The sequence below is a fragment of the Prosthecobacter sp. genome, assembly GCF_044222345.1.
In the GTDB taxonomy this organism is placed as follows: Bacteria; Verrucomicrobiota; Verrucomicrobiia; order Verrucomicrobiales; family Verrucomicrobiaceae; genus Prosthecobacter.
This window is the reverse complement of the sequence record NZ_JBGANL010000005.1, coordinates 56,733-168,706: the sequence shown is the minus strand read 5'-3', so window position 1 is coordinate 168,706 and position 111,974 is coordinate 56,733. Positions and strand designations below refer to the sequence as shown.

At 60.2% G+C, this 111,974-nt stretch carries 90 protein-coding genes (1 of these 90 only partly in view); 44 read left to right on the top strand and 46 right to left on the bottom strand.

The window, feature by feature from the left end:
• Nucleotides 1-149: 149 nt before the first annotated feature.
• The 3 genes from tpiA to ACILSL_RS05195 all read right to left on the bottom strand — a co-directional run bounded on the left by tpiA (nucleotide 150) and on the right by ACILSL_RS05195 (nucleotide 3,263).
• On the bottom strand, nucleotides 150-950 hold the full coding sequence (gene tpiA / locus ACILSL_RS05205; protein ID WP_395730942.1) for a triose-phosphate isomerase: 801 nt from the start codon (nucleotides 948-950) through the stop codon (nucleotides 150-152).
• A 40-nt stretch (nucleotides 951-990) separates the two neighbouring features.
• Nucleotides 991-2,205 carry a phosphoglycerate kinase gene (locus ACILSL_RS05200; RefSeq protein ID WP_395730941.1) on the bottom strand — a complete coding sequence of 405 codons (1,215 nt, stop codon included), beginning with the start codon at nucleotides 2,203-2,205 and terminating at the stop codon, nucleotides 991-993.
• A gap of 128 nt (nucleotides 2,206-2,333) precedes the next feature.
• Entirely contained in the window at nucleotides 2,334-3,263 is a 930-nt protein-coding gene (locus ACILSL_RS05195) for a LysR family transcriptional regulator (protein WP_395730940.1), read from the bottom strand.
• A gap of 68 nt (nucleotides 3,264-3,331) precedes the next feature.
• Here ACILSL_RS05195 and ACILSL_RS05190 point away from each other — a divergent pair, with 68 nt between their 5' ends.
• Genes ACILSL_RS05190 through ACILSL_RS05180 form a run of 3 tightly spaced genes read left to right on the top strand, consistent with a single transcriptional unit; the run spans nucleotide 3,332 to nucleotide 9,092 of the window.
• Nucleotides 3,332-4,528: an efflux RND transporter periplasmic adaptor subunit gene (locus ACILSL_RS05190; protein ID WP_395730939.1), complete on the top strand. Its 1,197-nt coding sequence runs from the start codon at nucleotides 3,332-3,334 to the stop codon at nucleotides 4,526-4,528.
• 6 nt (nucleotides 4,529-4,534) lie between these two features.
• Complete coding sequence (locus ACILSL_RS05185; RefSeq protein ID WP_395730938.1) at nucleotides 4,535-7,714, top strand: efflux RND transporter permease subunit; 3,180 nt, start codon at nucleotides 4,535-4,537, stop codon at nucleotides 7,712-7,714.
• Complete coding sequence (locus ACILSL_RS05180; RefSeq protein WP_395730937.1) at nucleotides 7,701-9,092, top strand: efflux transporter outer membrane subunit; 1,392 nt, start codon at nucleotides 7,701-7,703, stop codon at nucleotides 9,090-9,092. The genes ACILSL_RS05185 and ACILSL_RS05180 overlap by 14 nt, the downstream gene beginning before the upstream one ends.
• A 61-nt stretch (nucleotides 9,093-9,153) precedes the next feature.
• Here the strand turns inward: ACILSL_RS05180 and ACILSL_RS05175 are convergent, their stop codons facing one another.
• From ACILSL_RS05175 to ACILSL_RS05160, 4 genes are all read right to left on the bottom strand, one after another.
• The gene (locus tag ACILSL_RS05175; RefSeq protein WP_395730936.1) at nucleotides 9,154-10,071 is read right to left on the bottom strand and encodes an anti-sigma factor domain-containing protein; all 918 of its coding nucleotides are present in this window, start codon (nucleotides 10,069-10,071) and stop codon (nucleotides 9,154-9,156) included.
• Nucleotides 10,068-10,649 (bottom strand): RNA polymerase sigma factor, encoded by a 582-nt coding sequence (locus ACILSL_RS05170; RefSeq protein ID WP_395730935.1) that lies wholly within the window; start codon nucleotides 10,647-10,649, stop codon nucleotides 10,068-10,070. Before ACILSL_RS05170 ends, ACILSL_RS05175 begins: the two co-directional genes overlap by 4 nt.
• Before the next feature lie 100 nt (nucleotides 10,650-10,749).
• Nucleotides 10,750-13,923, bottom strand: a complete 3,174-nt coding sequence (locus ACILSL_RS05165) for a UvrD-helicase domain-containing protein (RefSeq protein WP_395730934.1) — start codon at nucleotides 13,921-13,923, stop codon at nucleotides 10,750-10,752.
• A 45-nt stretch (nucleotides 13,924-13,968) separates the two neighbouring features.
• Nucleotides 13,969-14,850: a DMT family transporter gene (locus ACILSL_RS05160; protein WP_395730933.1), complete on the bottom strand. Its 882-nt coding sequence runs from the start codon at nucleotides 14,848-14,850 to the stop codon at nucleotides 13,969-13,971.
• A gap of 382 nt (nucleotides 14,851-15,232) precedes the next feature.
• Between ACILSL_RS05160 and bamA the strand changes: the two genes are divergently transcribed.
• The 7 genes from bamA to ACILSL_RS05125 all read left to right on the top strand — a co-directional run bounded on the left by bamA (nucleotide 15,233) and on the right by ACILSL_RS05125 (nucleotide 25,974).
• Nucleotides 15,233-17,452: an outer membrane protein assembly factor BamA gene (gene bamA / locus ACILSL_RS05155; protein ID WP_395730932.1), complete on the top strand. Its 2,220-nt coding sequence runs from the start codon at nucleotides 15,233-15,235 to the stop codon at nucleotides 17,450-17,452.
• A gap of 62 nt (nucleotides 17,453-17,514) precedes the next feature.
• Nucleotides 17,515-18,150, top strand: a complete 636-nt coding sequence (locus tag ACILSL_RS05150; protein ID WP_395730931.1) for an OmpH family outer membrane protein — start codon at nucleotides 17,515-17,517, stop codon at nucleotides 18,148-18,150.
• A gap of 90 nt (nucleotides 18,151-18,240) precedes the next feature.
• Entirely contained in the window at nucleotides 18,241-19,302 is a 1,062-nt protein-coding gene (gene lpxD, locus ACILSL_RS05145) for a UDP-3-O-(3-hydroxymyristoyl)glucosamine N-acyltransferase (protein ID WP_395730930.1), read from the top strand.
• Between the two features lie 76 nt (nucleotides 19,303-19,378).
• Nucleotides 19,379-20,605: a tryptophan synthase subunit beta gene (gene trpB, locus ACILSL_RS05140; protein WP_395730929.1), complete on the top strand. Its 1,227-nt coding sequence runs from the start codon at nucleotides 19,379-19,381 to the stop codon at nucleotides 20,603-20,605.
• 3 nt (nucleotides 20,606-20,608) lie between these two features.
• On the top strand, nucleotides 20,609-21,196 hold the full coding sequence (locus tag ACILSL_RS05135; protein ID WP_395730928.1) for a methyltransferase domain-containing protein: 588 nt from the start codon (nucleotides 20,609-20,611) through the stop codon (nucleotides 21,194-21,196).
• A 69-nt stretch (nucleotides 21,197-21,265) separates the two neighbouring features.
• Entirely contained in the window at nucleotides 21,266-23,437 is a 2,172-nt protein-coding gene (locus ACILSL_RS05130) for a tetratricopeptide repeat protein (protein ID WP_395730927.1), read from the top strand.
• A gap of 38 nt (nucleotides 23,438-23,475) precedes the next feature.
• Nucleotides 23,476-25,974 carry a M15 family metallopeptidase gene (locus ACILSL_RS05125; RefSeq protein WP_395730926.1) on the top strand — a complete coding sequence of 833 codons (2,499 nt, stop codon included), beginning with the start codon at nucleotides 23,476-23,478 and terminating at the stop codon, nucleotides 25,972-25,974.
• Between the two features lie 2 nt (nucleotides 25,975-25,976).
• Here the strand turns inward: ACILSL_RS05125 and ACILSL_RS05120 are convergent, their stop codons facing one another.
• The 6 genes from ACILSL_RS05120 to recF all read right to left on the bottom strand — a co-directional run bounded on the left by ACILSL_RS05120 (nucleotide 25,977) and on the right by recF (nucleotide 33,742).
• Nucleotides 25,977-27,563, bottom strand: coding sequence for a ribonuclease E/G (locus ACILSL_RS05120; protein WP_395730925.1), 1,587 nt, complete (start codon nucleotides 27,561-27,563; stop codon nucleotides 25,977-25,979).
• Between the two features lie 33 nt (nucleotides 27,564-27,596).
• A complete protein-coding gene (gene mrdA / locus ACILSL_RS05115) occupies nucleotides 27,597-29,882 on the bottom strand; it encodes a penicillin-binding protein 2 (RefSeq protein WP_395730924.1) in 2,286 nt (761 codons plus the stop codon).
• Nucleotides 29,872-30,486: a hypothetical protein gene (locus ACILSL_RS05110; protein ID WP_395730923.1), complete on the bottom strand. Its 615-nt coding sequence runs from the start codon at nucleotides 30,484-30,486 to the stop codon at nucleotides 29,872-29,874. Before ACILSL_RS05110 ends, mrdA begins: the two co-directional genes overlap by 11 nt.
• 6 nt (nucleotides 30,487-30,492) lie before the next feature.
• Complete coding sequence (gene mreC, locus ACILSL_RS05105; RefSeq protein WP_395730922.1) at nucleotides 30,493-31,344, bottom strand: rod shape-determining protein MreC; 852 nt, start codon at nucleotides 31,342-31,344, stop codon at nucleotides 30,493-30,495.
• Between the two features lie 80 nt (nucleotides 31,345-31,424).
• A complete protein-coding gene (locus tag ACILSL_RS05100) occupies nucleotides 31,425-32,456 on the bottom strand; it encodes a rod shape-determining protein (protein WP_377169129.1) in 1,032 nt (343 codons plus the stop codon).
• Nucleotides 32,457-32,671: 215 nt separating this feature from the next.
• Nucleotides 32,672-33,742 (bottom strand): DNA replication/repair protein RecF, encoded by a 1,071-nt coding sequence (recF, locus tag ACILSL_RS05095; RefSeq protein ID WP_395730921.1) that lies wholly within the window; start codon nucleotides 33,740-33,742, stop codon nucleotides 32,672-32,674.
• 78 nt (nucleotides 33,743-33,820) lie between these two features.
• Between recF and hisS the strand changes: the two genes are divergently transcribed.
• From hisS to ACILSL_RS05020, 15 genes are all read left to right on the top strand, one after another.
• Nucleotides 33,821-35,110 (top strand): histidine--tRNA ligase, encoded by a 1,290-nt coding sequence (hisS, locus tag ACILSL_RS05090; protein WP_395730920.1) that lies wholly within the window; start codon nucleotides 33,821-33,823, stop codon nucleotides 35,108-35,110.
• Between the two features lie 48 nt (nucleotides 35,111-35,158).
• Nucleotides 35,159-40,042 (top strand): neutral/alkaline non-lysosomal ceramidase N-terminal domain-containing protein, encoded by a 4,884-nt coding sequence (locus ACILSL_RS05085; protein ID WP_395730919.1) that lies wholly within the window; start codon nucleotides 35,159-35,161, stop codon nucleotides 40,040-40,042.
• A gap of 114 nt (nucleotides 40,043-40,156) precedes the next feature.
• The gene (locus tag ACILSL_RS05080; protein WP_395730918.1) at nucleotides 40,157-41,500 is read left to right on the top strand and encodes a DUF1501 domain-containing protein; all 1,344 of its coding nucleotides are present in this window, start codon (nucleotides 40,157-40,159) and stop codon (nucleotides 41,498-41,500) included.
• A gap of 118 nt (nucleotides 41,501-41,618) precedes the next feature.
• On the top strand, nucleotides 41,619-42,749 hold the full coding sequence (locus ACILSL_RS05075; protein ID WP_395730944.1) for a Re/Si-specific NAD(P)(+) transhydrogenase subunit alpha: 1,131 nt from the start codon (nucleotides 41,619-41,621) through the stop codon (nucleotides 42,747-42,749).
• A gap of 6 nt (nucleotides 42,750-42,755) precedes the next feature.
• Nucleotides 42,756-43,037, top strand: coding sequence for an NAD(P) transhydrogenase subunit alpha (locus tag ACILSL_RS05070; RefSeq protein ID WP_395730917.1), 282 nt, complete (start codon nucleotides 42,756-42,758; stop codon nucleotides 43,035-43,037).
• A gap of 13 nt (nucleotides 43,038-43,050) precedes the next feature.
• Complete coding sequence (locus ACILSL_RS05065) at nucleotides 43,051-44,442, top strand: NAD(P)(+) transhydrogenase (Re/Si-specific) subunit beta (RefSeq protein ID WP_395730916.1); 1,392 nt, start codon at nucleotides 43,051-43,053, stop codon at nucleotides 44,440-44,442.
• Nucleotides 44,443-44,485: 43 nt separating this feature from the next.
• On the top strand, nucleotides 44,486-45,241 hold the full coding sequence (locus ACILSL_RS05060; protein ID WP_395730915.1) for a metallophosphoesterase: 756 nt from the start codon (nucleotides 44,486-44,488) through the stop codon (nucleotides 45,239-45,241).
• 49 nt (nucleotides 45,242-45,290) lie between these two features.
• On the top strand, nucleotides 45,291-46,277 hold the full coding sequence (locus tag ACILSL_RS05055; RefSeq protein WP_395730914.1) for a DUF1080 domain-containing protein: 987 nt from the start codon (nucleotides 45,291-45,293) through the stop codon (nucleotides 46,275-46,277).
• 195 nt (nucleotides 46,278-46,472) lie between these two features.
• The gene (locus tag ACILSL_RS05050) at nucleotides 46,473-47,429 is read left to right on the top strand and encodes a cell division protein FtsQ/DivIB (protein WP_395730913.1); all 957 of its coding nucleotides are present in this window, start codon (nucleotides 46,473-46,475) and stop codon (nucleotides 47,427-47,429) included.
• Nucleotides 47,430-47,434: 5 nt separating this feature from the next.
• A complete protein-coding gene (gene ftsA / locus ACILSL_RS05045) occupies nucleotides 47,435-48,652 on the top strand; it encodes a cell division protein FtsA (RefSeq protein WP_395730912.1) in 1,218 nt (405 codons plus the stop codon).
• A gap of 37 nt (nucleotides 48,653-48,689) precedes the next feature.
• Nucleotides 48,690-50,414, top strand: coding sequence for a cell division protein FtsZ (locus ACILSL_RS05040; protein ID WP_395730911.1), 1,725 nt, complete (start codon nucleotides 48,690-48,692; stop codon nucleotides 50,412-50,414).
• Nucleotides 50,415-50,467: 53 nt separating this feature from the next.
• Nucleotides 50,468-51,787, top strand: a complete 1,320-nt coding sequence (locus tag ACILSL_RS05035) for a dipeptidase (RefSeq protein ID WP_395730910.1) — start codon at nucleotides 50,468-50,470, stop codon at nucleotides 51,785-51,787.
• 102 nt (nucleotides 51,788-51,889) lie between these two features.
• Entirely contained in the window at nucleotides 51,890-55,150 is a 3,261-nt protein-coding gene (locus ACILSL_RS05030; RefSeq protein ID WP_395730909.1) for a PSD1 and planctomycete cytochrome C domain-containing protein, read from the top strand.
• A 299-nt stretch (nucleotides 55,151-55,449) separates the two neighbouring features.
• Nucleotides 55,450-56,013 carry a hypothetical protein gene (locus ACILSL_RS05025; RefSeq protein WP_395730908.1) on the top strand — a complete coding sequence of 188 codons (564 nt, stop codon included), beginning with the start codon at nucleotides 55,450-55,452 and terminating at the stop codon, nucleotides 56,011-56,013.
• Nucleotides 56,014-56,267: 254 nt separating this feature from the next.
• Nucleotides 56,268-57,737, top strand: coding sequence for a DUF1501 domain-containing protein (locus ACILSL_RS05020; protein WP_395730907.1), 1,470 nt, complete (start codon nucleotides 56,268-56,270; stop codon nucleotides 57,735-57,737).
• A gap of 49 nt (nucleotides 57,738-57,786) precedes the next feature.
• Here the strand turns inward: ACILSL_RS05020 and ACILSL_RS05015 are convergent, their stop codons facing one another.
• Nucleotides 57,787-58,326, bottom strand: a complete 540-nt coding sequence (locus tag ACILSL_RS05015; protein ID WP_395730906.1) for a lipocalin family protein — start codon at nucleotides 58,324-58,326, stop codon at nucleotides 57,787-57,789.
• Between the two features lie 57 nt (nucleotides 58,327-58,383).
• Here ACILSL_RS05015 and ACILSL_RS05010 point away from each other — a divergent pair, with 57 nt between their 5' ends.
• Complete coding sequence (locus tag ACILSL_RS05010) at nucleotides 58,384-59,121, top strand: YqjF family protein (protein WP_395730905.1); 738 nt, start codon at nucleotides 58,384-58,386, stop codon at nucleotides 59,119-59,121.
• Here the strand turns inward: ACILSL_RS05010 and ACILSL_RS05005 are convergent.
• From ACILSL_RS05005 to ACILSL_RS04965, 9 genes are all read right to left on the bottom strand, one after another.
• The gene (locus ACILSL_RS05005) at nucleotides 59,111-59,698 is read right to left on the bottom strand and encodes a hypothetical protein (protein WP_395730904.1); all 588 of its coding nucleotides are present in this window, start codon (nucleotides 59,696-59,698) and stop codon (nucleotides 59,111-59,113) included. The genes ACILSL_RS05010 and ACILSL_RS05005 overlap by 11 nt on opposite strands.
• A gap of 122 nt (nucleotides 59,699-59,820) precedes the next feature.
• Entirely contained in the window at nucleotides 59,821-60,558 is a 738-nt protein-coding gene (locus tag ACILSL_RS05000) for a glycosyltransferase family 32 protein (protein ID WP_395730903.1), read from the bottom strand.
• A complete protein-coding gene (locus ACILSL_RS04995; protein WP_395730902.1) occupies nucleotides 60,555-61,820 on the bottom strand; it encodes a glycosyltransferase in 1,266 nt (421 codons plus the stop codon). Before ACILSL_RS04995 ends, ACILSL_RS05000 begins: the two co-directional genes overlap by 4 nt.
• Entirely contained in the window at nucleotides 61,817-63,088 is a 1,272-nt protein-coding gene (locus ACILSL_RS04990; RefSeq protein ID WP_395730901.1) for a glycosyltransferase, read from the bottom strand. The genes ACILSL_RS04995 and ACILSL_RS04990 overlap by 4 nt, the downstream gene beginning before the upstream one ends.
• Complete coding sequence (locus ACILSL_RS04985; protein WP_395730900.1) at nucleotides 63,085-64,377, bottom strand: glycosyltransferase; 1,293 nt, start codon at nucleotides 64,375-64,377, stop codon at nucleotides 63,085-63,087. The genes ACILSL_RS04990 and ACILSL_RS04985 overlap by 4 nt, the downstream gene beginning before the upstream one ends.
• The gene (locus ACILSL_RS04980; protein ID WP_395730899.1) at nucleotides 64,374-65,630 is read right to left on the bottom strand and encodes a glycosyltransferase; all 1,257 of its coding nucleotides are present in this window, start codon (nucleotides 65,628-65,630) and stop codon (nucleotides 64,374-64,376) included. Before ACILSL_RS04980 ends, ACILSL_RS04985 begins: the two co-directional genes overlap by 4 nt.
• Complete coding sequence (locus ACILSL_RS04975; protein ID WP_395730898.1) at nucleotides 65,623-66,891, bottom strand: MFS transporter; 1,269 nt, start codon at nucleotides 66,889-66,891, stop codon at nucleotides 65,623-65,625. The genes ACILSL_RS04980 and ACILSL_RS04975 overlap by 8 nt, the downstream gene beginning before the upstream one ends.
• Nucleotides 66,888-67,556: a hypothetical protein gene (locus tag ACILSL_RS04970; protein ID WP_395730897.1), complete on the bottom strand. Its 669-nt coding sequence runs from the start codon at nucleotides 67,554-67,556 to the stop codon at nucleotides 66,888-66,890. Before ACILSL_RS04970 ends, ACILSL_RS04975 begins: the two co-directional genes overlap by 4 nt.
• 100 nt (nucleotides 67,557-67,656) lie before the next feature.
• Nucleotides 67,657-68,832: a PQQ-binding-like beta-propeller repeat protein gene (locus ACILSL_RS04965; protein WP_395730896.1), complete on the bottom strand. Its 1,176-nt coding sequence runs from the start codon at nucleotides 68,830-68,832 to the stop codon at nucleotides 67,657-67,659.
• A 131-nt stretch (nucleotides 68,833-68,963) separates the two neighbouring features.
• Between ACILSL_RS04965 and ACILSL_RS04960 the strand changes: the two genes are divergently transcribed.
• From ACILSL_RS04960 to ACILSL_RS04945, 4 genes are read left to right on the top strand one after another with little or no spacing between them, the layout of a single operon-like run.
• Complete coding sequence (locus tag ACILSL_RS04960; RefSeq protein ID WP_395730895.1) at nucleotides 68,964-70,757, top strand: sulfurtransferase; 1,794 nt, start codon at nucleotides 68,964-68,966, stop codon at nucleotides 70,755-70,757.
• Nucleotides 70,754-71,974, top strand: coding sequence for an AGE family epimerase/isomerase (locus tag ACILSL_RS04955; RefSeq protein ID WP_395730894.1), 1,221 nt, complete (start codon nucleotides 70,754-70,756; stop codon nucleotides 71,972-71,974). The genes ACILSL_RS04960 and ACILSL_RS04955 overlap by 4 nt, the downstream gene beginning before the upstream one ends.
• 58 nt (nucleotides 71,975-72,032) lie before the next feature.
• The gene (locus tag ACILSL_RS04950; RefSeq protein ID WP_395730893.1) at nucleotides 72,033-73,085 is read left to right on the top strand and encodes a type IV pilus twitching motility protein PilT; all 1,053 of its coding nucleotides are present in this window, start codon (nucleotides 72,033-72,035) and stop codon (nucleotides 73,083-73,085) included.
• Between the two features lie 17 nt (nucleotides 73,086-73,102).
• A complete protein-coding gene (locus ACILSL_RS04945; RefSeq protein ID WP_395730892.1) occupies nucleotides 73,103-74,197 on the top strand; it encodes a type IV pilus twitching motility protein PilT in 1,095 nt (364 codons plus the stop codon).
• 69 nt (nucleotides 74,198-74,266) lie between these two features.
• Here ACILSL_RS04945 and ACILSL_RS04940 read toward each other — a convergent pair whose 3' ends face one another.
• The gene (locus ACILSL_RS04940) at nucleotides 74,267-74,446 is read right to left on the bottom strand and encodes a hypothetical protein (RefSeq protein ID WP_395730891.1); all 180 of its coding nucleotides are present in this window, start codon (nucleotides 74,444-74,446) and stop codon (nucleotides 74,267-74,269) included.
• 143 nt (nucleotides 74,447-74,589) lie between these two features.
• Between ACILSL_RS04940 and ACILSL_RS04935 the strand changes: the two genes are divergently transcribed.
• From ACILSL_RS04935 to ACILSL_RS04925, 3 genes are all read left to right on the top strand, one after another.
• The gene (locus ACILSL_RS04935) at nucleotides 74,590-75,933 is read left to right on the top strand and encodes an OFA family MFS transporter (RefSeq protein ID WP_395730890.1); all 1,344 of its coding nucleotides are present in this window, start codon (nucleotides 74,590-74,592) and stop codon (nucleotides 75,931-75,933) included.
• A gap of 155 nt (nucleotides 75,934-76,088) precedes the next feature.
• Nucleotides 76,089-77,387 carry an FtsX-like permease family protein gene (locus tag ACILSL_RS04930; protein ID WP_395730889.1) on the top strand — a complete coding sequence of 433 codons (1,299 nt, stop codon included), beginning with the start codon at nucleotides 76,089-76,091 and terminating at the stop codon, nucleotides 77,385-77,387.
• A gap of 40 nt (nucleotides 77,388-77,427) precedes the next feature.
• Entirely contained in the window at nucleotides 77,428-78,822 is a 1,395-nt protein-coding gene (locus tag ACILSL_RS04925) for an FtsX-like permease family protein (RefSeq protein WP_395730888.1), read from the top strand.
• On the opposite strand, the gene ACILSL_RS04920 is transcribed toward ACILSL_RS04925, so the two are convergent.
• Nucleotides 78,819-80,627, bottom strand: coding sequence for a DUF3592 domain-containing protein (locus ACILSL_RS04920; RefSeq protein ID WP_395730887.1), 1,809 nt, complete (start codon nucleotides 80,625-80,627; stop codon nucleotides 78,819-78,821). The two genes, ACILSL_RS04925 and ACILSL_RS04920, sit on opposite strands and share 4 nt — an antisense overlap.
• A 57-nt stretch (nucleotides 80,628-80,684) precedes the next feature.
• Here ACILSL_RS04920 and ACILSL_RS04915 point away from each other — a divergent pair, with 57 nt between their 5' ends.
• Complete coding sequence (locus ACILSL_RS04915) at nucleotides 80,685-81,362, top strand: TIGR02206 family membrane protein (RefSeq protein WP_395730886.1); 678 nt, start codon at nucleotides 80,685-80,687, stop codon at nucleotides 81,360-81,362.
• 120 nt (nucleotides 81,363-81,482) lie between these two features.
• Nucleotides 81,483-83,420 (top strand): biosynthetic arginine decarboxylase, encoded by a 1,938-nt coding sequence (gene speA / locus ACILSL_RS04910; RefSeq protein WP_395730885.1) that lies wholly within the window; start codon nucleotides 81,483-81,485, stop codon nucleotides 83,418-83,420.
• Nucleotides 83,421-83,427: 7 nt separating this feature from the next.
• Here the strand turns inward: speA and aat are convergent, their stop codons facing one another.
• Nucleotides 83,428-84,003, bottom strand: coding sequence for a leucyl/phenylalanyl-tRNA--protein transferase (aat, locus tag ACILSL_RS04905; RefSeq protein WP_395730884.1), 576 nt, complete (start codon nucleotides 84,001-84,003; stop codon nucleotides 83,428-83,430).
• Between the two features lie 72 nt (nucleotides 84,004-84,075).
• On the opposite strand from aat, the gene pgsA reads away from it, so the two are divergent.
• The 4 genes from pgsA to ACILSL_RS04885 all read left to right on the top strand — a co-directional run bounded on the left by pgsA (nucleotide 84,076) and on the right by ACILSL_RS04885 (nucleotide 87,552).
• On the top strand, nucleotides 84,076-84,648 hold the full coding sequence (pgsA, locus tag ACILSL_RS04900) for a CDP-diacylglycerol--glycerol-3-phosphate 3-phosphatidyltransferase (protein WP_395730883.1): 573 nt from the start codon (nucleotides 84,076-84,078) through the stop codon (nucleotides 84,646-84,648).
• Nucleotides 84,649-84,677: 29 nt separating this feature from the next.
• The gene (gene der / locus ACILSL_RS04895; RefSeq protein WP_395730882.1) at nucleotides 84,678-86,054 is read left to right on the top strand and encodes a ribosome biogenesis GTPase Der; all 1,377 of its coding nucleotides are present in this window, start codon (nucleotides 84,678-84,680) and stop codon (nucleotides 86,052-86,054) included.
• A 78-nt stretch (nucleotides 86,055-86,132) separates the two neighbouring features.
• Nucleotides 86,133-87,131, top strand: coding sequence for a cobalamin-independent methionine synthase II family protein (locus tag ACILSL_RS04890; protein WP_395730881.1), 999 nt, complete (start codon nucleotides 86,133-86,135; stop codon nucleotides 87,129-87,131).
• Between the two features lie 16 nt (nucleotides 87,132-87,147).
• Complete coding sequence (locus tag ACILSL_RS04885) at nucleotides 87,148-87,552, top strand: hypothetical protein (RefSeq protein ID WP_395730880.1); 405 nt, start codon at nucleotides 87,148-87,150, stop codon at nucleotides 87,550-87,552.
• Between the two features lie 2 nt (nucleotides 87,553-87,554).
• On the opposite strand, the gene ACILSL_RS04880 is transcribed toward ACILSL_RS04885, so the two are convergent.
• The 6 genes from ACILSL_RS04880 to ACILSL_RS04855 all read right to left on the bottom strand — a co-directional run bounded on the left by ACILSL_RS04880 (nucleotide 87,555) and on the right by ACILSL_RS04855 (nucleotide 92,200).
• Entirely contained in the window at nucleotides 87,555-88,283 is a 729-nt protein-coding gene (locus tag ACILSL_RS04880; protein WP_395730879.1) for a hypothetical protein, read from the bottom strand.
• Nucleotides 88,280-88,819: an RNA polymerase sigma factor gene (locus tag ACILSL_RS04875; RefSeq protein WP_395730878.1), complete on the bottom strand. Its 540-nt coding sequence runs from the start codon at nucleotides 88,817-88,819 to the stop codon at nucleotides 88,280-88,282. The genes ACILSL_RS04880 and ACILSL_RS04875 overlap by 4 nt, the downstream gene beginning before the upstream one ends.
• Nucleotides 88,820-88,957: 138 nt before the next feature.
• On the bottom strand, nucleotides 88,958-90,751 hold the full coding sequence (locus tag ACILSL_RS04870; RefSeq protein WP_395730877.1) for a lysophospholipid acyltransferase family protein: 1,794 nt from the start codon (nucleotides 90,749-90,751) through the stop codon (nucleotides 88,958-88,960).
• Nucleotides 90,748-91,485, bottom strand: a complete 738-nt coding sequence (locus ACILSL_RS04865; RefSeq protein WP_395730876.1) for an NRDE family protein — start codon at nucleotides 91,483-91,485, stop codon at nucleotides 90,748-90,750. Before ACILSL_RS04865 ends, ACILSL_RS04870 begins: the two co-directional genes overlap by 4 nt.
• Nucleotides 91,473-92,033, bottom strand: a complete 561-nt coding sequence (locus ACILSL_RS04860; protein ID WP_395730875.1) for a DinB family protein — start codon at nucleotides 92,031-92,033, stop codon at nucleotides 91,473-91,475. The genes ACILSL_RS04865 and ACILSL_RS04860 overlap by 13 nt, the downstream gene beginning before the upstream one ends.
• Nucleotides 92,034-92,041: 8 nt before the next feature.
• Nucleotides 92,042-92,200 (bottom strand): hypothetical protein, encoded by a 159-nt coding sequence (locus ACILSL_RS04855; RefSeq protein WP_395730874.1) that lies wholly within the window; start codon nucleotides 92,198-92,200, stop codon nucleotides 92,042-92,044.
• 510 nt (nucleotides 92,201-92,710) lie between these two features.
• On the opposite strand from ACILSL_RS04855, the gene ACILSL_RS04850 reads away from it, so the two are divergent.
• Both ACILSL_RS04850 and ACILSL_RS04845 read left to right on the top strand, forming a co-directional pair.
• On the top strand, nucleotides 92,711-93,307 hold the full coding sequence (locus tag ACILSL_RS04850; RefSeq protein ID WP_395730873.1) for an RNA polymerase sigma factor: 597 nt from the start codon (nucleotides 92,711-92,713) through the stop codon (nucleotides 93,305-93,307).
• 74 nt (nucleotides 93,308-93,381) lie between these two features.
• Entirely contained in the window at nucleotides 93,382-93,657 is a 276-nt protein-coding gene (locus tag ACILSL_RS04845) for a hypothetical protein (RefSeq protein ID WP_395730872.1), read from the top strand.
• Nucleotides 93,658-93,664: 7 nt separating this feature from the next.
• On the opposite strand, the gene ACILSL_RS04840 is transcribed toward ACILSL_RS04845, so the two are convergent.
• From ACILSL_RS04840 to ACILSL_RS04825, 4 genes are all read right to left on the bottom strand, one after another.
• Nucleotides 93,665-94,123: a DoxX family protein gene (locus ACILSL_RS04840; protein WP_395730871.1), complete on the bottom strand. Its 459-nt coding sequence runs from the start codon at nucleotides 94,121-94,123 to the stop codon at nucleotides 93,665-93,667.
• Nucleotides 94,120-94,992 carry a putative DNA-binding domain-containing protein gene (locus tag ACILSL_RS04835; protein WP_395730870.1) on the bottom strand — a complete coding sequence of 291 codons (873 nt, stop codon included), beginning with the start codon at nucleotides 94,990-94,992 and terminating at the stop codon, nucleotides 94,120-94,122. The genes ACILSL_RS04840 and ACILSL_RS04835 overlap by 4 nt, the downstream gene beginning before the upstream one ends.
• The gene (locus tag ACILSL_RS04830) at nucleotides 94,973-95,815 is read right to left on the bottom strand and encodes a DUF692 domain-containing protein (RefSeq protein ID WP_395730869.1); all 843 of its coding nucleotides are present in this window, start codon (nucleotides 95,813-95,815) and stop codon (nucleotides 94,973-94,975) included. The genes ACILSL_RS04835 and ACILSL_RS04830 overlap by 20 nt, the downstream gene beginning before the upstream one ends.
• A gap of 81 nt (nucleotides 95,816-95,896) precedes the next feature.
• Nucleotides 95,897-96,154: a hypothetical protein gene (locus ACILSL_RS04825; RefSeq protein ID WP_395730868.1), complete on the bottom strand. Its 258-nt coding sequence runs from the start codon at nucleotides 96,152-96,154 to the stop codon at nucleotides 95,897-95,899.
• A 185-nt stretch (nucleotides 96,155-96,339) separates the two neighbouring features.
• On the opposite strand from ACILSL_RS04825, the gene mpl reads away from it, so the two are divergent.
• Nucleotides 96,340-97,722 carry a UDP-N-acetylmuramate:L-alanyl-gamma-D-glutamyl-meso-diaminopimelate ligase gene (mpl, locus tag ACILSL_RS04820; protein ID WP_395730867.1) on the top strand — a complete coding sequence of 461 codons (1,383 nt, stop codon included), beginning with the start codon at nucleotides 96,340-96,342 and terminating at the stop codon, nucleotides 97,720-97,722.
• A gap of 23 nt (nucleotides 97,723-97,745) precedes the next feature.
• Here mpl and ACILSL_RS04815 read toward each other — a convergent pair whose 3' ends face one another.
• Nucleotides 97,746-99,074, bottom strand: coding sequence for a L,D-transpeptidase family protein (locus ACILSL_RS04815; protein ID WP_395730866.1), 1,329 nt, complete (start codon nucleotides 99,072-99,074; stop codon nucleotides 97,746-97,748).
• 406 nt (nucleotides 99,075-99,480) lie between these two features.
• Between ACILSL_RS04815 and ACILSL_RS04810 the strand changes: the two genes are divergently transcribed.
• Nucleotides 99,481-100,278, top strand: a complete 798-nt coding sequence (locus tag ACILSL_RS04810) for a hypothetical protein (RefSeq protein WP_395730865.1) — start codon at nucleotides 99,481-99,483, stop codon at nucleotides 100,276-100,278.
• On the opposite strand, the gene ACILSL_RS04805 is transcribed toward ACILSL_RS04810, so the two are convergent.
• From ACILSL_RS04805 to glpK, 5 genes are all read right to left on the bottom strand, one after another.
• On the bottom strand, nucleotides 100,262-101,284 hold the full coding sequence (locus tag ACILSL_RS04805; protein WP_395730864.1) for a PIN/TRAM domain-containing protein: 1,023 nt from the start codon (nucleotides 101,282-101,284) through the stop codon (nucleotides 100,262-100,264). The genes ACILSL_RS04810 and ACILSL_RS04805 overlap by 17 nt on opposite strands.
• A gap of 63 nt (nucleotides 101,285-101,347) precedes the next feature.
• The gene (locus tag ACILSL_RS04800; protein ID WP_395730863.1) at nucleotides 101,348-102,148 is read right to left on the bottom strand and encodes a hypothetical protein; all 801 of its coding nucleotides are present in this window, start codon (nucleotides 102,146-102,148) and stop codon (nucleotides 101,348-101,350) included.
• 115 nt (nucleotides 102,149-102,263) lie between these two features.
• Nucleotides 102,264-104,351, bottom strand: a complete 2,088-nt coding sequence (recG, locus tag ACILSL_RS04795; protein WP_395730862.1) for an ATP-dependent DNA helicase RecG — start codon at nucleotides 104,349-104,351, stop codon at nucleotides 102,264-102,266.
• A gap of 48 nt (nucleotides 104,352-104,399) precedes the next feature.
• A complete protein-coding gene (locus ACILSL_RS04790) occupies nucleotides 104,400-105,473 on the bottom strand; it encodes a GNAT family N-acetyltransferase (protein ID WP_395730861.1) in 1,074 nt (357 codons plus the stop codon).
• Complete coding sequence (gene glpK / locus ACILSL_RS04785) at nucleotides 105,470-106,960, bottom strand: glycerol kinase GlpK (RefSeq protein ID WP_395730860.1); 1,491 nt, start codon at nucleotides 106,958-106,960, stop codon at nucleotides 105,470-105,472. Before glpK ends, ACILSL_RS04790 begins: the two co-directional genes overlap by 4 nt.
• Before the next feature lie 127 nt (nucleotides 106,961-107,087).
• Between glpK and ACILSL_RS04780 the strand changes: the two genes are divergently transcribed.
• Nucleotides 107,088-107,732 (top strand): hypothetical protein, encoded by a 645-nt coding sequence (locus ACILSL_RS04780; RefSeq protein WP_395730859.1) that lies wholly within the window; start codon nucleotides 107,088-107,090, stop codon nucleotides 107,730-107,732.
• A gap of 69 nt (nucleotides 107,733-107,801) precedes the next feature.
• Here the strand turns inward: ACILSL_RS04780 and ACILSL_RS04775 are convergent, their stop codons facing one another.
• The 4 genes from ACILSL_RS04775 to ACILSL_RS04760 all read right to left on the bottom strand — a co-directional run.
• Nucleotides 107,802-108,536 (bottom strand): DUF1080 domain-containing protein, encoded by a 735-nt coding sequence (locus tag ACILSL_RS04775; RefSeq protein WP_395730858.1) that lies wholly within the window; start codon nucleotides 108,534-108,536, stop codon nucleotides 107,802-107,804.
• Between the two features lie 28 nt (nucleotides 108,537-108,564).
• Nucleotides 108,565-109,542 carry a carboxylesterase family protein gene (locus ACILSL_RS04770; RefSeq protein ID WP_395730857.1) on the bottom strand — a complete coding sequence of 326 codons (978 nt, stop codon included), beginning with the start codon at nucleotides 109,540-109,542 and terminating at the stop codon, nucleotides 108,565-108,567.
• Between the two features lie 103 nt (nucleotides 109,543-109,645).
• Complete coding sequence (locus ACILSL_RS04765) at nucleotides 109,646-110,596, bottom strand: carboxylesterase family protein (RefSeq protein ID WP_395730856.1); 951 nt, start codon at nucleotides 110,594-110,596, stop codon at nucleotides 109,646-109,648.
• Nucleotides 110,597-110,794: 198 nt separating this feature from the next.
• Nucleotides 110,795-111,974, bottom strand: the 3' portion of a protein-coding gene (locus ACILSL_RS04760) for a Gfo/Idh/MocA family protein (RefSeq protein WP_395730855.1). 272 nt of this gene lie beyond the right edge of the window; only the last 1,180 of its 1,452 coding nucleotides appear in the window; its start codon lies beyond the right edge, outside the window — the gene reads right to left on this strand; its stop codon occupies nucleotides 110,795-110,797.

Here is a 111,974-nt window from a genome sequence, read left to right as displayed (position 1 = left end):
CTCCACCCGGCCCTCCACATACTTCGTGCTGCGATACTCGTAGCCTTCGCGCACGCCAAAGGCGTGATATAGCAAACTCTGGCTCATTGCTCCCCTCTGCCATCATCCCGCCTCGTATGCACCAACTTCCCGGATGAACCCAAAAAATGCTATGCGTTGGCATTCGCATAATCGATAGCCGCACGACAAATTTCCCAGAAGCTGCCGGTCTCCATGCTGGCTCCACCGACGAGAGCACCGTCCACATCCTTCTGGCTGATCAGCTCGGCCATGTTGCTAGGCTTCACACTGCCGCCGTACTGAATGCGGATTTTAGCAGCCACGTCGTCACCAAAGAGTTCGCCGAGAACCTGCCGCGTGTACGCGTGGGCCTCCTGTGCCTGCTCAGGGCTGGCGGTGCGACCCGTGCCGATGGCCCAGACGGGTTCATAGGCGATGACGCAGTCGGTGATGCGACGCGGTCCCACGTCCGCAAGGGACTCCCGCAGCTGGCTGCCAAGCACTTGTTCGATCTGCCCATTGTCACGCTCAGCGAGTGTTTCGCCGATGCAAAGGATGGGGTGGATGCGAGCTTCGAGGGCTGCGAGCACCTTGGCGTTCACGATGGCGTTGGTTTCTCCATAGAGGCTGCGACGCTCGCTATGTCCGAGGATGACGTGCTTGCAGCCGCATTCCTTGATCATGCGGGCGCTGATCTCACCGGTGAAGGCACCTGCCGGCTGGGCGCTCATGTTTTGAGCGGCCAGTTCAACGCTCTGCTCGCGTGCATTGATGAGCACGTCCTGGGCCTTGGCCAGGCTGACGAAGGGCGGAGCCACGACGATCTGGACAGGAATTTTGTCAGGCACAAGACGGGCGAAGGCACGGAGGAAATCGTCCGTTTCCTGCGGTGTCATGTGCATTTTCCAGTTGGCGGCGATGATGGGTTTGCGGAAGGGAATGAAGGCCATGGGGAATGTTAAATGAAGAGGTTGGTGGCTGGCGGGGCGATTATTTGTCTTTCAAGCAGGCGACGCCGGGGAGGACTTTGCCTTCGAGGAGTTCGAGGGAGGCACCGCCTCCGGTGGAGATGAAGGTCATTTTGTCACCGAGCTTGGCTTTCTTGACGGCCTTCACGCTGTCGCCACCGCCGATGATGGTCTTGGCGCTGGAATTGGCCGCGACGGCTTCAGCGACGTCAAAGGTGCCCTTGGAGCTTTCCTTGATTTCAAACACGCCCATCGGGCCGTTCCAGATCACGGTTTTGGCCTTGGCGATCTCGTCGGAGAAGAGCTTCACGGACTCAGGGCCGATATCGACGCCTTCCCAGCCGTCAGGGATGCTTTCGCCTGCGGCAGTGAATTTGATGTTGCCGAGCTTCTTCGTGTCGAAGTCGAAGGAATCAGTGATCATCGCGTCCACGGGGATGAGGATTTTCACCCCACGCTCCTTGGCTTTGTCGAGGGCGGCCTGGGCGATCGGCTCCCACTCGGGCTTGTAGAGGCTTTTGCCAATGGTGATGCCCTGGACGATTTTGCGGAAGGTGTAAGCCATGCCGCCACCAATGATGATGGTGTCAGCCTTTTCGAGCAGGCGGTTGATGACGCCGATCTTGTCGTTCACCTTCGCACCGCCGAGGATCACCACGAACGGACGCTCAGGATTTTCGAGTTCGTCGTGCAGCCAGGTCAGTTCCTTCTCCATCAGGAGACCGGAAACGGCAGGCAGGTAATCAGCAATGCCTGCGGTGGAGCTGTGCGCGCGGTGCGCGGAGCCGAAGGCGTCGTTCACGAAGATTTCGGCGAGGTCCGCCATGCCTTTGGCCAGCGTGGCGTCGTTCTTTTCTTCACCGGCATGGAAGCGGGTGTTTTCGAGCAGGAGCACGTCGCCGTTGCCGAGTGCGAGCGCCTTGGCCTTGGCCTCGTCACCGACGCAGTCACTGGCGAAAGCGACCGGCTTGCCGATCAGAGCGCTCAGCGCTGGAGCCACGGGGGCGAGGCTCTGCTTGGGATCACGCTGGCCTTTCGGACGGCCCAGGTGGCTGGCGAGAATGATTTTAGCACCATTTTCGATCAGGAACTTGATGGTCGGCAGTGTCTCCTGAATGCGGGTGGCGTCGGTAATAACCATCTGGCCGTCTTTCTCTTCGAGGGGCACGTTGAAATCGACGCGCACAAAAACGCGTTTTCCGGCGAGGTCGAGGTCACGAATGGTCTGCTTGGGCATGGTGTTTTTTGATGGGGGTAAGCGGGCCGCAAGGCGGCGTGGGGCCGGATTCCTAGCACAGAGCGTGCTCGTTGCGCATGGAATTTTTTTGAAGGCCCGGGAGGCTTTTCCAAAAATAGGGGCGGAACCTACCGCTCATTCAGATCCAGCCGATGAATTTCGACGGGGAGTTCCTGCTCAAGGTATTCGATCAAGCTTTTCACCCGCTGTGGCAGGTGCTCGTGCGCGGCGTGGGCGATCTGCAGATCGATGGGGGCCAGATGCCAGTCTGGGAGCAGTTGCACCAGCCTCCCGGCGGTGATGTCCCGCGCCGCCATCCACTCCGGCAGAATGGTAAATCCAGCGCCTTCGATGGCCGCCTCACGCAAGGCTGTGACGGTGTCCAGCAACATGACAGGCGCGAGCTTGAGTTTTTTGATCTGCTTCGCCCGTTCAAGATCGACCCGGTCGCGCGAGTAGAAATGCGGCTGTAAAATTCCCAGCCAAGGCAGGTCCTTCAAGTCATCCGGGCGTGCAGGCAAAGCATGGCTTTTCAACATGGACGGCGCAGCAACCAGACGCCGGCTAAGCTGGGCCACCTTGCGAATCGTGACCCGACGATCCGTGGGTGCACCGACCATGATACCGCAATCAAAGCCCTCTTTGATGAACTTTGTCGGGCGATTGATCAGGTGAAGCTCAGTGGTGACATCTGGGTGCAGTTTTTGGAACCGTGAGAGCACGCGCGAGACGATCCACTGGCCCACATCGACCACAGAGACCATGCGCAGATGCCCGCGCACAGAGCGGCGTTCGGCACGCAACCGGCTGCCCATGCGATCCGCGAGCAGAAGCAGCTCACGGGCGTCTGACAGCACAATGATTCCGGCCGTCGTCAGGCTCATGGTGTGAGTGTCACGCCGGATGAGCGGTGCGCCGATCTGCGCCTCCAAAGCGGCCAGATGCCGGCTCAGTGTGGGCTGGGCCATGCCGAGCACCTTGGCTGCACGGGAAATGCTTCCTGTGTCGGCGATCTGGACAAATTCACGGACATGCTGGAGGTCATTGAGATTGGTCATTCATTTAGTGTATAAGTGATATGTCGCATATGCACTATTTTAGATGCATCCATCTACGTAACTCTGTCATGCAACGCGCAACGCTTCACTTGATTCCCCATATTCTCACCTGGCGGAATGCCATGGCAGGCCTGCTCTTCATGAGCTGCCTCACCTCCTGCAAACGCGGTGCCCAGGGACCGGGAGGCCCGCCAACGACGGCGACGCCGGAAGTCACCGTGGCAAAACCCATCGCCAAACGGCTCATGGACTGGGATGAATTCACCGGGAGACTGACTGCGCGTGAACGCGTGGAGGTTCACTCGCGCGTCTCAGGCTACATCACCCAGGTCAGCTTTAAAGAGGGTACAGAGGTCAAGGCGGGGGACCTGCTGTTTACCATCGACCCACGGCCATATGAGGCCATTGTGGAACGCGCCGAGGCGATGCTCGCCCAAGCAAAAACGACGGCTGAACTCGCCGGCGTCGAAGCCAAAAACGCCACGGCTCTGCGCCAGGGGCAGGCGATCTCCGTGGAGGAATCGGAACGCCGCCTGAAAAGCGCCACGGGGGAACTGGCCGGTGTGCGTGCTGCGGAGGCGGCCTTGCGCGCCGCCAGGCTTGATCTCGAATTCACCCAGATTCGCGCCCCCATCAGCGGACGCATCAGTGATGCAAGAGTGACCGAGGGCAATCTTGTCAGCGGCGGCACCCAAAACACCACACTGCTGACCACCATTGTCGAGCTTGATCCCATTTACTGTGAGATCGAAGCCGATGAGCGTTCGGTGCTGAAGTACCGCACGATGCACAAGAATGGCGAGCGAGTCAGCGCGATGTTCGAACGGATCCCGGCGGAGATGTCACTGATCAACGAAGATGACTGGCCGCACAAAGGCCAGGTCGATTTCGTGGACAATCAGCTCAATCCAGCCACGGGCACTATTCGTGCCCGGGCGGTGTTTCCGAACACCGACCGTCTGATGGCCCCCGGTTTCTTCGCCAAGGTGCGCATTCCCGGAAGCGGAGAATATGACGGACTGCTCATTCGTGATTCCGCCGTGGGCGATGATCAGGGCAGCAGCTTCGCCTGGGTGCTGGATGCGGAGGACAAAGCCGTCTACCGCCCCATCACCCTCGGGCCCCTGCTCGATGGACTGCGCGTGGTGCGCAGCGGCCTGAAGGCGGATGATCGCGTGGTCGTGCTCGGCCTCATGAGCGTGCGCAATGGTGGCAAAGTGAAGGCGACACCGACGGACATGCTGCCAGTGGCGGCCACCAAGTAACACCTCATGAATTTCGCACGCTTTTTCGTGGACCGGCCCATCTTCGCGGCCGTGCTGAGCATCGTCATCACGATGCTGGGTGGACTCGCCTACGTGTCGCTGCCCATCGCTCAATACCCCGAGGTCATTCCGCCCACCGTGGTGGTTTCGGCGGCTTATCCCGGTGCGGATGCCCGCACGCTGGCCGAGACCGTGTCCACACCGCTGGAGCAGGAAATCAACGGCGTCGAGAACATGCTGTATGTGTCATCCTCCTCCACGAGTGACGGCAAGGTGCAGATCACCGTCACCTTCCGGCTCGGCACCGATCTCAACCAGGCACAGGTGCTGGTGCAAAACCGCGTGAACGCCACGATCTCACGCCTGCCGGAGGAGGTGCGCCGCCTGGGGGTCATGGTGAACAAGCGCTCACCTGACCTCACGCTTGCCGTGCAGTTCTTCAGTCCTGACGGCTCACGCGAAGTCTCGTATCTCAGCAACTACGTCACGCTGCAGATTCAGAATGAAATCGCCCGAATTCCCGGCGTGGCTGAGGCCTCCTCTCTCGGTGGACTTGATTACTCGATGCGGATCTGGCTCGACCCTGAAAAGATCGCCGGGCTGGGTCTGACTTCGGGTGACATTGTGCGTGCGATCCGTGAGCAGAACGTGCAGGTCGCTGCCGGATCGCTCGGTCAGCCGCCTGCCGCCACAGGTTCGGAATTTCAATACACCCTGACTGCGCCGGGGCGGCTGAAGAAGGCGGCGGAGTTTGGCGACATCGTGCTCAAAACTGGCAAGCAGGGGGATGTGGTGCGGCTTGCCAACGTGGCCCGCATCGAACTCGGCTCCCGCGACTACTCCAGCCGCACCTACATGGATGGCTACAATGCCGTGTCTCTCCGCGTGTTCCAGCTTCCCGGCAGCAATGCCATCGAAACCGCCGATGCTGTTTACAAACGGCTCGCACAGCTCAAGGAGCGCTTTCCACCGGGCGTGGATTACAAAATCAACTACGACACCACGAAGTTCGTCCGCGCCTCGATCTCCTCGGTGCTGAACACGCTGATGGAGGCGGTGCTTCTCGTGGTGCTCGTCGTCATCATCTTCCTGCAAAACTGGCGCGCCTCCCTGATCCCGCTGCTGGCGGTTCCTGTTTCACTCATCGGCACGCTGGCGGTGATGCAGTGGCTGGGCTTCTCACTCAACAACCTCTCCTTGTTCGGCCTGGTGCTCGCCATCGGCATTGTCGTTGATGACGCCATCGTCGTGGTTGAAAACGTGGAGCGCAATATTTCCAAAGGACTCGCCCCGCATGAGGCGGCGGTGCGTGCGATGAACGAGGTCAGCGGCGCCGTCATCGCCGTGGCGCTGGTGCTGTGCGCCGTGTTTATACCGACGGGATTCATCAGCGGCATCACCGGCCAGTTCTACCGGCAGTTTGCGCTCACCATCGCGGTTTCCACCGTCATCTCGGCCTTCAATTCGCTCACGCTCAGCCCCGCGCTCTGCGCCATCCTGCTGCAGCCGCACGGTGCGCCGCCGGATTGGTTCAGCCGTGTCTTGAACTTCCTTTTCGGCTGGTTCTTCCGGGGCTTTAACCGCCTGTTCCAGTTCGGCTCTGATCTGTATGCCGGGCTGGTCGGCAAGCTCATCCGTCTGGCGGTGCTGGTGCTCATTGGATATGGCGCCTTGATCGGACTCGCAGGAAAACTGTTCCAGGATGTGCCGGCCGGTTTCATTCCTTCCCAGGACATGGGCTATGCCATCGTGCTGGTGCAGCTGCCGGACGGCGCGGCCTTCGAACGCACCGATGCCGTGGTGCGCCGGATGGATGCCATGGCACGTGAGATTCCTGGGATCGCGCACACGTTTGCCATCTCCGGTTACTCCTCCGTGCTCCAGGCCAACCAGCCCAATGTGGGCGCCGCCTTCCTGGTCTTCGATGCCTTCGACAAACGCCATGGCCCTGAGGTGAAGGGTGAGGGTTTGCTGGCAGTCATCCGCAAAAAATTCTCCACGATTCAAGAAGGCCGGGTGCTGGTGCTTCCCCCGCCACCGCTGCGTGGTCTGGGCAATGCCGGCGGCTTCAAAATCCAGGTGCAGGATCTCAACAACGCGGGCCTGCCGGCTCTGGAGGCGGCCACCCAGAAGCTGCTCGCCGCGGCCCAGCAGGAGCCGGGATTGATTTCTCTCATCACCGGCTTCCGCGCCAAGACGCCGCAGTTCAAACTCGAAATCAACCGCGCGCAGGCGAAAACCATGGGGGTCTCCCTGGCTGATCTGAATGAGGCGCTGCAGGTGTATCTTGGCTCAGTCTATGTGAATGATTTCAATCTCTTCGGCCGCACCTACCAGGTCACCGCACAAGCTGAACCGGCCTACCGCAAAGACCCGACCGACGTTGGCCGGATCAAGATTCGCAACCAGGCTGGTGAAATGGTGCCGCTCGCCGCACTGGTCAAAGTCATCAAGACTGGTGGTGCGGATCGTGTGCAACGCTACAACCTGTACTACTCAGCCGACATCAACGGCAACACGCTGCCGGGCGTCAGCTCCGGACAGATGATCGAAAAGATCGAGCGACTGGCGAAAGACAACCTGCCCGTGGGTTTTGCCATCGAGTGGACTGATCTCACCTATCAGCAGATCCTCGCGGGGGACACGCTCATCTACATCTTCCCGCTCTGCGTGATCTTTGTCTTCCTGGTGCTCTCCGCACAGTATGAGAGCTGGAGCATGCCCATGGCGATCATCCTGATCGTGCCGATGTGTCTGCTCTCCGCCATCGGTGGTGTGTGGCTGCGGGCGCAGGACAACAACATCTTCACCCAGATCGGCCTGGTGGTGCTCGTCGGCCTCGCGGCCAAAAACGCCATCCTCATTGTGGAATTTGCCAAGCAGCTGCAGGACCAGGGCGTGGACCGGGTCCATGCGGCGGTCGAGGCCTGCCGCCTGCGCCTGCGCCCCATCTTGATGACCAGCTTTGCCTTCATTCTCGGCGTGCTGCCGCTCGTGCTCGCCACGGGCGCAGGTGCGGAAATGCGCCAGGCGCTTGGCACGGCGGTGTTCTTTGGCATGATCGGTGTCACCATCTTCGGCCTGCTTTTCACGCCTGTGTTTTATGTCATCCTCCGCGCCTTCGTTGAACGTCGTGAACAACGCAGGTCAGCTGCCAAATCCCCCATGCTTCATGAAGCCCATTAAGTCGTTCTTGTTTCTCATCTGCGTCGTTTCCAGCTGCAACGTGGGCCCGCGTTTCGTCAAACCGCAGCCCAAGATGCCCGCCGACTTCGCCTCACGGGCGAATGCGGCGCATGCTGCCGAGGTGGACGCCACCTGGTGGCGCAAGCTCAATGACAGCACGCTGAACGAGCTGGTGGCGCTGGCAGGTGCCCAGAACAAAGACCTCAGTGCCGCACGGTCACGCCTGCTGGAAGCCCGGGCCCTGTGGCGTGAATCACGCTTCAACTACGCCCCCACCGTCACCTTCGGCTCGACCTATGAGAGCGTCCGGAACGGGGCCACCTCATTTTCGGGGCTGCGCACCCGTGATTTCGAACTGTACCGCACCGGGTTTGACGCCGACTGGGAGCTGGATTTTTTTGGCCGCATCCGCAACTCTGTCAAAGCCGCCAAGGCCAACTCGAGCGCCATGGATGCCAACCTGCATGACCTGCTGATTTCCCTGCAGTCCGAGATCGCCATCAACTACCTGGAACTGCGCGGTGCCCAGGCCCAGCTCACGGTGGCGAATGAAAATGCAGGCAATCAGTCAGACGCCCTGCAAATTGCCGAGGCCTCGCTCAAAGGCGGTCGTGGCACGCAGCTGGATGTCGCCCGGGCCAACGCGCTCTGGAACGCCACTCTGGCGCAAATCCCCACGCATCAGGAAAACATCGCCAAGTCCATCCATCGCATCGCCGTCCTGTGCGGGCAAAACCCCTCCGAACTCCGCCCCCGGCTGCAGAGCAGCAAAAAGCAGCCTGCTGCGCCGGCACGGATCGGCATCGTCAAACCTGCAGAACTGCTGCGGCGGCGGCCTGACATCCGTGTCGCTGAAGACATTCTGGCGGCTGAAACCGCGCGGATTGGCGTGGCGGTCGCTGATTTGTTTCCACGAATCACCTTCAGTGGTCGCATCGACCTTGAGGCGTCCTCCCTGGGCTACCTGACAGGTCGCAATTCAGATGGATTCACCTTGGGTCCACGCATTACCTGGGCCGCCTTCAATCTCGGCCGGGTGCGTCAGCAAATCGCAGCCGCCGGACGCCGCGCCGATGCAGCACTGGCCCGGTATGAGCAGACGGTGCTCCTCGCCCTTGAAGAAGCCGAAAACGCCCTCACGTCCTATGACCGTGAGCGCATTCGCCTGCACCATCTCGAAGCCTCCGCGGCGTCTGCCCGCGAAGCCGCCACTTTGGCGCGCAAACGTTACCAGGACGGCATCGCTGATTTCCTCACCGTGCTTGATGCGGAACGCGTCGCACTTAACGCGCAAAACGACATCGCCCTCAGCCGCACACGAGTCGCAACCGCTTGGGTGCGTATCTACAAGGCCATGGGCGGTGGCTGGAAGAGCTGAGTTTTTTGAAATGGCCGGCCAATGGCTCCAGCCGCAGGCCGGCCTTCATGCCGCCGCTTGATCAAGGGCCGACCATCAGGAGCTGCCCTTCGCTCTTCGGCACACCACCTTTTTTCTCGACGCTCAACGCGAACTTCGCCTCTCCGGTGACGGCTTCGACAGGCTTGAAGGTGGACTTCACGGAGCCTTTGGAGTCCACAGTGACCACGCCGGCGCTCACCGGGTTAGGCTTGGTCGGGTCCACGACCCAGAGCTGGTAATCTTTGTCGGACTCCACCTTCGGCATCTTTTCGAGCATGACCACGCCCTGGCCGCGTTTCTGATCCCAGACGACGAGCATTTCGCTTTTGCGGTACTCCCAGACCTTGCTTTGCAAAGTGGCGATCTGAAGCTGTGACTGCTGCTCCTGCTCTTTGAGCGCCGCCACTTCGGCGGTGAGCCGGGCAATTTGCGCCTTGGCTTCCGTTTCGCGTTGGTTCAGCGTTTCGATCTCCTTCGCCAGCGCCTGTTTTTGCGCCTCAAATTCGTCCCGGCGTTTTTTGAGTTCCTCCTCCAGTGTGCGCGCCTTGCCATCGTCCACCACAGGGGTGGTCGGGTTTATCGGAGCAATGGCACGCGAAGCAGCGGCAAGCTGCTGGGTCAGGCCTGCTTGTTCACGCCACAACCATACCGAGGCGACGGCAAAGCTGGCCGCCAGCGCCCAGCCAATGCCGCCAATGACGACACCGCGTGAAACACCGGCCCCCTTGATGCCTTTGGCACGCATCTTGGCACGGATGCGTTTCTTCATGTCTGCAGGCGGTTCCACCGGCTGGACAAGGTAGGCCAGCTCCGCAGTCGTCTGCTCCAGTTCAAGGGCGAGCGTACGCACTTCCTTGTCGCGCGCGATGGCACCGTCCAGAGCACGCTTCTCGTCGTTCTCGAGCATGTCGAGCGCATTCAGGGCGGCCAGTTCCTCAAATCGTTCCACGTCCATCATGCGCCTCCTTTCAAAAGATCGCGCAGGCGCAGCAGCCCACGGCGGATGTTGGTCTTCACTGTGCCGAGCGGAATGCCCAGCGACTCGGCGATCACATGATGTGTGAGGCCCTTTAAAAAGGCGAATTCGATCAACTGCCGCTGCTCTTTCGGCAGTTCGTTCAGCGCTTTGCCCACCACGTGGACGCGCTCATGGGCCTGCACTTCGTCATCCACGCCAGGAGAGGAAGATGCCCCCAGGGTGCTCTGTTCCAGCGCCGCGCTGTCCACGAGCCGGTTGCGTCGGCCCAGCATGCGCATGCGGTCGATGGCCTTGTGGCGGAACAGCATAGCTGCCCAGGTGAATGCCTTGCTGCGCTCCGGATCAAAAGTCGAGGCACTCTCCCACAGCAGCACAAAACCATCCTGCAGGATGTCTTCGGCCTCGCGCTCGTCATGCAGCATCTGGCGAAGGAGACCAAAGAGGCGCGGTGCCATCCGGTCATAAAGCTGGTCAAAAGCGCGCGAATCCCCGCGTCCAGCACGCTGGAGCAGGTCTTCTTCGCTAAGTTCTGGCTGGCTCATGAGGGGTTTGGGCACGGATCGCGCTGATAAGGCTACGATGCGCGGATTCCATGCCAGAGCTAATGCGGTCACACAAGTTTTTGCGTTATCAAAGACGGTCTGGATTCAAAAAAAGTCACTTTACGTCCACCAGACGGCCATTGCGGGTGAACAACAGGGCAGATTCGATCTGCTCCAGCTTCAAGCCCGTCAGCCGCACGAGCGCCTGGCGGTAGAGCAGGATCTGCGGGCGATAACCCGCCACCTTTTCGGCCAAAGACTCCTCGCCCGCCACCTCATCTGTCTTGAAATCAATCAGTCGCACCGAGTCGCGCTGGACCACCACCCGGTCAAACACACCGCTGATCCAGCTCCCTTGGTGGATCAGGTCAAAGGGACGCTCACGCCATGCCTGCGCCTCAGCCGTGGGCTTGGCAAAGGCAAACGGCGCAGCACCTGACTGCAGCACACCGCGCACCATCGCCAAGGCGGTGGTTTCAACCGCCTCACCACGCAGCAAACCAGATGCCTGCCAGCGCGATTCGAGTTCGGCCATGTCCGATGCGGCATCCCACCACTCCACATGAGCCAGCAGTTCATGCACCAGATTGCCCAGTCTCCGGCCCGGCTCACGCCCTGCGCTGAAGAGCATGCTGCCCTTCACCTGGAAATCTTCCTCTCCCGAGGGCGTCACGCGCTTGGCCAGCGGCTGAAACTCCCGCAGCAACTCCCCCAACGGACGGGACACCACCGCTGTTTCTGGTGTCCGGGGTGCTGCGCCGGGGGCGGTGGCAAACCACTGTGCCTCCCCCGTCTGCCACTCGATCAAATAAGACTCGCCTGCTTCGGACTCACCCGCAACGCCCAGCATCCGGCGCAAAAACTGAGCCTCCCGCATGGATGGCTCTTTTGATTTCGGTGGAGGTTCGGCAATCAAATAAAGGCCGCGTTTGGCGCGGGTCATGGCCACATACAGGCGGCAGAGCGACTCAAAACCCGAACGCTGTTTCGAGGTCTCCAGTTCCTCATCCAGAGCTTCATGCAAAGGCGCGTAAATGCGCGGCGGCTCCTGCAAAACCCAGGAAATGCCCTGCGCATCGCGATTCACGATCAGCGAGCGCCGCCGCACGTGATCCATCGCATCACCGTTCAGATCCGGCAAAATGACCACATCAAACTCCAGCCCCTTGGCCTTGTGCACCGTCATGACCTGCACCGCGTTCGCCGCACCGCGCACCTGCATCGGCATATCGCGTGCATGCTGGAGGAAGGCATCGATGTCGCGGGAACCACCGGCGTCGAATTCGGCGGCCATTTCACCGAACTGACGCAGCCGCAGCTCGTGAAAGGCATCCATCTCCGGAAGCAGCGTGCGCACATGCCGGGTCCAGATTTCCGTGAAACCGACGAAGCCGCGCTCAAATACGGCTTCACGCACCTGATGGCATGTCAGCCGCCAGCCCCGCTCTGGAACCTCGATCTGCGGCCAGAGCGGCGTCATTTTGAGATGCTCCAGCGCCAGGGCATCCCCCGGATGCGCCGCCAGCTGCAGCAGAGAGAGCAGGGCAAGCGTCACCGCATTGTCCGTGGCTGGATGAATTTGCGATTCGCACACGACCTCCATGCCCGTTGTCGCCCGCAGTTCTTCCGCAACTTCATTGGCGCTCTTGTTGCCACGCACCAGCACCGCGCAGGTCAGCCCGCGCTCCAAGGGGCGGATCTCATTCAGCAGCGCCGTCACCGTGGGCGTGGTGGAGGGATTGCGCACCCCTTCTTCATTCGATACGCTCAGCAGCGCCGCGTAACCGCTGAGCTGTCGATTTCGTTCCGCCGCCACATGCTCTTTGAAAGCAAAACCTGCGGTGCAGCCCGGCAGCACCGCTTCGATGGCCGCCGGATTTGCAAACACTGCATTCACCGCATCCAGCACCGCCGGAGCACTGCGGAAGGACTGGCTGAGCGTCTGCGGCTCCAGCCCGTCCTGATCCTGCTGCGGCCATTCACGCAGCACATCGTCAAACAGGCCCGGCTCCGCCTGCCGCCAGAGGTAAATGGACTGTTTCGGATCCCCCACGGCGTAAAAGCTGCGCCTGCCGGAGTCATCCTGCATCACCTCGTCCACCAGCCCGCGCACGACATTCCATTGCACGCGGCTGGTGTCCTGAAATTCATCAAACAGCCAGTGGTCATACCGGCCGTCGAGCCGGAACCACAGATCACCGCTTTCACCGTCCGCCCATTCTGCGCCATCAGCCGTGGCAGCCGCCAGCAGCCGCTGCACATCGGCAAAGGACAGCCGGCCGCGGGAACGCACACGGCGGGCATACTCGGCCTCGTACAACGCCATGAGCGCCGCCATGCCCTGGGTGCGCTGCACCCGGCAGACCAGCTCCTGGTCCAGGATCGCTCCTGCAACCCGCCCCCAGGCGCGCGCGGTTTCGCCGGTGAGTTCCGTTTTTTTGCCACGCCCCCAGCCGATTTCAGCCCGGCCCGCTTTCAGGTCCTTCCAGACGGCGGTCGTTTTATCCAAAAAATACTTCACCCTCAGCGGCGGGGTGGCCCCCGGTTCCAAGGCGGAGGCTTCAGCCAGGAATTCCTCGAAGAACCGGGCGCCCTCATCGGTGCGCGGTATAAAACGATCCCGCAGGTCATTGAGTGCCGCCGTAAGCTGGCCGGCTCCTGCCAGCTCCAATCCAGGCAGCCTGCCCCATGGAGAGCCATCCCCGCTGTCGAGCCAGGTGGCGTGATGATCATTGATCCAGGACTCCAGGCTGCCCGCAGCGCTGCGTTCCTCGATGCCAAAGGTGGCCTGCTTGAAGCCTTCCAGCAGCGCGCGGCCCGCGTGCTCATCACGCGAGGAATGGATGCGCTCCAGCAGGGCATCCAGCGCCTCCCGCCGCGCCTGGGCCGCTTCATTTTCGGCCATGACGCTGGCACCCAGCGGAAGGCCGAGCTCCAGCGGGAAACAGGCGGTGATGTTGGCGAAAAAACTGTCCATGGTCCCCAGACGCAGGCGGTGAAGCTGCTGGGTGACCCTGCGCAGGAGTTCCACAAACTCCGGCCACTGCTCTGGCAGCGGAGCCATGCCTGAGAAGTACTGCGCCGGCTGCTCACCGTGCTGCGAAAGCACGGACAGCCGCTGCAGAATGCGCTGGAAAAACTCCCCCGCCGCCTTGCGCGTGAAGGTCATCGCCGCGATGCGCTCCGGCGGCTGCCCGAGCGCGAGCAGGTGCAGGTGCCGCCGCACCAGCTGGTAGGTTTTTCCAGAACCTGCGGAGGCGGAGACAAGGATGTGGCGGAGGCGGTTCAAAGGTGTGACGATGCAAGCCCACGCAGCGCGCCATGTCCAGCACTCTCACCTTTCCACCCAGCGCCGAATCCATGGCAAGGCCAGCACGACGGCGATGATGACCGAAGCGCCAAAATAGAAGCCCGCGCTCATGAACTCGGCTTTCCCAAACACCCAGGCAGCGAGCACGATCCCATAGACCGGCTCCATATTGTAAACGACGTTGACCGTGAAAACGCTGACGCGGCGCAGCACATCCATGAACCCCGCATAAGCGGCCACGGTGCACACCAGGGAGAGCACCGCGAGCCACAGCGCAGAAGCGGCGTCAGGCAGCTCCGGCAGGAGTCCGTTTTCCAGAAAGGGGCGTGAAATCCACGCCGCGATGCATGCGCCGCCCATTTGATAAAAGCCAATGACGCTCCAGTGCGTGTCCCGGGCGACCTGCTGCTTGCTCAAAGTGGCAAAGAAAGCGGCCAGCACGGCGGCGGCGATGGCCACGGAAAAGCCGAGCCAGTAACGGAACTCCACCTGATAGATGAGCCATACGGCCCCGACCATGACCGCACCCACCAGAAGTTCGGCAACCCGCCAGCGCCGTGAACCATCAATGACAGGCTCGATCAATGAGGACCACAGCATGGCCGTGGGCATCACCGCCAAACAGACCGAAGCGGTGGCCAGCCGGGCGGACCAAAAGAACAAAATCCAGTGCAATCCCAAAATAAGGCCCACTGCGATCATCGCTAAAATTCGACGCCGGGACACCGAAAGTGAGTGCCCCATGCAGCGCGCCAGCGCCCCAAAGCAGAGCACAGCCAGCGCCGTGCGCCACAGCACCACATCCACAGGCGGCAGCAGGATGAGCTTGCCCAAAATCGCCGTAAGTCCCCAGGCCAGCACGACAAGATGCAGCTGGATGTAATTACGCAGATTGGAACGGGACATGCTAAGTGACGGATTTGTTGCTCCAGCAGTTACGCGTGCTGGGAGGCTCAATTTTTAGGCCTCATACAAGGACGAAAACCTTCCATCCGCCATCTATACATCCTCCGGCCTCAAATAACGGCAAGAACTCCCTTAGAACTTACGCCTTGACGTGGAGCGGTGCGGAAGCAGTAATGCAGGCTGGTCATGCTCCATTTTGGGCGTGCCTTGCCGCCCAGTCTTTATCTCGCCTGCTCACTCTGCCCTGCCTATGAATCACGGAACTTCCCATCTGTCTCGCCTGACACTTTTATTTGTAGTGGCCATCACACTTTTAACCGCCACAACGGAGCAGGCACGAGCACAAGCAGGCCTCCCTGCAGCGCCTGCGGTAAAAAAGATCGTGCAGGATGTTCAAGTCGTCATCAAAGGAGCGGTCAAGCTGGATGAAAATCGCATTCGCAGCCAGCTGTCCACCCGTGTGGGGCAGCCGTTCAGCAATGAGTCCGTGGAACGTGACATCCGTGCGCTCTACAGCACAGGCGCGGTGGAAAACCTGGACATCCGCGCGGTGGACGTGCCAGGCGGCGTCAAGGTCATCGTCGAAATCATCGGTCGCGGCGGCATTGCAGAGATCAATTTCATTGGCAACACCGCCATCGACAACAGCAAGCTGCGCAAGGACATCGCGGTCAAAGTGGGCGACCCGGTGGATGACATCAAGCTTTCCGCTGCGCAGCAAAAGATTGTGGAACTGTACGAGAAGAAAGGGTTCTCCGATGTCATCGCAAGCTATGACATCACCCCGTCCGCCCGTGAAGGGTTCTCCACGGTGACTTTCAAGATCGACGAGGGCGCGCGCGGCATCATTCATGACATCCGCTTCGAAGGCAATACCGCCATCAAGTCCCGTGTGCTCCGCGGCAGCATCAAATCCCAGGAGCACCACATCTGGAACTTGTGGGGCAAAAAAGGCAAGCTGAGCAATCAGGATCTGCAGGAAGACATCAAGAAGATCGAGCAGGCCTTTCAGGACAAGGGGTACGTCTATGCCAAGGTGACAGAGGTGCGGCGCGAGCCCGTTTCATCCAAGCAGATGGACCTCGTCTATGTGATCAATGAGGGCGCCAAGTATGACGTCTCGGCGGTCAAAATCGCCGGCAACACCATTTTCACCACCGAAGTCTTGATGCAGGGCATCAAGACTGAACCCGGCTTCCCTTATGTCGGCAGCTTCATCAAGGCTGATGAAAAGATGGTTCAAGACTACTACGGCTCCCGTGGCTACGCCGATGCACGTGTGGAGACCAGCATTTTGGAGACCGGAGCCGGACAGGTCGCGGTGGCCTACAACATCACGGAAGGCACCAAGTCCTACATCAGCAAGGTGAACATTTCCGGCAACTCGGTCACGAAGGATGAAGTGATCCGCCGTGAACTTCCCTTTGCCCCGGGTGAGGAGCTCAACACCGTGAAAATCGAGGCCGGCAAAAGCCGTCTGCAAAACCTGAACTACTTCAGCTCGGTGGACATGCGCAACACGCCCACCACCGCCCCCGGCTACAAGGATGTGGACATCAACGTGCAGGAGCAGTCTACCGGCACCGTGAACTTCGGCGCAGGTTTCAGCTCCATCGACAGCATCACCGGGTTCATCCAGGTGACCCAGACCAACTTTGACATCCGCGACTGGAAGGATTTCCGCGGTGGTGGCCAGCGTTTCAACGCCAACATCCGTGCGGGTGCCCTCCGTCGTGACGTCACGGTCAGCTGGACCGAACCGTGGTTCCTTGGGCGTGAACTGGCTCTCACCGTTGAAGCGTTCTATCACAACCTCTATTACCTCTCCAACTTCTTCAACCAAACCAACGTCGGCGTCTCGTCCGGTTTGCGTAAACGGCTGGGCGAGCACGCCTACATTGAGAGCACCTACACCCTGCAGCAGATCCAAATCGGCAGCATTGCCAGCGGTGCCTCCGCTCTCATCGCCCAGGAGGCTGGCTCCTATATTCAAAGCAAGATCGACACAAACTTCGTGCACGACACGCGTGACAGCGTCTTCATCACCCGCAGCGGTCACAAGATCGAAGCCGGAATCCTTCTGTCAGGTCTTGGCGGTGATGTGCCGGTTTACGGCGGCAACATCGGCGGCCAGCAGTATTTCAACCTGCCTGGAGACACCATCCTGAGCTTTGAAGGCATGTTCCGTGTCGTCAACAGCTGGAACAGCAACCGGGTGCCCATTTTTGAGCGTCAGTTCCTCGGCGGTGCCAACAACCTGCGCGGCTTCACCTACCGTCATGCCGGCCCCAAGGACAACACTGGGGAGCCCATCGGCGGTCTGACATCCATCTATGCCTCCAGCGAATTTTCCGTTCCGGTGCACATCACCGCCAACACGGAAAAGTCACCACGCGTGGTGTTCTTCGGTGACGTCGGCTCCATTGGCGGGGCCACCGGCGCCGCCTATGGCAATGGTGCCATCTATTCAGATGCGGGCATCGGTCTTCGACTCTTCCTTCCCGTCGGCCCTATCCGTGTTGACTATGCGGTTCCAATTGGCAAGGACGCCACTTCAGGCAACGGTGGCCGCTTCCAGTTCAACATGGGCTACAAGTTCTAGCAGCGTGTTGTTCAGACAATTTGTTTGTCTGCCCCTCCAATCTCATTCAAAATCCCACACTTATGATTCGCAGCGCGTTCATCGCCCTCATCCTCGCCACCGTCACTCTTCAGGCCGCCGATCTCAAAATCGGTGTGATCGACATGTCCAAAGTCTTCCAGGAATTTCACAAAACCAAGACCGCTGCGGACAAGTACAAGGCCAATTACGAAAAAGCCGCCCAGGAAATGACTGAGCGTCAGAACACGTATAAAAACCTGGCTGCGGAAGCCCAAAAGCTCCAGAAAATCGCCAGCGATCCGATCATCACTCCCGAGCAGCGTGCCAAATACGGCGCCGAACTGGGTGAAAAGGTGAAGGAAATCCGCGCCCTGGAAATGGAAATGCAGGAATTCGCTGACCGCCGCCAGCAGCAGCTCAAGCAGGAAGACATGCAGATCCGCAAGGGCCTGTACGAGGAGATTCTCGTCGTCGTCCGCGACCGCTCCAAGGCAGATGCCTACGACATCGTTTTCGACAAGACCGGCGTCAGCCTTTCCACGGTGCCGATCATTCTGCACGTCAGAGAAGGTGCCGCCACCGATCTCACCGATCAGCTCATCGTCGAATTGAACAAAGATGCGCCACCTCCTGGTGCCGAGCCCAAGAAAGAAGGAGCCGCCGCTCCGGCGCCCAAGGCTGAGGAACCCAAAAAATAGCCTGCGGCTGTCAGTTGTTCCAAGGCACGCCGCAAACATTTGCGACGTGCCTTTTTTTGTTCCAGCGTAGAGCTGTATTCGTCTGCAATCATGAGCCATTCCATCACACTTCAGAAACTCACTGAACTCGTCGGAGGAACACTCACCGCGGGCAGCCCGGAATCCATTATCTCCGGACTGAACTCCATTTTGGAAGCCAGCCCGGGTGAAGTGACTTTCCTTGGCAATGCACGCTACCTGCCTGCGCTCAAGACCACCCGTGCCTCCGCCGCCCTCGTGCCTGAGGATCTTGACGCTGAGGAAGCAAGGGAGGGTCTTGCGCTCATTCGCCTTAAAAACCCCACTTTCGCCTTCTCTCATGTCATTCGTTTCTTTGGCCCTCCCGCCATTGAATTTGTGCCCGGCGTGCATCCCACCGCCACGGTGGCCAGTGACGTGGTTTACGACCCGCAAAAGGTCAGCATCGGTCCGCATGCCGTCGTTGAAAGCGGCGTTCATCTTGGTGATGGCTGCACCATTCACGCAGGCGTCTACCTGGGTCGTGGAGTCAAACTCGGCGCCGACTGCATCATTCACGCCAACGCCATCATCAAGGAATACTGCATTCTGGGCCAGCGTGTCATTCTCCATAGTGGTTCCGTGATCGGCAGCGACGGCTTCGGCTACGAGCAGGTTCAAGGCCGTCATCAAAAGATCGATCAAGTCGGCATCGTACAGATCGATGACGATGTCGAAATCGGCTCCTGCACCACGATTGACCGCGCCCGCTTCGGCCGCACCTGGATCGGCGAGGGCTGCAAGATCGACAATCTGGTGCAGATCGGCCACAACTGCGCACTTGGGAAGCACTGCATCATCGTCTCACAAACCGGCATCTCAGGCAGCACCCGCCTGGGCAACTACGTCACCATGGGGGGCCAGGTCGGCGTGGCCGGTCACCTGGAAATTGGCGACAAGGTCATGTTTCTTGCCAAATCCGGTGTCACCAAAAGCATCCTGGAAGCGGGTGCCTACACCGGCTACCCCGCCCGTCCGCTCATGGAAGGGCGCAAGATGCTCAGCCTCCCGGCCAAAATCCCTGATTTGCTGGATCGCGTGCGCGCCTTGGAAAAAAAACTCGCCGCCCTCGAAAGCGGCGCGGTCCAATCCTGAGCAAGACGCGTAACTTTGCCTGAAGCCAGCGCAGACGTTGCCAAGGGCAGGTCTTCGATCTATTTTCATTCCCCCCATGACCGCCGCCTCCATCCTTCCCCTTCCCGTGATGCCCGACAGCCACGGCCACTTTGGCCAGTATGGCGGCATGTTCGTGCCAGAGACGCTCATGGCGGCGCTGACTGAACTTTCGGATCATTACGAAAAGGCGAAAGCCGACCCTGCTTTTCAGAAGGAACTGGACCGGCTGCTCCACGAATATGTCGGCCGCCCGACGCCGCTGTACTTTGCCGAACGCTGGACCGAAAAGCTCGGCGGTGCCAAAATTTACCTCAAACGCGAAGACCTGCTGCACACCGGCGCGCACAAGATCAACAACGCCCTCGGACAGATCCTGCTGGCACAACGCCTCGGCAAGAAGCGCATCATCGCCGAAACGGGCGCCGGCCAGCACGGTGTCGCCACCGCCACGGTGTGCGCACGTTTTGGCTGCGAATGCGTCATCTACATGGGAAAGGTGGACATGGAGCGCCAGGCGCTGAACGTCGCACGCATGCGGTTCCTCGGGGCCAAGGTCGTCGCCGTGACGGCAGGTCAGGCCACGCTCAAGGAAGCGGTGAATGAGGCCATGCGCGACTGGGTGACCAATGTGCGCACCACGCATTACATCCTCGGCTCCGCCCTCGGTTCTCACCCCTTCCCCATGATGGTGCGTGATTTCCACCGCATCATCGGCGTCGAGGCACGCCGCCAGATCTTGGAGCGTGAGGAGCGTCTGCCGGATCTTCTCGTCGCTTGTGTCGGCGGCGGCAGCAACAGCATCGGCCTCTTCCACCCATTCCTGAATGACAAGGATGTGCGCATGACCGGCGTCGAAGCCGGCGGTGACGGCATCATCCCCGAGCGCCATGCCGCACGCTTCCAAGGCGGGCGTCTGGGCGTTCTTCAAGGCACCAAGACCTGGCTGCTGGCCAATGCCGACGGCCAGATTGAGCTCACTCACAGCGTCAGCGCCGGACTCGACTACGCCGCCATCGGCCCCGAACACGCCTGGCTGCATGAGCAGGGCCGTGTGACCTACAATTACGCTACTGATGACGAGGCGCTCGCCGCGTTCCAGGAGCTCAGCCAGGTCGAAGGCATCATCCCCGCCCTCGAAAGCAGCCATGCCATCGCCGAAGTCCACAAAGTGGCTCCGACCATGCGCAAAGACCAGATCATCCTCGCGAATCTTTCCGGTCGCGGAGACAAGGACGTGGCCCAGGCCGCACGCATGATCTTCGGCGAGGAATTGAAGTTTTGAGATATGCTGCCCGCTCCGATAGCCGAAGACATGTCGCAGCTGAAATCGCTGCTGCATGACTCGCTATCCCCGCATATGCCTGCAGCGCAGAAGGACATGCGCATCCTCAATCTGGCCTGCGGGCGCTGTGATGAAGCAGAGACCTTGATCAAAGTCGGTTCCGAACTCACCCAGGGCGGCGAGGTCGAAATGATCGGCGCGGACATTCGCATTCGCGAAATCCGGCAGGCCCGTGAAACGCATGGCCACCTGCCGGCGCAGTTTTTGATCGAGGACGCCACCAAGATCGACCAGCACAAGGAATTGAGTGATGACTTCAACATGGTCTTCCTGCGCCACCAAAACTTCTGGCATGGCCAGGAGCTGTGGAAGAAGATCTTCGACCAGGGCATCGCCAAGCTGAGGCCCGACGGCATGCTGGTCATCACCAGCTATTTCGATGTCGAGCACCGGCTCGCGCTGCGTGCGCTGGAGTCGCTGGGAATGGAAGTCGTCAGCAACAAGCGCAACAAGAACAGCCGGGCCCTGCAGGATGCCCCGGGCAAGTCCGTGGACCGCTGGGTGGCCGTCTTGCGGCAGCGGCAGGCCTGAGACAGGCTGCCAAGACCATTTACAAGGACCCCGCAAAGCGGTAAACTCCTTCCCCTTCCCCAATATTCCATGAATCGCCTTTCTTACGTCCTCACCCTTCTGGCGGCGCTTGTACTTGCCGCACCGGTGTCGCATGCACAGTCCGTTGATGCCAGCAGCGAGGTGGCCGACCAGTACTTCCGCGGCTTTGTCCTCAACAATGAAGCCGCCGCTCTCGAAAACTCCGGTGACTTGACGCTCGCGCAGACCAAATTCAAACAGGCCGGCGAGATCATGGACAGCATCGCCCGGAACTACCCGACGTGGCAGCCGGAAATGCGGGCTGCACGTCAGCACAAGATTCAAGACGCTCTTGCAAGGCTGCAGTCACGTTCCTTGCAGGCACAGGCGGCCGCAACAGCACCCGCTGCAGCACCAGCCCCTGCGGCAGCCGTGGCTCCGGCCCCTGCGATGGCAGCGGCCACCATTCCATCTCCCGGTGTGCTGGCACAACCCGCCGTCACCATGCCCACCACCCCGGGTTCCCTGCCAAGCCTCAACGACTTGCTGAGCCAATGGGAGCAGATGCACAAGAAGCGGGTTCTGGAACTGGAAGCGCAGAACAACCAGCAGCAGATCGATCTCGGCAAATGGCAGAACTGGTACCAGTGGGCCTCCGGGGAGATCACCACCGCACGCCAGCAAAATGACGCCCTCGGCAAAAAGGCCAGTGCTTTGGAGCAGAGCATCCTGGCCATGGGCAGGGAGGTGGCAGCAGGCCAGGCCGCGCAGGGTCAGCTGGCCAAGGTGATGGAAGAAAAAATGGCGGTGGATCTGGAGATGCGCAAAAACGCCCAGCGGCTGACAGCCGCTGAAACTGCTGCCAAAGAGGCCTCCCAAAAACTGACTGATGCCTCCGCACAAATGGCCGCCGCACAACAGGAGCGTGACAAACTGCTCAAGGAACGTGACCAAATTGTGAAGGAACGTGATGGAGCAGTCGCTCAGCGCGACGAAGCGGTGAAACAGCGTGAATCAGCCGTCAAAGAACGTGATGCCGCCAGCGCCCTCAGCCTGGGATTGAAGACTGAGATGGAAGGTTTGAAAAAGAAAACCGGCAGCACTGAAATGAAGCGCCTCATTGCTGAGAACGAACGCTTGAAAAAGGAGATCGCCGAGGCGCAGAAGCAGGTGGAAACGCTGAAGGCGGATGTCGGACGCAAGGATCAGGAAATCGTGGCCCTGCGCGGCCAGCTCACCGGTCTGCAGGGCCAGATGGCCGAACTCCGCAAAGAAAGCGCCACCTATCAGACCCAGGTGGCCGAGCTGACAAAGCAGCTCAAGGAAGTGCAGGGCGGCATGGAGGGCAAGATCGCCACTTCACCTGAGCTCACCCAGGAAAATGAAATGCTGCGCGGCATCATCATGCGCCAGCTGCGTACCCAGCATCGTCAGCAGGCTGCCAAGGACCTCATGATCGCTGAACTGCAGAAAATGGAAAGCGCCTCCAACGATCTCGTCAAGCAGGTCGAGGAAATGAAGAACGCGCGGATGATTTTGACACCGGAGGAGGAGAAACTTTTCTCCGACCCCGTCGTGCGGGAACTGCTGGGCCCCAAGGGCGTGCAGGCCACTCTCATCGCCAACGCATCGCCGGACAGTGATAAAAAGGCAGTTCCTCCCGCACCAACCTCCGTCGAAAAACTCATCAGCCAGGCCAACGAAAGCTACATGGACAAGGATTTCGAAAGCGCTGCCAAGCAATATCAGGACGCGCTGCGGGCCGAGCCCAAAAACGTCACCGCTCTCATCGGCCTGGGCATCACACGCCAGCGTGAAAACAAACATGCCGATGCGGAAGTGTCCCTGCAGAAGGCGCTGGCCTACGATCCGACCAACGAACCCGCCTCGTTCGCGCTCGGCGTCACCTATTTCAAACAGGAGCGCTGGAAGGACGCGATGACCTACTTCGAGAAGAGCCTCGCCAAACGTCCTGACAACGCCAGTGGCCGGCATTACCTCGGCATCATCGCCACCAAGCTCAATCTGATGGAACGTGCCGAACGCGAGTTCAAGACGGCCCTGGCCATTGATCCTGCCTACGGCGAGGCTCATTTCAATCTGGCCGTGCTCTACATCACCTGGGATCCGCCGCAGTGGGACAAGGCGCGTGCTGAGTACGGTGAAGCGATCAAAAAGGGTGTGCGGCCCGACCCCAACCTCGAAAAACTGCTCGAAGGCGGCAAGGTGTCGCAGCGTTAAGAAGACGACGGACGCAAGGTTTCCGTCGCTCTTCAGCCATGAAAACCCTGTTCGCTTTCTTATTCGCGGTCTCCGGCCTTGCAGCGCAAACCTTGGTTGAAATCGGCACCAAGGCAGATGACCTGGTGATCGATCTGCGCTACACCACGGCAGACAATTATTTCAAAACGGCGTTCTATCCCAAGCATGCGCGTGCCTGGCTGCGCCCGGCCACGGCTGCCAAACTGGCGCTGGTACAAGCGGAATTGAAATCCCAGGGCCTCGGCTTGAAAATCTGGGATGCGTACCGCCCGCTCGCTGTCCAGCGGGCGATGTGGAGGACGCTGCCCGATGCGCGCTTCGTGGCAGATCCCGCCAAGGGTGGGCGGCATAACCGGGGCGCCGCCGTGGATGCAACCCTCGTCGATGCCCGTGGTGTGGAACTGCCGATGCCGACGGCGCACGATGACTTTTCCGAAAAAGCCGGTGCTCATTTCAAACTGGTGCCGCCCGAAATTTTCAAGAACCGCGAAAAACTCCAGCAGGTGATGACAAAGCACGGCTTCGCGTTGTTCGAAAGCGAATGGTGGCATTTTGACGATGCTGACTGGGAAAGGTATGAGGCCCTGGACCTTCCGATGGGCACGCCCCAGGCGCAGAAGCACCTGCTGCTGGACCCGCGTGTGGTTGAGGCCGCAGTGAATGCCAGACTTGTTCTCGGCACTCCACAGAAGCATCCGGCCAATCCGCTGTTTCAGGCGGACAAACCGTGGGAGAATTCGATGAACAATCTCTATCCCAATGTGATCTGGGACGAAGATGAGCAGCTCTTCAAACTCTGGTACAAGTGTGTTCTGGCCGACAAGGAAGTCATCGCGCAGATGGATCAGCCCAGCACGGTGCATGATGTCGGCTGGTATCTGCTGTATGCCACCTCCCGGGATGGCATCCGCTGGGACAAGCCCGAACTGGGGCTGCACAAATTTGCCGGCAGCAGCGCCAACAACATCGTCGCCCGTGACTGCCCCAATGTCGGCGTGTTCAAAGACCTGCATGATGCCGATCCGGCACGACGCTACAAAATGGTGAGCGATGTCGGCCTTGGCAAACCGCAGGTGCGTTTCTCAGCCGATGGCATTCACTGGGGCGAGGCCATGGCCGCCCACGGCTTCGGCGCACAGAACGGTGACACCCACAACAATGCGTTCTGGGATGAACGCAGCGGCAAATACCTGTGGTTCACCAAACTCTATCTGGGCGAACGGCTGGTCTCGCGCTTCGAGAGCGCCGACTTCCTCACCTGGAAAAATGATGGCCTCGTCCTGCGCTCCAGCCTTGCAGAAGGCCGTGCCAGCCAGACCTACTGCATGCCGGTGTTCCGTTACGGCAGCCTCTATCTGAGCTTTGTGATGATGTACCACGTCGGCAGCGACCGCTCGGTCGATTGCGAGCTGGCGTGGAGTCCCGACGGCCTGCAATGGCAGCGCGTGGCCCCCGGGACGCCGTTCATCCCACGCGGAGCGAAGGGCAGCTATGACAGCGAATGCATCTACGCGATGGCCGGCCCGCCCATTTTGAAAGACGGCAAACTCATGATCTTCTACGGCGGAGACGACTTTCCCCACACCGGCTGGAAGCGTCATTGCCTGCCCTGTCTGGCGACGCTGCGTCCTGATGGATTTGCAGGCTACACACCCATCGAGGCCGGCCAGCCCTCCCATGTGCTGACTCGGGCGCTGCGACTGACGTCGGAGCCGGTGTGCATAACTGCCGATGTGGCTCCTGGCGGCAGCCTGCGTGTCCTCGCCGTGGATGAACAGGGTACAGTCTTGGATACGGCAGAACCTGTTTCAATGTCCGTGACCGATGCGGCGCTGCAATGGACCAAGGGTACATTGAAGGACCCGACTGCGCGTTTCAAAATCGAACTCAATCATGCTGTGCTGTATGCCATCAGCGGTGGCGAATTGGTGAGACAGGAGCTGCCCCCAGCGAAAAATCCGTTGAAGTCGGCGACGCGGGTGATCCATCCCGCAACGACACAGACGATCTCATTCGATACCGATGCTCAAGGCTGGAAGGGCGTCGATCAACTCGAACACCATGCCGCAGGAGGCGCGAAAGGCGGCTACATTCATGTTTCGCGCAGCGGCAGGGCGCTGCCCATTGCCCTCTCTCCGGTGACGGCCAAAGAATCACCGCTGGCGGGTGACTGGACCCAGATCATCGGCGGCAACGGAGCCGAGATCACCTGCCATGTGCGCTCAGCCAAGGCGGGAGGGCGTGTGATGATCGAGCTGTTTGCGAATGACATCGCGCAGTGGCAGTTCGAGACGCAGACCCAGTTCTCGCCTGAGTGGACCAAGGCGGTCGCCACTCTGCGCTACGACTGGGACGATGCCGAAGCATTGGCCGCAGGCTGGAAACGTGCGGCCAGCAGCTTCTCATGGACGGACACGATTCAACACATCGGCAAGGTCGTGATCGTCCCCGGCGCAGCAGGTGCGCAGGGGAGTTTCGATCTGGATGAGTTGAGCGTCAGCGGTTCAGGCCGCTGAGATCAGGGACGAACTTCTTCGCCGGTGGTCGCATTCGTCAGCGTGATCTGCTCGCGGTGGAAAGCAGGATCGCTGCGGAAGGTGAGTCGCGCCTGATACTTGCGTTCGAGATCGACCAGCAGCTCACCATCTTCGGTCTTGAGGCGGGTCATCACCTCGGGATGCACGATGACGATGAGGCTCTTCTGATCTTCCTTGGCACGGCCCAGCACCGAGACAAGACGGCGCTGCAGCTCCACGCTCATGGTGAGCGGTGTCTTGACCTGGCCGTGGCCTTTGCAGTACGGGCAGGGTTCGTAGAGCGTGGTGCCGAGGCTCTCATTGAGACGCTGGCGGGTCATCTCCATGAGGCCGAACTGCGAGATGGGCAGCACCTGGGTCTTCGCCTTGTCACGCTTGAGGTGGTCAATCATGAGCTTGTACACGGCCTGCTGATCGCGGCGGTGCTTCATGTCAATGAAGTCCACCACGATGAGGCCGCCCATGTTGCGCAGGCGGAGCTGCCGCGCGACTTCGGCGGCGGCTTCGAGATTGGTTTCAAGCAGGAGCTTGTCGACGTCCTTGTGGCCTTTGTTGCGGCCCGTATTGACGTCAATGGAGACGAGCGCCTCGGTTTGATCGATCACGATGTAGCCCCCGCACGGCATCCAGACCTGGCGGTAGAAGGCGTTGTCGATCTGCTTTTGAATGCCGTAGTGCTCAAAGATGGCGCTCTGCCCTTGGTAATAATTGATGCGGCGCTTCGCACGGCCGGAGATGTGGGCCGCCATGCGCTGCATGCGCTCGACGGTGGCGGCGTCATCGCAGGCGACTTCGTCGATGTCCTCTGTGAGAAAATCACGCACCGTGCGCTCGACGAGATCAGGCTCCTGAAAGCAGCAGACGGGCGCGTTCTGGCCGTCGCGCTTGGCGACGATCTGGTCCCACTCGTCGAGGAGGATGTTCAAATCGCGCACGATGTGGCGCGCGCGCTTGCCGGAGGCTTCGGTGCGCAGGATGATGCCCATGCCTTCGGGCAGGCTGATTTTTTCGATGATCTTGCGGAGACGGGAGCGCTCCTTCGGATCTTCGATCTTGCGCGAGATGCCGCAGGTGTCGTTCAGCGGCATCAAGACCAGCAGACGTCCGGCGAGGGAGATGTTGGTGGTGACGCGCGGGCCTTTGTTGCCCACGGGACCTTTGGTGACCTGCACCATGATCTCCGAACCGATCGGGTACAGAGTGGGGATGTCCTTGGCCTCAATGCGCTTTTTCTTTTTGCTGCCGCCACGGTTGATCTCCTCCAGACCGGCATCCAGCGCCGCCGGAATGGCGTCCCAGAAATGCAGGAAGGCGTTTTTGTCGAACCCGATGTCGATGAACATGGCCTTGAGACCCTGCTCAATGTTGCGGATGCGGCCTTTAAACACGCTGCCAATGAGGCTCTGGGTGCCGACGCGCTCGATGTTGTATTCTTCGACGACGCCCTTGTCGAGCAAGGCGACGCGGTTCTCCAACTTCTCGCAGTTGATGACGAGGCGCACGCCGCTTTTGATGTCGCGTTTGCCTGTAAGCAGTTCTTTGATTCTTTGAACGAAGGTCAATGCCATAATATAAAGTCTCCCTGAAAATGATGCAGTTCTTCAGCGGAAGATCCTGCGGAAAAATCCGCCTCCGCTGGGAGCGGAATCGGATGGTTTGTTCTCCTGGGAACCTCCCCGGTTGAAAATACCGACCCTGCGCACTGGCACGGCCTTGGGCACATTCTGTCCGGAGTTTCTTCCCGCCGATCCCGCTGAATCGGCCTTCCGTTTGATGTTGGGCGTCGTATTCACACGCGGCGCGTCAGCATCAGCCGGTTCTGGCGCGGACACACCCGTGCCCACGTCACCATCCTCATCCGCGCCGAGGCCCTCGGGCACCGCAGCGTCAGCATATTGGACGGATGCTATATGATTGAAATGACCTTCCGCAGGCTCCATCGGGGTGACATCCACGATGTACTTCGGATTGTCCAAAGCCAGACATTGCTCAAGCACCCGGCGCGCCACCGGCGCAGCACAGCCACCGCCGGATTTGCCGTTTTGCACGAGCACAGCCACGGCGAATTTAGGATCCTTGTAGGGCGCGAAACAGATGAACCAAGTATGATTGTCGTCATGCTTGACGCGCTTCTCGTCGAGGCGCCAGTTCTGGGCCGTGCCGGTCTTGCCTGCGACCTCCACGCCGGTGATGCGGGCTCCTTTGCCCGTGCCGGAGGGATCATTGACGACCTTCCACATGCCTCTGCGAATGACTTCGATCTCCTCGGGTTTCACGCTGGCCGAAAGATCGCCGCGGAGACTGGGGGGATTTTCCAGCACGGCCTGGTCATGATCCATGACCCGTTTCAGCAGATGCGGACTCCATGCCTTGCCACCATTGGCGACCGTGGCGCTGACCGAGGCCATTTGCAGGGGGGAGGCGAGCACAAACCCCTGCCCGATGGAGGTGTTGGCGGTGAAGCCGTCACTCCAGCGCTCCGCAGGGTGATTCGCGCGCAGCCAGTCTGGGTTGGGAAGAATGCCGGGGCTTTCGTCTTCGAGTTCAATGCCGGTCTTGGTGCCCAGGCCGAGGATTTTGCCCACTTTGGTGATGTTGCCGATGCCCGCCGCATTGCCATAGCGGTAGAAGAAGCAGTTGCAGGAATATTTGATGGCGTCGCTGAGACCCAGGGTGCCATGCGAGCCGCCGCTCTGGCGCTGAATCCAGCACTGCATCGCCTTGGTGCCATAGGTGACGCTGCCGCTGCAGTTGAAATGGTTCAGGTTGATGCGGGCCAGACAGCCGGCAAACGAGATCGGAATTTTGAAGGTGGAGCCCGGCACATGGCCTTTCACCGCACGGTTCAGCAACGGTACGGTTTTGTTTTCCAGCAGCGCATCCCAGTCGGACTGCTGGATGCTGGGAATGAACTGGTTGGGATCGAACGAGGGAACGGAAACCATCGCCAGCACCTCCCCGGAGCTTGGCTCGATCACGGCCACGGCACCCCGGCCGATCTTGGCGTCACGCAGAGCCTTGTCGGCAATGATCTGCATGCGTGCATCAAGCGTCAGATAGACATCGTTGCCCTTGCGAGGCTCCACATATTCTTCATCCACTTCACCGACGGGTCGGCCGCGCTGGTCACGCTGCATGACGCGCACACCGGGCTTGCCGCGCAGGTAGTTGTCGAAGCTTTTCTCCACGCCGGCACCGCCGAAGTCATCCGGCACGTAATAGTCCCAGCCCTTGCGGTCTTCGGCCGAGGCGCGCTGGTCGTCTGGCAGGCGCACGTAGCCGAGGATGTGGCAGGCGACTGACTTCAGCGGATACACGCGCGAGGCACGCTCAGCGACGGTGACACCCGGCAGCCCCAGGTTGTGTTCGGCGATCCGGCTGAACTCAGCGAAGGTCAGATCATCGCGGTACACCCATGGCACCGCACCACCAAAGCTGCGGTAATGCACACGCAGGGAATCCACCGAGTAGTCCTTGTGAACCCCCATCTCGATCATGCGGGCGGTGATTGTCTCCTCGAAAATCTTGTAAATATCGAGTTCGGGCTTCATCCTCTTGATGCCCCTTTCAGAGATTTCAAAGGTGATCTCCGGCACGGCTGTCTTCTTGATCTTGGCGAGGCGCTTGTAATCAGTGACGACCTCCGCGAGATTGATGCGAACCTCAAAGCTGGCCTTGTTGGTGGCAAGCACGACGCCGTTGCGGTCCTTGATCTCCCCGCGCGGACCGGGAATACGCGCGCGTTCCTTTTTCGCCCCGGGGATCATCTTGGCAAACTCCTCCCGGCGGTCAATCTGCAGCGACCACAGCCTGAACACAAGCAGTCCAAACCCGCACATCATGGCGAGGGAGAACAGATAGAGGCGGAAGCGATATTTAACGACCATCGAAACGATACCTCAGGCCTTCGTATTTAATTTCATAACTCGACAGACGGGCGAGCGAATAGAGCAGCAAAAAGATGAGCGGCGCGGCAAGCATGGCAAGCAGGGAGTCCGTGATCATCTTCGTCCACACGCCCGCCGGAAACTGCAGGGAGCCACGCAGGAACGTGATGATGAGATACTGCGAAATCAGCCACACAAACACCGCCAGGCCGACCATCAGCACAGGGAGCTCAAGACGGCCCCGTTTGAACAACGGACGGATGCCCTGAAGCAAGGTGCCGAGCATGCCAAACAGGACGATGGAGAGGCCAAATGGCAGCGGGTGGCTGCCAGCCCCCAGTTCAACGTCCGCACCGGTGCCAAACACATCCTCCGCACCTGACAGGCTTTCCAGGACTCCCGGCAGATGGCGGGCATCCCAGAGAAAACCGGTGATGAAAGCCAGCAGCAGCATCATCGAAAAAGGTGCGGCCACGGAAGCACTGAAGAAAAACACCGCCGGCAGAAACAGCGTGGCAAACTGGGCGATCTCCAGCCCGGGAATGAACTCCTGCACCATGAAGGTGAGCAGCAGCAGAATGATGGAGATCGGGTGGAACAACATGGCGGCTCAGGGCTTGGCGCGTGCCGGTGTCGCTGCAGGTTCCGGTGTGGGCTCGGCCACCTGCATTTCAATCACAAAGACATAATCCAAGGTGGAGAAATCAACGGCGGGTTCGATGACGGCCTCTCCGGAAATTTCACGGTTTTCAAAACGCTTCACACGGCCCAGCAGCAGATCCGCAGGAAACACCCCGCCTTCACCTGACGAATAAACCCCTGCACCGGCATTGATGTTTGAGTTGCGGTGGAGGAAACGCAGATGCAGCTCAGGGCGCACTTCCAGGGCGGCACGTTCGCCGCCGAGAATGCCCTGCTCCAGCGTCCCTTCGATCTTGGCCGACACACGGCACATCTCATCCGTCAGCAAAATCACCTTGGCCATGTGCGGGGCCAGCGTGGAAGTCTTCCCCACCAGGCCCACGGATGTGATCACCGGACTGTCTGTGCCGATGCCATCGAGTGAACCTTTGTCGATGATCAAACTGTTCCACCAGGTGGTGGAACTGCGGCGGATCACCTTGGCGGCCGTCATTTTAAAAGGGGCCGACTGCTTGAACTCGATGAGCTGGCGCAGCTTGGCGTTCTCCTCGATGATCTGATTGTACTTCTGCTGAATGATGCGCAGCCGCTCCAGCTGGACGCGCTGCTCATCGTTTTCCCGCTTCATTTCGACCGGATTGATCTGCGGGGCCACGGCAGACTCCGCCGCCTGCTCCATCGCCGCACTGCTGTGGATGAAAGGAGACAGCAGACTCAGGACACGAGACTGGATCTGCCGGGTGGTCGCGGTGTCAAAGGTGAACACGGCAACCAGCCCTGCCACGAAGATCAGAAGCGCGAGGATGTTGAGCTTTTTCATGATTGGCCTTTCCTCCGGGCTGGGTGCGGTGCTCTTCGGCGGATGCTTTCAAGCGGACGCAGTGCAGCACGAAATGGTCATCAGACTTCGGTCGTGCTCACTTTGCGCAGGAATTCCAGCTCACTGAGCACTCGTCCGGTGCCTTCGCCGACGGCGCTGAGCGGATCCTCCGCCACATGCACCGGGAGCGCTGTCTCTTCCTGCAGCAATTTGTCGAGGCCGCGCAGCAGCGCACCGCCACCGGCAAGCATGATGCCACGATCCACCAGGTCGGCGGAGAGTTCCGGCGGGCAGCGTTCCAATGTGGTGCGCACCGCGTCGATGATCGCATTGAGCGGCTCCAGCATGGCTTCGCGTACTTCCTGGCTCGTGATGGTGATGGTCTTCGGCAGGCCGGCCACCATGTCGCGCCCTTTGACTTCCATGGTCGTTTCCTTGCCCAGCGGGAAGGCGGAGCCGATGCGCAGCTTGATTTCTTCCGCAGTGCGCTCGCCAATCATGAGATTGTAGGCCCGCTTCATGTAATTGATGATCGCCTCGTCGAGTTCATCGCCAGCCACGCGCACGCTGCGGCTGTAAACGATGCCGGAGAGCGAGATGATCGCCACTTCCGTGGTGCCGCCGCCAATGTCGACGATCATGTTGCCCGCAGCTTCCTGCACCGGCAGACCCACACCGATGGCCGCAGCCATGGGCTCTTCGATCAGATAAACTTCACGCGCGCCAGCCTGCTCGGCGCTTTCCTTCACCGCACGCTTTTCCACTTCCGTGATGCCGGAGGGCACGGCGATGACAACACGCGGCCCGCGCATCTTGCGCCCGCCGCCCTGGACTTTTTTGATGAAGTGGCGCAGCATGGCCTCCGTCACGCGGAAGTCGGCAATCACGCCGTCCTTCAACGGGCGGATGGCCGTGATGCCGCCGGGCGTACGCCCCAGCATGCGCTTGGCGTCGTCACCCACAGCGACGACTTCGTTGGTGCCGGTTTTAACCGCCACTACCGAAGGTTCTCTGAGGACGATGCCGTGATCTTTTACATAGACGAGAGTGTTTGCCGTGCCGAGATCGATGCCGATGTCTTGGGCGACGAAGCCAAAAAGTTTGCCGAACATTGAGAATAAATGGGAAAGGTGTTGAAGCGTGCAGGCGTCAGAATCCAGATGCGCGACGGAGAATTCCAACTGTTTTGAGAATCACGAAAAGCCACGCGCGCAAGGGCAATCTAACCCATCTTAAAGCTAAAACCGCCTGAAAATGCGTCAAGGGATGTTTCTTAGAAGCTCGGAATTGGTAAATTCAGGCCATTTGGGGCCAAAAGCCATCCTTGTCAGCCCCGGATGCGGCTGAATTTGGCCTGTTCGACGCCAAAAACCCGCCCCGCGAGGTGGTCGGCGTCCGCCCAGTCCAAATTCGTCGTCGTAATGATCTTCTGCGTTCCCGCTGGCAGGCAGGACAGCAGGGCCCGACGGCGGTGGGCATCCAGTTCGCCGAAAACGTCATCCATCAGCATCAGAGGGGGAGCACCGCAGGCGTGCTCCAGCACCTGCGCTTGGGCGAGTTTCAGCGCCAGTGCAAACGACCGCTGCTGGCCTTCGGAGGCAAAGGTGGTCGCGTCCAGATCATTCAAGCGCATCCCAATATCATCACGGTGCGGTCCGAATGCGGTCGAACGCGTGCGAGATTCTTCATCCCGCATCGTCTGCAATGCCTCAAACAAGCCCAGCGCCGAATCACTGGTGCGCTGATAGGTGATGCACACATTTTCCACCCCATCACTGAGCTTCGCATGCGCCAGTGACACCTCCGGCCCCAGGGCGGCGCACAGTTCTGCACGCCGCTGCCAGAGTGTTTGGGCAAAGCCGTCCATCACCCGCGCAAAGGCGTCCGCCTGCTTCCACGCGATGCTGGCATCCCGTTTCAACACATGATTACGGCCACGCAGGGCGCGCTCATAACCACGCAGCGCATGCAGGTAATCGGGAAACATCTGGCTCGCAGCGAAGTCGAGAAACCTGCGCCGATGCTCCGCCCCCCCGCGCAGCAAATTCATGTCGCGATGATCCATCCATACCACCACGCCCGAGGCGGCCAGATAGTCTGCTGATCTGCCGCAGGTGGCGCCATCCACCGCCAGCCGCCGCGTCGTGGCCGACTGCGCATAGCGCAGCCGTTTGCCACGCCAGTGGGCTTCCACCAAACATGTGGCAGCACCAAAGCGCACCATCTCGGCGCGGTTCGATGTTCGGGGGGATTGCAGCCGCAGCAGCACGCATGCGGCCTCGATGAGGGAGGTTTTCCCCTGGGCATTCCTGCCTACGAGCAGCGTCACATCGGGATGCAGCTCCAGCTTCGCCTCGGCGAAGCAGCGGAAATCGCGCACAAACAGGTCGGAGAGCATGCAGGCAAAACACTTCTGCACCACGCCGCATTTCCGGTTGCGTTCACGTTGCACATGAAGATGAATCCCGCCCCCTCTATGGCCTCCTTCCGCACAGTCAAAGGCTTTCGCGACTTCTTCCCTGAAGAATGCGCACTGCGAAACTACATCACCGAAACCTGGCGCTCTGTCGCACGTCGCTATGGCTTCGTGGAGTATGAGGCCCCGCTCGTCGAAAGCACCGATCTCTACCGCAAGAAAAGCGGCGATGAAATCACCAACCAGCTCTACTGCTTTCTCGACAAAGCCGAACGTGAAATCTCCCTGCGCCCTGAGGTCACGCCATCGCTCGCACGCATGGCCACCGCTCGTCAGCGTGATTTCAAAAAGCCCATCAAGTGGTTCCAAATCGGCCCCTGCTTCCGCTATGAAGAGCCTCAGGAAGGGCGCGGCCGTGAGTTCATCCAGTTCAATGCGGACATCCTCGGCGACTCTTCGCCGGCGACTTCTGCGGAGCTGATCGCACTGGCCATCGACGTCGTGCGCGAGTTCGGCGTCAGCGCGGATGATTTTATCATCCGCCTGAGCAACCGCGAAATCTGGAGCACCTTCCTCGCGGACAAAAACATCGCCGAGGAGCACACCACGACTTTCCTGAGCATCATCGACAAGATCGAACGTGCACGCCCGGAGGAGACGGAGAAAAAGCTCGCGCTCATCGGGCTCACCACCGCCGAAGTCCGCGCCTTCATGGCCTCCACGGATGAGAATCACCCGGCCTTCGCTGCGCTGCGTGAAAACCTCACCGCGCGCGGCCTGTGGCAGTTCATCAAGATCGACGCCACCATCGTCCGTGGCCTCGCCTACTACACCGGCGTTGTGTTTGAAGTCTTTGATCTCAAGCACGGTCTCCGCGCCCTGGCCGGCGGCGGCACCTATGACAAGCTGTGTGCGCTCATGAGCGACGGCGGCGTGGACATGCCCGCCGCAGGCTTCGCCATGGGTGATGTCGTGCTCGGCATTCTGCTGAAGCGCACGCCCGGCGCGCAGATGAAGCTGACCAGCGCCTATCTCGCCGCCAGTAGCATCGATGCGTTTGTGGTCGTCGCTGATGAAGCCCAGCGTCCACACGCGCTCGCCGCCGTGCAGTCCCTGCGTGCCGCAGGCATCCGCATCGACTACAGCTTTGGCGCACAAAAAGTCGGCAAACAGTTTCAGGCCGCTGAAGATCGCAAAGCACGCTTTGCCATTGTCTTCGGTGCTGAATACCCCGAGGTCGTGATCAAAAACCTTCTCGCCCGTTCGCAAAGCGCGGTGCCGGTGGCAGGTCTGGTCGAAGAAGTGCAGAAGCTGCTCGCCGAACCTGCCCTTGGCCCGTTGATCGCCTGATCGAAGGCAAGCAATTGAACTTCATGAGCGTTGGTTTGAGCCAATCTCATGAAGTCCCTCCTGTTTCTTCTCGGCCTTGCTGCAATCACCGCACAGGCGCAACCGGCCTTCCGCGCTGGCGTCTCCGCCATCAACATCACTCCGAAGACGTTTCCACGCATCATCGCGGGCGGCTTCCTCGAAGGACGAGGCGATAAGATCGCGGACCGGCTGCATGTCCGCAGCTTTGTGCTGGATGACGGGAAGATGAAGATCGCCTTCGCCATCGTGGACACCTGCATGATGGAGCAGTCGCTCATTGATGAGGCCAAGGCGCTCGCTTCAAAACAATGCGGCATTCCCGTGGACCGCATGATGGTCAGCGCCACGCACACGCACTCCGCACCCGCGGCCATGGGCTGCCTCGGCACACGCAAGGACACCGAGTATGGCAAATTCCTCACGCCAAAAATTGCCGAAGCCATCGTGGAGGCGGACAAGGCGCTGCAGCCCGCGCGCATCGGCTGGGGCAGCTTTGATGACTGGGAGCACACGCACAACCGCCGCTGGATTCGACTGCCCGGCAAGGAGGTCGTTGATCCCTTTGGTCAGCCCACGGGCCGTGCGAACATGCATCCCGGTTACCTCAGCAAAGACGTCGTCGGCCCCAGCGGTCCGGTCGATCCCCAGCTCTCCGTCATCTCGCTGCAAACGAAGGACGGCAAACCACTCGGCGTGCTGGCCAACTACTCGCAGCACTACTTCGGCAGCGGTCCTATCTCTTCCGACTACTATGGCCTCTTCTGCAAACACCTCGCCGAGAAGCTGGGCCAGCCGGGCGAAGGCAACGGCACCTTCGTCTGCGCCATGAGCCAGGGCACCAGCGGTGACCAGATGTGGATGGACTACGGCGCGGAGAAGAAAAACATCACCCTCGACGCCTACGCCAGCGCTGTCGCAGACAGCGCCATGCAGGCCCTGAAGACCGTGACATATCACGATCACGCTCCCCTCGACATGGTGGAGAAAACGCTGGAGCTCAGCTACCGCGTCCCCGACGAAAAACGCCTCGCCTGGGCACGCCCAATCGCAGCCAAGATCGTAAACGACGTTCCAAAAAACAAAGAAGAAGTCTATGCCCGCGAGGCACTGATTCTGCACGAGCGACAGAAGACCAGCGTGAAGCTGCAGGCCATCCGCATCGGAGCCCTGAGCATCGCCACGCTGCCAAATGAAGTGTATGCGATCACCGGCCTCAAGCTCAAGGCGCAGAGCCCGCTGCCAGCATCGATCAATATTGAGCTGGCGAATGGGGCCGAAGGATATATACCGCCTCCCGAGCAGCACGTCCTCGGCGGCTACACCACTTGGCCGGCACGCACTGCTGGCCTGGAGGTGCAGGCTGAACCCAAGATGGTCGAGACTCTGCTTGATGCCCTGGAGGAGATCACCGGCAAAAATCGCCAGCTAATCACCCACACACTCGGCGCCTACCCGCAGGCCGTGTTTGCATCCAATCCCATCTCCTACTGGCGCATGGATGAGATCTCCGGAGACAAACTTTACCCTGTCAATGACTGGCGCGGCTCCGAGCCGCAATACGAGCCCGGAGTGGCCCTCTATCTGGAAGGTCCGCAAGGCGAGGCCTTCTCAGGCAAGGACATCAATCGTGCCCCCCATTTTGCTGGCGGCCGTGTGGATGGTTTTGAAATGAGTGGCACCGACTACAGCGTGGAATTCTGGTTCTGGAATGCGCTGCCGGCCAATGCACGCGCAGTCACCGGCTACCTCTTCTCCCGTGGCCCTGAAGGAGACAAAAACTGCCCCGGAGATCACCTCGGCATCGGCGGCACGCATGCGGATGCCGCACCTGACTGCCTGTTTGTTTACAATGGCAACAAGGCGAAAGGCCTGATCTCCGGCAAAACCAGGCTGGCGCTCAATCAGTGGCATCATGTGGTGCTGAACCGCAGCGGCAAACACCTTCAGGTGTTTCTCGATGGCAAACCCGAGATTGAGACGGATCTGGAGATCACCCACACGCCCAAGGATCAATGGTTCATCGGCGGACGCAGCGACAACTTGTTCAACTTCGAAGGCAAGATCGACGAAGTGGCCTTCTACAACGACGCGCTCACTGCCGATGAAACAGCCGCGCATTACAAGGCCAGTGGCATGAAACCGCCTGCACCTCCCAGGCTGCAGACAGCCACACCACCACTCTCACCTGAGGAATCAGCGAAGAAGTGGCATGTGCGCGAAGGTTACCGCATCGATCTCGTCGCCGCTGAGCCCGTGGTGCTGGACCCGGTGGCCTTTGACTGGGATTCAAAAGGCCGCCTGTGGGTCATTGAGATGGCGGATTATCCCCTCGGCATGGATGGCAACGGCAAGGCCGGCGGCCGCGTGGTGATGCTCGAAGACGGCAATGCGGATGGCCGCTACGACAAGCGCACAGTGATCGTGAATGATCTGAGCTATCCCACCGGCATCTTGACCTGGCGCGATGGCGTCATCGTGACCGCCGCTCCGGATATTTTCTTCATCAAGCCGAACGGCGAAAAGCAGGTGCTCTTCACCGGCTTCAGCACGGGCAATCAGCAGCTCCGCGTGAACGGCCTGCGCTGGGACATGGACGGCTGGGTGTACTGCGCGGCAGGCGCGCACCACGGCGGCTACAACAAAGGCACACAGATCGAATCCAAGCTCACCGGGGAAAAAATTGATCTCGGCAGCCGCGACTTCCGCTTCAAGCCGGACACCGGCGCTTTTGACCCACAGAGCGGCCCCTCTCAGTTCGGTCGCGCCCACGATGACTGGGGCCACTGGTTCGGCGTGCAGAACAGCTACCCACTTTGGCACTACGTGCTGCAGGATCACTACCTGCGCCGGAATCCGCACGTCATTCCGCCGGACCCGATCCATCAGCTGTTCCCGCGCAATCCAGCGGTGTATCCCGCCAGCAGCATGGAGAAGCGTTTCCACAGCTTCGACCAAGCAGGCCGCTTCACCAGCGCCTGCGGCATCGAGGTGTATCGCGATGCCGTGCTCTTCACCGACGGCAAAACCCACGCCTTCACCTGCGAGCCCTTCCACAACGTCGTGCAGCATCACATCCTCGAAGACGACGGCGTCACCTTCAAAGCCACGCGAGATCCCGCCGAATCCAAGATGGACTTCCTCGCCAGCGAAGACCGCTGGTGCCGCCCCGTCATGGTCCGCACCGGACCCGATGGCGCGCTGTGGGTCGCCGACATGTACCGCTACATGATCGAGCATCCGCAATGGCTGCCGCAGAACGGCAAAGATGAGCTGCTGCCGCATTACCGCGAAGGGGATGACAAGGGCAGGATCTGGAAAATCACCCGCGCTTCCGCATCACCACAAAGCACAATCGCAAAACAAGACTTGGTTTCTTCAAACGGCTGGCAGCGTGACAAAGCACAGATGCAGCTCGCTTGGAGCGGTGAAAAGACGGCCATCGAATCTCTCCTCAAATCCAAGCAGCCCCAAACGCGGGCACAAGCGGCGTGGACACTGCTGACCATGAAGAAGCTCAGCACCGCTGCGTGCTTGGACCTGCTTGCAGATGAATCGCCACATGTCCGTGAGCAGGCATTGCAGATGGCGGAGAAACTAGAGTGGAAAGACAACGAATCATCATCCCTCCAATCAGCCCTGGCAAAACTCGTGCACGACAAGGACGCGAAAGTGCAGCTACAACTGGCCTGCACTCTCGGCGAATTGAAAGGCGAATGGGCCGCTGATCTGCTGGCGGAGCTGTTGCATGCGGCTCCAGCCGGTTCGCCTTTGCAAGGCGCGGCACTGAGTTCGGTGATGCCGCACTTGGATCGTGTTTGCGCGCGTTTTCCCGAAGGCGGCGAGCCGGAAAACAATGGCGTGATTCGAATGCTCTTCCAATGTGCTTTGGCGGTGAAGAATGAAACGGCGATCGCCTCGCTGCTGTCCCACGAGGGAGCGCAAAGCCACGCATCCGAATGGCTCGCCGTCCTTGATGAAAAAGGGCTCTCGCTGTCCACCTTCACACAGCAAGTCTCCTCGGCGGAAGCGCAGCAAGGATTGAAGAAGATGGCCGACCTGCTCCACACGGCTGCTGAGCAAGTCAAAGCAGCCCAAGGAGCTCCGCCCATGGCGGCAGTAGCATTGCTGGCCTCAGACCGTGAGCATCGCGAAATGGTGAAGGCTCTGCTGCCGGAACTCTGGAAGAAATCTGCGAACCCCGAGGTGCTGCGTCTGGTGGCGAAGCTACAGCCCAAGGACGGCCCGGAATTCCTGCTGGCAGGCTGGAACGAGCGCACACCGGCGGTGCGCGTGCAGATCATCGAAACCCTCCTCTCCAGCGATGCCTGGACCCTGGCGCTGCTGAAGCGGCCGGAGGCAAAATCATGCGATGCGGCACTGCGCGCGCGGCTGACGAAGCACCCCAAAAAGGAAATCGCGAAGCAGGCGGCGGCAGTGTTTGCGGATGCCACAAGCGCCACACGCGCTGCCGTAGTCGAGAAGTTCAAACCCGCGCTGAAACTGACAGGCGATGCCGCCAAAGGCAAAACCACCTTCGCCCAGGTTTGCATCAGCTGTCACAAACTCGACGGCGTGGGCATCGAGCTGGGGCCGGATCTGCGCAGCGTGGTGCAGCATGACGCGGAAAAGCTCATGAACTCCATCCTCGACCCGAGCGCGATCATCGAGCCCGGATTCATGGCCTACCATTGCACGCTCAAAAGCGGCGAGCAGCTCTACGGCGTGATCGCCACGGAAACGAGCGCGAGCCTCACGCTGAAGATGGCGGGAAATCTGACGAAGTCGGTGCTGCGCAGCGAGATCGAAAAACTTCAGAGCACCGGCACGTCCCTGATGCCGGAAGGCCTCGAAGCCGCTCTCACGCCGCAGTCGCTGGCAGATCTGATCGCCTACCTGCAGACGCCCAAGTAATTTTCGGATTCGCAGTATGTGGCTAGAGAGCCCTCCTCTGGCGCGTATTGCACCTCGATGTCCTCTCCCGATCATTCATGCAGCGGCCACGGCGGATCGCACGCCTTTGGTTTCATGAATCCCCGTCTGCGGGATGGCGTGGTCGTCCACAGTCGGCGCTCAGTGCTCAAAACAAGCCTCGCAGGCCTGGGCGGGCTCACCCTGCCTGCGCTCACAAAGCTGCGTGCGGAGGGCAAGGCCACCAAGGGCCGCAAAGCGGTGATCCTCCTCTGGATGACCGGCGGCCCCTCACAGATCGACACCTGGGACCCCAAGCCAAACCGCCCGCGTGAGATCCGCGGCCCCTTCAAAACGATCCCCACCAAGCTGCCCGGCACGCACATCTGCGAGTATCTGCCCAAACAGGCCGCCATGCTGGACAAGTTCACGCTCATCCGCTCGGTGGACTGCCGCTTCAGCAATCATGAGCCCAACATGGTCATGCAGACCGCGAACCTCGCCAACGAGCCGCGCACGAATCCAAAGGCGAAGTACTACCCCTCGTTCGGCAGCATCGTGGCAAAGCATCGCGGAGCGAATCATCCGGCCATGCCGCCGTATGTCGTGCTGAACATGAAGTCACGCTCCCACGTGGCCTGGGGCGGCTACCTCGGCACGCAGTATGATCCCTTCGATGGCAGCAGCGCCACCAAGCTCTTCCAGCTTCCCTCCGGCCTCAGCATGGACCGCCTGCACGCACGCCAGACGCTGAGCAAACAAATGGATGGCCTGCGGGCCGAGATCGACGCCAGCGGCATGATGAGCGCCATGGACAGCTTCTCGCAGACCGCCTTCGACATCGTGGCCGGTGGCCGGGCACAGGAAGCTTTTGATCTGAGCAAGGAACCGCAAAAAGTGCGCGACCGCTACGGCGAGCATGACTGGGCCAAACAGGCGCTGCTCGCACGCCGACTCGTGGAGCGCGGCTCCTCCTTCGTCACCATCGATCTCAGCAATCACGGAGCCTCCGGCACCTGGGACAATCACGGCGACAACATCCCGCCCTACGGCGGCATCTGGAATGGCCTGCGCCCGCTGCTGCCCGTGTTTGACCATGTTATCACCACGCTTGTCAGCGATCTCGCCGAGCGCGGCATGCTCGACGACACCCTCGTCATCACCATGGGTGAGTTTGGCCGCACGCCCACACTGGGCACGCAGGGCAGTACGGATGGCCGCAACCACTGGCCCTACGTCATGTCCATGTCCCTCGCGGGTGGTGGCTTCCGTCATGGCCAGGTCATCGGAGCTTCCGACAAAGACGGCGGCCAGATTGATGAACGCCCCGTCACTCCCGGCGATCTCGCCGCCACCATCTACCACCACATGGGTGTCCCGCTTGACACGATCTACACGGATCATCAGGGCAGGCCCAACTTCATCGTGGACCAGGGTGCGCCCTTGCGGGAGCTGATCTGAGCCTGAACGTTCAGCTCTGCTCGCTAGGGCCAGAGCCTATCCACGCGCCCGCCTTTCATTCTTTACATGATGAAGGCTAGATGTCAGTCTTACTCATCGTTCGTTTCCTCGCATGCAGATGACTGTCGCTGTTCCCAAAGAAACCCATCCGGGAGAAACGCGTACCGCTCTGGTGCCCGAGCATGTGGCCAAGCTGACGGCCTTGGGGGCCAAGATCGAAGTGGAGTCCGGCTTGGGGCTTGCCTGCGGCCACAGTGACATGGATTACACGAGAGCAGGCGCAGCAGTGCGGAAAGACCGCGCCGCGATGCTGGCTGCGGCGGATGTCATCCTGCAGGTGCGCAAGCCGACGCTCGATGAAGTGAGCGCCCTGCGTGAAAGTGCGGTGCTCATCGCGTTGCTCGATCCATTTCAATCTCCCGAATTAATCCGTGCGCTGGCGGCACGCAGCGTGAGCGCCATCAGCATGGAGATGGTGCCCCGCAGCACGCGGGCGCAGAAAATGGACGTGCTGTCATCCCAGGCGAGTCTGGCAGGCTACGCCGCCGTGATCGTGGCCGCAGGGCAGTCCGGAAAGATTTTCCCCATGATGATGACACCCGCAGGCACGATCAAGCCGGTGAAGGTTTTCATCATCGGTGCCGGCGTGGCGGGGCTGCAGGCCATTGCCACGGCCAGACGTCTCGGCGCCAAAGTGGAGGCCTTTGATACGCGGCCCGTCGTTGAGGAGCAGGTGAAATCACTCGGCGCGAAGTTTGTGAAAATCGATGTGGGTGAGACCGGGCAGACGGAAGGCGGTTACGCCAAGGCGCTGACAGAGGATCAGCTCAAGCTCCAGCGCGAAGGCATGGCGCGAGTGTGCGCGGAGTCGGACATCGTCATCACCACGGCGCAGGTGTTTGGCCGCCGTGCGCCGGTGCTGCTCACCAGCGAGATGCTGGATGCTATGAAGCCGGGCAGCGTCGTGGTGGATCTCGCCGTCGAGAGCGGCGGCAACGTCGAAGGCGTGGTGGCGGATGAAACCACCGACCGCAAAGGCGTGAAGATCGTGGGCATCGCCAGCCTCCCGGGCCGGGTGCCGGTGCATGCAAGCCAGATGTACTCGTCCAACATCACCGCCTTGCTGACGGAGTTCTGGGACAAGGAGACTCAGGCGCTGAAGCTGAACCTGGAGGATGACATTCTCAAAAACTGCGTCGTCACCCACGGCGGGAGAATCATGAATGAAAAACTCGCCGCCGCCACCTGACCTGCCATGACCGTGGAAATGCTCATCTTTGTCATCTTTGTGCTGTCGGTATTCCTCGGCTTCGAGCTCATTTCCAAGGTGCCGTCCATGCTGCACACACCGCTGATGTCCGGCACCAATGCGATCCACGGCATCATCCTGCTCGGCGGCATGTTGGCACTCGCTGAGGCCGACGGCTTCATCCAATCCGCCGCCGGATTCGCCGCCGTCGTGCTGGGTTCCGCCAACGTGTTCGGCGGCTTCATGGTCACCGACCGCATGCTGCAAATGTTCAAACGCAAGAAGTGAATCAACCGCCCCCATGATCACCTCCTTTGCCTTTCTGCTCGCTTCTGTTCTGTTCATCCTCGGCATCAAACTGCTGGCCTCTCCCAAGACTGCACGGCGGGGAAATCTCATCGCAGGTCTGGGCATGGTGCTCGCCCTACTGGCGGTGCTGCCGCAGTTGCATGGCTCGCACGGTGCAGGCGTCTCAATTTGGAAGTGGCTGCTGATCTTCGTCGGCATCCTGCTGGGCCTTGTCATCGGTGCTGCCGGCGCCTACAAGGTGAAAATGACCGCCATGCCTCAGATGGTGGCTCTCTTCAATGGTGCCGGGGGCGGTGCGGCGGCCCTGGTGGCGGCGATTGAGTTCGCCCATCTCACGGCGGATTCGAGCCTGAAGCTGGTGGTTTCGATGCTCTGCGCGGCCATGATCGGTGCCGTGTCGCTGTCCGGCAGCATCATCGCCTTCTTCAAGCTGGAAGGCCATTTTGACAAACCGGTGACCTATCCCGCGCAGCAGTGGCTGAACGGCGGTCTGTTCGTGGTCAGCCTGCTGCTGGCGCTCGCGATGGCCGGGGGCTCGCACAGCATGGTCTTCATGGGCTTGTTTCTGGTGATCGCGTTCGCCCTCGGTGTCCTGATGGTCATGCCCATCGGCGGCGCAGACATGCCGGTGGTCATTTCGCTGCTGAACTCCTTCACCGGCCTCGCCGTCGCGGCGGACGGGTTCGCCATCGACAATGTCGCCATGATCATCGCCGGGACGCTCGTCGGCTCCTCCGGCACCCTCCTGACCCTGGCCATGTGCCAGGCCATGAACCGTCCCGTGACGAACGTGCTCTTCAGCGCCTTTGGCAAGATGGATGCCACCGCCAGCACGGCAGCCGCAGCCACGGGCAGTGTGAAATCCGTGCAGGCGGATGAGGCCGCTCTGCTGCTCAGCATGGCCGGACGGGTGGTCATCGTGCCCGGCTACGGGCTCGCCGTCGCGCAGGCGCAGCATCAGGTGCGGCAGCTTTCGGATGAACTGGCCAAAAAGGGCGTGGAGGTCAGCTTTGCCATCCACCCCGTGGCCGGACGCATGCCCGGCCACATGAACGTGCTGCTGGCCGAGGCCGACGTGCCCTACGATCAGCTCATTGAAATGGAGACCATCAACCCCGAGATGGAGCGCGTGGACGTGTGCCTCGTCATCGGTGCCAACGACGTGGTGAATCCCGCCGCTCACGAGGACAAATCCAGCCCCATCTACGGCATGCCCATCATCGAAGCCGAGAAAGCCGGCACTGTGATCGTCATGAAGCGCAGCATGGGCAAAGGCTTCGCCGGCATCGAAAACGCCCTCTTCCTTCGCGACAACTGCCGCATGCTCTTCGGCGATGCCAAGGCCTCCCTGCAGGAACTCGTGACGCTGATTAAGGCGGGCTAGCGGCCACGCTTGGAAAACGGATCTCCGCATGTTACAGGGGGGCATGCGCATTCATGTGGTCAGTGATTTGCATCAGGAATTCGGCGAAGTGCCAATACCAAGGGTGGAGTGTGACTGCGTGGTGCTTGCAGGAGATGTCTCCACCAAGACCAATGGGCTGAAATGGATTCTGCGGGAAATCACGGACATTCCAGTCATCTACATCTGCGGAAATCACGAGTTCTACGGCGAGAATTACCCCAGCCTTTTTGACAAGCTGCGCGAGCAGTCCCGCGGCACCCATGTTCACTTTCTGGAGAACGAATCCGTGGCCATTGGCGGCGTGCGATTCTTCGGCAGCACACTCTGGACTGACATGGCGCTCATGGGTGATTGGATGGATGGGGCGGCTGCAGCCGCAGTCGAGATGAACGATTACAAGAGGGCGCGCAATTCCAGTCGCGGATACAAACGCCTCTCACCTCGTGACACACGGCTGGCTCATCTGGCGTCGGTTCAAGCTCTGAGAGACTTCCTCAGCAGCGGCGATCCACGGACTTCCGTTGTCGTCACCCACCATGCCCCTTCCCTTTTGTCACTTCCTGAGCGCAGGCGCACTGAACCGATCAGCTGTGCCTACGCCTCCCATCTCGACGCTTTGATTCAAGAGTTTCAGCCCCAGCTCTGGATTCATGGCCACATTCATCACAACAATGACTACCGGATTGGAGAGACCCGCATTCTGGCGAACCCTCGGGCCTATCCGGATGCTCCCAACAAGGGCTTCATCCCCGATCTCATTGTCGAGATTTCATCTTAAAGCCCCGCCTAGCACTCGCACAAATCAGTTCGCACACCACATTCCCACCATGCGCCTCATCCTCACCGCCCTCCTGTTTGCTACGGTCGTTCATGCCCAGCAGCCCGCCGCGCCGAAGCCGAAGGCTTTCATAGACCCAGCACAGACGGACGATGATTTTGCGATCCAAGGCGAGTATGTCGGTGAAATCGACGGCAAGACCTACGGCGTGCAGATCTGGGCGCAGGGCGGCGGCAAGTTTGAGGCGGTGAGCCATCTCGGCGGTCTGCCGGGCGCGGGTTGGGATGGAGACCGCAGTACGATCACCCGAGTCATCGGCACGCGGGCGGCAGGCGAAAAAACCGCTGCGTTTACTTCGCCAGACGGAACCATCAAGGCCGAGGTGAACGGCGCGAGCATCCTGGTGAATAATGCTGACGGACTGAAAATCATGGAGCTTAACCGCACCAACCGCGAATCCCCCACCCTGGGCGCCCAGCCGCCGGAGAATGCGATGGTGCTGTTTGATGGCAAGGGGGTTAACCATTTCCCCAATTCGCGTGTGGATGAAACAATCGGCGCTTTGATGGAGGGCATCACCAGCGAAGACACCTTTGGCGACTGCAGCCTCCATGTGGAGTTCCTCCTGCCCTACATGCCAGATGCGCGGGGTCAGGGCCGGGGAAACAGCGGCCTCTACCTTCAAGGCCGCTACGAGGTGCAGATGCTCGACAGCTTCGCCCTCGAAGGGAAGGACAACGAGTGCGGCGGGTTGTACAAGATCGCTGCGCCGAAGCTGAACATGTGTCTGCCTCCGCTGACCTGGCAGACCTATGATGTGGATTTCACCGCTGCCAAATATGATGCAGGCGGCCAGAAGTCCGCGAATGCAAAGATCACCGTCAAACACAACGGCGTGGTGATTCACGAGAATCAGGAACTGCCCGGTGCGACGACCTCAGCGCCCAACCAAGAAGCCCCGACGCCGGGACCGCTTTACCTTCAGAACCATGGCAACCCGGTCCGCTACCGCCATATCTGGGTGGTGAAAAAGTAACGCCAGCATCGCTTTTACCCACAAGCTAGGAGAGCAATTGCGCCGCATAATTGTGAATAACGCAGACCCATGTGAATACAGGGGTCGTATTTTTTCGCGAATAATTATGGCAATCGGACTGGGAATCTATTATTTAAGGCCTATTAACTACCAATTCCGCCTGTGTTCGGAACTGGCCTTTTTGTACGCCCGCTCATGCCTCCTGCCAAGAATGGCTCGAAAAAATCAGCCAAGCGCCCTTCCCGCAAGCGTAAGGGCGCGGCCACCCACGTCATCGACTATCAGCCGGAATCTCCGGTCATTCGCGAGCATGAGGCGGTGGAGCGCCGCCGTCGGGGCTTCCGCACGGCGATGTGGCTGATCACGGCGATGATCGTGGTCGGCATCGGCTGGGTGACATGGCACGAGGCGCTGGAAAAGAATTCGCAGTTTATGCTGAAGACCGTGGAGGTGAACACGGAGGGCACCCTGACGCGGCAGCAACTCGTCGCCGCCACCGGCCTCACCGAAGCCACCAACCTGCTCACCATGAACCTGCGCGAAGTGCGCGCGAAGATCGAACGCCTGCCCCAGGTGAAGTCGGCGGTGATCCATCGTGACTACCACGGCAAGCTCACGCTGGATGTCGTGCAGCGCCTGCCAGTGGCCTGGATGGAATGCCCCAAGCACAAGCTTCTGGGCCCCCTGACCGGCAAAGGCTGTCTGATTGATGCGGAAGGCGCGCTGGTGCCATGCCATGTCGTCACCCGGGAGTATCTCGCGATGCCCCGCATCCAATACCCGGCACTCAGTGACGCCACCCCCGGCAAACCCTTGCCAGAGATGCAGGTTCACGCGGCGCTTCGTCTCATGGAGAAGCTGCAAAAGCGCCAGCAGGATGACCACCCTGCTCTGGAAATGATCGAGATCCCGAATCCATGGTCGCTCGTCGCCCACTTCAACGGCGATACCAAAATCACCTTCGGAGTGGATGACATGGACCCCCAGCTGGCGCGCTTTGACCGCGTCATGCACGAGGCACGCGCGCGCAAATGGCGCGTCGCCACGCTGAACCTGATTGCCAGCATCAACACCCCCGCCACCTTTCATGAAACGCCGGATGTCACCGGGCTGAATCTGGCGGACACCGCCTCCACCCCACCCGCACGCTGAAACTCATGGCCAAAAGCACCATTTACGCAGGTCTTGAAATCGGAACACACAAGATCTGTGTCGTCGTGGGTGAAGCCAAGCGCGATGGAGCCATCAAGATTCTCGGCGTCGGCCAGGCCCCCTCCCGGGGCGTGCGCAAAGGCGAGATCGTCGATTTCGAAAAGGTCCAGACCTGCGTGAACGATGCCCTCGTGCGTGCAGAGGACCGCAGCGATGTGATGATCCGCAATGTCTTCCTCGGCGTCACCGGGGCGCACATCGAGAGCTTGAACAATCGCGGCCGTCACCGCCTCCCGGACGATCAGACGGAAATCAGCGAGGACGACGTGGAGGAGGCGAAGGAAATCGCCCGCAGCGTGTCCATTCCGCAGTCCAATGTCTTTCTGCACAGCGTCACGCGCCAGTACATCGTGGATGGCCAGGAGGCCGTGCGCCAGCCGATCGGGCGTGAAGGCCGTGTGCTGGAGGCGGACTACCACATCATCCATGGCGTGCGTGGCCGCGTGCAGAATGCGATCCGCTGTGTGCGCGAAATCCCGCTCGAAGTGGAGGACGTGGTTTTCAATCCCGTCGCAGCGGCGCAGGTCGTGCTGACACGTGAGGCGAAAATGCAGGGTGCGCTCATGATCGACTTCGGTGCCGGCACTTGTGACTACGTCTTGTATGAAGACGGCATGATCACCGCCTCCGGCTGCGTCCCCCTCGGCGGCGACCACATCACCAATGATGTCTCGATGGCGCTGCAGATCCCGAACGGCCGCGCCGAACGCCTCAAGGTGGAGGAGGGCAGCGTGCTCTATGACGATGTGCCGGAGGGAGAAATGCTCAGCATCGAGGACGACACCGGCCTGATCCTCGGCGAGATCGAGCGGGCGTTTCTGAACGAGGTCATGAACCTCCGCACTAAAGAAATACTTATCCAAGTGAAGGTGCGGGTGGAGGATCATCTGGGCCGTCTCGGCGCGGGCATTTACCTCACCGGGGGCGTCAGCATGATGAAAGGCGTTGACGTGGTGGCCCGTGAAGTGTTTGGGATCAAAGTTACGCGCGCAGGTTCGGCTCCCGTCAGCGGCATCACCGCCACTTTCGAGAATCCGCAATACTCCGCTCCGATCGGCCTCATTCGTTATGCGCAGATACTGGACAGCGAGAAGCCCTTTCTCTCCCCCCTGAAACGCCTTGGCCGACGCATGCAGGAACTCCTCTCATCCGTCACACTTTAATTTAAAGACAGCAGCCCAACCTTAACCACCCACGATTATGGTAGAATACGACCGCTCCCAATCAACTGAAGGTGCCAGCACTGCGGCACCGCGCATCTGCATCGTCGGTGTCGGTGGCGCAGGTTCCAACGTTGTCGATCGCATCACCCTGGACCGCATCGTGGATGCCACGCTGGTCTGCGCGCACACGGATGTGCGGGTGCTCGGTCATTCCATGGCTCCGGTGAAGATCCAGCTGGGTGCCGAGCTCATGAAGGGCATCGGCGCCGGTGGCGACCCCGATCTCGGGCGTGAGGCGGCGCTGTTCTCGCGCGAGCAGATTCGTCAGGCCGTTGAGAATCACGACATCATCTTCATCAGCGCCGGACTCGGCGGCGGTACCGGCAGCGGTGCGGCCCCTGTCATTGCTGAAATCGCGAAGAACACCGGTGCCTTGGTGCTCGTTGTCGCCACCATGCCGTTCAGCTTCGAAGGCCGCCGTCGTCTGGCCCAGGCCGAGGAGGCGCTGGAACTGCTGCAAAAACGTGCGGATGCCCTCGTGCTGTTTGAAAACAACCGCATGGGCGAGCTCATCCTGCCGAAGGATGGCATTCAGAAAGCCTTCAATCAGGCGGACCAGCTCATCGCCCAGAGCCTGCGCGCCATCTCCACCATCACCATCACGCCCGGCCTGGTGAAGCTGGGCCTCGACGACCTCACTTCCGCGCTGGCCAATGCCAACGGCCGCTGCCTCTTTGGCTTCGGCGAAGCCCGCGGCCAGAACCGTGGTGCCGAGGCGCTCAAGAAAGCGCTCAAGAGCCCGCTGATCGACTCTGGCCGCCTCCTGCACCAGACGAAGAACCTGCTGGTCCACGTCGCCGGCGGCGAATCACTCACCCTGGTCGAAGTCGAGGGTGTCATGAAGCAGCTCGGACGTCACGTGCCGGATCAAACCCACATTCTCTTTGGCCTCGGTGTCGATGCGAAGCTGGGAGACGCCGTCGCCGTCACGCTCATCAGTTCGCTGGGACTCAACCAGCTCAACGCCCACGCCACTGCCGCACCGCCTTCGGAAATGCTCCAGCCCCGCGCTGAGCTGCCCGCGCCCGCCCCTGTCGCAGCCCCGGCCCCTGCCCCGGCTCCAGTAGCCGCCCCCGCTCCCAGACGCGAAATTGCGGCTAAGAAAGCCCCCTCTTTGTTTGCGCCCCCAGCGCCCGTAGCATCGCCCCCGGATCTGCTTTTCAAATCCGAGGAGTTTGCCGCAGTCTCTGCCGTCAGTGAATCTTTCCCATTGGCCAGCCTTCATGCGGAAGCTGCCCAACTGCCGCCCGTGGAACAGCCGGTGGCCCATGTGGAAGAGCCGCCTCCCTTTGAGACATTTGAGCCCTTTGAAGAACCCTCAGCCCCATCTGTGATCGTTCCCACTCCGGAAACGGCACGCATTCCAGTGCGCACGCCTGCCGCGAAGGAACTTGCCGATGCCGCCCGCAGCAGCAAGGAATCGACCCTCGCCGCCGTCGTGGCCCGCAGTGTCACCCTGCAGACCGAAGTCTCTGCTGCGCAGGACGACCTCATTTCGTTCGACGAACCAGAGCCCGAATCGACCACAATCAGCGCCACCGCCGTCCTCACCCGCAAACCCACGGCGGCTGAAAGCCAGCAGACCTTCAGCCTCGGCGAAGAAGACCGCGGCCGCTTCAAGGACACCGAGCCCTCGATCGTGCAAGGTGAGGACCTCGACGTCCCGACCTGGATGCGCCTGAAGAAGAAGCTTCGCCGCTAGGCTTGTGCATTTGCTGCTCTAAAACAGCACCCAAGGCGCGTTTGTTCACCCGCATGAACGCTCCTTTCACACGCCGTCGCCTGCTTCAAACACTGCCCCTTGCTGCCTGCGCGGGCAGTTTCAACATCCTCGCCCGTTCGCAGGAGGCCAAAAAATCATGGATCACCGGCAATCCGGCCATCGACAAGCCGCGCGAAATCGCCCTGAGCCTGCTGAAGCCCACGCAGGCGCAGATTGACCACGCCTGGGAGCTGCATTTCGGCTCCGTCGTCTTTGAAAGCTACGGCTTCGCGCCGCGCTGCGCCGTCGATGCGGAGGCGATGAACGAGGCGATCAAATCCGGCATGGGCGCCGCCGAGATCAACGACCTGCGCGAGTCCATGTCCATGAACCGCAACGCGACCAACGAGCGCGAGCGCAAGGAATTCCTCGACGCCTTCCACGCCGCCGGCGTGACCTGCATTTTCCAAAATACGGGCGAAGAAGGCAGCGACCCCATGCGGCTGATCAAGCGCCTGGCGCATTTCACCAAAGCCACAGACTTGCTGAATCCGACACTCTCCAAGGTCGTAACATCCGCTGAAATCGAGGCGCTGAAAAAGGCAGGAAACGTCGGTCTGTGCTTCACCACCAATGGCGTGCCCTTGATGCAGGACTGGGAGAGCGTGCGCGATGAACTGCGCTTCATTCGCATCTTCCACGAACTGGGCACTCGCATGATGCACGTGACCTACAACCGCCGCAATCCGCTCGGAGACGGCGCCGGAGAGCCCCACGATGGTGGCCTGAGCGATTTCGGCCATGCAGCCATCGCAGAGATGAACAAAATAGGTGTCATTGCCGATGTGGCGCACAGCGGCTGGAAGACGGCCTACGATGCCGCCAAGGCCAGCACGCGGCCCATGGTGGCCAGTCACACCACCTGCTGCGGCGTTTATGAGCACTTCCGCGGCAAGCCGGACGATACCATCAAGGCTATCTGCGACACCGACGGTCTCGTGGGCATCTGCTGCATCCCGCGTTTCCTCGGTGGCAAAGGCGACATCACCGCTCTGCTGGATCACCTGGACCATCTCATCAAGAAATTCGGGGCCAAGCACGCCGCCATCGGCTGCGATGTGGCCTACACCTCGCGTTTTGACAAGGAGGAGCGGGCCAAGCTGCTCAAAGCCCCCGGCGGCAGCGCTGACAAGTGGGAGCATCTCTGGCCCAAGGACGACTACGTCACGAGCATCGAGGCAGAGCAGAGCGTCGCCTGGTCCAACTGGCCGCTTTTCACCCTCGGCATGATCATGCGCGGTCACAGCGATGAGACGATCCGGCAGGTCATCGGCGGCAACATGCTGCGGGTGCTCAAGGCAAATCAGGTCTGACAAGTGATAAAAACCGCGTTTTACGGCCTGCAAGGTGGCACGTTCGCTGCGCGTTTGGTTTTTGACGGGAAGTGATGTAGAATCCCCCTGTCGAACCCCCACATGACCCTGCGTTTCCAGTTTCCCTCTCTCGTTTTGGGCGGCTTTGCCGTCGCAAGTTCCCTTGCCTCGGCTGCCGAGTCTTTTCCGCCTGACCAGATCGAGTTCTTCGAGAAAAACATCCGTCCCGTGCTCGCGGAACGCTGCTACGACTGTCATGGCGCGCACAAGCACCAGAACGGCCTGCGTCTCGACTCGCGGGCGGCGGTCATTCACGGCAGTGATTACGGCAAGGTCGTGGAACCTGGCAATCCAAGCGCCAGCAAGCTGATCAAGGCCATCAACCATGTGGCAGGTATCGAGGCGATGCCCAAGAAGGGAGACAAGCTGCCTGCGCCCCAGATCGCGGCGATCGAAAAGTGGATCAGCATGGGCCTGCCATGGCCTGCAGAGGCTGCGGTGGCTGAGCATGCCAAAGCCGACCCGATGCAGCACTGGGCCTACAAGCCGGTGCAAAAGCCTGCGCTTCCCGCGGGTTTTACCGGCAACCCCATCGACGCGTTCGTGGGTGCCAAACTCAAGGCTGCGGGACTCGACTTCGCCGCGCCTGCCGATCCGGCCACGCTGACGCGTCGCATCCACCTCACGCTCACAGGATTGCCGCCGACTTTTGACGAGTTGCAGAAGAATCCAACTCCGCAGACGCTGATCCCGCAATTGCTTGCCCAACCCGCTTATGGAGAGCGCTGGGCGCGCTTCTGGCTGGATGTGGTGCGCTATGCCGACACGAACGGCTACCAGGTGGCCGGCCGAAGCAATTACTACCCCTACGCCTACACGTACCGTGACTGGATCGTGAAGGCGCTGAACGATGACATGCCCTACGACCAATTTGTGAGCTACCAGCTTGCGGCGGACCGCATGACCACAGCCACGCCGAATTCGCCGAATCTTGCGGCGCTGGGCTTCTACAATGTCGGCGAACGCTTCATCAATGACCGTCTGCTCATCACCGATGACCGCATCGATGTCATTGGCCGCGGCCTCCTCGGACTCACCGTTGCCTGCGCACGCTGCCACGATCACAAATTCGATCCAATCCCAAGCCGCGACTACTATGCGATTTACAGCATCCTGAACAGCAGCGACGAGCCGAATGACACTGAAATGCCCATCATCGGCAAGGCGGCCAATGAAAAGGATCAGCAGGACTACGACGCCAAGGTGGCCGAAATCGCGAAGAAGGAACTCGACTTCAAACGCACCGTCTATGACGAGTTCAGGAAGCCGGAGCGGCTGGCTGAATACCTCGCATTCGCCCAGGATTCGGTGGACATCAAAGACATCACCGTCTTCAAAGGCAAGGCCGGCCAGGTCAAGCTGCGTGACCGGGTGGCCAGCCAGTGGCGCGACTTCCTGAATCGCTACGCTCTGGGCGCAAAGCCGCACGCAACGATGATTGCCTGGAATCGTTTCGCCAAACTTCCTGAGGCGGAGTTTGCCGCAAAATCAGCCGCTATTGCACAGGAGCTGGCAAGGCCGGAAAGCGGCTGCACACCGGAGATCGCCGCCGCTTTCACGCAGACACCGCCGAAGTCGATGAAGGATGTCGCCATGGCCTACGCACGCATCATTCTCGACAGCAAGGTGGAGCCCATGCGCCAGCTCATGCAGGACAAGCTTTCGCCCATGTCGGTGCCGGTCGAGGGTGCAAACACGTTCTTCACCCGTAAGGACAGCGAGACCGTGGTGCGCCTCAACAACGAGCGCACCAAACTCGACAGCACCCATCCCGGCGTTCCGCCACGCGCCATGGTGATGGTGGACAAACCGAAGCCGCAGGACGTGCGCGTCTATATCCGCGGCAATCCTGCGCGGCAGGGCGATCCCGCACCGCGTGCCTGGCTCACGATGTTTGGCGGCGAAAAATTTACCGATGGCAGCGGTCGTCTGGATCTGGCCAAACACATCGCCAGCAAGGACAATCCGCTCACTGCGCGCGTCATTGTCAACCGTGTGTGGCTGCAGCATTTCGGCAAGCCGCTCGTCTCCCAGACCAGCGACTTCGGTGTGCAGACTCCCAAGCCCGTGCAGGCAGATCTGCTGGACTACCTTGCCGCCACCTTCATGGAAAATGGGTGGAGCTTGAAGAAGCTGCACACGCTCATCCTGACCTCTCGCACCTTCCAGCAGAGCAGCCATGCCACACCGGAAAAAGCCACCAAGGATGCTGAGAACGATCTGCTCAGCCGCTTCAACCGCCAGCGCCTTGATTATGAAACCATGCGTGACGCGATCCTCTCCGCCACCGGTGAACTCGACACCAGCAAGCACGGTGGACGCGCCGTGGAGTTGAACGCGAAGGATGTCGACACCCTGCGCACCGTTTATCTCAAGGTGGACCGCTATGATCAGGCCAGCGTACCGGCGATGTTTGACTTCGCCAATCCGGACGGCCACAGCCCGCAGCGCTTCAACACCACCGTGCCGCAGCAGGCGCTGTTTCTCATGAACAGCCCCTTCATGCGCGCCCGGGCCGATGCCATCGCCAAGGCCACGCCGCTGGCAGGCACCACGCTCGATTCCGAAGCCATCCGCGCGATGTATCGCCGCATCCTGGCCCGCGATCCGAAGCCGGATGAAGTCGAACTGGCGCAACGCTTCGCCGCCGATGCGACTGCACTCAATGCCGAGAAGCCCTTCCGCTGGAGCTACGGCACGATGAAGTTCGCACGCACTCCCGAAGGCAAGCCGTCCTTCACCGAGTTCCAGGCCTTCACCCAGCTCACTGACCGTGGCGGTGGCGGTCAGAAAGTCTGGAGCCCTGCTGCCACGATCCCGGATCCTAAATGGGGCCACGTCTTCTGGGCGAACTACGGCGCCCACGCCGCCCCCAGCGACTACATCGTCACCGCCCGCTGGCATGTGCCGGCTGACATGAAGATCTCCATCGACAGCACGCTCAGCCGCAGCAGTGACCGCGGCGATGGCGTACGTGCCTGGATCTACAATGAACGCACCGGCATCCTGGCCGAGCAGCTTTGCACCCCGCAGAACAAGAAGGTCCCTGTGCAGCTCACCACCGACGTGAAGCGCGGCGACACCCTCTGCTTCATCGTTCACAACGAAGGCGGCACCGACAGTGACAGCTTTGACTGGCAGCCCACCATCAGTCGAGCCGACACCGGCGAAGTACTCACCAATTCCAAAGCCGACTTCTGCGACGGCAGCCGCTGGCCCATCGGTCGTGCCCGCCCGCAAAGCGCACTGAGCCAGCTGGCGCAGGTGCTGCTCATGAGCAATGAGTTCATGTTTGAGGATTGAGGATTGAGAGCGGTTCCTCCTGAAATTCGCTTTCGACACTGACCTGCTCAGCCAAGTAGTATTCGGGGCATGAAATCGCCGCGTGCTCGTTTCTGCCTGCGTTGTGCCGCCGTTTGCTCTTCGTTGGGGCTGTTGCTTGGCTGTACGTGGTTCGCCCACGAGCAGGCGAATCCGGCCATGATGCCCAGTTCCACAAGCGGACTCATGCTCATGCCTGGCAGCAAATCCGCAATAAACAGAAGCTGCGGCCCTCAAGAAATTTTCTCGACACAATCCTGCTACCACGGCAGCATCGCATCATGAGCTCGGTTCTGCGCATCTTCGCCCTTGCTGCTGCAAGCGTGTGGAGCGTGGGATATGCCTGGTCAGTGGAACCGGCTGCAGCACCAGTTCAGCAGCGTCATCAATCTGTTCAGCGCTGGATGGATGAGTGGAGGAACGAAGTCTGCCGCTTGGCTTCGCCAATACCGGAGATGCTCTTCTCTAATCCCCCTTCACTGTTTATTACAGACTCATCTCCTCTCGAATGGCTGACAGGTGTTGAGATAGCTTCGCTCCGAGAGCGTCTGAATCCGGACGCGCGGCTTATGGGCCTAACCGACCGACTTCAAGTTATCGATCCGATTTTCTGGGAACTGGTGACAACGGATGGGCTCATCATTGACCTGGACCAGCGGCCTAAAGCCCCTGTAAACTACCCTTTTTTCCACCGCTGCACCCGCAATCCATTCTGGACGTCTTTCTGGCTAAGGAACCATCCCGTGCCGAGCAGCCTGCGGCCCATGGTGTTCACGCAGGATTTATTGCAGGAAGGTTATAAACTGTCCAGGAGTGCAATCCGAAGATTCTGCAGTTATTACTGAACCGGACCTCGGCACTTACCGCAGCACAGACCACAAGCCCGAGGCGTTTAGCATTCACGAGCCGATTTCAAAACACTACCTGGGACAGCTCTGGCATCCGTTTCGCCACCGGAAGCGGGAAAAAGCATGATCCCCTCCCCCGGCATGGACTTTCCTGCCCGGCCGCGACGATCTACCCCTAAAATGGCAAGATCAGCCCTTCCTTGTCGTACATGGCCCCGATATTGACCTTCCATCTCAACCCCTAGCACACCATGTTCCGCATCCCAGGCGTTCCCGGCAAAGACCTTTGCGACAAAAACCTCGGCTTCTCGCGGCGTGACATCCTGCGCGTGGGCGGTGGATCCATGATGGGCCTCACGCTCAACAACGTGCTCCGTGGCCAGGCCATGGCGGCGAATTCTCCTAACGCTGGCCGTGCGGGCTGGGGCAAGGCGAAGCACGTGCTCATGATCTACCTTCAGGGCGGTCCATCACACCTCGACCTGTGGGACCCAAAGGCAAACGTGCCGGACAACGTGCGCAGCGCCTTCAAAACGATCCCGACCAAGGTCCCCGGCAAGCACTTCACCGAGATCCTTCCGAGCCTCGCGAAGGTGAACGACAAGTTCACGATGATCAATTCGATGAGCTACACGCCGAATGGTCTCTTTAATCACACGGCGGCGATCTACCAGATCATGACCGGCTACACGACTGACAAGGTCAGTCCATCCGGCCAGCTCGAGCCGCCAAACGCAAAAGACTTCCCGAACTTCGGCAGCAACATCGTGCGCCTGAAGCCGCTGCAGGAGCCGATGCTCCCCTTCGTGCAACTGCCGCGCCCTCTGCAGGAATCCAACGTCGTCGGCAAAGGCGGCGGCGCAGGCTTCCTCGGCAAAGCCTACGAACCCTACACGCTCTTCCCCGATGGCGATGACCTCGACATGGGCAAGATGGACCGCATCAAGATCGACGACCTCCAGCTGCGTCCCGACCTCTTCAGCGTGCGTCTTGAGCGCCGTGCGAAGCTGCGCGATGCCATCAATGACCAGATGCCGCAAATCGAAGCTGCCGTGAAGGACATGAGCCTGGACAGCTACTACAGCCAAGCGCTGAACCTTATCTCCAGCGGCCGGGCGCGCGATGCCTTCGCCCTCGATCGTGAGCCAGACAAGCTGCGTGACCGCTATGGCCGCAACACCTTCGGTCAGAGCTGCCTGCTCGCCCGTCGTCTGCTCGAAGCTGGCACGCGTGTCGTTGAAGTCATCTGGCCCAAGGTCGCGAACTCCGACAACCACTCCTGGGACCACCATGCGGGCCTCACGGAACGAATGAAGAACAAATCCGGCCCCATGCTGGACCAGGGTCTCAGCGCCTTGTTTGATGATCTGGATGCCAGCGGCCTGCTGGATGAAACCATCGTCGTGGCCCTCGGCGAATTCGGTCGCAGCCCGGAGAAAGGCGTGTCCACCAGCGGCAACAGCAACAGCGCCGACGGTCGTGACCACTGGCCTTACTGCTACACCGCCATCGTCGGTGGTGCTGGCATCAAGCGCGGCTACGTTCACGGTAAATCAGACGCCACGGGCTCCGCCCCCGTTGAAGACGCCGTGCATCCGACCGAGCTCCTGGCCACCATTTACCACGCCGTCGGCATCGATCCCGAGACGATTGTTTACAATCACCTCAACCAGCCGCGTGAACTGGTGAAGGCCAAGCCGGTGACGAAGCTGTTTGCTTGATCGAATCCTTACCAAAGAGGCAGGGCGAAAGCTCTGCCTCTTTTTTTGTTTACTCTGACTTCTGCGGCACCTTTGTCAGCAAGCGTGTGTCGTAGCCCTGCTTCGCCATGCGCGCCAGAATGCCGCGATAAGTGGCTTCATCGAGCACGGGCTTGCGGCTGAGCACCCAGGCCAGTTTGCGATTGGGATAGCCGATCACGCTCCACTGGTAGTCCGGGTCGAGGTCGATGATGAGATAAGGAACCCGCAGCGGCCAGACGAACTGCACGCGCCACTCAGCGTTGGTGGCCTTGTTATGAACCCAGGCCACGCCTTTCCACTGCTCCAGCGGCGCATCGAGACTGCCGCGACGGAACAGAAAGATATTGTCCATTTTGCCATCCGGACGCAGTGCGTAGCGGTCCAGCGTGCCCACCTTGCCCTTTTCCAGCGAATACGGGATGTTCGCAAAGACAAACCAGTCGCCGACATAGCGCTTCAGATCGACATGGGGAACGGTTCGCAGTGGCGCGGGTTTCATGGAGGAGCAGGAGGCGAGGCTGAGCAAAAAAAGCAGCAGGAAGACGAGGCTCAAAGATCGATGGCGCATGACTGATGAACGAATCCGAGCGGCGCCTGGGTGCGAATTCAAGCGTATCATCCCAACATGCCTGCCACACCCACGCTCGAATCCCGTCTCGCCTTCCGTGAGCGCCCGGTGCGCACGCATGTGATGCATCAGCGCTGGGAGAGCCTGCTCTTTCTGCACTGGCGCTGGGATGCGGCGGAGATTCAGCGCACACTGCCGCCCGGGTTGTTTGTGGACACGTTTCAAGGCGATGCGTGGCTGGCCATTGTGCCATTTTACATGCGCGGCATTCGCCCGCGCTTCTGCCCGCCGGTGCGCGGCATCAGCGATTTCCTTGAACTCAATGTGCGCACCTATGTGCACGATGAGCAGGGCCGGCCCGGCGTGTGGTTTTACTCGCTGGACTGCAATCAGCGGCTCGCAGTCTGGACGGCGCGCACCTTCTTCCACCTTCCCTATCAGAATGCACGAATGAGCGCACAGATGAGAGACGGCTGCATCGACTACCGCTGTCAGCGAGGTGGTGAACCGGCCGCGTCACAATTTCGCTATCGGATCGCCGCAGAATCTCAGGTCGCCGAGCCCGGTTCGCTGGCTTTTTTCCTTGCCGAGCGTTACCTGCTCTTCTCCCAGACGCCACGCGGCCTCCGTTGCGGGCAGGTGCACCACACGCCTTACGCGCTTGCAGACGCAAATCTGGAGACCTGGGATGTGAATCCGCTGCTGCAGGCCGGATTCACGGACCCACGGCGACCGCCGGACCACATGATTGGCTCGTCAGGTGTTGATGTGGCGGTGTATCCGCTTACTTCATGAACACCGAGATGCCTTCGTCGACGAGGGGCTTGGCGGCACGCAGCTGTTTGTCTGTGGAGGAGAGCTGTTTGTCGCCGCTGAGGTATTCGGGAATGTTTTCCGTGGTGGGGCTGAAGCGAATGCTCACCTTCCCCTCCAGTTTGCCGCCTTCAAAGTTGGCGTAACCGCCGTAGTCCCATTCAAATCCGGCGATCTTGAAAGGCTTACCGTTGATCTTCTCAACCTCTGCAACGGTCATTCCCGACTTGAGACCGTTTTCAAACTTCCAGGCCTTGCCCATGACGCGGATGTCAAAGACGACCTGCTTCTTCTCGTTGTCGGGATCCCACACGATCTCCAGCTCACGGTCCGTGTCGGCAAAAAGCTTCGCGCCGTCGATTTCCTCGCCTTCCGCGCCGGGGATCTTTTGCTGCTTGAGGCTGCCCTTGCCATAGGCACGCTCGATGTCCGTGGCGGTCATGCCCGGTTTGATCAAGCCCACGCGCTTGCCGAGGACAATGGTGTTGTCCTTCGGGTCGAACTCATCGGCATGAAGAAAGGCGGTGAACAGCAGCAGGCAGGTGAGGATTCGCATCATGCGGGAATTACATCGGTTCAAAGCCTCGAAATCAAGCGTCTTTTGCCGCCTCATCTTTTGCCGCCTCAAATGGCCAGAAGCGTTTCCTCGAGCTCCGGAGGAGGAAGCCACACCACCCAGAGTCACGACTTTCTTGCGAAGCACTGCTGCCAGATCCGTTGCACGGCATTCACCATTTTTCCAAGCGGTGAAAACCAGGAGTCTTCGTAATGGTGGATGACATAGGAGTCGCAGGCAGCCGCAAGACGCCGGCGGGTGGCGACGAGACGCTCGTTGGACGGCGCCGGGTAGAACGCTGCATGAGGCAGGACGGTGATGTCGGCGTGGTGCGTCTGGTACTCCTCCACAGCTGAGTCCAGCACGGCCACGGCCATGCGGATGACATGCGCGGGATGAGGCTCAAACCGCCGGCGTGGCCGGTACCCGGCGGCCATCTGGCGCATTATGTCCAGCCACAAAGGATGCCCGGGAGGCGAGATGATGAGGGCGTTGATGATGAAGTCACGACCTCTCATCATGCGGCCAATGCCCTTCAGCTCCCTGCCCACAACGATGCTGCCGGCAGAAAGGAGCGGATCCAGCGGTCGCAAGGCTTCACAATCCAAATCCGCATAGATCCCGCCGAAGCGATGCAGATAGGCCAGACGCACCAGATCCACTTTGAGGATCGGCGGCATGGACCGCAAATAATGATCTCTAAACTCAGAGTAGTGCTCCGTGATCAGCCGCTCGTTGTCCGCGTCATCCCAAAGCCGGTAGTCCCAGCCGGGGTGCTGTTGCAGCCATGATTTTTGAAACTCCCGCAAATGCTCGGGGATCTCACGATTTTTCCAGGTCTGGTGAATGATGCGCGGGATCACGCAGGTGAGGGGGAAGAGTTGAGGCACCGTGCTTCCAGCCAGGCTGCGAGCTTGTCTGCGTCTGGCCGCTGGCGCATGCGTGCAGCACAGGCGGCGGCCTGCTGGCGAATGCCTCCATCTGTAAGACAGCGCCGAAGCAGAGGCAGGGCGCGCTTTACAGTGAACTGGCCGATGTCGAGCTGAAGTCCAGCGCCGAGGCGCTCCACGCAGGCGGCGTTGTCCGGCTGGTCGTAGGCCAGTGGAGTGATAAGCTGCGGCAGCCCGGCAGCAAAACATTGGGAGGTGGTGCCGATGCCACCATGATGCACGAAGGCCCGTGCACGGGGCAGCAGCGCGCTGAATGGCGCATAGGATGTCACAAACACCGAGGGCGTCAGCGCGGCTGGAGCCTGGCTGACCTCCCGCGTGGCGAACACCGCGCGGCAGCCCAGTTCAGCGGCGATCCTGGCCGCGACTTCAAAATAGCGCCGCGAATGCAGATGGAAACTGCCGAGGGTGAAGACCACCGGCTTTTCCCCGGCGTCGAGAAAGGCGGAAAGCTCCGGGCCCAGAGGCTTTTCATCGGCAACATCCTCCAAGGGGAAATCCCATTGGAGAGTGTGGGCAGGCCAGTCAGGCTGAGGTCCGGCATACCACTCTGGGAAGAGTGCCAGGCCGCCATCGGGAGAGTGCCACCAGTCCCGCAGGCGGCGCGGGGGCCTGATGCCATGGGTACGGCAGCCGCTGCGCACCTGGGAGAAAGCCAGGTGGTCGTACGGGGCCACCAGCTTCAAAAAAGTCTTGCGCAGAAGCAGCGGCAGCCTCCGCAGCAGTCGTGCTGCAGGCACACTCAGCGGCACTTCGTGAGCGCTCATGAGCTGGAGCGTGGCGATGTGCGTGGTGATCAGCGGCACGCCGAGCTTTGCCCGGAGCAGCGGTGCGGCGAAGGCCATGATGGGTGCCAGCATGAGATCGGGCATACCATGCCGGCCTGCGGCTTCCATCACAGCATGGACGTACGGCCCGATGGAGCGCCCCGCGAAAGAGTACGTAAGCTTCAGGCTTTCATGCGGCTTCCACAAAGCGGGATTCCGAATCATTTCCTCGTAGCCCTCATCCTTGAGCGCCACAAAGTCCAAACCAGCTTTCAGGGCGGTCTCCCTAAAGGCCTCCGTCCAGATCATGGTCACCTTGTGACCGCGCCTCAGCATCTGGCGTCCCACCCAGATCTGCGGAAACACATCTCCCGCCGTACCGTGAGGCAGCAGCAGAATGTGCTTCATGAAGCCTTTCCTTCCCCTCCACAGTATGACCTTGCTTCGATCCACGTGAGCAGATCGCCCGTATCTTTTTTCTGTTTCAATCTCAGGGCCAGTTTCTGAGCCTCCGCCCTGATCTCAGGATCCTCGAGACAGCGGCGCAGCAGAGGCAGGGCCCGCTCGAAATTAAAGCGCGGCGTATTGAGAAAGGCGCCCACCCCCAGCCGCTCCATGCGGTCGGCGTTGTCTGGCTGGTCGAAGGTGATAGGAACAATCATCTGCGGAATGCCAGCGGCGAAACATTGGGACGTGGTGCCGATGCCACCATGATGCACATAGGCCCGGCAGCGGGGCAGGAACGCACCAAACGGCACATAGCTGGTGGTGAAAATCTCCGCAGGAAGATCGGCCGGAAGCTGATCCGTAGTCGTGCTGATAAACACCGCGCGGCAGCGCAGGGCACGGACCAGTTGCACCGCCGTGTGGAAAAAACGTTGGGCGCGGTTGTTTCCGCTGCCTGCGCTGAAGACCACCGGCTTTTCCCCGGAAGCGAGAAAGTTTTCCAGTTCCGGCTGCAGCACCCCGTGGTTCGCGCCGTCTTCCAAGGGGAAGTCCCATTGCAGCAGGTTGCGGGGCCAGTCATCCTGCGGCGCTGCAAACCACTCCGGGAAAAAAGCCAGCGATCCGTCCGGTGAGTGCGTCCATTCGCGTTCCACCTTTCGTGGCATCTTTATCCCCCTCGCCTCGCATACCGGGCGCAGAGAGGACAGGGACAGACGGTCAAAGACGTCGAGCGCACTCAGCACCAGACGGCGGACCCCAGCAGGCATGCGGCGCAGATGCCGCAAAGCGGGGAGGACTACAGGCGGCTCTGCAAGGCTGCGGATCATGAAGGGAAAAAGGTGCACGGTCAGCAGAGGGCGGCGCCATTTCTCACGCAGCATCCACGCGGAGAAGCAGAATTTTTGCGACACCAGCAGATCGGGCAGGCCATTTTTTTCCACCCAGCCATCGACGGATCTCAGGCATTCCTCGGCCGTGCGCCCTGCCCGACTGCTGGTGACAAAAAACGCCTGCACGCCGCTGCTCATGCCCTGGTGCGCATCCAGCTCTTTCTTCAAGCTATCTTCCTGAGGCCAAAATTCCAGCCCGGCCTGCTTCACATGATCGCTAAAATTAGGCGTGGAGAGCAGCGTCACCACATGGCCCCGGTTCCGCAGGAGCTTCCCCAGCCAGACGAACGGTAGCAGGTCGCCAAAGCTGCCATGGATGATCATTAGGACGCGTTTCATGGATGGTCTCTCGTATGAGCCGCAGGTATGCGGCTCGGGTGGGTGCTGCGCATTCTCTTCTCCAGCCAGTCCAACAGCACATCCGGGCTGGGGCGGTCATGCAATCGGCTGGCATGCTCGCCCGCGCTCTCGCGCAGCTTTTCATCTTCCAGGCAGCGCCTCAGCAGCGGCAGCGCACGTTCCACCGTGAACCGTCCCTGGCTGATGCACAAGCCGACACCTAAATGCTTCACGCGATCTGCGTTGTCCGGCTGGTCCAGCGACATGGGCACCACGAACTGCGGCAGTCCGGCCGCGAGACACTGCGAAGTCGTGCCGATGCCACCGTGATGAACAAATGCGCGTGCTCGTGGCAGAAGCCGGCTGAAAGGCGCATAAGCCGAGACGAACACTCCTGCGGGCAGATCTCTGGGGACTTGGTCTGTCTTCGGCGTGATGAAAACGGCGCGGCAACCCAGCTCTCTGACCAGCTTTGCAGCCGTCGAGAAAAAGGCCTCGGCATGAAAGTGTCCGGTCCCTGCAGTGAAGAGCACCGGCTTCTCGCCTTCGGCCAGAAACCTGGCCAGTGCCTCGTCCATAGGGCGCTCTGCCGCCATGTCTTCGAGTGGAAAGTCCCACTGCAGCAAGTTCTTTGGCCAGTCAGGCTGCGGCGGCGCGAACCAGTCGGGAAACAAAGTCAGCACCCCATCGGGCGAATCCCACCACTTCTTCCACAAGCTGTGCGGTGTGACACCATGTTCAGCGCAGCAGCGCCTCACCGCCGGATAGGCAAAAAGGTCCAGCGGATTCGGGAACCACAGAATGAGCCGGCGCAGCAGCAGCGGAAGCCGGCGCAACCACAGGAAAGGCGGAATGACCACGGGAGGCAGATGCGCCTTGATGATCATCATCGGGTAGAGATGCACCGTCACCAGAGGGATCCGCAGCTTCTCACGCAGCACTCGCGCTCCAAAGCAGATCATCGGTGCCATCAACAGATCGGCGGGGCCGTATTGCGCAATAGCCTCTTCCGCAGCCGCCACGTAATCCTTGGCCGCACGGCCTCCATGCGTGTAGGCGGTGGCCAGTCCGATCCCCAGTTTCCACAGGCTGGGAGCTTTGAGCATTTGCTCCAGCTCTTCGCCGCCCGTGGCTACAAAGTTCAATCCGGCCTGTCTGGCGATGGACTCATACCTCGGCGCAGTGACCAGCGTCACGCGATGCCCCCCTGCCATCAACTGTCGTCCCAGCCAGATGAACGGATAGGTGCTGCCCGAGGTGCCATAGGGTAGCAGCAGGACGTGGCTCATGCAGGAATCAGAGGAGGTGCAATTCGGGTTTCAATCCAGGACAGCAATGCCGCCGGGTCTCTGTCCTGCCGCATCTTTGCCGAACACGCCAGAGAAGATTGTCGAAACGTCACATCCTCCCGCAGCCGTTTCAAACACCCAACCACACGCTCGGGGGTGAACTGCCGCACGCTGAGCCCGATGCCGGCACCGAGGCGCTCCAGACGATCCGCATTGTCGGGCTGGTCATGGGCCATCGCCATGATGAGCTGTGGCACACCGGCGGCAAAACCTTGGGACATTGTGCCGATGCCTCCATGATGCACAAACACCGCTGCATGCTTCAGCAGCGTGCTGAAAGGGGCATACTGGACCGTGAGAATACTGGATGGCAAATTCAGCGGCACCTGCTTCGGCTCGCGCGTAACAAAAACTGCACGGCAGCCGATGCGCTTGACGGCTTCCGCAGCGACGGCAAAAAAGCGTGCTGCCTGCACATTCGCACTGCCCGGAGTGAAGATGACCGGGGGCTCTCCGTGTGCGAGAAACGCCTGCAACTCCGGCTGCAAGGCCTGCTCCTTGGCGAGGTCTTCGAGTGGAAAAGTCCATTGCAGCAGATTGGCCGGCCAGTCCGGCTGCGGCGCTGCGAACCATGCGGGAAAGAGTGCGAGCACACCATCAGGTGAATCCCACCACTCACGCCACAGACTGCGCGGTGGTTTGACGCCATTCGCTTCACAAATGCGGCGTACCTTGGGCAGCGCGAAGAGATCGACAGGATTCGGCAGTGAGAAGATCAGCTTTTTGAAACCCGCAGGCAGCTTGTTAAAGAGGCGCATGAGCGGATGCAGCAGCGGCGTCTCATGCACACTCAAAAAAACGGCGGGCTGCAGGTGCACAGTGATCAACGGGATGCCGTGTTTCTCACGAGCCAAGCGTCCGGCAAATGCGGTGACGGGAGCCAGCATCAGATCAACTTTTCCGCAGCTCTCGATGGCCGCGAGATAGGGCTCCACTGATTTGGCGGCGAATTCAAACACCACCTTCGTGCCGATGCCGGACTTCCAGATGCGAGGATCTCGGATCATGGCCTCGAACTCATCTCTTTCTCCGAGAGAAATGAATTCGATGCCGGCTTTGCGTGCCTGCTCTTCAAACAGACATGCCGTGATCATTCTCACACGGTGTCCGCGCGCCATGAGCTGCCTTCCCAGCCAGATGAAGGGAAACACATCGCCGGCACTGCCGAAGGGAAGCAGAAGGATCTCAGCCATGCGTCCAGCGTTTGAGCAGCGCAGGCAGGGCCTGCGGACGCGACATCGTCACATAAACACCTCCGACCACCGCTGCGGCTCCGCAGAACCAGAAGATGTCTCCGGGCGTCCAGCCCAGACGGATATTCAATTCCTTTTGCAGCAAAGCGGCGGCACTGATACCCACCCAGGAAAGCCACGAGGCAGCGCCCTGCACCGAGCCTTTGCGATCTGCCGGTGGCCGGTGCTGCAGCACTGCCGCCAGCGGCACGATGAACATGCCGCCGCCGATGCCCAGCAGGGTGAGACAGACGGTGAAGGCCGATTTGGAGATGTCCGCCAGCCCGAGCGCGAAGCCCATGGTGGCCATGAGGAAGGCCCCGAGCGGAATGAGGCCATACTCCACGTGGTCCCCGCTCAATTTTCCCGCGAGCATGCTGCCAGCCGCCATGCCGACGGCGAGGGCGACCTGCAAGGCGCTGTTTTCCATCGGCTTGATGTGCAGCACCTGCTCCGCATAGAGCACCAGGTTCATCTGAATGAGCACGGCGATGAAAAAGAAGCCCGTGTTACCAAGATTCGCCCGCCACAGATCGCGGTCCGTGCGCATCCATTTGAATTCACGCCACAGGTCACCGAGGAAGTTGAGGCGCAGTGGCTTGTCAGGGCTCGCGGCAGGCACACGCGTGATGCCCAGGCTCATGAGCCAGCCGATCATGGCCAGCGCCAACAGAATGCCGCCCGACCACGCAGGTTTGCCCGCGAAGCTCTCCGCCAGCCAAGCGGCGACCAGGGTGCCGAAGATCGCCGCCAGGAAGGTGAGCATCTCGATCACGCCATTGGCCCACGAAAGCTTTGCAGAAGGCACCACTTCAGGCAGCGAACCGTACTTGGATGCCGCGAAGAAGGCACTGTGAACTCCCATGAGGCAGATGCTCATGAGCTGCAGCCCCATCCTGCCGGAGGCCAGCGCATAGGTGGCGAAGATCATGATGCCGACTTCCATGGTCTTCACACCGATCATCACATGCCGTTTGCTGAAGCGGTCGGCCATCCAGCCGCCAAACATGGAGAGCAGCAGGAAGGGAATGGCGAAGTACATGCCTGAATCCGACACCAGCGCATCGAGCTGCTCCTTGGGCAGCTTCTGCGCGATCACCAGATAGATGACCAGCCACTTGAGCACGTTGTCAGAGAAGGCCCCCTGAAACTGGGTGCCCATCAGGCTCCAGAATCCACGCTGCCAGCTGGATTGAAGAGTTGGAGGGGAAGAAACGTTCATGCGCGTTTGGCGGCGGCTTGTTCGGGCGTGGGACAGATTTTCTTCAGCACAAAGTGTGTCGGCACAAAGACCACGAAAATGAGCAGCGCAAGCCATGTGACGAGATAAAGTTCAGGACTCATCCAGGTCTGGGGGTGCGCATCGTCCATGCCGAAAACGTAGTTCACGTTGCGCGGCAGATTGGGGTCGGAAAGAATAGCACCGGCCTTCGGCAGCCAAAAATAGGCCCCGAGGCACGAGGCCGAGGCCACCACCGTCCAGCCTTTGAGTGCACGCTTGTCATAGCCCAGCCTGAACACGAGCCAGGCCAGCAGGAAGGGCAGCCAGCCGTGGAAGAGAGACAAGCTGCGTAGAAACAAAGGCTTGGTTTCATCAAACATGTAGGCCGTCATGCCCGTCATCTTGAAACCGCCGAACTGCACGGCAAAATCAACGCACCACAAAGCCTGCGGCATCAAGATTCCCACCGCTGGCAAGGAGAGGAGCAGCGGACTTTCCCGCCATATCCCGAACAGCGTGAAGACAAGGGCAATGTCGCAGAAATAGAGGAAGTTTGTCGAGCCGTAGTGATACCAGTAAACGGGAATCAAAACCGCCATGAATGCGGTGTAGGCAAGCTTGAGCCAAAGCGGGATGGCGTGGGCGGAGTGAGTGTTGTTGTTCATGCATCGGGAGCATCCAACCATCGGCTCAGCCTGACCAATCGACCGTTTGTGAGCTTGTATTGAGAAAATGCATGTAGCCCCGCCATCAGGCACACCTGGCCTACTGAACACTCAGGCAGACCATGTCACCGGCGGCGTTGCGCACGTAGATGTGTCCATTGGCAAGCACCGGAGCGCTCCAGCAACGACCGGTGAGCACCGGGGTGCGGGAGAGCGGCTCAAATTTGGCAGCGCTGGCCTTGGCGATGATGAGCTCGCCCTTGGCCGTCAGGATGATGAGCTTTCCATCGGCAGCCATGAGAGAACAGAAGCCGACATCGGCGGCACTCCACTTCTCCGTGCCCGTGGCAAAATCGATGCACTTCAGGCTGGCGGATTTGTCTGCATCGCCATCGCTCCCATACAGATGGCCGTCGATCAGCACACTGGAGTTGAATTGGTTTTTCATCACCCGGCTGCGCCAGACCTCCTTGGGTTCGGCGGAGGCGAGATCGAGCAGGGCACAGCCTTTGTTGTAGCCAGTGGAGATGAAGAGCTGCGTGCCGCTGAGGATCGGATCTGCCGCATTCACGCCATAGCTGGTGGACCAGGTGTGCTCCCACAGCACGCTACCATTGCTCGGATCGACACCTTTGTAGGCGCGGCCGGAACTCAGCACGACCTGAGACTTGCCATTCACGGTGATGGGATACGGCGTGCAGTAGCCTGAGCTGGCCTTGTCGCTGGTCCACACGGTCTTCCCCGTGGTCTTCTCAACCGCTGTACCAGCTTTGCCGACGTTCACGATGAGGAGCTTGCCAGCGACCAAGGGCGAACCTGCAAACCCCCAGTCCGGGATGTCGGCTTCGGTTTCCTTCTGGATGTTTTTCTGCCAGACGACCTTGCCGGTGTCTGCTTCAAAACAAATCAGATCGCCCCAGCGGCTCAGATGGTATGCCTTTCCATCTTCAATCGTCGGCGTGGCCGAGGTGCCCCCCTCATAATACTTGTCCCCCAGATCGGCGGCGTAGGCGTGTTTCCAGACTTCCTTGCCAGTTGTGGCGTCGAAGCAGAAAACCGTGTCCTTGCCGTCCGCATGCCCCGTGGTGTAGACGCGACCGGCAGCCACGGTGAAGGAGGCAAAGCCGATGCCGATCTGCGCTCCCCAGACCTTTTTGACCGCCGTCCCCGCCAGTTTCTCACTCGAAATTCCGTCATGATTGGGGCCGCGCCAGATCGGCCAGTCAGCGGCTTGCAGGGTGGCGGCGGCAAGAAGGAAAAGGAGCGTGGATTTCATACCCCCGGAATGGAGCGGGAACGGCCTGAAATGGCAAGCTTGATCTCGATTGCGCCCCACTGTTCCATTCCTGCGCTGCAAGTGCGGTTTGCACTCGCCGTCCGCCTGTTCTTGTGCTTTTTCACCTGCCCATGCCAGCCACCGCCACGATCACCAACATCTCCTGCTATCAGTTCGCCGAACTTTCCGGATTGAAGGACATGCGTGCCCGCCTCCTGGAACGCTGCAAAGGACTGAGGCTCAAGGGAACCATTTTGCTGAGCACGGAAGGCATCAACATGTTCGTGGCCGGAGTGCGGGAAAATGTGGATGCTCTTGTCGATGAACTGCGCGCCATTCCAGGGCTGGAAGGTCTGAAGCCCAAATACAGCGAGAGCGCGGAGCAGCCGTTCCGCCGCATGCTGGTGCGCATCAAGCAGGAGATCATTGCCTTCGGGGTCGAAGGCATCGAACCCGCAAAGTACACCTCGCCGCGCTTAGAGCCCAAGGTGCTGAAGCAGTGGCTGGATGAAGGCCGCCCGGTCATCCTGTATGACACACGCAACGATTACGAAGTGAAACTAGGCACCTTCAAAGGAGCCGTCGTGGCGGGTGTCGATTCCTTCCGCGAATTTCCCGAGGCCGTGCGCCGGCTGCCGCCGGAGATGAAGAAGGCGGAGGTCGTGTCGTTCTGCACCGGCGGCATCCGCTGTGAAAAAGCCGCTCCTTTCATGGAGCGCGAGGGCTTTGAGCATGTGTGGCAGCTTGAGGGCGGCATTTTGAAGTACTTCGAAGAATGCGGCAGCGCGCATTACGACGGCGAGTGCTTTGTCTTCGACCAGCGCGTGGGCGTCGATCCCGGCCTGCATGAGACCGCTTCCTCGCAATGCTTCGCCTGCCAGACCCCACTCACTGCGGAAGAGCAGGCCGATCCTCGCTACGTGGAGCATGTCTCCTGCCCGTATTGCTTCAAAACCTCCGAGGAACAGCAGCGCGAAAACCTGGCGCAGCGCCATGCGGCGATCCGCCAGGCGGTGACGCCGCTGCCGGGCAGTGTACCCTATGATCAAACGCGGCCGCTGAATGTGCCGGAGGCCTGCGATCACGCCACCATTCTGGACTGCCTCTGCCATGTCATGCCGCACATCCCACGCGAACAATGGCTCGCGGTCTGTGAAGAAGGGCGCATTGTAACAGACGACAGGAAGGTGGTGCCTGCCCATCAAATCGTGCGCGCCGGAGAGCGCTACCTGCATCTGAAGCCCGCACAGCGTGAACCGGATGTGAATGCGGACATCCGCGTGCTGTTTGAAGATGAGGCCATCATCGTCCTCAACAAGCCCGCCCCGCTGCCCGTGCATGTGGGCGGCAGGTTCAATCGCAACACGCTGCAGTTCATCCTCAACACCGTCTGGCATCCGCTGAAGCCACGCAGCGTGCACCGTCTGGATGCGAACACAACGGGCGTGACCGTGCTGTGCAAGACACGGCACTTCGCCAGCTTTGTGCAGCCGCAGTTTGAGCGCGGCGAAGTTGAAAAGCTTTATCTCGCACGCGTGAAGGGGCACCCGCCACAGGATGCCTTCACCTGCGATGCGCCCATCAGTGGCGAAGCTGGCAAGCTCGGAGGGCGCTCTGTCGATGCTGAGGGCCAGGAGGCTAGAACAGAGTTCCGCGTACTGCGGCGCGATGCCGACGGCACCGCACTCCTTGAGGCCCGTCCGCTCACCGGACGAACGAATCAAATTCGCATCCACCTCTGGCATCTCGGCTTCCCGATTCTTGGCGATGCCGCCTATCTGGCCGATGGCGAAGTCGGCGAGACGCAGACCCTGGCCGTGGGAGATCCCCCGCTCTGCCTGCATGCCCTGCGCATCACCTTCACGCATCCTTTGACGAAGGAACGCGTGACGTTTGAAGCAGAGCCGCCAGAGTGGGCGAAATGAACCTCACTCTTGCCGACCCGCTTTATCGCCAGAACCTGAAGGCGCTCTACCGCGACACGTTGCTCAAAGACGTGATGCCATTCTGGATGAAGCACGGCATGGACCGTGAGTTTGACGGCATCATCACTTCTCTGGACCGCGATGGGTCGATCCTGGACACGGACAAGAGCATCTGGTTCCAGGGGCGCGCCGCATGGACACTGGCGACGCTGTACAACACCGTGGAGAAGCGCAGCGACTGGATCGAGGCGGCGGGCTCCTGCCTGGCGTTTCTGGAGAAGCATGGCTACTCCACGGATGGGAAACTGTTCTTTACCGTCACACGCGAAGGCAAACCGCTGCGCATGCGACGCTATGTGTTCAGCGAAGCCTTTGCGGCGATTGCGCATGCCGCCTATGCAAAGGCGACGGGCGATGAAAGCTATTCCGAGCGTGCCCAGAAGGACTTCGCCACTTATTTGAAATTCTCCTTCGAGAAGGGCCTGATGCATCCGAAGATCGAGCCGAACACGCGGCCCATGATGAGCATCGGTGCCTTGATGATCGGCATCGCCACAGCGCAGGAACTTCGCGCCAACCTGGGTGATGTGAAGATTTCAGGACATAGCTGCTCCGAATGGGCGGACCGCTTCATTTTGGAGATTCAGCAGTTCTTCTTCAAACCGGCCATCGGGGCATTGATGGAGGTCGTTTCACCGGATGGCTCGCTGATCGACCACTTCGACGGCCGCACACTGAACCCAGGTCATGCGCTGGAGTGCGCGTGGTTCATTCTGCATGAGGGCCGCTGGCGTGGGGAGAAGAGCTACATCAAACTCGGCCTGGAGATCCTCGACTGCATGTGGAAGCGCGGCTGGGACGAAGAGCATGGCGGCATTTTCTATTTCCGCGATGTGAAGGGCAAACCGGTGCAGGAATACTGGCACGACATGAAATTCTGGTGGCCGCACAACGAGGCCATCATCGCCACGCATCTGGCCTGGCACATCACCGGGGATGCGAAATACGCCACATGGCACCAGCAGGTGCATGACTGGAGTTTTGCGCACTTTCCCGATGCGGCCCACGGCGAGTGGTTTGGCTACCTCCATCGTGATGGCAGCCCCTCCTCCCTGCTGAAGGGCAGCATGTGGAAGGGGCCGTTCCACCTGCCGCGCATGCTGTGGTACTGCGGACAGTTGCTCGAAGAACAGGGCATCCCATCAGATTCCTTGTAACAATACCCTGAGAGCGGGGTTGAGCAGCTGAGCGGCGCCCGCTAGCTTGTACACCACCATGGCCATTACCATCGACGACATCCTCCAAGCCGCCGAAGAGCATCAAGCGAGCGATATTTTCCTGCAGGAAGGCGAGGTGCCGCGCATGAAGATCGCCGAACAGCTCATGATTTTTGGCGATGATCCGCTGCTGCTGCCGCAGATGGCCGGGCTCTGGCAGGCATGCGGTGGAGACACTCTCACTGACACGGATCGTGACTCCGGACTGATCTCCCGCACTCACACACGCTTCCGTGTCAATTTGCACAAAGTGCTGGGCCGCATGGCGGCTGTGCTGCGCCGCATCCGCACGGATATTCCGCCCCTGAACACTCTGGGAGCGCCGGACTGGCTGCTGCAGCGCTGGGCGCAGAAGCAAAACGGCATGATCCTCGTCACCGGCGCCACGGGCCAGGGCAAATCAACCACGCTGGCTGCACTGTTGCAGTGGATGAATGAAAACATCGCCCGCCACGTGGTGACGATCGAGGACCCGGTGGAGTACATCTTTGCCAACAACCGCTGCCTGTTCACCCAGCGTGAAGTGGGCCGCGACACACCCACCTTCGCGCGCGGTCTGCGCAGTGCCATGCGTCAGGCGCCGGATGTGATTTTTGTGGGGGAAATTCGCGACCAGGAAACGGCCCTCACGGCGCTGCAGGCCTGCGAGACGGGCCATCTTGTGCTCGCCTCGCTGCATTCTGCCAACGTCTCCGAAACAATGGAGCGTTTTGTGAACCTCTTCCCGCCGGATCAGATCGGCATGGGGCTGCACATGCTGGCACACCAGCTGGTCGGAGTTTTGTGTCAGAAACTCGTCCAGAATGTCCATGGCAAGCTCTTCATGCTGACCGAGTACATGGAAAACGGCGGGGCAGCGCGTGACTGGATCGCGAAGCGCAGCATGGCCAACATCACGGACTACATGAGCCGTGGCAGCGATCCCAACACGCGCACCTTCCTGCAGTCCACCGTTGCAGCTTACCAGGCAGGCATCATCTCTGAAGACGAAGCCGTCGCAGCCACCGGCAACGAGGCTGAGTTCCGCCGCGCCGCCCGCGGCATCTCCTGACCCCCACCACTCTCATCATGCGCTCCCACGATCTCATTGAATACCTTGCCATGGTCACGGATCAGGGCGGCTCGGACCTGCACCTCAGCGTGGGTGCCGCACCCATGGCGCGCATTTTCGGTCAGTTGCAGCCGCTGACGGATGAGATCCTCGACATCGGCGATGTGCGCGATCTGGTTTTTGGTGTCCTGAAGGAAACCCAGCGCGCCAAGCTGGAGCAGGAATGGGAGCTGGATTTCGCCATTCAGGTGGAGAACCTGGGGCGCTTCCGCGGCAATGCCTGCTATGTGGTCGGCCGCGTCGAAGCCTCCTTCCGTTTTATTCCTGAGGTGATCCCGGAACTGCGTGATCTGGGGCACGGTCCGACGGTGGAAAGCCTTTGCAGCCTGCGCGACGGCCTGATCCTCGTCACCGGCACGAGCAACGCCGGCAAGACCACCACGCTGAGCTCGATGACGCAGCAAATCTCACGGGATCGGCAGGCCAACATCGTCAGCATCGAAGACCCCATCGAGTATGTGTTCAAACACTCGCGCAGCCTCATCCGGCAGCGCCAGGTGGGCAGCGACACACACTCCTTTGCGCAGGCCCTGCGCAGCGCACTGCGCCAGGATGCGAATGTGATCATCATCAGCGAGCTGCGCGATCTGGAGACCATCAGCACCGCGCTGACCGCCGCCGAGACCGGCCACCTCGTCATCAGCACCCTGCACACCCAGGACGCCCCTTCGACGGTCATGCGCGTGATGGATGCCTTCCCTGAAGACCAGCAGGACTTCGTGGCCTCGCAGCTGGCCAACTGCCTGCAAGGCGTGATCTGTCAGAACCTGATGCCTCGGCAGGATCAGGAGGGCCGGGTGATGGCCTCTGAAATCATGGTCAACAATCCGGGCATCGCCTCCTGCATCCGCTCCCGTCGGCTCCAGCAGCTTCCCAGCCTGATTCAAATCGGCGCCAATGACGGCATGCACACCATTGATGACAGCGTGACCCATCTTGCCATCCACGGTTTCATTTCCCTCGACGATGCCCTGCTGCGCGCACGCGACAAAGATTTCGTGATCGCCGGCTATGAGCGCAAGATGCGTGAGCGTGAAGCGCGGCAGCGCTGAGGCACAAAAAAGCGGAACCAGTTGCCCGGTTCCGCCTTTCAAACGCTGATCGTGTCAGCGCCGTGGTGATTACTTGTTCTTGGCGTCGAACTTGGCTTTGCACTTCTCGCAGCAGAAAGCGACGGTTTTGCCGTCTTTGCCGGTGCTGGTGATGCTGGAGTCAGCAGGCTTGCCGCTGATGGGGCATTTGTCGGCGGCCATGGCGACCGAAGTGAAGGAGAGGGCGCAGATGGTGAGCAGTGTTTTCATCGAGGTATGTGGGTATGGATGTGGCAGGCGAAATGACCGGCCAGTGCTCGAAACGTATGAAACAGGGCGTTTCTTGTCGATCTTTGAGCTTTCCTTGCCCGATCTGCCAGAAAACCACCGGCGGTCTCCTACTCCCTACCACCATGTCTTTCCTCTCCCGTGAAGCCACCGTCGCCAGCCCCGGATTCAGCCGCTGGCTCGTGCCACCTGCTGCCATCGCTGTTCACATGTGCATCGGGCAGGTGTATGGATTCAGCGTTTTCAAGAAGCCGCTCGCCAGGGCGCTGGGCATCACCGCCCCCGATGCGGGCGATTGGAGCGAAGCCGATGTCGGCGTGGCGTACTCGATCGCGCTTGCTCTGCTCGGACTGTCGGCAGCGTTTTTTGGCAAGTGGGTGGAACGTAGCGGCCCGCGCAAGACCATGCTTGCCAGCATGCTTTGTTTTTGCAGCGGTCTGGTGCTAGCCGCATTCGCTGTGCGCTGGCATCAGCTCTGGCTGCTGTATGCGGGATATGGCCTGATCGGCGGCATTGGGCTGGGGCTCGGCTACATTGCACCGGTTTCCACCTTGATGAAATGGTTCCCTGACCGCCCCGGCATGGCCACCGGCATGGCGATCATGGGTTTCGGCGGCGGCGCCCTCATCGGCGGCCCGCTGGCGGAGGAACTGATGAAGCGCTTTGCCACGGCCAGTTCCGTGGGGGCCGGTGAGGCACTGCTGGTGATGGCGGGTCTTTATGCCATCTCGATGCTGTTTGGGGCATTGATCGTGCGCGTGCCGCCTGAAGGCTGGCAACCCGCTGGCTGGGTGCCCAAGGAGCATGTTTCAAAACTGGTCACGACGGCGAACGTGGCCGTGGACACCGCCTGGAAGACACCTCAGTTTTGGATGCTCTGGGTCGTGCTCTGCATGAATGTGAGCGCTGGCATCGGCATCCTCGGACAGGCCTCACCGATGATTCAGGACATGTTCAAGGTCACGCCAGCCGCAGCGGCCGGATACGTCGGCCTGCTTTCGCTCTGCAATCTCGGCGGCCGGTTCTTCTGGTCTTCCATGTCCGACTTCATCGGGCGCAAGGGCATCTACTGCATCTACTTCATTCTCGGTGCCGCCTTGTATGCCAGCGTGCCGTGGATCCAGGGCCAGGGCAGCGTGACGCTGTTCGTCGCCGCCACCGGGCTGATCCTCACGATGTATGGCGGCGGTTTTGCCACGATCCCGGCCTACCTGCGCGATCTTTTTGGCAGCTATCAGGTCGGCGCGATCCATGGCCGGCTCATCACCGCCTGGTCCATGGCTGCGATCATCGGCCCGCAGCTCATGGACCGCCTTTCCGTGGCCAACAAAAAGATCATGCCACCGGAACAGGCCTACAACTCGATCTTTCACCTCATGGTGGGCCTGCTCGTTGTCGGTTTGATCTCCAACCTGCTGGTCCGCCCCGTCGATCCCAAGCACCACCTCGCCGAAAACGCCCAAGCCTGATTCCCGCCATGAAAGCCCTCACCCTTCTCCTCGTCTGGACCTGGATCACTGTGCCCCTCGGCTGGGGCGTGTATCAGTCCGTGCAGAAATCGTTGCCCCTGTTTGGCATCACGGCAGTTGCGAAATAGCGCGGGTATCGCTTTGTTGCACCCCACATGCTTTCGAACGTCACCTTCTTCCTCGCCCGCCGCTACCTGCGTGCGAAGCGTTCGTTTGTCTCAGTCATCACCGTCATCTCGATCCTCGGTGTCGCCGTCGGGGTGCTGATGATGATCGTGGTCAGTTCGGTCATGAAGGGTTTTGAAGGTGAGTTCCGCAAAACACTCATCGGCTCAGAGCCCCACATTCTGCTGCGCCCCCAGGGCGAAAAGCCCACTGATGCCAAGTCCGCAGCCGATGTGCTCACCAAGGTGCGCCTGCAGCCGGACGTCCTCGCCGCCAGCAGCTACATCGGCAGCGCGATGTTTGCCGAGCACGATGGCATGCAGTCTGGAATGGATGTCCTGGGCCTGCCGGAAGATGGCGCGAAGTTTTACATGGCCAAGATCGCCAGGCACAAGGACCAAGGCTCGCTCGAGCTCACTCCGGGCGGTGTGGTCTGTGCCGATTACGTGGCGGGCGGACTCAATGCCCATCCCGGAGACGCCATCAGCGTCTATGCTTCCACGAATGTCACCAGCGCGGTGAAACGCTTCCGCATCGCCTCGGACGAGCAGGACGAGACCAAGCGCCACGCCGCCTATGAGGAGATCAAACTGAATCCCAGGGAGATCAAGCTGCTGGGCACCACGCGCATGGAAACAGCCGGCACCTACGGCTACGTCACTCTGGAAACGGCGCAGCAGATCTTTGGCTTGGGTGAGAAGGTCAGTGGTGTGCTCATCGAACTGAAGCAGCCGGGCGAGGTCAAGGAGGTGATCAAACGCTTCACCGCAGCAGGAGTCATCCCCGCCACATGGAGCGCCTCACTGTGGACGGATGCTGGTGATGCACGCCTGGCCGCGATGAGCAACGAACGTGTGATGATGTGGATCGTCCTACTGATCATCGCCATCGTCGCGGCATTCTCGGTCATGAACACCACCATCACCGTCACGACCCAGAAGCGGCGCGAGATCGGCGTGCTGACTGCGCTCGGTTCGCGGCAGAGCCAGATCATTGGCATCTTTGTCTCACAGGCCGCCTTCGTCGGCATCCTCGGAACGCTGGCAGGCCTCATCCTCAGCGGACTCGTGCTGCAGTACCGTGATGAAATCCGCATGGGCATCGCGGTCCTGAGCGGTGGCAGCGCCAATGCTGACTCCGGCATGTTCCTCGCCACCATTCCAGCCCAGATCGAACCCTGGTTCATTGTGGTCACCTGCATCGGCTCCATCACATTCTGCCTCCTCGCCGCCCTGCCCCCCGCCTGGCTGGCCTCACGCGTGGATCCTGCGGTGGCGCTGCGTGACTGATCCGAATCAGTCCTCTTTTCCAACGATTTACAAGCCTCCCATGACCAGCGCCCCCCTCTTCCTCGCTCTGCGCTACCTGCGGCCCACGCGCTCGTTCATCTCGGTCATCACCGTGATCTCGATGCTTGGCGTCATGCTCGGCGTCGGCGTGCTGGTCTTTGTGATGTCCGTGTTCAGTGGCTGGCAGCGTGAGTACCGGCAGATGCTCATCGGCTTTGAGCCCCATGTCATGGTGGAGCCTTTGGGTTCGATGGAAGGCGAACCCGGCGGCCCGAAACCCATCGACTGGCGCGAGCTGCGGAAAAAACTCGCCCAGCTTCCTGAAGTCGTTTCCGCCGTGCCCGTGGCAGACAGAACAAGGGACGGCCATCTAGGCATCCTCGTCGTCGAAAACGATTCCAATCTGCAAGGAGTCAGCGTCATCGGCCTGAACGATGACCCGGACAATGCGCTGCTGCAAAAACTCAAAAAACACATCAAGACCGATGCGCTGGGGGACACCAAAACCATCAACGAAAAAGGTGAGGCCGTGTATCGACAAGGAAAATTCGATCTCAGGGACGACACCATTGTCCTCACCGACAAATTCGCGAAGGAGATCGGTGCCAAGGTGGGTGACACACTCGTCGTGCACGCCGCCGAAAGCGTGAACCAGTTCATCCAAAAGTACCGCGAGATCCCCGAAAATGAAGACAAGAAAAAGCGCGCCGCAGCTCTTGATGACGTCACCATCCTGTCCAAGGACCTCACCCTCATCGCCACGCTGCGTGAAGACACCGCCGGAAAGCGTGGCTACGTGCCGCTGCATGTCGCGCAGGAGTTTTTCAACCTCGACAGTGACATCAGCGGCATCGAGCTGGAGCTGAAGGATCCGGACAACGCCGAGCGCGTCATGACCAAGATCTACCAGTCCGGAGCGCTGCCAGAAAGCTGGGGCTACCGCACCTGGGAGCAGGAGCACGGCATGATGCTGGAGTCCGTCGAGAACCAGCGCACAATGATGTGGTTTCTGCTGCTGTTCATCATGCTCGTGGCCGCCATCTGCGTGATGAACACCACCATCACCGTCACGGTGAAAAAGCGCCGCGAGATCGGCATCCTCACCGCGCTGGGCACACGTGCGTGGCAGATCATCGCCATCTTTGTTTCGCAGGCAGGCATCGTCGCCCTCGTCGGCGTGGTGGCCGGACTCGCAGGCGGCTTCTTCGTCCTCGGCATTCGCAACTGGATCCGAGATCAAATCTCCGCCATCACCGGCCGCGACATTTTCCCGCAGGACATCTACTTCCTTTCCAGCATCCCCGCCCATACGAGCATCGGGGATCTCCTCATCATCTGCACCACGGCGGTCGCCCTCTGCCTCATGGCCGCGCTGGTTCCTTCATGGTTCGCCGCACGTGTGGACCCTGCCGTGGCGCTGCGGGATGGGGGCTAGGCTCGGCGCGGAAGATCATTCAGCTTCCGCCATTCATCAAGCCGCCGCGCCAGCGTCTCTGCCGTCACGGATTCGGTGATGCCATCAACAAGAGTTTTGGTTTTGCCGAAGATCGTCTCCGCACGCACGCGGTAGTAGAACTTGTTGCCCGCCTGCGTGTTGGAGTCATGGATGAAGCCAATGATGTGGCGCGGCTCGAAAATCTCCAGCCAGGAATAAAAGGGCCCCACACGGTTCAAGATACGCAGCTCACGTGTGTTGATCTCCAGGCGGAGGCTGTGCAGCAGTGTCCATAGGCTGCCCCCGAGAATGAGCGGCGAGGTGATGCCCCAGAAAAGCCGGAAGATCAGCGGCGCCCCCTTCGCCTGCATGAACAGGAAGCCCGCAGACCAAATCAGGCCAAACACCAGCAAAAAAAAGCCCGCATACCGATTCCTTCCTGCTGGACAGTCGATGAAGGAGGGCATGCCACCGGCATCCATCTCCATCTCAATACCCCTGGCCTTCAATCGCAGGAGAAGATCATCCGTGCTCAGCAGAGGTGACGGCTCCGGCTGCGCGAAGGCGGCTTCCTCCTCACTTTCAGCGGCTGCAGCCGCCGAAACAAACACCGGCAGAGGCAGCACCACCGGCCCGCCGCCTGTGCTGGAGCTGATTTCCAGCGTCCATACATGCTGCTCACCTTCTGTCGTAACAATGGAAGCTTCGTCCACGGCAGCACATGGCAGTCCGCGTGGAATGTCGATGCGCAGCGGCAGCGCCATGCCATCCACATCCCGCCGTGCCTCAGCAGCAGACAACGCTGAGGTGTGCTCCCAGATGGTTTCCTTCGCGGTGGCGTGGGAGTCACCGCTGTTGCGCGTGATGTGCCTCTGGCAGAGCGCACGGAGGGAAAGGGTGCTGAGCGGAGACGGCGCACGGGAAAACCGCAGCTCGCCCACGAGCGGATGTCCCGGAGAAACCGGAACCTGCTTGAGCAGCAACACTGGGCGGCCGATGGCGATCTGTGTCCTGATCCTTCTCCAGGCAAAGAGAAGTGGAATGCAGGCCAGCGCGGCGGGGATGAGCGCAAGCAGCGCCAGTGCCGATTTGATGATTTCCCCTCCAAGAATCACTGCAAGAGCCAGCGGCAGCTGCACCAGAAGAATCCAGCCAGCGACCCCGATAATAAACGGCAGGGGGTCCGGTTCTGGACAAATTTTCTCTCCCATCCACTCGGGACGCCAGCGCCACGGAGTACCCGGATGCTGTTCTCTGAGCCGCGCCATCTGCGCCGTCCGGCGCGACTGCCGCCAGCCACCGACAGAAACCAGGCAGCCTGCCAGCGGAAACGCCGTCGGGAAAATCGACATCAAAAGCAGCAAACCCCAGCGGAGATCGCGAAACAGCACGACCTGCTCCGGTTTGGACGGATTCACAAAACAGCGAAACGGCCGTTTTTTGCCCTTCACTGACTGAAGCTGCTGAAACACCTGCTGCTGAAAATCCCCCATGTTGTCGGAGCCACTGAAGAAACTCACCTGATCGCCATGGTAGCTGCGTCGGTCGAACTCATAGCGATAACTGGCCTCAGCACGGTAAGTCGTGCCACCTTTGCTGCCACGCGAGGCCTTGAGTTCCGCGGTCTCAATCCAGCACGGCACTTCCACCCAGCTGCGAGAGGACCACCATGAACTGATCGCGGGAAAATAGAGAAACACACCAACGGCCACGCCGGCCAGAATGAAGGGCAGACCAAACAGCACGGCACAGCCACCGCTGAGCTGTTTCGCGGAACGGACAGACGAGCGGTTGGAGCGTGACATGCCCTCAACATGCCACAAACCGACTGACTTCCGCAACATCCGCGTATGATGCAGGCCATGCCTCCCGCCTTTCATCCCTACGGCCCATCCCACAAGGCGGTGCTCGCCATCGCGCTGGTGCTGTTCATCGTGATGCTGCTGCTTGCCCGCACCCGCTGGGCAGAGCTCACGCAGCGGGTGCTGGGTGGCATGCTGCTGGCCTTGTATCCCGTCGGTCTGGGGGTGCATGCCCTGTACGGCTCGCTCAGTGTGTACACCGCGCTGCCATTGCAGTACTGCGACATCGCCACCCTGGCAGGCGGCATCGCGCTATGGACGCGCCGTCCGTTTTTTTGCGAGGTGGTGTATTTCTTTGGCATCGCAGGCACCCTTCAGGGACTGCTGACCCCCGCGCTGATCTATGAGTTTCCGGACCCGCGTTTCTTTTTGTTTTTCATCATGCACGCCGGCGTGCCGATCACGGCTTTCTACGTCGTCAGCGCCATGAAGGTCCGCCCGCGCCCCGGAGCCGTGCTGCGGATCATGACTTTCTCCGTGGCCTGGTATGCCGTGATCGCCGTTGTGAACTACGCCATCGGAGCCAACTACGCTTTTCAGTGCTCAAAACCCGTGCAGGCAAGCCTGTTTGACCAGCTCCATCCGTGGCCTTGGTACAATCTCGAAACCATCGGTCTCGGCGTCGTGTTTTATTCCGTACTTTACCTTCCCTTCGCCTTTCGCAAGGCCGTGCCCTGACTCCCGGCCCCAGCCGGGGATTTCGCCGCCTCCCGCACCTCTCCGAGATGTCGCTTTGCATTTCCGAATTTGCCCCCATAATCGCGGCCCTTGAAAGCCCCTCCAACCCAGCCCACGAAAATGAAAAACCCCGCATGGACCACCGACGACAGCGCCGAGCTTTATGGCATCCGCGAATGGGGGCATGAGTATTTTGACATCGCCAAGAGCGGCGAGGTCGTGGTGAAGCTGAAGGACGGCAAGAAGACCAAGGACGTCTCGCTCGCCTCCATCGTCAAAGGTTTGCGCGAGCGCGGCACCCAGCTCCCGCTGCTCATCCGTTTCGGCGATCTGCTGCGTGGACGCATCGACGAGTTGAACGAGGGCTTTGCCTCCGCGATCAAGGAAGGCAAATACCAGGGGGTCTATCGCGGCGTTTACCCCATCAAGGTGAACCAGCAGCAGGAAGTCATCGAAGAAATCACCCGCTACGGCCGCAAGTATCACTACGGCCTCGAGGCCGGCAGCAAGCCGGAGCTCATCGCCGCGCTGAGCTACATGCACGATCCGGAAGCCTACATCGTCTGCAACGGCTACAAGGACGAGGAGTTCATCGACCTCGCGCTCTACGCGCAAAAGATGGGCCTGCAGGTCATCCTGGTGCTCGAAATGCCAACGGAGCTGGACTTGATCCTAGACCGCTGTGAAAAAATGGGCGTGCGTCCGACCCTCGGCGTGCGTTTCCGCCTCAGCGCCGAAAGCGCCGGCCACTGGAGCGGCTCCGGCGGGGATGCCAGCATGTTTGGCCTGAACATTTCGCAGCTCATGCACGTCGTCGACAGCTTGCGTGAAAGAGGCATGCTCGACTGCCTGCGCATGCTGCACTACCACCAGGGCTCGCAGATCCCGAACATCCGCGCCATCCGTCAGGCGGTCACTGAAGCGTCGCGTGTTTACGTGGGCCTGGTTCAGGAAGGTGCGCGCATGGGCATCCTCGATCTGGGTGGTGGTCTTGCGATCAGCTACGACGGCCTCAAAGGTGCCAGCGAAGCCAGCAGCAACTACGGCACCAAGGAGTACTGTGCCGACATCATCGAGGCGATCACCGAAGTGACTGCCGAGGCCGGCGTGCCGCACCCGGACCTTATCACCGAATCCGGCCGCGCCATCGTGGCCTACTACTCGGTGCTGATCATCAACATCCTCGACATCAACCGTTTTGAACCGCGGAAGAGCCTGGCCGAACTGGAACTGGACAAGGATGCCCCTCCCCTGCTGCGCAATCTTTTCGAACTGCGAATGGATGCGGAAAAGAATGCCTCCAAGACCACCCGCGACCGCCTGCAGGAAATCTACAACGACGCCATCTACTACCGCGACAAGCTGCGCAGCGAGTTCAACTACGGCAAGGTCAACCTGCGCGAGCGTGCCCACGGCGAGGAGCTCTACTGGGACATCCTCACCTGGGTGCACAGCATGAAGGAAAGCTGCGACCACGACGGCCGTCAGATGGATCGTCTCGACACCATCACGACCGATTTCTACTACGGCAACTTCAGCGTGTTCCAGAGCCTGCCTGACCTTTGGGCCATCGACCAGATCTTCCCGGTCATGCCGATCCACCGCCTCAAGGAAAAGCCCACGCGCAATGCCGTGCTCTCCGACATCACCTGCGACAGCGACGGCAAGATCGACAAATTTGCCCATTCCCATGGCATCAACCCCACCATCCCGCTGCATGATCCGCAGATCGAGAAGGGCCATGAGTACATGCTCGGCATCTTCCTCGTCGGCGCGTATCAGGAAACCCTCGGCGATCTTCACAACCTCCTCGGCGACACCAATGTCGTCAGCGTCCGCGTGGAAAACGGCAAGGTGAAATACAGCCGCGAACTCGAAGGCGACAGCGTCGCGGAAGTGCTCACCTACGTCGAGTACGATCCCAAGGACATGCTCACCCGCTTCCGCAATCTGGCTGAAAGCGCCGTCGTCTCCAAGCGCATCACCGCCACCGAGCGCCGCGAGATCATGGAAAGCTTCGAGGCGGGCCTGCGCGGCTACACGTATTTCGAGAGCTGATAGCAGCTCACATAAACGTCGCCTTTCGCGAAATCGCCCTCTGCAGCAGTTCCAAATACTGCGCGCAGGGGATTTCGTGACCGCCAAACATCGCGAGATGCGGCGTGGTCCACTGCGTGTCATGCAGCAAGTAGCCGCGCTCGTGCAGGCGCCGCTGCAGGCAGGTCAGCGCCACCTTGGAGGCCTGCGGCTCGCGGCTGAACATGGATTCGCCAAAAAACGCCCCGCCGATGCTCACCCCATAGACGCCGCCACGCAGCTTGCCGTCCCGCCAGACCTCCACGCAATGCGCGAAACCAATGCGGTGAAGCTCCTCGTAGGTGTCCATGATCGCATCCGTGATCCAGGTGCTCTCACGGTCGGCGCAGCCCCGGATGACATCCCCAAACGCCGTGTTCCAGCGCACTTCGAACGGGTGCTGCTTCAGGTAGCGCTCAAACCGGCGTGGCACGTGAAACTCCGCCACCGGCAGGATGCCGCGCATCTTGGGCCGGTACCACGAGATGGAGCCATCGTCCTCCCCCATCGGGAAGGCCCCCTCGCAGTAGGCGTTCAAAAGATCCACGGGCTCGATTTGCGACATGCCGCACTCTAAAGCGATCAAACTTCATGATTCAACTCTTGAACGTGAGGCGCGAAAAGCGAACGTAGCAGCGTGAACCTCGCCAATCAGATCACCATCTTCCGCATCCTGCTGATTCCCGTCTTCATCGGGCTGGTGATCTATTATGGCGAAAGCGCCCGTGGGGAGCACCCCAATGAAGCCCTGCGCCAATGGGCTGCTGCGGTCTTCGGCATTGCCTCGATCAGTGACGCGATTGACGGCTGGATCGCCCGCCGGTTCAATCAGCGCACCCGGTTCGGGGCCATCATGGACCCGCTTGCGGACAAGCTGCTCATGCTCGCCGCCATCATCCTGCTCAGTTTTACCTCCTGGCGGCAGCATTTTCCCCTGTGGTTCCCGATTTTGGTCATCGGCCGCGACCTGCTCTCCATTGGCGGGGCCTTCCTGATCGACCACTTTGCCGGCAAATTCCAAATCCACACCCACTGGACCGGCAAAACAGCCACTTTTGCCCAGATGGCGGCCATCCTGTGGATCCTGCTCGATCTCAAGCCTGAGTGGCTCATCTGGCCCACGCTCTTTGCCGCCACTTTTACCGCCCTGTCGGGTTTTCTCAATCTGGCCGATGGTGTCAAGCAGTTGCAAGCCGCTGGACATGATTGACTCGGGGGGCTCACCGTGCTCTCTGAACAATGCTCAAAACCGTTGCCATCGTCGGACGCCCCAATGTGGGCAAGTCCGCACTCTTCAACCGCCTTGCCGGGAAAACCATCTCCATCGTCCACGACCAGGCCGGTGTGACACGGGACCGCATCACGGCGCAGTGCCGCCGGGGTCCGGCATGGTTTGAGATCATGGACACAGGCGGCATCGGTGCCAGCACCGAGGACGTGCTGACCGACCAGGTGCAGATCGAGGCATCCATCGCCCTGGACGTTGCCGACCTGCTGCTGTTCGTTGTCGATGTCGTCGATGGGATCACCACGATTGATCAAAGCCTCGCCCGCGAACTGCGCCGCACCAACAAGCCCGTCATCCTCGTCTGCAACAAGGCCGATTCCCCGAAGCGCAAGCTCAACGCCAGCGAATTCTCCAAATTCGGCTTCCCCGACACCCTTGAAGTCAGCGCCGCTCATGGCCTTGGCATCGACGAACTCGTCGCACTCATTTCCGAGCGCCTCGATTTGAAGGAGTCCAACGAAACGGAAGATGCCATTGCACATCAAAACACTCGCCCGCTTAAGCTCGCCATCGTCGGCCGGCCCAACGCTGGCAAATCCTCGCTGGTGAATGCCATTCTAGGCCAGGACCGCGCCATCGTCAGCGATGTCGCCGGCACCACCCGTGATGCGCTCGACATCAAGGCCACCTGGAACGGCAAACACTACCAGCTCATCGACACCGCCGGCATCCGCCGTCGTGGCAATCTCGACACCGTGGTCGAGATCTCCAGCGTGGATCGCAGCTTGCAGAGCATCAAGCGCGCGGATCTTTGCCTGCTCGTCATCGACTGCGCCGCCGGAGCCAAAATGCAGGACCGCAAGATCGCTCAGTTCATTCTTGAAGAGCGCAAGCCCTGCATCCTCGTCATGAACAAGTGGGATCTTTTTCATCCCGATGGCAATCAGAAGGACCGCATCGAGCATCTGGACGAGCTGATGCGCCGCGAGTTTTTCTTCCTGAACTACGCCCCTCTCGTTGCCATCTCGGCGAAGAACAAGGACCACATCGGCAAGCTCTTCGTGCAGATCGAAAAAGTACGCAGCGGCGCACAGAACCGCATTGGCACCGGCGCTTTGAACCGCCTTCTCGCCAACGCCATCGAGAACACCCCCGGCGCTCTGGGCCGCAGCACGCACAGCTTCAAGCTGCTCTACGCCACCCAGGTCAATGAGGCCGAAGGCTTCGCCATTCCCGTGCCGCACTTTGTGCTCTTCGCCAACCGCGCCTCAAAGCTCACCGACAGCTACATGCGCTATCTGGAGAAAGTCATCCGCGACGAATGGAACGCCCCCGGCGTGCCCTTCAAAATGAGCGTGCGTGGCAAAGGGCCGAAGAACGCGAAGTAAGCTTGTTGGATGCCTGCCTGCCTTTGGAATTTGGCACTCACGCCTTCCAAGGCAGGAGGATGCTAACTAGGCTGCTGCATGGCCACCATCCAGACCACCACCGTCGGCTCCTACCCTGTTCCCGAATGGCTCAGCGCGCTGCCCAGCGAGGCCGCCGTCATTGATGCCACCCGTGTGGTGTTCGATACCCAGCGCCAGGCCGGCATTGATCTACCGACGGATGGCGAACTGTATCGCTTCGATGTGAATCATCCGGACACCAACGGCATGATCGAATACTTCGTCCACAAGCTGGGCGGCATTGACAGCTGTGTGGGGCGAGCCGATGCCGCCGCGTTTCGTGCCAAACATGAGATGGCCTTCCGCAGCAAGCCAGCCGCCGTGGTGCGGGGCCCCATCACCGAAGGGGTCCTCAATCTGGCAGAGGACTGCGCCCGCGCGGGCAAAGTGGCCGGCGGCCCGTTCAAATTCACGCTGACCAGTCCGTACATGCTGGCCCGTACCCTGCTGGATACCCACTACCACGACTTTGAAGCGCTCAACATGGCCATCGCCGATGCGCTGGCCGCACAGGCCGCCGATTTGCAATGTGAATGCGTGCAAGTCGATGAGGCAAACATTCCCGGCAACCCGGCGGATGCTCCCATCGCCGCCGCAGGCATCAATCGAGTGCTGGATGCGGTGAAAGGCACGAAAGCCGTGCACTTCTGCTTCGGCAACTATGGCGGCCAGACAATTCAAAAGGGCGAGTGGGCCGCGCTCATCTCCTTCCTGAACTCCTTGCGTGCCGACCACCTCGTGCTCGAACTCGCCCATCGTCCTGCCGCCGACCTCGATGCGCTGAAGGAACTTGATCCCAAAATCGGTGTCGGCCTCGGTGTCGTGGACATCAAGGTGAACCACGTCGAAACCGCCGATGAAATCGCCCGCCGCATCGAAGCAGCGGAGAAAAAGCTAGGTTCAGGCCGGGTGAAGTTTATCCATCCCGACTGCGGCTTCTGGATGCTCAAACGCAGCATTGCCGATCGCAAGATCGAAGCGCTGGCGAAAGGACGTGACAGATTCGAAGGGCGGTGATTCACTCACCAAACCCATGAAAAGTCTATTCGTCCTCGCCATGATGATCGCGCTGGCCTCCTGTGCCAGCACGATGAACGGCCACCGTATGAAAGCGGCCCAGCGCAAGATGCTGGAAACGCGCAGGTTGCAGCAGGCTGGCGAGTGGGATGCCGCGCTGGCCATGTCAGAACGCATGCATTCGAGTGTGTCCAAGTCGATCACCAGCGCACCTCGGCAAAAGTCTTCCGGTGGAACCATGGTAGATCTGCAGCCCCTGCTTGCCGGGTGGGAAAACGGACCCTTCGCCGAACTCAAAACCACACTCAAAAAACACGACTCAAAGCGCTCCCCAGCTGCTTTTGCCTCGCTGCGCCAGCAGTGCGTGAACTGCCATACCGTGCTCGGGAAGACCAAGGTGCAGGTGAGTGCGATTCCGTAACCTCAAGCCAGCCCAAACAGTTTTTTCAACGCCGCTTCATCTGCCGTCGTCGCGAGCAGAAAGGTTTGGCTGCCATCGCTCCAACTGGCCATGTTCCAGTTTTTGCTCGTTTTGAACTGCGGCTGAAGTTGAGGCGGCAAACCGGTGAGCCCTGTGTTTTCCACCACGACCAGATGCGCCTCTTTGCCAGGCTCAATTTCAAAGCAAATGATGGATGCCTTGCGACCAGCAACTTTGATGCATTTGCAGGCCAGCACGGGCATGCTCCCCACCGTGCCAGGCAGACGCAGCGGTGTCGGAGATTGATCCGTCACGAGCATTTTTTTGATGGCTTCAAAATCTCGGGACATGTGATCCACCTTGAGCATTCCGTACTCGACTTTCGTCACGGCGGCGAGCGACTCAGCCTGCCAGCCGGGCATGCTATTGCTCACGGGCCAGAACATCGTCCAACTGAGCACGACGGCAGCGGCAGCAGCGGCCAATGCAGGCAGCACCCAGCGGATGGGACGCCTGACGGGCTTCCTGGAATTTTGCAAAATGCTCTCACGCAATCCAGCCGGCAAGGATGCAGCGAAGGCATCGGCGACCTGTTGATCAAACTCGGTGCGTTTTTTCAGCCATGCACCCAGCTCGGGATCGCTCCCGGCCATGGCACGCGCCTCAGGCGACGCGTCCTGAGGGCGGAGCGTCGTGGCATCGAGTTCGAGTCTGGCTTCTTCGCGGTTCACGAGGCGGATAAGGGGATGATGTTGGAGGGGGCGGATTCTTCAAGGCGGCGGAGAATGCTGCGCAGGCTGTCTTTGGCGCGGGAGAGGCGGGACATGACGGTGCCGATGGGAACACCCAATGTCTCGGCAATGTCTCGGTAGGATAGCTCCTTGAGGTAAAAAAGCACCAGCGGTGCGCGGTAGTTTGGCTCCAGTTCTTCGAGCGCCGTTTGCAGCGTGGCGCTGTCTACGCGTGGGTTTTCGCCATCATCATGGTGCTGCATGGCACCGTGCTGCTCGGGTTCAAATTCGACCTCCTCGTATTTTTTCTCGCGACGGGCAATGCCAAGCCACTCACGGTAGATGGTTGTGAACAACCAGGTCTTCACCCTCGAAGCATCCCGCAGCGTATGCCCTTTTTTTGCCCATTGCAGAAAGGTCTGCTGCACGAGATCCTGCGCGGTGGCCTCACGTCGGCACATGCTCAAGGCAAAGCGGTAGAGTCCCTGATAGTGGGAGTCCACGATCTGCTCAAAGCTGGGCACGGAGTCAGTCACGCGTCGAGGTATCGGGCGAGTTGCAGGCATTTCAATGCCAAAGTGACACGTGAGTTCCATGCTTTTGTGAGTCTTATCAGCGCATCCATGCAGGTAGGTTGAGTGTAGGAGTATGGGTCTTGGGAGTTTATTCCCGATTCATGGTGTTTTTTTTCTCAGCAGTGCAGCAGCGGCTTCCCTGCCAACAAAGCGGTTCAGATGCGCGGGCGGAGCCTTCGACAGGTCAACACGCAACAGACAGTATAGGGCGTTGCCAAAGTCTTGCTCAACGTGGTAGGCGAGGAACCTGGCGTTCATGGAAAGGTAGTGGCGGATGAGCGGCGGGATGCTGCGCGGAGTGCCATCGGCAGAGCGAATTGTATCACGCAGCGTCTCGATGGGGTCGTTCCGATGAGCCTCGGCAATTAGCCGATGAGCAATGCCGGGGGGCTGAAAAGACTGCTTTGGAACCACCAGTGGCAGCAACTCGGCCACATCGGAATGATGCCGCCGCAAATGTTCGACGAGGATGGCTCGGGAAGCATCGCTCAAGGTGGCGGGCACGGTGACAGAGCCAAACAGACAGCGTATTTGCGGACGCGCGGCCACGATCTTGCCCAATCCGCGCCACAGCAGCGCCAGCGCCAGCGGATCACGCTGGTAGTCGGGATGTATGCAGGAACGCGTCAACTCAATGCCCGGACCGATGCGCTGGAAAAACTCCGGACGCATGTGGAAGACGTGGCTCGAATAGAGCGCCTCCTGCCCACGCTCCCGCAGCACCTCTTCTGTAAAACCAAGTCGATAGGCTCCGACGAGACGCTGCCTCTCGCGATCCCACAGCACGAGCTGGTGGTAGTAGTTGTCCTCGGGGGTGATGTCCACCGCTGCTCCACCGCCCTGCCCGGATGCGCGGAAGGTGATCTCCCGCAGCCGTGACAGCTCATGAAACAGATTCGAGGCTTCGGCTTTTTGAAACAGCAGCGCGGTGAAACGCCCCTGCTCAAAAAGGAGTGCGGCACCACTGCTCAGCCCGTCCACCTCCTCTCGAAGCCCAATTGGATCACCTGCCGGAGCGATGTCCGGCACTGCGGACACGTTGCTCGTCGGCGGTTCGTTTTGAAGCTCGGCAAGCAGCTGGCAGCGTGCATGAAACTTGGCTCCTGCATTTCCCGCACGAACGAGACTGCCCGCCGTCGCGGGGTCCATCACCGGGCCAATATGAAAGCGCATGGCGGGCTTGTTGGATCGTAACATCTGGCGGGGGAGAAAGAGCGCACGGAGTCGCGGCCAGCACATGGGCACTTTCAAAAACAGACCGTTGTTACAGCCCGGCACCTGCAGCAACACCACGGCGGCACCGGTGGCGGCAGCGAGGCGCGCAGGATGATCGCTCCACGGTGTGTCGAGCACACAATCATAAGCCACGCTCCAGCCAGAGACGCGCCCGGCAGGGAATGCTCCCAGCACGCCGCCATCTGCCAGAAACCGTTGCGCCTGCTTGATACCCTGGCGGTTGGCAGACTGAAACCGGGCAAACGGATCCACCGCAATAAGGTGCGGCGCCAGTTCCGGCGTGGAAGCCAGCACGCGGTTGGCAAACATGCGCCAGCCACTTGGGCGGATGCGTTCAAGCAGCAGCATCATCGCCAGGGCCTCAGCGCCGCCAAAGGGGTGGTTCGCCATCACCACCAGTGGCCCGTTCCAGTCGCGCAGCGGACCAAGTTCATCATCCGTGGGCCTCGCCACCTCCACCCCGAGATGCTGCAAACCTTCCTCACAAAAGCGCTGGGGCGTCATGTACGGGCCTTGCAGGCGCGCATAGATGGCATTGAGCGCATGAAAACCGCAGGCCCGTTCTACCAGCGGGCGCAGTAAAAGCCGATAAATCTGGCGCAGCGCCCCCTGTGGCAGTAGTTCAGCGCTGTTGACGAAGGGCCGGGGTATATTCATTTACGGTTGGAGACGCGTATTTGCATCGTGTGGCTGTCGGCATCGAATCCGTCCGCCCCCCGCTTGCGGATCTGGTGCGTCATCACCGCACGACCCTCCGCAATATGCAGCGTGTTGAGGCTCACGCTGCGCGCATCTTCCCGGCTCATGCACACGGCCCAGGCACCGCCTCTCGGGTGCTGCCCCTGACAGTGAAACCCACACAGGTCTGCCAAAGCTGGCGACGGATGACTTTTGCGCCACCCACGAAATGCCACATGCCGTGCCGCCACCACGGCCGCAGTATTCCAAGATGAACTGGTGAGCATGCCCGTCGATTCACGAATGACCCGCAGGCCGGTGAACGCGCTGCCATCCCAGGTGAACACCCTGCGCTCGCCATCAGGCGCCAGCAGCAGTAGGCGGAATGGATTCATGCGCGCTGAAACCAAATCTCGCAGCGCACGCAGTCCGGGCCGTTCAATCCGGGCCGCCAGCACCGGAATCAAAGCGCCACGGCTGACACCATTCGCAAATGGAGCGAACCCTGGCGGATAATGGTTCAACAAGGCGAGCAAGATTCCATCCTGACGCACCGCCAGCCACGTCCCGCCTGCCTCGGCATCCACCGGAGCGAGAAAACCACCCGCCCATATCTGCACCGGCAATCCTGCGGCACGCACATGCTGCTCATCGCGGTTGAAGCATAGCGCCAGCCCCCCGCTGGCCCCGTATGACCAGCTTACCGTGCACATGGTGTAGAGGGGGTTGGACGCTTCCGATAGCGCAATGTGGACGGAGCTATGCCAAACCCTTCTGGCGTCTTGATTCCTCGCAGCCGCAGCAGGATGGCGATGAGCGCGTAGTGATGCACTGTGTGGCTCAACAGGAATCGCAGCTCACGGCCCACGCTTGAAGGCGACCAAACGGGCTCTCCTCCATCATGGTTTTCCACGATATTGAGGCTGCGATCCGTGTCCTCATGGCTAGCCGCCACGCTCAGCCACCTGGCCGTCTGGCGCATCACTTCGCAGGCCGAATTCGGGTCATTTTCCAGCCTTGGATCACGCGCCCGTGCATCGTAATCCAGAAAGCCCGTGTCTAGTCCCGTGAGAAAACTGCGGTAGAACTCCACACAGTGCCGCACATGCCCGCCGATGCTGCCACCGAGGCAGCGTGAATCCACGCATGCATACACTTCCGGCCGCAGCCCGGCCAGCACTGCAACACCCGAGAGCAGCATGGCGTTGTTTTCCTCAAACAGGCATGGCGGCTTGTCTGTGGCTACGGAATCATCAATCATGTTCAGCATCATTTGGTCAGCGAGGGCAAACCCACCGACTTCGTGACGGCGCGACACATCGGGCAGGCACCGAACATGCCGGAAACACTGACGTAGGCGATGACTCCAACGACAATGAGCAGGAATCCGTAATGACGTCGGATAAACAGGGAGAGTGCGGCTTTCATGAAGCGGTGCTCGGATATAGTTTCAGCAGGTGATGCTCAGCCAACCATCCAATGGTACAACGCCATGCAGCCCTGCATAAGCAGGACCACGCCGAGTATAATGGTTCCGGGGCACAGCCCACGGCTGCATGGACCGCATTTTTTTTCATTAGAGCAAGCAGGTGATGATTTCATACCCGCATGAGCCGTCAGAGGTGAATCCAATGTTAACGAGTTTCTTCGTCCGCTTCAAAAAAAAACTCGTTAACACCCCGCGGCTTCGAACGACCAACACTTGCCCTCCAAATCACGCACTTGTCGAAGCGGTGACAAAAACGACAAGCACCCAGACATGAAGCACATCCACATCCCGGCCCGCCTTCTCCGTATCGCAGCGCTGCTCGCGCTTACACTCCCCAACGGCAAGTCCACCTGCCATTCGTACAACTACAGCGCGCAGACCCGGCACTCACCTTCTGTTTATTCCGGGATACGCCTGTCATCGCAGTGGCGGGCGTGTTTTGTTTCGCCATGTTCAACCGCATGTGTCTAATTACCGCCGACATCCTGATGAGCGAAGCACCACGACTCTACCATCATGCCTATCAGCGGCTCCAGGACCACCAGCACGCAGAGGACCTCGTGCAGGACACTCTCATCATCGCATGGCGAAAGCGCGATGACTTCGATGGTCGTTCCACCCTTTCCACCTGGCTCACCGGCATCATGAAGTTCAAAATCCTCGACCACTTCCGCAGTGCCAGACGCACCCCTACCGCGCAATCCGTTGGGCGAGACGAAAAGAACGACTGGGGAACCGACCCGCTTGATACATTGTTCGATTCGCGCGGTTCCTGGCGTATTGATCCCAACTACGGCGTCGAACTGCTCAATGAATCTCCCGGCGAGACAGCGCAACGCTCCGAAGTCCTCGACTGGGTGCGTAATTGCATCGAGCGCCTGCCCGAGCGCCTGCGTCTGCTTTTCACCCTGCGAGAAGTGGACAATCTCCCCGTCGGTGAAGCCGCCGCCGCCGCCGGAGTCACCCCTGGCAGCGCTGCCGTGCTCCTCACCCGTGCCAGACACCAACTTCGCGCCTGTCTGCAATATCACGGCATCACCCCATGAAAACTTCCGCACACTCACACGCACCACCCGCGCCGGGCCTGATCTACCGGATCATGCAAGCCATGATGTGGCCTATGATGAAGCTACTTGGCCTCTCCTGCCGTCAGTTCGCCGTGCTCACATCTCTGCGTCTCGACCGCCCGCTCAGCTTGACTGAAAACCTGCGATTTCACCTGCACTCGTTGCTCTGCCATGTCTGCCGCCCATTGCCGAGGCAGCTCGAGAACCTCCGCGTCATTCTGCGTTGCACAGCCTGCCACGAAGAAAACACAGACATCCTTTCCGCTCTTTCCCCCGAAGCACTCCAGCATATCCGTGAAGCATTGAAGCAGGAGGCGGGAATGCCTTGAGATGCATTCATCTGGCCTTCCACCTGCGCAGCAGTTCATCGACCGAGAACTTGCCTGGGCCAAAGATGAAGACCGTCACGGCAGCGAACAGGAAAAGAAACGGCGGCGCGCTGACGAAGGAGTCGGCATCCGCCCAGATCGTCTTCACCACATCGAGGTGCGCCGTGCTGTAGGCGACGAGCATGGTAAAGATGAGGGGCACGCAGGTGACTCGGGAAAAGAGGCCAACCAGAAGCAGCAGCCCACCAAGGCACTCGGTGCAACCAGCCATGCAGGCATTGAGCTGTGGAAAGGGAATGCCGAGCTCCGTGAAGAAGGCGGTGGGTACGCTGATGTCACTGAGCTTGCCTTTGCCAGTCTGGAAAAACTGCCAGCCCCAGTAGAGGCGGATGCCGAGCAGAAAAGGATCTGCCAGATAACCTGCGGTGCGATCAAGGAGAGTGTTGGCCAGGGTCCAAGGTTTCATGATTTTTGGGGAGATTTGACGAACCACCCGAGCTGAGAGAACTCGGTAAACCATTCGCGGATTTGTGCTGGCCAGTCAGTGTCCGGAGCAGCTTGGGCAAGTGCGAGTTCGACGGCATCTGCCAGCGTGAGGCCATCCCGCAGTGCGGCTAGCATGGCGAAAGACTCCAGGGAGAGGCGCTTGAAGTACAGCATGTTGTCGTGGCGATGGACAACCAGATGCACACGCTCACGTTTCAATTTCGGTGCTTTGGCAATGCTGTCACGGGTGGGCGCCTCGGACATGGCCTGGCTGGCTGAACCACGTACATCGGCGTCGGCCTTGTTCATCGCGGTGATGAAGTGATCGACCGCATGGTCGATCTCTAGAAGCACGACGCAGGGCTGAATTCCCAGACGAAGCGTGGAGGGGTCAGTGCCAAGCAGATCATCGATCCGCAGCGGCTTTTTCAACACCTCGTCAAAGGCAAGCGTCTGCGCCCATTCAACTCGGGTAATATCACGCGCCTTGAGATCCGTAATAAAAGAGGGGAGGGCGGATCCAAGATTTCGCAGAGTCCAGGAATTGCTGGGATGCTGCGCGAGGTAGTCGCGGCACAGCTGGTGAAAGCGACGCTCGCCCAGAAAAACGCGCAGTGCAGGATAATCATCGTAGAGGCAGTCGAGCAGACGGAACCAATACTGGCGGGCGTAGATTTCGAGCCGATCGAAACCGCTCATGCGATCGTTTGGCGTGATGAAATCGACCTGCGTTCTGGCATTCATGCCATCCTGACGCGAAAGCGGCTGCATGAGTGCGGCAGCCATCGTGCGCTGCAGGTGGCGCAGGTCTGCATTGGTGCGGATCTGGCTAGGCGTGCGCGTGCTCATGGAGATAGCGGCTGGCTTTGAGCGCTTCGGCGTGAACGTCTTCGAAGCTGGGGATTTTGTCGTCCCATTCGAGCAGCGTGGCGGTGCTGCCGGAAAGTTTGATCGCCTCGGCGTAGAGATCCCACACGGGATCGGGCACGGGATGATCGTGCGTGTCAAGGATGACGTTTTCATACCGTGTGTGACCCGCGATGTGAATCTGGCCCACACGATGATGCGGCACTGCACGAAGATACTCGAAGGGATCGAAGCCGTGATTTTGAGAGGAAACGTAGATATTGTTTACATCCAGGAGGATGCCGCAATCGGCTTGCTCGACGACTTCGTTGAGGAACTCCCATTCGGTCATCTCGTTCTGGGTGAATTCGGCATAGCTGCTCACATTTTCGACACAGATGGGCACTTCGAGAAAATCGCGCGCCTGCCTGATCTTCTCAGCCGTGTGTCTGGCCACGCTCGTCGTGTAAGGCATGGGCAGGAGATCATGCGAGCACCGGCCACCCACGCTGCCCCAGCAGAGGTGATCGGAGAGCCAGGGCGTGTTGGTGCGCTTCACCAGACGCTTGAGTTTTTTGAGGTGATCGCGGTTCAGAGGATCGGCATTGCCAAAGTACATAGCGACGCCGTGCTGCACGACGCGATACTGCTCCAGAATACTGTCCAGCACCTCCAGCGGTCGGCCGCCATCGACCATGAAATTTTCGGAGATGATCTCAAACCAGTCACAGACGGGCTTTTTCTCCAGAATGTGCCGGTAGTGCGGCACTCGGAGGCCAAGACCGATGCCGAGATCGGTGTGACCGTTGTGAGGGTTGGCGGGCATTGCTGGGTTGGGAAGGCCTGGGTTAAAGACAACCGCAGCCACACGCGGGAGGTGTCGTGTGGCTGCGGAAATCGATTTGGCTTACTTCTTCGGCATGGTGTTGCAGCCGCCTTTGCCTTTGCAGGAGTTCTTGCCTTTGCAGCCGTTGTCGCCGGACTTGCAGCCGCCCTGTCCCTTGCAGGCATTGTGTCCCTTGCAGGCGTGCTGGCCTTTGTCAGCCATCTTTTCGATGGAGACGCCGAGGCTGGCGGCCTTCTGGGTGCTGGTGGTCTGGGCGGCGTAGGCGCCGGAGAGGAGACCGGTGAAGGCGGCGGCGGCGATGATGTGCTTGGTGCTCATGGTAGGTGTGGAGTGCGTTAGTTGGTTTGTTAGTTCTGCCGGCTGCGTGGGTTCGAGCCGTCGCATCGTGTGAGCCCCCGCTGCTGCGATTATTCCCGCCCAAGTGAAATTCTTTTAGCAGGGGGCAAAAAGCCCTGCTTTAGTTCACGTCTGCGCCTGGGCTTGAACCGTGCGCCCCTCTTTCCATGGCATCTCCCAAGCACATTCATTTCATCGGCATCTGCGGCACGGCAATGGGCTCCACCGCAGTCGCGCTGCGCGCCCTCGGTCACACCATCAGCGGCTCCGACAATTCAGTCTATCCGCCCATGAGCGATGTGCTGCGTGATGCAGGCATCACCGTGACCGAAGGCTACAATCCGGAGAACCTGCCGCAGCAGGCGGATGTGTATGTCGTGGGCAACGCGATCTCACGCGGCAATCCCGAACTCGAAGCCCTGCTGGAGAAAAAGCTGCCCTACGTCTCCATGGCGGAGATGTTGAAGCGCGAAGTCATCCAGGGCAAACGCAGCTTTGTGGTGAGCGGCACGCACGGCAAAACAACCACGACCACGATGCTGGCGTGGATCTATGAGCACGCCGGCAAAAACCCCGGCTTCATGATTGGCGGCGTGCCTGAGAATTTCGAATCCGGCGCACGCTTCACCCACTCGGACCTGTTTGTGATCGAAGGCGACGAGTACGACACCGCCTACTTCGACAAGCGCAGCAAGTTCCTCCACTACCTGCCCGAGTGCGCCATCGTGAACAACATCGAGTTCGATCACGCGGACATCTTCCGTGACCTCGATGAAATCCTGCTCTCCTTTCAGCGCTTCCTCAACACGGTTCCTCGCAACGGCCTTGTCCTGATCAACGGCGACGATCCCAACTGCCTCTCTCTGCGTGCGAAATGCCCGGCCCCGCTCAAGACCGTGGGCCTGGGACCAGACTGCGATTTCCGCATCACGATCACCGGCGTGACACCTGAGACCACGCAGTTCGAAATCAACGGCGTTGCGTTCGAAGTGCCGATGGTCGGCGAATTCAATGCGCGCAACGCGGCCATGTGTGTGTGTGCGGCCCGGTTTGCCGGCTTGAGTGATGATGAAATCCGCGCCGGCCTGGCCAGTTTCCGCGGCATCCGCCGTCGTCAGCAAGAGCGTGGCACCGCCCACGGCATCACGATCATCGATGACTTCGGTCATCACCCGACTGCCATTCGCGAGACGCTGCGCGGCCTTCGCCAGCGCTATAACGGCCGCCGCCTGTGGGCGCTTTTTGAACCGCGCTCAAACACAAGCCGCCGCAACGTGCTGCAGAATGAATTGATCGAGGCACTGACCGAGGCCGATGGCTCCGTCATCGCGGCCGTGGCCAATCCGGAGAAAGTCGCGGCAGATCAACGCCTGGACACCGCCAAGGTGGCGCAGTCAGTCACGGCACGCGGCAAGCCCTGCTGGTTTGAAGCAGACACCGACGCCATCGTAAATCGTCTGAAACAGGAAACTCACACGGGCGATGTCATCGTGGTCTTCAGCAACGGCGGCTTCGACGGCATCCACGACAAGCTGCTGAAGACACTGTAGGCGGTTGGAGCCGGAAGGGTTCCTCAATAAACAATCTCCACCTCGTCCCCCACGCGGACCTGACTGAAAAATTGCTTCGCCTTCTCATAGGGCAGACGAATGCAGCCGTGTGACGCGGGCTGACCCGTGACATATCCGCTGTGCAGGCCGATCGCCCCGCAATTCAAGCGCATGAACCACGGCATGGCCACATGGTAGAGCGTGGAGACATGGGAGGTGTGCTTGTCGGTGATGACATAGCGCCCTGCCGGTGTGCCATAGCCTTCACGTCCGGTGGAAACCATGGTGTGGTTGATAATGCGCCCCTGCTTGGTCACCCAGGCACGTTGACTCGAGAGATCGACGGTCACCAGCGTGTCCGGCTCCGACTCCGGATCCCGACCCAGCAGGACGCGCATCAGAAATAGATACCCCTGCGTGGCGGCAAAGTTAATGGGATAACGATGATAACGCGTGGTCCCCATTCCTGGCCGGCCTCCTGCGCGCATCAAAGTGACCGCGCCTTCCACATCGCCACGCGCAGCACAGCAGATCATCGGAGTGATTCCGCGATCGCTTTCCATGGCGTTTCGAAGATCTTTGATCGTGCAGCGGTCAATGACCTGCTTGTGAATGGGAGTGTTGAAGCGCGTGTTGGGATCAACGCCAAAATCCAGCAGCGCCTGCAGCACGGGCGTATTCCGGCGCAGGGAGGCTATCGCTATCGGTGGCTGCTTTTCATGCGCAGGCTGGTTCAGGTTCACACCCGAGAGCGCCAGCACATTCACACAATCCGCACGTCCCATGCGCACGGCGGCGCACAGCGGCGTATCCCCGCCCAGGGTCATTTCGTTGGGGGAAATTCCCATGGCAATGATCTTCGCCAGATGAGCAGCGTCATCGTTGAGCACGGCTTGGTAGGCCTGCGGCAGCGCAGCCGTGCGCGGCATCAATCGTGTCCAGTGATCCGTGATCGGATCAAGGATCGGACGCCAGGCAGGCGTTTTAAAGGCGATGGCAGGAGAGGGCTTGTCAGACTTCCTGGCGGTGCCCCCCCCGGCATCCCCGCGCGACAGCTCCGTAGCAATGAACGGTTTCACCTTTGGTGCCTCAGCCGCACGTCTGAGCGCGGTTTTTTCCGCGTTCGGCGGCACTGGCAGTGACCGCACAGGGTCGAAGCTAGCATCAACAGGCAGCGAGGCACGGATCTCAGCACTGGTCCCGCTCAGCTTGCCCTGACGCACCTTGCTGACCGTGGCAGTGGGCAGTGTGACCACATCCAGACGAAACATTTCATGGTTCTTCAAAATTTGCATGATACCCCAGCAAATCCCCACGCCGACGAGCGGCGGGAAAACGCAGGCACCCAGCATGTTAATGAATGAACCATTTTTCATTTTTGCGTCACAATCCTGTCACCCATAACAAAAACGACCTGTGTGTCGAGCAGGTTTTCACCGAGCAAAGACCACGTCATTTGCAAATCCGACTTTGATGATGCTTGCGGGGACAAATTTAAGGCAATTCAGCAGAGTTTTATGGTAATTCATAAACATGGTGAGACATTGCTTGATGTTCCTGGTCTCCAAAGCATCAGCTTCTATATGCTCGCGCATCATCTGCGCAACATCCGCGCTGCTTTGCCTTGGCTTTACTCCGTGTCGCGCGATCGTATTTGAAGCCACTGCTGATCCAACTCACAACACCACGGCACCCACCGGCATCTTTGCCAATTCAGGCTGGCAGTATGAAGGCACTTACGGCGCCTATCTCGGCACCATGATCGCCCCGCAGTACTTCATCACTGCACAGCATTTTGGCACTCAGGGCTCCACCTTTACGCAAAACGGCATTTTCAGCGGTGGCGCGGATGTGACCTACAACATCGACACCGCAGCCAACGGCGGCGTCGGCTACTGGGACATCGCGGGCACTGACCTGCGCATCTTCAAAATCCAGGAAACTTTTTCCACCTATGCTCCGCTTTATACGGGATCATCCGAAACGGGCCTGACCATGGAGGTCAACGGCAGAGGCGGTCCACGCGGTGCGGACGTTCTCGTCGGAGGGATTCTGCACGGCTGGCAGGACACCAATCCTGACGGCACAGCGCGTTGGGGCACCAACACGGTCAGCGGAATTTATTCGAGCGCCGTTGGCGATCTGCTCACCGCTTCTTTCAGTGCCAGTGGCACCGCCGAAGAAGCCACCCTCTCCAACGGTGATTCCGGCGGCGGCGTGTTCGTCAATGATGGCGGCATCTGGAAACTGGCTGGCGTGAACTACAGCATTGATGGCATGTTCGACACCAACAACGTTACTGGAGATGGCAGCGATTTCAATGCGGCCTTGTTTGATCGCGGCGGTCTTTATCAGGGCTCCGACTCCTTTGGCTGGACATTCATCCCCGACCTCCCTCTGGACAATCCCTCCAGCATGTACGCCTCGCGCATCTCCACCAGCGCGGCCTCCATCATGTCCATCACCATGGTTCCAGAGCCTCAGTCGGCTTTGCTGGTGATGCTGGCCCTCTCAGCGGGTTGGATGCAGCGCAGGCGCGTCACGCGGCCGGTTTGATCTCAGCAAAGATCAACCTTCCGGCACTGGTCGGAAGGGTGCCCGAAACCACCACCTCCACCGTTTGACCGATCTGCGCGGCGGCGTTGTTCACCACGATCATGGCACCGTCGGGCAGATAACCCACCGCCTGATTCTTGTCCTTGCCAGGTTTGGTCAGCGGCAGCCGCAGTTCATCGCCCACGCTGAGTTCTGGATTCAAGGCTGCAGCCAGCTCGCGCAGGCTGAGCACGGTGATACCGCGCAGCCGGGCCACCTTGGCAAGATTGTCGTCATTGGTCAGCAGGCGGGCGTTCAGCTCACGCGCCAGCGTGACCAGCCGCACTTCCACCGAAGCATCTGAAGAGCCGTCCTCATGGATGGAAACCTTCATCTCAGGCCTTGCCCGCAGTTTTTCCATCATCTCCAAACCTCGCTTGCCCCGCAGAGATTGAGCCACCTCGGAGGAGTCTGCCAGATGCTGAAGCCCGTCCAAAACGCAACGCGGCACCACGACGGCACCGCTGAGAAATCCGGTGGCAAACACCCCAGTCAGCCGGGCGTCCATGACGACATTCGTGTCCAGCAGCAGCGGTTCACCTTCAGAACCATCACGGCGGAACCGGATGTACGGGATCAAAAAGGCAAACTGGTCCCGGTCACTGCGCAGCGCAAACGTGACCCCGAAAAACGCCAGCGTCCCATAGATGCAGATCTCCGCGACATTTTGCAGAGCCACCCCTTCCTCGTGATTTTGGAAATAGGCGAGCTGGAACACGCCGATGCGCGTGATCAGCCACGCGCAGAAGAGCCCCACCGCAAGCCCCAGCGTGGCGTGGGAAAAATCCCTCAGGGTGAAATGCGCCAGCATCACATCCAGCACCACCAGCAGCCCCATGAACACTGCACCACTCAGCGCTCCGACCCAGGCGTCCTGGTCCAGGCCCAGGGCGATCGCAATGCCAATGAAAACGGAGAACGCAAAGAACAGCGCACGCACAAGGCGGATGGGCCAGGAAGTTTTCATGGAGATGAGCAGGGATTAAAGGCAAAAACCAGACGGGGCAAAAGGATTCTCCCCCGGAATTCGTCACGGCCTCATGGCCAGACCACCACGCCGTGTAAACTGGAGCTCCACCCCGGCTTCCGCAAACACTCGTCCCATCTCACGTTCCAGTTCAGACACACTGCGCCCTGCCAGGATAAACTCCCGCACAGCGCTCTCCTCGGCCATGCCTTGCTCCATGGCCCTCACCAGGGCTTTCACACCTGCACCGTCACCTCCACGATCAAGATAAGTAAGAAAGAACGTCAGCAGCATCGCCGAGGCGCGGTTCTCGCTCGCGACGAGCGTATTCATGCTCGCCTTCCATGCCTTGGGTTCCATAGCCATCAGTTCAGAAAGGTTCAGCATCCCAAAACGCACCGACTGCCCCATCTGCCGGGCACCCAACTCACGCAGACTTTGCCTCATTTGTTCCATGATCTGGGCAGGAGACAGCCCGGCATTCTTGGCATCAGCAAATTCAGGAATGTCCGCCAGCAGCCACACCGGCAGCATCTTCTTCACGTCCGGCTCTTGGACCCGTGGAGCCTGCACCACGGCGGGAGCGGGTACCGGCACGGGATTTTTCTTCAGCCCGATGGCAGCCAGTCCGGAAGACTTCACCGTCTGCAAGAGCGACTTCAAGCTCCGCGCCTGGACTAAGGGCGATTCACGGACGGCAATCGCTGGGGTAGGATGCGGCGATTCCTGCTTCAACCACAGCACAAACACCGCGGCCCCCAGGACAGCCGAAGACACAACGATCCCACGCAAAACCGTGATAATGCCCAGCCTGCCAGTCCGGCGCCGTTTGCGAACGGCTTCGGTTTGGTTCACCAGCGCCATAGGCGCGTGGCTTGGAGCAAGAGGATGCATGACACTGAGTACTGACCGGGTAAAAGCCTCAATCGTCAAGCCCCCTTAACTAAACCCACCTTTAAACAAATTTAATTAACCCGAATCATTGCATCATCGCCTGCGCCTTTTCGGCCACCACCGGCTCATCTCGGAACACCGCCAGAGACGGCCGCAAAAGCTGCGGATCTTCGTCCAGTGTCCGCTCGGCAAGCTGCCGTGCCAGACGCACCAGCCGCGTGTCCGCCAGCAGTTCACCAAACAGCAGCGGCGCCTGACCGCTCTGCGCATGGCCCAGCACATCCCCAGGCCCACGCCGCCGCAGGTCTTCCTCGGCGATCTGGAAGCCATCGCTCGTCTCCTCCATGATCGCCAGCCGCTGCCGGTTCTCCTCGTCCTTGTCGTCCACAAACAGCACGCAGTAGCTCGTGTGCGCCCCGCGGCCGATGCGCCCCCGCAGCTGATGCAGCTGCGCCAGCCCGAAACGGCCCGCGTCATGGATGAACATCACCGTTGCGTTTGGCACGTCGATGCCCACTTCGATCACCGTCGTGGAAACCAGTGCATCCAGCTTGCCCGCACGAAAGCGTTTCATCACCTCCTCCTTCTCCTCCGCGCTCATTCGGCCATGCAGCAGACCCACCTCGCACGGGGCCAGCAGCTTGGACCACTCCTCATGTCCCTTCGTCGCCGCACCCGCATCGAGCTTTTCCGATTCATCGATCAGCGCGTACACGATATACCCCTGCCGCCCCTCCTCGATCTGCTCACGCAGAAATTTGGCCGCCTCCTTCAATTTGGTTTTCGGCCGCACCTTGGTGATGATCTTCACCCCATCGCGTGGCTTTTGGTCGATCGTGGAAACCTCCAGATCCCCGTAGATCGTCAGCGTCAGCGTGCGCGGAATCGGCGTGGCCGTCATCACGAGCACGTCCGGTGTGTCCCCTTTGCGGATCAGCTTCGCCCGCTGCGCCACGCCAAACTTGTGCTGCTCGTCAATGACCACAATCCCCGTGTTGTGCATCAGCTCCGCATCATGCAGCAGCGCATGCGTGCCGATGACGATCTCTGCTTTCCCTGCGCTGCGCTTTCCGCGCATCAACTCCACGCCTTCCCCATCCTCGCGTTTCGATCCCGTCCGCAGCGCCACGCGCAGGCCCAGCGGCTCCAGCCACTTGCGTGCGTTGCGCGCATGCTGCTCAGCCAAAATCTGCGTCGGTGCCATCAGCACCGCCTGCCGGCCTGATTCGACCGCACGCAGCATCGCAGCAAAGGCCACTACAGTCTTGCCGCTGCCCACATCGCCATGTAGCAGGCGCTTCATGGGATTTCCCGAGGCCATGTCTCGATGAATCTCATCCAGACAACGCTGCTGCGCCGGGGTGAGCTGAAACGGCAGTTCGCTGAAAAAGTCCCGCAGCAGCTCGCCCGTGCCGGCCTGCCTGCGCCCCCCGGATTCGATCACCCGCCGCTTCCTCCGCGCAACGCGCAATTGGTAGCCGTAGAACTCCTGCAGAGCGAGGTAGCGCTTCGCCTGTTCCAGCGTTTCCATGCTGGCTGGGAAATGCACCTCACGCATAGCCTTGGAGCGCGTCTGACCTGCAAACTCCCCTTCCCCGCTCGGTGCCGGCAGCAGATCCTCGACAAACGACTCCGGCAGTGCCCGCAGCACATGCCACGCCGCCACGCGCAGCGCCTTCTGCGTCATCGCCCCCTTCAGCCGGTAGATGGGTGTGATGCGCCCCGTGTGAATCTGCTCCGCATCATCATCCGCACCGCCTTTGACGATCTCATACTCCGGATGCGACATGCTCAGCCGGCCTTTCGTGTCCTTGATGATGCCATAGACGATCAGCTCCTGCCCCTCCGCCAGCACCCGGCTCATGAACGGCATGTTCCACCACTTCAGCGTGAGCTGCTGCCCCAGAAGCCCCGTCGCATGCCTCACCACTGCCTCAAACACACCCGCCCTGCCGAAAAACTTGTTTCCCGTCTTCGTGATCAGCACGTGATGGCACGTCGGTGCCAACCCCGCCTGAAACGCCAGCGCCTGCATCTGCCGCCGGTCTTCGTGCCGGGATGGCATCAGGGAGATCACATCCGCCACCGTCGCCACACCCTCCTTGCCCAGCAAGCGGGCCGCATGCGCGGGCATGCCGGGAACTTCAGCGAGAGAGAGGTCGAGCGGAATCACCTGCTGAGATGGAATGCGTGGCGATGAGTGTCAAAGGCGATCTTGAATTCACACCGCCTTCTCCATCACATAATCATCCATCACAAACCCGCTGCCGATGTCGCTGACGATGTCTTCGGTGAAACGAAATCCCGCACGCAGATAGGAGCGGATGGCGGGGGCGTTGCGCTTGTTCACACGGAGGCGCACGACCTTGCAGCTCATCTCGCGAGCGCGGTCCTCGGTCCAGCGCAGAGTTACACCTCCGAGGCCATTGCCATGCACTTCTGGCAGCAGATAAAGCTTGTTGATGAAGAGCACCGGTTCAAAAAGCAGCTTCTCAAAGGAAATGTAGCCGACCGGCTTTGGCCCTGCGATCTCCACGAGTGCATACCACACATCCCGCGCCTGCATCTCATGCGCCATGGAGCCGGGCTGGTACCAGATGGAGAGCATGTACCGGATCTGCTCCACACTGATGATGCCCGGATAATACGCATGCCAGATTTCATGCCCGAGACGCTGCACCGTGGGCAGCTCATTGGCACCGATGCGGCGGATGCGTGCGGCGAGCGGTTCGCGGCGCGTTTGCAGCGTACTCAAGGCATGCCGCCAGGTGTCCTCATCCCGCGCGGGCGAGAGGCGGTGCAGATGTGTGGCGATTTGATCCTGCGTGGGCTCCACGAGCTGTTCCTCGCGGATTTGCTTCTGGTCCGAGGGAAACTCAGCCTCCGGGAGAATCAGCTGCGCCAGGTACCAGCAGGCCCAGGCGCGCCAGGTGCGCAGCTCCTTGTTGGGCTCCACCATGCGCGTAGCCAGATGCTGCCAGTGGCGGCGCGGATTTCCAATGAACTGGCCTTCCACCCGGTGCTGCATGATCCAAACCAGCGCCAGATACGGCAGCGGCCATTTCGCGAGAATGGGTTCGTCTGCCTTCAAAGGCAGCGACAGGGCACGGTTGATGATGAGAATGCTTTTGGCCGGAAATCCTTCCCGCCACAGGCTCTGCGCATAGTGCAGCGCCGTTTCATAAAACAGCGGACCACGTTCATGGTTCAGCGCCTCGATGTCTGTGTGATCGTAGTGCCGGTTTTCCTCCGGCAGAAACGGGCAGGGCGGATTGATCCATGCGGTGTGTTTCACGCCGATTTTTCCTCCCATCCCTTCGCCCTGTCCAGCGCCCGAGCCCACCCCTGCGTGATCTTGGCGCGCGCAGCCGCTTTCATGGCTGGTTTGAATTTACGGTCCACCTGCCAGTGCTTCGCGATGTCCGCCTGGTTCTTCCAATATCCCACGGCGAGGCCCGCGAGACAGGCGGCGCCGAGTGCGGTGGTTTCATTCACCTTCGGTCGCACGACGGGGACGCCGAGAAGATCGCACTGCAGTTGCATGAGCAGGTTGTTCACGCAGGCGCCACCATCGACACGCAGTTCCTTCAGCTTGATCCCAGCATCGGCCTCCATGGCCTTCAAGATGTCCATGACCTGCAAGGCGATGCCTTCCAATGCCGCACGCGCAATATGCGCCGCCGTGGTGCCGCGCGTCATGCCCACGAGTGTCCCCCGCGCATAGGCATCCCAATGCGGTGCCCCGAGACCGGCAAACGCTGGCACAAGATAGACTCCGCCAGTGTCGGGCACGCTCGCAGCCAGCGCCTCGACATCCGCCGACTGGCGGATGATGCCCAGACCATCGCGCAGCCACTGGATCGCCGCGCCGGCGATGAACACGCTGCCTTCGAGCGCGTATTCGGTGTGCCCGTTGATGCGCCAGGCCACGGTGGTGAGCAGTTTGTTCTTGGAATTGATCGGCTTGGTGCCCGTGTTCATGAGCATGAAGCAGCCGGTGCCATAGGTGTTCTTCACCATGCCAGGCTTTGTGCAGATCTGGCCAAACAAAGCCGACTGCTGGTCTCCCGCAATGCCAGCGATGGGAATGGAGCCCCCGAGCAGCGCTGTCACGCCAAATTCCCCGCTTGAATCCCGCACCTCCGGCAGCATGGAACGCGGCACGCCGAAAATCTTCAGCAGTTCGTCATCCCAGGTGCCTTTGCGAATGTCATACAGCATCGTGCGCGAGGCATTGCTGACATCCGTGGCATGTACCTTGCCGCCGGTGAGATTCCACAGCAGCCAGGAGTCAATGGTGCCAAAAGCGAGTTCACCCTTGGCGGCGCGAGCTTTGGCCCCTTTCACATTTTCCAAAATCCACTGCACCTTCGTGGCGGAGAAGTAGGCATCCACGACGAGGCCGGTTTTGCGTTGGATAAGCTTGTCGATCTTGTGCGCGCGCAGCTTGTCGCAGATCGAGGCTGTGCGGCGGTCCTGCCACACGATGGCGTTGCAGATCGGCTTTCCTGTCTTGCGATCCCACACCACCGTCGTCTCACGCTGGTTCGTGATGCCAATGGCGGCCACATCCGCAGCCTTCGCCCGCGCCTTGTGCAGCACCTCAGAAGCCACCCCGGCCTGCGTGGCCCAGATTTCCTGCGCATCATGCTCCACCCAGCCCGGCTTTGGGAAGATCTGCCGGAACTCCTTCTGGGCCGTCGCCACGATGCCTCCGTCGTGGTTGAAGAGGATGGCACGTGAGCTGGTGGTGCCCTGGTCGAGAGCGAGTATGTATTTCATGGTTATTCGGGATGTTCCCAAGGCTGGCGTGCGGAGTCAATGCCTTACAAACTGCCGGGGAACATGTAGATGGCATTTTTCAGTCAGAATGAATACTCTTGCCCGAAAAGCATCCAAACTCACCACCATGCAAACCATTCCTGAAACGGCAGCGCCCGCCGCACCACGGGCGCGTTCCACGAAGAAAGTCGTGCTCATCACCCTCACCGTCATTCTCGGCTGCGCGGGCATCGCCGCCGCCACAGGCGCCTTCTGGGTCAAACAAAACTTCTACCCCTCCGCCATGACTCCCGTGAGCCTGACTGCCACGGAGCAGGCGGCCTTCGACAGCAAGCTGCAGGCTCTGAACAATCCTGCCGCCATTCCGCCCGATGAAGCCAACCGCACCATCCTCGTCAACGAGCGTGAAGTAAACGCCTACCTCGCCCAACAACAGCTCGGAGAGACGGTTCAGGTCAAGTTTGGCGAAGGCCAGGTCTCCGCCGCGATCATCTTCACCGCCCCGGAAGATTTTCCGATCATGCCGAATCAAAAAATTCGCCTTCGCTTCACCTTCGGCACCAGCCTTTCACCAGAGCATAAGCTGTCGCTGAAACTCGACGACCTCAGCCTCGGCGGCATCTCGCTGCCCAACAGCTGGATCGGCGATCTGAAGGGCGTTGATCTCGTCGCTGAAAATGTGGAGTCCGACCCTGCACTGCAAAAGTTCATCGCAGGCATTCAGTCGCTGGACATCCACAATGGCACGCTGCGTCTCGTGCTGAACAAGTAGTCTCCTAGAAAAACGAAAAAGCCGCAGGAGGATCACCCCTGCGGCTTTTTTCATTTTAGACTGATCAGATCACTTTTTCGCGTTGGCTTCGGCGAGGATCTTCTTGGCCTCCTCAGCCCCGATCTCGCGCACCTTCAGATTGCGCCAGCGGATCTCGCCGCCGTGGGTCTGCAGCATGATCGGTCCTTTGGCAGGCAGCGGCTTGGTGCGGTCGTAGTAGTTTTCCATCACATTGCCGTCCACGACGAGCTTGTCGTTCAGCCAAACCCAGGTGCGCGCCCCGATCTGGCGAATGCGGAAGCTGTTCCACTCACCCATGGGCTTGTCCGCCACCACCAGCGGATCTCGTCCCGGGGTGTCCGGCGTGTTGTTGAACAGACCGCCTGAGCCAAGGTGAGGCCTGCGTGTCGGTTTGGCCGGATCGAAGACCTGGGACTTGTCCCAAATCTGCACCTGAGGTGCGCCACGCAGGTAGATACCGCTGTCAGCACCTGCCACGGTTTTGTATTCGATGAGGAACTCGATGTCGCCGAATTCCTCTTCAGTGGTGGCATAGGGGCCATGACCGTCATTGACCAGTTCGCCGTTCTCCACCTTCCAGTCTTTGGCGAATTCGTCGCGCATCTTTTTGAGCGCTTCCGCTTTCTTCTCGCCTTCGAGTTTGACGACGGAGTGAGGGTTCAGCCCGTACCAGCCGGTGAGATCCTTGCCATTGAAGATTGGCCGGAAGCCGGAGTCTTGAGCATGGGAGACAAGACAAAGAGACAGCACCAGGCTGCCAAGAGTGAGTGAATGTAATTTCATGATCATGGTTGGTGTATGTCTGCGGCTCTCACTTCGCTTCCTTGAGCTTGGTGATGAGATATTCTGTGGTCGTCTTGGCCTTCACATCCGTCACACCTGGGTAATAGACTGCGCAAGACACGCCCTTTTCTTGGCAATGCTCTTGGAGTTTCACCCCAAAGTTCGCGGTGTGTGTTGGGTCTTTCTGCTCCTGGCCGATGGCAGGAGGAGCGCCGAATGAACAATACACAGGCGGATCGTCCGAGCTCACCAGCGCATAAGGCGAATACTCTTTGATCCAAGGCAGAATGCGCTCCCTCGCCGCCACAAAATCATCGAAGTTCTTGAATTCTCCCGCCTTGCTGAAGGCATGGCCGCCGTACTTGCTGTTCGGCGTCCACTCGCGCATCTGCTTCGGGTCCAGCGTGGTCTGGGGGCCGTTCACAGCCGCAGTGTAAAGACGGGTCGATTCACGCGCAATGGGATCGCTGCTCTTCGGATCCGCCATGTCGTCATGGAAAGCCAGCCACAGGCTGCTGCACGCACCCGCCGAGCCTCCGCTCGCGCCAATGCGTGTTTTGTCGATGTTCCACTCGGCCGCCTTGCTGCGCACCGTCTGCAGCGCCAGCGCCGCATCCGTCAGCGGTGCCTTCACCGGCGGCACCACATCCTGCGCCTGCGAGATGTAGCGGTAGTTGATCGATACCACGGAAATGCCCTCCTTCAAAAACGGCTCCACCGCGATGCCCGCCTTGTCTCCGCCCATCCAGCCACCGCCATGAATGAAGAACAGCAGCGGCGTCGGCTTGTCCGACTTCGCCTGCCAAAAATCGAGCACGTTACGCTCCGCAGGCCCATACTTCAGATTCGCCACCGTCGGCGGCGGATTCTTCGGATAGACCTTCTTGGCCGGTGCTTTGGCAGCAGGAGCGGCGGCTTTTTTTGCGGGAGCCTCGACCTTCTTCGCCGGTGTGTCAGCCGCGAAGGAGATTGAGGTGAGCAGGATGAGGGAGAGCGCGAGTTTCATGGAGAACTCATCAAACGTCTTCACATCGCGCCATCTCACACTGGAGTTGATGGACGCTGTTCAAGAATCGGCACCTCGTGCATGGAAGAAGAAGGCGCAGCGCCTACTTCTTCAGCGTCGCGATCAAAAACTCCGCAATCGACTTGTGCTTCACATCCGGCGCACCGGGATAAACGAGTTCGCACTCATCACCGATCTCCCTGCAATGCTCCTGCAGTTTGACGCCGTAGTTCGAGGTGTGGGTGGGGTCCTTCTGCACCTGGCCGATGGCGGGAGCAGTGCTGTAGTAAAGATAGACCGGTGGATCGTCCTTGGAGACAAGCTCATACGGTGAGTACATCTTGATCCACTTCAGCACCGACTCACGCTTTTCCAAAAACTCGGCAAAGCGAGTATCGCGTGTCTTGCGTTCATTGGGGTCCATGAAGCCAAAAGCATGGCCGCCGTAGCGGCTGTTCGGTGTCCACTCCTTGAGCTGCTTCGGATCAAGCGAGGTCTGCGCACCGCTGACCGCCGCGCACCATAGCCGCGTGGATTCCCGTGCGATGGGGTCGCTGCTCTTCGGGTCCGCCATGTCATCATGAAAGGCCAGATAGAGGCTGGAGCAGGCACCGGCAGAACCGCCACTGGCTCCGATGCGCTGCTTGTCGATGTTCCATTCCACCGCGTGGCTGCGCACAAACTGCAACGCACGCGCCGCATCCTCCAACGGCCACTGCACCGGCGGCATCACGCCAGCCAGCTGAGCCTGCCAGGAGTAGCGGTAGTTGATGGAGACAACGGAGATGCCTGCCTTGAGGCACGCTTCGAGTTCGCCCACTCCAGACTTGTCTCCCGCGACCCAGCCGCCACCATGGATGAAGAACAGCAGCGGCGTGGGCTTCGAGGAATCAGCCTTGTAGAAATCCAGCACCTGCCGCTCGTGCGTGCCATAAGGCACATTCGCCACAGTCGGCGCGCGCTTCGGCGCCGGAGCAGGTTTTACGACAGGAGAAGCCGTCTGCGCATGCAAAGATGCAGCGAGGAGGAGAGAGAGGATGATTGGAGATTTCATGGCTTATAGAATAGAAGAGATCAAGGTTTCGCAAAGCGGTCAGCGGCGGCCTTTTGAACTTCGGACAGGATTTTTTTACCATCGTCCGTTCTCCAGCCGCCGGTGTGGCGCAATGAGACGAAATGTTTCATGGATGAGGAACAAATGAACGCAGAGAATGCCGACGTTGATCAATTCAAGCTGCCTCCAGAGAAAAATTCACACCTCCGGCAGTTCAAATCCGGCGGCGTATTCCTCCTGCGCCAGCTTGTTGGCTTCGTCCGCAAATTCGCCTGTGAAGACCTCATTCACCGGATCAAAATCGAGCCACGGACCGACGACGACCTGCTCGACCTCCGTGTTGATCTGATTCGCGGCTAGCGTGGTGAGCATGTCCGCGAAAATGACCTGGCCGAACTTGTCGCCCTGCAGGCGTTCTTTGATCTCCTCGTTCTTCATCGCCTTGCCAAGACGGTAGGAAGTGTTCGCCAGATGTGCGAGCGCAGCGGCCTGCTGGCCGTGGCGGATGTGAAGCACATCCTTGGTGTATTTCCCGGCGCGCACGGAGTCGATAAAGTTTTTCATGTGCTCCGGGCCCGTCAGGAAATTTTCAAACTTCGTGATGGTCTTGCCCTCGTTGTCATAGGCCTTGGATTCGGCCACATAGCCGCCTTCGCAGTGGATGATGTTCCCGGTGCGAATACCCTTGTAGGGTGGCTCGCCGGTTTTCTTGTCCATGTTCTTCGTCGGCAGGCCAAACATGTCCATGAGCAGCGGCACGGGCTCATAGGGATGGAAGGCGAGCTGGCAGTTCGCCGTCTGGCCATCATCCACATAGCCCCAGCGACGGCCGAGGCTCATCACACGCTGCGGCAGCGTGGCGGGGTCATTGAGCGCCCAGCGCGCCACGTCATACTGATGCGGCCCCTGGTTGCCGATGTCACCGTTGCCGTAGGGCCACTGCCAGTGCCAGTCGTAGTGGAATTGTTTGCGCATGATGGGCAGCTCCGGACGCGGGGAGGACCAGAGCTTGTAATCCACGGTGGATGGCGGTTGCTGGGCGACGTCCACCTTCTCGATGCTGAGGCGCATGCCGTGGACGAGCGCATGAGACAGCTTCTTTTTGCCGATGTGGCCCTCGTTCACCCACGCCATCGCCGCTGCCCATCCCAGATCGGAGCGCCGCTGCATGCCATGCTGCACGATCAGGCCTTTCGCCGCCGCCTTGGTGGCAGCCGCCATGAGCTTGCGGCCTTCAATGAGGTTGTGGCAGACCGGCTTCTCCACATAGACATGCTTGCCGTGCTGCAAGGCGGTGAGCGCGATGAGCACATGGCTGTGATTCGGTGTGGCAATGGTCACCGCATCGATGTCCTTGTCCGCACAGCACTCACGGAAG

Coding starts and splice junctions, on each gene's coding strand:
- tpiA (WP_395730942.1), bottom strand. CDS start 950: ATGGCCTTCATTCCCTTCCGCAAACCCATCATCGCCGCCAACTGGAAA.
- ACILSL_RS05200 (WP_395730941.1), bottom strand. CDS start 2,205: ATGCCCAAGCAGACCATTCGTGACCTCGACCTCGCCGGAAAACGCGTT.
- ACILSL_RS05195 (WP_395730940.1), bottom strand. CDS start 3,263: ATGACCAATCTCAATGACCTCCAGCATGTCCGTGAATTTGTCCAGATC.
- ACILSL_RS05190 (WP_395730939.1), top strand. CDS start 3,332: ATGCAACGCGCAACGCTTCACTTGATTCCCCATATTCTCACCTGGCGG.
- ACILSL_RS05185 (WP_395730938.1), top strand. CDS start 4,535: ATGAATTTCGCACGCTTTTTCGTGGACCGGCCCATCTTCGCGGCCGTG.
- ACILSL_RS05180 (WP_395730937.1), top strand. CDS start 7,701: ATGAAGCCCATTAAGTCGTTCTTGTTTCTCATCTGCGTCGTTTCCAGC.
- ACILSL_RS05175 (WP_395730936.1), bottom strand. CDS start 10,071: ATGATGGACGTGGAACGATTTGAGGAACTGGCCGCCCTGAATGCGCTC.
- ACILSL_RS05160 (WP_395730933.1), bottom strand. CDS start 14,850: ATGTCCCGTTCCAATCTGCGTAATTACATCCAGCTGCATCTTGTCGTG.
- ACILSL_RS05150 (WP_395730931.1), top strand. CDS start 17,515: ATGATTCGCAGCGCGTTCATCGCCCTCATCCTCGCCACCGTCACTCTT.
- lpxD (WP_395730930.1), top strand. CDS start 18,241: ATGAGCCATTCCATCACACTTCAGAAACTCACTGAACTCGTCGGAGGA.
- trpB (WP_395730929.1), top strand. CDS start 19,379: ATGACCGCCGCCTCCATCCTTCCCCTTCCCGTGATGCCCGACAGCCAC.
- ACILSL_RS05135 (WP_395730928.1), top strand. CDS start 20,609: ATGCTGCCCGCTCCGATAGCCGAAGACATGTCGCAGCTGAAATCGCTG.
- ACILSL_RS05130 (WP_395730927.1), top strand. CDS start 21,266: ATGAATCGCCTTTCTTACGTCCTCACCCTTCTGGCGGCGCTTGTACTT.
- ACILSL_RS05125 (WP_395730926.1), top strand. CDS start 23,476: ATGAAAACCCTGTTCGCTTTCTTATTCGCGGTCTCCGGCCTTGCAGCG.
- ACILSL_RS05120 (WP_395730925.1), bottom strand. CDS start 27,563: ATGGCATTGACCTTCGTTCAAAGAATCAAAGAACTGCTTACAGGCAAA.
- mrdA (WP_395730924.1), bottom strand. CDS start 29,882: ATGGTCGTTAAATATCGCTTCCGCCTCTATCTGTTCTCCCTCGCCATG.
- ACILSL_RS05110 (WP_395730923.1), bottom strand. CDS start 30,486: ATGTTGTTCCACCCGATCTCCATCATTCTGCTGCTGCTCACCTTCATG.
- mreC (WP_395730922.1), bottom strand. CDS start 31,344: ATGAAAAAGCTCAACATCCTCGCGCTTCTGATCTTCGTGGCAGGGCTG.
- ACILSL_RS05100 (WP_377169129.1), bottom strand. CDS start 32,456: ATGTTCGGCAAACTTTTTGGCTTCGTCGCCCAAGACATCGGCATCGAT.
- recF (WP_395730921.1), bottom strand. CDS start 33,742: ATGCTCTCCGACCTGTTTGTGCGCGATTTCCGCTGCTTCGCCGAGGCG.
- hisS (WP_395730920.1), top strand. CDS start 33,821: ATGGCCTCCTTCCGCACAGTCAAAGGCTTTCGCGACTTCTTCCCTGAA.
- ACILSL_RS05085 (WP_395730919.1), top strand. CDS start 35,159: ATGAAGTCCCTCCTGTTTCTTCTCGGCCTTGCTGCAATCACCGCACAG.
- ACILSL_RS05080 (WP_395730918.1), top strand. CDS start 40,157: ATGAATCCCCGTCTGCGGGATGGCGTGGTCGTCCACAGTCGGCGCTCA.
- ACILSL_RS05075 (WP_395730944.1), top strand. CDS start 41,619: ATGACTGTCGCTGTTCCCAAAGAAACCCATCCGGGAGAAACGCGTACC.
- ACILSL_RS05070 (WP_395730917.1), top strand. CDS start 42,756: ATGACCGTGGAAATGCTCATCTTTGTCATCTTTGTGCTGTCGGTATTC.
- ACILSL_RS05065 (WP_395730916.1), top strand. CDS start 43,051: ATGATCACCTCCTTTGCCTTTCTGCTCGCTTCTGTTCTGTTCATCCTC.
- ACILSL_RS05060 (WP_395730915.1), top strand. CDS start 44,486: ATGCGCATTCATGTGGTCAGTGATTTGCATCAGGAATTCGGCGAAGTG.
- ACILSL_RS05055 (WP_395730914.1), top strand. CDS start 45,291: ATGCGCCTCATCCTCACCGCCCTCCTGTTTGCTACGGTCGTTCATGCC.
- ACILSL_RS05050 (WP_395730913.1), top strand. CDS start 46,473: ATGCCTCCTGCCAAGAATGGCTCGAAAAAATCAGCCAAGCGCCCTTCC.
- ftsA (WP_395730912.1), top strand. CDS start 47,435: ATGGCCAAAAGCACCATTTACGCAGGTCTTGAAATCGGAACACACAAG.
- ACILSL_RS05040 (WP_395730911.1), top strand. CDS start 48,690: ATGGTAGAATACGACCGCTCCCAATCAACTGAAGGTGCCAGCACTGCG.
- ACILSL_RS05035 (WP_395730910.1), top strand. CDS start 50,468: ATGAACGCTCCTTTCACACGCCGTCGCCTGCTTCAAACACTGCCCCTT.
- ACILSL_RS05030 (WP_395730909.1), top strand. CDS start 51,890: ATGACCCTGCGTTTCCAGTTTCCCTCTCTCGTTTTGGGCGGCTTTGCC.
- ACILSL_RS05025 (WP_395730908.1), top strand. CDS start 55,450: ATGAGCTCGGTTCTGCGCATCTTCGCCCTTGCTGCTGCAAGCGTGTGG.
- ACILSL_RS05020 (WP_395730907.1), top strand. CDS start 56,268: ATGTTCCGCATCCCAGGCGTTCCCGGCAAAGACCTTTGCGACAAAAAC.
- ACILSL_RS05015 (WP_395730906.1), bottom strand. CDS start 58,326: ATGCGCCATCGATCTTTGAGCCTCGTCTTCCTGCTGCTTTTTTTGCTC.
- ACILSL_RS05010 (WP_395730905.1), top strand. CDS start 58,384: ATGCCTGCCACACCCACGCTCGAATCCCGTCTCGCCTTCCGTGAGCGC.
- ACILSL_RS05005 (WP_395730904.1), bottom strand. CDS start 59,698: ATGATGCGAATCCTCACCTGCCTGCTGCTGTTCACCGCCTTTCTTCAT.
- ACILSL_RS04995 (WP_395730902.1), bottom strand. CDS start 61,820: ATGAAGCACATTCTGCTGCTGCCTCACGGTACGGCGGGAGATGTGTTT.
- ACILSL_RS04990 (WP_395730901.1), bottom strand. CDS start 63,088: ATGAAACGCGTCCTAATGATCATCCATGGCAGCTTTGGCGACCTGCTA.
- ACILSL_RS04985 (WP_395730900.1), bottom strand. CDS start 64,377: ATGAGCCACGTCCTGCTGCTACCCTATGGCACCTCGGGCAGCACCTAT.
- ACILSL_RS04980 (WP_395730899.1), bottom strand. CDS start 65,630: ATGGCTGAGATCCTTCTGCTTCCCTTCGGCAGTGCCGGCGATGTGTTT.
- ACILSL_RS04975 (WP_395730898.1), bottom strand. CDS start 66,891: ATGAACGTTTCTTCCCCTCCAACTCTTCAATCCAGCTGGCAGCGTGGA.
- ACILSL_RS04970 (WP_395730897.1), bottom strand. CDS start 67,556: ATGAACAACAACACTCACTCCGCCCACGCCATCCCGCTTTGGCTCAAG.
- ACILSL_RS04965 (WP_395730896.1), bottom strand. CDS start 68,832: ATGAAATCCACGCTCCTTTTCCTTCTTGCCGCCGCCACCCTGCAAGCC.
- ACILSL_RS04960 (WP_395730895.1), top strand. CDS start 68,964: ATGCCAGCCACCGCCACGATCACCAACATCTCCTGCTATCAGTTCGCC.
- ACILSL_RS04955 (WP_395730894.1), top strand. CDS start 70,754: ATGAACCTCACTCTTGCCGACCCGCTTTATCGCCAGAACCTGAAGGCG.
- ACILSL_RS04950 (WP_395730893.1), top strand. CDS start 72,033: ATGGCCATTACCATCGACGACATCCTCCAAGCCGCCGAAGAGCATCAA.
- ACILSL_RS04945 (WP_395730892.1), top strand. CDS start 73,103: ATGCGCTCCCACGATCTCATTGAATACCTTGCCATGGTCACGGATCAG.
- ACILSL_RS04940 (WP_395730891.1), bottom strand. CDS start 74,446: ATGAAAACACTGCTCACCATCTGCGCCCTCTCCTTCACTTCGGTCGCC.
- ACILSL_RS04935 (WP_395730890.1), top strand. CDS start 74,590: ATGTCTTTCCTCTCCCGTGAAGCCACCGTCGCCAGCCCCGGATTCAGC.
- ACILSL_RS04930 (WP_395730889.1), top strand. CDS start 76,089: ATGCTTTCGAACGTCACCTTCTTCCTCGCCCGCCGCTACCTGCGTGCG.
- ACILSL_RS04925 (WP_395730888.1), top strand. CDS start 77,428: ATGACCAGCGCCCCCCTCTTCCTCGCTCTGCGCTACCTGCGGCCCACG.
- ACILSL_RS04920 (WP_395730887.1), bottom strand. CDS start 80,627: ATGTCACGCTCCAACCGCTCGTCTGTCCGTTCCGCGAAACAGCTCAGC.
- ACILSL_RS04915 (WP_395730886.1), top strand. CDS start 80,685: ATGCCTCCCGCCTTTCATCCCTACGGCCCATCCCACAAGGCGGTGCTC.
- speA (WP_395730885.1), top strand. CDS start 81,483: ATGAAAAACCCCGCATGGACCACCGACGACAGCGCCGAGCTTTATGGC.
- aat (WP_395730884.1), bottom strand. CDS start 84,003: ATGTCGCAAATCGAGCCCGTGGATCTTTTGAACGCCTACTGCGAGGGG.
- der (WP_395730882.1), top strand. CDS start 84,678: ATGCTCAAAACCGTTGCCATCGTCGGACGCCCCAATGTGGGCAAGTCC.
- ACILSL_RS04890 (WP_395730881.1), top strand. CDS start 86,133: ATGGCCACCATCCAGACCACCACCGTCGGCTCCTACCCTGTTCCCGAA.
- ACILSL_RS04885 (WP_395730880.1), top strand. CDS start 87,148: ATGAAAAGTCTATTCGTCCTCGCCATGATGATCGCGCTGGCCTCCTGT.
- ACILSL_RS04870 (WP_395730877.1), bottom strand. CDS start 90,751: ATGAATATACCCCGGCCCTTCGTCAACAGCGCTGAACTACTGCCACAG.
- ACILSL_RS04865 (WP_395730876.1), bottom strand. CDS start 91,485: ATGTGCACGGTAAGCTGGTCATACGGGGCCAGCGGGGGGCTGGCGCTA.
- ACILSL_RS04860 (WP_395730875.1), bottom strand. CDS start 92,033: ATGATTGATGATTCCGTAGCCACAGACAAGCCGCCATGCCTGTTTGAG.
- ACILSL_RS04855 (WP_395730874.1), bottom strand. CDS start 92,200: ATGAAAGCCGCACTCTCCCTGTTTATCCGACGTCATTACGGATTCCTG.
- ACILSL_RS04850 (WP_395730873.1), top strand. CDS start 92,711: ATGTTCAACCGCATGTGTCTAATTACCGCCGACATCCTGATGAGCGAA.
- ACILSL_RS04845 (WP_395730872.1), top strand. CDS start 93,382: ATGATGAAGCTACTTGGCCTCTCCTGCCGTCAGTTCGCCGTGCTCACA.
- ACILSL_RS04840 (WP_395730871.1), bottom strand. CDS start 94,123: ATGAAACCTTGGACCCTGGCCAACACTCTCCTTGATCGCACCGCAGGT.
- ACILSL_RS04835 (WP_395730870.1), bottom strand. CDS start 94,992: ATGAGCACGCGCACGCCTAGCCAGATCCGCACCAATGCAGACCTGCGC.
- ACILSL_RS04830 (WP_395730869.1), bottom strand. CDS start 95,815: ATGCCCGCCAACCCTCACAACGGTCACACCGATCTCGGCATCGGTCTT.
- ACILSL_RS04825 (WP_395730868.1), bottom strand. CDS start 96,154: ATGAGCACCAAGCACATCATCGCCGCCGCCGCCTTCACCGGTCTCCTC.
- mpl (WP_395730867.1), top strand. CDS start 96,340: ATGGCATCTCCCAAGCACATTCATTTCATCGGCATCTGCGGCACGGCA.
- ACILSL_RS04815 (WP_395730866.1), bottom strand. CDS start 99,074: ATGCTGGGTGCCTGCGTTTTCCCGCCGCTCGTCGGCGTGGGGATTTGC.
- ACILSL_RS04810 (WP_395730865.1), top strand. CDS start 99,481: ATGATCGCCCCGCAGTACTTCATCACTGCACAGCATTTTGGCACTCAG.
- ACILSL_RS04805 (WP_395730864.1), bottom strand. CDS start 101,284: ATGAAAACTTCCTGGCCCATCCGCCTTGTGCGTGCGCTGTTCTTTGCG.
- ACILSL_RS04800 (WP_395730863.1), bottom strand. CDS start 102,148: ATGGCGCTGGTGAACCAAACCGAAGCCGTTCGCAAACGGCGCCGGACT.
- glpK (WP_395730860.1), bottom strand. CDS start 106,960: ATGAAATACATACTCGCTCTCGACCAGGGCACCACCAGCTCACGTGCC.
- ACILSL_RS04780 (WP_395730859.1), top strand. CDS start 107,088: ATGCAAACCATTCCTGAAACGGCAGCGCCCGCCGCACCACGGGCGCGT.
- ACILSL_RS04775 (WP_395730858.1), bottom strand. CDS start 108,536: ATGAAATTACATTCACTCACTCTTGGCAGCCTGGTGCTGTCTCTTTGT.
- ACILSL_RS04770 (WP_395730857.1), bottom strand. CDS start 109,542: ATGAAACTCGCGCTCTCCCTCATCCTGCTCACCTCAATCTCCTTCGCG.
- ACILSL_RS04765 (WP_395730856.1), bottom strand. CDS start 110,596: ATGAAATCTCCAATCATCCTCTCTCTCCTCCTCGCTGCATCTTTGCAT.